Source organism: Mesorhizobium sp. RIZ17 (assembly GCF_051127865.1).
Classification (GTDB): Bacteria; Pseudomonadota; Alphaproteobacteria; order Rhizobiales; family Rhizobiaceae; genus Mesorhizobium; species Mesorhizobium humile.
Map to the genome: position 1 here is coordinate 2,816,276 of NZ_CP147861.1, position 115,343 is coordinate 2,931,618.

The 115,343-nt window shown below is 64.7% G+C and carries 97 protein-coding genes (2 of these 97 running past the window's edge); 29 read left to right on the top strand and 68 right to left on the bottom strand.

Features of this window, described 5'->3' with window-relative positions; all coding sequences use genetic code 11:
- Window positions 1-199, top strand: partial view of a histidine phosphatase family protein gene (locus WDX12_RS13690; RefSeq protein ID WP_320298854.1) — the 3' portion only. The gene continues 383 nt to the left of window position 1, outside the view; only the last 199 of its 582 coding nucleotides appear in the window; its start codon lies off the left edge, out of view; the stop codon is at window positions 197-199.
- Window positions 200-462: 263 nt separating this feature from the next.
- On the opposite strand, the gene WDX12_RS13695 is transcribed toward WDX12_RS13690, so the two are convergent.
- The 3 genes from WDX12_RS13695 to WDX12_RS13705 all read right to left on the bottom strand — a co-directional run bounded on the left by WDX12_RS13695 (window position 463) and on the right by WDX12_RS13705 (window position 3,579).
- Window positions 463-1,206 (bottom strand): pseudouridine synthase, encoded by a 744-nt coding sequence (locus tag WDX12_RS13695; RefSeq protein ID WP_434725219.1) that lies wholly within the window; start codon window positions 1,204-1,206, stop codon window positions 463-465.
- Window positions 1,207-1,303: 97 nt separating this feature from the next.
- Complete coding sequence (locus WDX12_RS13700; protein WP_320298672.1) at window positions 1,304-1,786, bottom strand: hypothetical protein; 483 nt, start codon at window positions 1,784-1,786, stop codon at window positions 1,304-1,306.
- An 89-nt stretch (window positions 1,787-1,875) separates the two neighbouring features.
- Window positions 1,876-3,579 (bottom strand): BTAD domain-containing putative transcriptional regulator, encoded by a 1,704-nt coding sequence (locus WDX12_RS13705; RefSeq protein ID WP_434725220.1) that lies wholly within the window; start codon window positions 3,577-3,579, stop codon window positions 1,876-1,878.
- Between the two features lie 132 nt (window positions 3,580-3,711).
- On the opposite strand from WDX12_RS13705, the gene WDX12_RS13710 reads away from it, so the two are divergent.
- Window positions 3,712-4,377 carry a peroxiredoxin gene (locus WDX12_RS13710; RefSeq protein WP_140543785.1) on the top strand — a complete coding sequence of 222 codons (666 nt, stop codon included), beginning with the start codon at window positions 3,712-3,714 and terminating at the stop codon, window positions 4,375-4,377.
- A gap of 140 nt (window positions 4,378-4,517) precedes the next feature.
- Window positions 4,518-5,660: an NAD(P)/FAD-dependent oxidoreductase gene (locus WDX12_RS13715; protein WP_434725221.1), complete on the top strand. Its 1,143-nt coding sequence runs from the start codon at window positions 4,518-4,520 to the stop codon at window positions 5,658-5,660.
- Window positions 5,661-5,749: 89 nt separating this feature from the next.
- On the opposite strand, the gene WDX12_RS13720 is transcribed toward WDX12_RS13715, so the two are convergent.
- Entirely contained in the window at window positions 5,750-6,190 is a 441-nt protein-coding gene (locus WDX12_RS13720; protein WP_434725222.1) for a hypothetical protein, read from the bottom strand.
- A 425-nt stretch (window positions 6,191-6,615) separates the two neighbouring features.
- Between WDX12_RS13720 and WDX12_RS13725 the strand changes: the two genes are divergently transcribed.
- Entirely contained in the window at window positions 6,616-7,635 is a 1,020-nt protein-coding gene (locus WDX12_RS13725; protein WP_320298677.1) for an NAD-dependent epimerase, read from the top strand.
- A gap of 18 nt (window positions 7,636-7,653) precedes the next feature.
- Here the strand turns inward: WDX12_RS13725 and WDX12_RS13730 are convergent, their stop codons facing one another.
- Window positions 7,654-8,970 carry an MFS transporter gene (locus WDX12_RS13730; protein WP_320298678.1) on the bottom strand — a complete coding sequence of 439 codons (1,317 nt, stop codon included), beginning with the start codon at window positions 8,968-8,970 and terminating at the stop codon, window positions 7,654-7,656.
- Between the two features lie 208 nt (window positions 8,971-9,178).
- Between WDX12_RS13730 and cyoA the strand changes: the two genes are divergently transcribed.
- Genes cyoA through WDX12_RS13765 form a run of 7 tightly spaced genes read left to right on the top strand, consistent with a single transcriptional unit; the run spans window position 9,179 to window position 16,051 of the window.
- Window positions 9,179-10,354 (top strand): ubiquinol oxidase subunit II, encoded by a 1,176-nt coding sequence (gene cyoA, locus WDX12_RS13735; RefSeq protein WP_434725223.1) that lies wholly within the window; start codon window positions 9,179-9,181, stop codon window positions 10,352-10,354.
- A gap of 10 nt (window positions 10,355-10,364) precedes the next feature.
- The gene (gene cyoB / locus WDX12_RS13740) at window positions 10,365-12,371 is read left to right on the top strand and encodes a cytochrome o ubiquinol oxidase subunit I (RefSeq protein ID WP_434725224.1); all 2,007 of its coding nucleotides are present in this window, start codon (window positions 10,365-10,367) and stop codon (window positions 12,369-12,371) included.
- A 2-nt stretch (window positions 12,372-12,373) separates the two neighbouring features.
- The gene (gene cyoC, locus WDX12_RS13745) at window positions 12,374-13,000 is read left to right on the top strand and encodes a cytochrome o ubiquinol oxidase subunit III (protein ID WP_434725626.1); all 627 of its coding nucleotides are present in this window, start codon (window positions 12,374-12,376) and stop codon (window positions 12,998-13,000) included.
- Window positions 12,997-13,371, top strand: coding sequence for a cytochrome o ubiquinol oxidase subunit IV (gene cyoD, locus WDX12_RS13750; RefSeq protein WP_434725225.1), 375 nt, complete (start codon window positions 12,997-12,999; stop codon window positions 13,369-13,371). Before cyoC ends, cyoD begins: the two co-directional genes overlap by 4 nt.
- A 43-nt stretch (window positions 13,372-13,414) precedes the next feature.
- Window positions 13,415-14,179 carry an SURF1 family protein gene (locus WDX12_RS13755; protein WP_434725226.1) on the top strand — a complete coding sequence of 255 codons (765 nt, stop codon included), beginning with the start codon at window positions 13,415-13,417 and terminating at the stop codon, window positions 14,177-14,179.
- On the top strand, window positions 14,176-15,528 hold the full coding sequence (locus WDX12_RS13760) for an ATP-binding protein (RefSeq protein ID WP_434725227.1): 1,353 nt from the start codon (window positions 14,176-14,178) through the stop codon (window positions 15,526-15,528). The genes WDX12_RS13755 and WDX12_RS13760 overlap by 4 nt, the downstream gene beginning before the upstream one ends.
- Window positions 15,518-16,051, top strand: a complete 534-nt coding sequence (locus tag WDX12_RS13765) for a response regulator transcription factor (RefSeq protein ID WP_434725228.1) — start codon at window positions 15,518-15,520, stop codon at window positions 16,049-16,051. Before WDX12_RS13760 ends, WDX12_RS13765 begins: the two co-directional genes overlap by 11 nt.
- Window positions 16,052-16,067: 16 nt before the next feature.
- Here the strand turns inward: WDX12_RS13765 and doeB are convergent, their stop codons facing one another.
- The 10 genes from doeB to WDX12_RS13815 all read right to left on the bottom strand — a co-directional run bounded on the left by doeB (window position 16,068) and on the right by WDX12_RS13815 (window position 26,101).
- On the bottom strand, window positions 16,068-17,072 hold the full coding sequence (gene doeB / locus WDX12_RS13770; protein WP_434725229.1) for a N(2)-acetyl-L-2,4-diaminobutanoate deacetylase DoeB: 1,005 nt from the start codon (window positions 17,070-17,072) through the stop codon (window positions 16,068-16,070).
- A gap of 4 nt (window positions 17,073-17,076) precedes the next feature.
- Complete coding sequence (gene doeA, locus WDX12_RS13775) at window positions 17,077-18,255, bottom strand: ectoine hydrolase DoeA (protein ID WP_434725230.1); 1,179 nt, start codon at window positions 18,253-18,255, stop codon at window positions 17,077-17,079.
- Window positions 18,256-18,292: 37 nt separating this feature from the next.
- The gene (locus tag WDX12_RS13780; RefSeq protein WP_434725231.1) at window positions 18,293-19,285 is read right to left on the bottom strand and encodes a cyclodeaminase; all 993 of its coding nucleotides are present in this window, start codon (window positions 19,283-19,285) and stop codon (window positions 18,293-18,295) included.
- Between the two features lie 232 nt (window positions 19,286-19,517).
- Window positions 19,518-20,504 (bottom strand): hydroxyectoine utilization dehydratase EutB, encoded by a 987-nt coding sequence (gene eutB / locus WDX12_RS13785; RefSeq protein ID WP_434725232.1) that lies wholly within the window; start codon window positions 20,502-20,504, stop codon window positions 19,518-19,520.
- 5 nt (window positions 20,505-20,509) lie between these two features.
- A complete protein-coding gene (eutA, locus tag WDX12_RS13790) occupies window positions 20,510-21,286 on the bottom strand; it encodes an ectoine utilization protein EutA (protein WP_434725627.1) in 777 nt (258 codons plus the stop codon).
- A 5-nt stretch (window positions 21,287-21,291) separates the two neighbouring features.
- On the bottom strand, window positions 21,292-21,951 hold the full coding sequence (gene ehuD, locus WDX12_RS13795) for an ectoine/hydroxyectoine ABC transporter permease subunit EhuD (protein ID WP_434725233.1): 660 nt from the start codon (window positions 21,949-21,951) through the stop codon (window positions 21,292-21,294).
- Window positions 21,952-21,967: 16 nt separating this feature from the next.
- Window positions 21,968-22,627 (bottom strand): ectoine/hydroxyectoine ABC transporter permease subunit EhuC, encoded by a 660-nt coding sequence (ehuC, locus tag WDX12_RS13800; RefSeq protein WP_434725234.1) that lies wholly within the window; start codon window positions 22,625-22,627, stop codon window positions 21,968-21,970.
- Between the two features lie 202 nt (window positions 22,628-22,829).
- Window positions 22,830-23,630, bottom strand: coding sequence for an ectoine/hydroxyectoine ABC transporter substrate-binding protein EhuB (gene ehuB, locus WDX12_RS13805; protein ID WP_434725628.1), 801 nt, complete (start codon window positions 23,628-23,630; stop codon window positions 22,830-22,832).
- A gap of 163 nt (window positions 23,631-23,793) precedes the next feature.
- Window positions 23,794-24,579, bottom strand: coding sequence for an ectoine/hydroxyectoine ABC transporter ATP-binding protein EhuA (ehuA, locus tag WDX12_RS13810; RefSeq protein ID WP_140844064.1), 786 nt, complete (start codon window positions 24,577-24,579; stop codon window positions 23,794-23,796).
- 136 nt (window positions 24,580-24,715) lie between these two features.
- A complete protein-coding gene (locus WDX12_RS13815) occupies window positions 24,716-26,101 on the bottom strand; it encodes a PLP-dependent aminotransferase family protein (protein WP_434725235.1) in 1,386 nt (461 codons plus the stop codon).
- Between the two features lie 83 nt (window positions 26,102-26,184).
- Between WDX12_RS13815 and WDX12_RS13820 the strand changes: the two genes are divergently transcribed.
- The 4 genes from WDX12_RS13820 (at window position 26,185) to WDX12_RS13835 (ending at window position 31,209) form a co-directional block, all read left to right on the top strand.
- Window positions 26,185-26,673: an Lrp/AsnC family transcriptional regulator gene (locus WDX12_RS13820; RefSeq protein WP_320298693.1), complete on the top strand. Its 489-nt coding sequence runs from the start codon at window positions 26,185-26,187 to the stop codon at window positions 26,671-26,673.
- 360 nt (window positions 26,674-27,033) lie between these two features.
- The gene (locus WDX12_RS13825; RefSeq protein ID WP_434725236.1) at window positions 27,034-28,527 is read left to right on the top strand and encodes an NAD-dependent succinate-semialdehyde dehydrogenase; all 1,494 of its coding nucleotides are present in this window, start codon (window positions 27,034-27,036) and stop codon (window positions 28,525-28,527) included.
- 179 nt (window positions 28,528-28,706) lie between these two features.
- Entirely contained in the window at window positions 28,707-30,086 is a 1,380-nt protein-coding gene (locus WDX12_RS13830; protein WP_434725237.1) for an aspartate aminotransferase family protein, read from the top strand.
- A 22-nt stretch (window positions 30,087-30,108) separates the two neighbouring features.
- Window positions 30,109-31,209: an alcohol dehydrogenase family protein gene (locus tag WDX12_RS13835; protein WP_434725238.1), complete on the top strand. Its 1,101-nt coding sequence runs from the start codon at window positions 30,109-30,111 to the stop codon at window positions 31,207-31,209.
- Between the two features lie 24 nt (window positions 31,210-31,233).
- On the opposite strand, the gene WDX12_RS13840 is transcribed toward WDX12_RS13835, so the two are convergent.
- From WDX12_RS13840 to WDX12_RS13875, 8 genes are all read right to left on the bottom strand, one after another.
- Entirely contained in the window at window positions 31,234-31,614 is a 381-nt protein-coding gene (locus WDX12_RS13840) for an acyl-CoA thioesterase (protein ID WP_434725239.1), read from the bottom strand.
- 340 nt (window positions 31,615-31,954) lie between these two features.
- Entirely contained in the window at window positions 31,955-32,929 is a 975-nt protein-coding gene (locus WDX12_RS13845; RefSeq protein ID WP_434725240.1) for a branched-chain amino acid ABC transporter permease, read from the bottom strand.
- A complete protein-coding gene (locus WDX12_RS13850; protein ID WP_320298699.1) occupies window positions 32,926-33,804 on the bottom strand; it encodes a branched-chain amino acid ABC transporter permease in 879 nt (292 codons plus the stop codon). The genes WDX12_RS13845 and WDX12_RS13850 overlap by 4 nt, the downstream gene beginning before the upstream one ends.
- 3 nt (window positions 33,805-33,807) lie before the next feature.
- Window positions 33,808-34,518 (bottom strand): ABC transporter ATP-binding protein, encoded by a 711-nt coding sequence (locus WDX12_RS13855; RefSeq protein ID WP_320298700.1) that lies wholly within the window; start codon window positions 34,516-34,518, stop codon window positions 33,808-33,810.
- Window positions 34,511-35,311, bottom strand: a complete 801-nt coding sequence (locus WDX12_RS13860; RefSeq protein WP_320298701.1) for an ABC transporter ATP-binding protein — start codon at window positions 35,309-35,311, stop codon at window positions 34,511-34,513. Before WDX12_RS13860 ends, WDX12_RS13855 begins: the two co-directional genes overlap by 8 nt.
- A gap of 4 nt (window positions 35,312-35,315) precedes the next feature.
- The gene (locus WDX12_RS13865; protein WP_320298702.1) at window positions 35,316-36,665 is read right to left on the bottom strand and encodes an ABC transporter substrate-binding protein; all 1,350 of its coding nucleotides are present in this window, start codon (window positions 36,663-36,665) and stop codon (window positions 35,316-35,318) included.
- A gap of 24 nt (window positions 36,666-36,689) precedes the next feature.
- A complete protein-coding gene (locus WDX12_RS13870) occupies window positions 36,690-37,790 on the bottom strand; it encodes a class II histone deacetylase (RefSeq protein WP_320298703.1) in 1,101 nt (366 codons plus the stop codon).
- 208 nt (window positions 37,791-37,998) lie between these two features.
- A complete protein-coding gene (locus WDX12_RS13875) occupies window positions 37,999-40,734 on the bottom strand; it encodes a LuxR C-terminal-related transcriptional regulator (protein WP_434725241.1) in 2,736 nt (911 codons plus the stop codon).
- Between the two features lie 329 nt (window positions 40,735-41,063).
- Between WDX12_RS13875 and WDX12_RS13880 the strand changes: the two genes are divergently transcribed.
- From WDX12_RS13880 to WDX12_RS13890, 3 genes are all read left to right on the top strand, one after another.
- Window positions 41,064-43,613, top strand: coding sequence for a caspase family protein (locus WDX12_RS13880; RefSeq protein WP_434725242.1), 2,550 nt, complete (start codon window positions 41,064-41,066; stop codon window positions 43,611-43,613).
- 431 nt (window positions 43,614-44,044) lie between these two features.
- Window positions 44,045-45,130, top strand: coding sequence for an OmpA family protein (locus WDX12_RS13885; protein ID WP_320298707.1), 1,086 nt, complete (start codon window positions 44,045-44,047; stop codon window positions 45,128-45,130).
- Window positions 45,131-45,137: 7 nt separating this feature from the next.
- The gene (locus WDX12_RS13890; protein ID WP_434725243.1) at window positions 45,138-46,376 is read left to right on the top strand and encodes a caspase family protein; all 1,239 of its coding nucleotides are present in this window, start codon (window positions 45,138-45,140) and stop codon (window positions 46,374-46,376) included.
- A gap of 41 nt (window positions 46,377-46,417) precedes the next feature.
- On the opposite strand, the gene WDX12_RS13895 is transcribed toward WDX12_RS13890, so the two are convergent.
- Window positions 46,418-46,909, bottom strand: coding sequence for a DUF6931 family protein (locus tag WDX12_RS13895; protein WP_434725244.1), 492 nt, complete (start codon window positions 46,907-46,909; stop codon window positions 46,418-46,420).
- A 251-nt stretch (window positions 46,910-47,160) separates the two neighbouring features.
- Between WDX12_RS13895 and WDX12_RS13900 the strand changes: the two genes are divergently transcribed.
- Window positions 47,161-47,691, top strand: a complete 531-nt coding sequence (locus tag WDX12_RS13900; protein ID WP_434725245.1) for an OmpA family protein — start codon at window positions 47,161-47,163, stop codon at window positions 47,689-47,691.
- A 78-nt stretch (window positions 47,692-47,769) separates the two neighbouring features.
- Here WDX12_RS13900 and WDX12_RS13905 read toward each other — a convergent pair whose 3' ends face one another.
- The 8 genes from WDX12_RS13905 to tagH (WDX12_RS13940) all read right to left on the bottom strand — a co-directional run bounded on the left by WDX12_RS13905 (window position 47,770) and on the right by tagH (WDX12_RS13940) (window position 62,742).
- Window positions 47,770-49,389 carry a caspase family protein gene (locus tag WDX12_RS13905; protein ID WP_434725246.1) on the bottom strand — a complete coding sequence of 540 codons (1,620 nt, stop codon included), beginning with the start codon at window positions 49,387-49,389 and terminating at the stop codon, window positions 47,770-47,772.
- Window positions 49,390-49,968: 579 nt separating this feature from the next.
- The gene (locus WDX12_RS13910; protein ID WP_434725247.1) at window positions 49,969-52,410 is read right to left on the bottom strand and encodes a M23 family metallopeptidase; all 2,442 of its coding nucleotides are present in this window, start codon (window positions 52,408-52,410) and stop codon (window positions 49,969-49,971) included.
- Window positions 52,407-52,901, bottom strand: a complete 495-nt coding sequence (locus WDX12_RS13915; RefSeq protein WP_434725248.1) for a DUF1036 domain-containing protein — start codon at window positions 52,899-52,901, stop codon at window positions 52,407-52,409. Before WDX12_RS13915 ends, WDX12_RS13910 begins: the two co-directional genes overlap by 4 nt.
- Before the next feature lie 11 nt (window positions 52,902-52,912).
- On the bottom strand, window positions 52,913-55,411 hold the full coding sequence (locus WDX12_RS13920; protein WP_434725249.1) for a protein kinase domain-containing protein: 2,499 nt from the start codon (window positions 55,409-55,411) through the stop codon (window positions 52,913-52,915).
- Window positions 55,408-56,187, bottom strand: coding sequence for a PP2C family protein-serine/threonine phosphatase (locus tag WDX12_RS13925; RefSeq protein WP_434725250.1), 780 nt, complete (start codon window positions 56,185-56,187; stop codon window positions 55,408-55,410). The genes WDX12_RS13920 and WDX12_RS13925 overlap by 4 nt, the downstream gene beginning before the upstream one ends.
- Before the next feature lie 117 nt (window positions 56,188-56,304).
- Complete coding sequence (gene tssM / locus WDX12_RS13930) at window positions 56,305-59,832, bottom strand: type VI secretion system membrane subunit TssM (protein WP_434725251.1); 3,528 nt, start codon at window positions 59,830-59,832, stop codon at window positions 56,305-56,307.
- The gene (gene tssL, locus WDX12_RS13935) at window positions 59,832-61,364 is read right to left on the bottom strand and encodes a type VI secretion system protein TssL, long form (protein ID WP_434725252.1); all 1,533 of its coding nucleotides are present in this window, start codon (window positions 61,362-61,364) and stop codon (window positions 59,832-59,834) included. The genes tssM (WDX12_RS13930) and tssL (WDX12_RS13935) overlap by 1 nt, the downstream gene beginning before the upstream one ends.
- Before the next feature lie 298 nt (window positions 61,365-61,662).
- Window positions 61,663-62,742: a type VI secretion system-associated FHA domain protein TagH gene (gene tagH, locus WDX12_RS13940; RefSeq protein ID WP_434725253.1), complete on the bottom strand. Its 1,080-nt coding sequence runs from the start codon at window positions 62,740-62,742 to the stop codon at window positions 61,663-61,665.
- 307 nt (window positions 62,743-63,049) lie between these two features.
- Between tagH (WDX12_RS13940) and tssI the strand changes: the two genes are divergently transcribed.
- The 3 genes from tssI to WDX12_RS13955 are packed head-to-tail and all read left to right on the top strand — an operon-like array spanning window position 63,050 to window position 66,980.
- Window positions 63,050-65,374: a type VI secretion system tip protein TssI/VgrG gene (gene tssI / locus WDX12_RS13945; protein ID WP_434725254.1), complete on the top strand. Its 2,325-nt coding sequence runs from the start codon at window positions 63,050-63,052 to the stop codon at window positions 65,372-65,374.
- Between the two features lie 10 nt (window positions 65,375-65,384).
- Window positions 65,385-65,807 (top strand): DUF6484 domain-containing protein, encoded by a 423-nt coding sequence (locus tag WDX12_RS13950; protein ID WP_434725255.1) that lies wholly within the window; start codon window positions 65,385-65,387, stop codon window positions 65,805-65,807.
- A 9-nt stretch (window positions 65,808-65,816) separates the two neighbouring features.
- A complete protein-coding gene (locus tag WDX12_RS13955; protein ID WP_434725256.1) occupies window positions 65,817-66,980 on the top strand; it encodes a hypothetical protein in 1,164 nt (387 codons plus the stop codon).
- A 1-nt stretch (window position 66,981) separates the two neighbouring features.
- On the opposite strand, the gene WDX12_RS13960 is transcribed toward WDX12_RS13955, so the two are convergent.
- From WDX12_RS13960 to tssA, 18 genes are read right to left on the bottom strand one after another with little or no spacing between them, the layout of a single operon-like run.
- Entirely contained in the window at window positions 66,982-68,034 is a 1,053-nt protein-coding gene (locus WDX12_RS13960) for a beta-ketoacyl synthase N-terminal-like domain-containing protein (RefSeq protein ID WP_434725257.1), read from the bottom strand.
- Window positions 68,022-69,110 (bottom strand): DUF2169 family type VI secretion system accessory protein, encoded by a 1,089-nt coding sequence (locus WDX12_RS13965; RefSeq protein ID WP_434725258.1) that lies wholly within the window; start codon window positions 69,108-69,110, stop codon window positions 68,022-68,024. Before WDX12_RS13965 ends, WDX12_RS13960 begins: the two co-directional genes overlap by 13 nt.
- Window positions 69,111-69,113: 3 nt before the next feature.
- The gene (locus tag WDX12_RS13970) at window positions 69,114-69,611 is read right to left on the bottom strand and encodes a hypothetical protein (protein WP_434725259.1); all 498 of its coding nucleotides are present in this window, start codon (window positions 69,609-69,611) and stop codon (window positions 69,114-69,116) included.
- On the bottom strand, window positions 69,604-70,101 hold the full coding sequence (locus tag WDX12_RS13975) for a hypothetical protein (RefSeq protein ID WP_434725260.1): 498 nt from the start codon (window positions 70,099-70,101) through the stop codon (window positions 69,604-69,606). The genes WDX12_RS13970 and WDX12_RS13975 overlap by 8 nt, the downstream gene beginning before the upstream one ends.
- 2 nt (window positions 70,102-70,103) lie before the next feature.
- Window positions 70,104-70,925 (bottom strand): DUF4150 domain-containing protein, encoded by an 822-nt coding sequence (locus WDX12_RS13980; RefSeq protein ID WP_434725261.1) that lies wholly within the window; start codon window positions 70,923-70,925, stop codon window positions 70,104-70,106.
- Window positions 70,922-71,467 carry a type VI secretion system-associated protein TagF gene (gene tagF, locus WDX12_RS13985; protein WP_434725262.1) on the bottom strand — a complete coding sequence of 182 codons (546 nt, stop codon included), beginning with the start codon at window positions 71,465-71,467 and terminating at the stop codon, window positions 70,922-70,924. The genes WDX12_RS13980 and tagF overlap by 4 nt, the downstream gene beginning before the upstream one ends.
- Entirely contained in the window at window positions 71,449-74,985 is a 3,537-nt protein-coding gene (tssM, locus tag WDX12_RS13990; protein WP_434725263.1) for a type VI secretion system membrane subunit TssM, read from the bottom strand. The genes tagF and tssM (WDX12_RS13990) overlap by 19 nt, the downstream gene beginning before the upstream one ends.
- A 1-nt stretch (window position 74,986) precedes the next feature.
- Complete coding sequence (gene tssL, locus WDX12_RS13995; RefSeq protein WP_434725264.1) at window positions 74,987-76,315, bottom strand: type VI secretion system protein TssL, long form; 1,329 nt, start codon at window positions 76,313-76,315, stop codon at window positions 74,987-74,989.
- 4 nt (window positions 76,316-76,319) lie between these two features.
- Window positions 76,320-77,654 (bottom strand): type VI secretion system baseplate subunit TssK, encoded by a 1,335-nt coding sequence (gene tssK, locus WDX12_RS14000; RefSeq protein ID WP_320298730.1) that lies wholly within the window; start codon window positions 77,652-77,654, stop codon window positions 76,320-76,322.
- 34 nt (window positions 77,655-77,688) lie between these two features.
- Window positions 77,689-78,141, bottom strand: coding sequence for a type VI secretion system lipoprotein TssJ (tssJ, locus tag WDX12_RS14005; protein WP_320298731.1), 453 nt, complete (start codon window positions 78,139-78,141; stop codon window positions 77,689-77,691).
- Window positions 78,142-78,145: 4 nt separating this feature from the next.
- The gene (gene tagH, locus WDX12_RS14010; RefSeq protein WP_434725265.1) at window positions 78,146-79,600 is read right to left on the bottom strand and encodes a type VI secretion system-associated FHA domain protein TagH; all 1,455 of its coding nucleotides are present in this window, start codon (window positions 79,598-79,600) and stop codon (window positions 78,146-78,148) included.
- Entirely contained in the window at window positions 79,597-80,664 is a 1,068-nt protein-coding gene (gene tssG / locus WDX12_RS14015) for a type VI secretion system baseplate subunit TssG (protein WP_434725266.1), read from the bottom strand. The genes tagH (WDX12_RS14010) and tssG overlap by 4 nt, the downstream gene beginning before the upstream one ends.
- A complete protein-coding gene (gene tssF / locus WDX12_RS14020) occupies window positions 80,628-82,502 on the bottom strand; it encodes a type VI secretion system baseplate subunit TssF (RefSeq protein ID WP_434725267.1) in 1,875 nt (624 codons plus the stop codon). The genes tssG and tssF overlap by 37 nt, the downstream gene beginning before the upstream one ends.
- A gap of 1 nt (window position 82,503) precedes the next feature.
- Window positions 82,504-83,256: a type VI secretion system baseplate subunit TssE gene (gene tssE, locus WDX12_RS14025; protein WP_320298735.1), complete on the bottom strand. Its 753-nt coding sequence runs from the start codon at window positions 83,254-83,256 to the stop codon at window positions 82,504-82,506.
- Entirely contained in the window at window positions 83,243-83,698 is a 456-nt protein-coding gene (locus WDX12_RS14030) for an Hcp family type VI secretion system effector (protein ID WP_320298736.1), read from the bottom strand. The genes tssE and WDX12_RS14030 overlap by 14 nt, the downstream gene beginning before the upstream one ends.
- A 49-nt stretch (window positions 83,699-83,747) precedes the next feature.
- Complete coding sequence (gene tssC / locus WDX12_RS14035; protein ID WP_010910844.1) at window positions 83,748-85,253, bottom strand: type VI secretion system contractile sheath large subunit; 1,506 nt, start codon at window positions 85,251-85,253, stop codon at window positions 83,748-83,750.
- Between the two features lie 3 nt (window positions 85,254-85,256).
- Complete coding sequence (gene tssB / locus WDX12_RS14040) at window positions 85,257-85,793, bottom strand: type VI secretion system contractile sheath small subunit (protein ID WP_320298737.1); 537 nt, start codon at window positions 85,791-85,793, stop codon at window positions 85,257-85,259.
- A 6-nt stretch (window positions 85,794-85,799) separates the two neighbouring features.
- The gene (tssA, locus tag WDX12_RS14045) at window positions 85,800-86,975 is read right to left on the bottom strand and encodes a type VI secretion system protein TssA (protein WP_434725268.1); all 1,176 of its coding nucleotides are present in this window, start codon (window positions 86,973-86,975) and stop codon (window positions 85,800-85,802) included.
- Between the two features lie 334 nt (window positions 86,976-87,309).
- Between tssA and tssH the strand changes: the two genes are divergently transcribed.
- Entirely contained in the window at window positions 87,310-90,126 is a 2,817-nt protein-coding gene (tssH, locus tag WDX12_RS14050) for a type VI secretion system ATPase TssH (RefSeq protein WP_434725269.1), read from the top strand.
- Window positions 90,127-90,211: 85 nt separating this feature from the next.
- Here the strand turns inward: tssH and WDX12_RS14055 are convergent, their stop codons facing one another.
- Complete coding sequence (locus WDX12_RS14055) at window positions 90,212-90,385, bottom strand: hypothetical protein (RefSeq protein WP_434725270.1); 174 nt, start codon at window positions 90,383-90,385, stop codon at window positions 90,212-90,214.
- Between the two features lie 224 nt (window positions 90,386-90,609).
- Here WDX12_RS14055 and WDX12_RS14060 point away from each other — a divergent pair, with 224 nt between their 5' ends.
- The 6 genes from WDX12_RS14060 (at window position 90,610) to WDX12_RS14085 (ending at window position 97,680) form a co-directional block, all read left to right on the top strand.
- Window positions 90,610-91,863, top strand: a complete 1,254-nt coding sequence (locus WDX12_RS14060) for a sarcosine oxidase subunit beta family protein (protein WP_434725271.1) — start codon at window positions 90,610-90,612, stop codon at window positions 91,861-91,863.
- Window positions 91,864-91,877: 14 nt separating this feature from the next.
- Window positions 91,878-92,147 carry a sarcosine oxidase subunit delta gene (locus tag WDX12_RS14065; protein ID WP_320298742.1) on the top strand — a complete coding sequence of 90 codons (270 nt, stop codon included), beginning with the start codon at window positions 91,878-91,880 and terminating at the stop codon, window positions 92,145-92,147.
- The gene (locus WDX12_RS14070; RefSeq protein ID WP_434725272.1) at window positions 92,144-95,023 is read left to right on the top strand and encodes a sarcosine oxidase subunit alpha family protein; all 2,880 of its coding nucleotides are present in this window, start codon (window positions 92,144-92,146) and stop codon (window positions 95,021-95,023) included. Before WDX12_RS14065 ends, WDX12_RS14070 begins: the two co-directional genes overlap by 4 nt.
- Window positions 95,016-95,540, top strand: a complete 525-nt coding sequence (locus tag WDX12_RS14075) for a hypothetical protein (RefSeq protein ID WP_434725273.1) — start codon at window positions 95,016-95,018, stop codon at window positions 95,538-95,540. The genes WDX12_RS14070 and WDX12_RS14075 overlap by 8 nt, the downstream gene beginning before the upstream one ends.
- 82 nt (window positions 95,541-95,622) lie before the next feature.
- Window positions 95,623-96,255 (top strand): TetR/AcrR family transcriptional regulator, encoded by a 633-nt coding sequence (locus WDX12_RS14080; RefSeq protein WP_434725274.1) that lies wholly within the window; start codon window positions 95,623-95,625, stop codon window positions 96,253-96,255.
- A 78-nt stretch (window positions 96,256-96,333) separates the two neighbouring features.
- Window positions 96,334-97,680 carry an RsmB/NOP family class I SAM-dependent RNA methyltransferase gene (locus WDX12_RS14085; RefSeq protein WP_434725275.1) on the top strand — a complete coding sequence of 449 codons (1,347 nt, stop codon included), beginning with the start codon at window positions 96,334-96,336 and terminating at the stop codon, window positions 97,678-97,680.
- A 132-nt stretch (window positions 97,681-97,812) separates the two neighbouring features.
- Here the strand turns inward: WDX12_RS14085 and WDX12_RS14090 are convergent, their stop codons facing one another.
- The 17 genes from WDX12_RS14090 to WDX12_RS14170 form a co-directional block, all read right to left on the bottom strand.
- Window positions 97,813-98,139: a MocE family 2Fe-2S type ferredoxin gene (locus tag WDX12_RS14090; RefSeq protein WP_320298747.1), complete on the bottom strand. Its 327-nt coding sequence runs from the start codon at window positions 98,137-98,139 to the stop codon at window positions 97,813-97,815.
- Window positions 98,140-98,229: 90 nt separating this feature from the next.
- Entirely contained in the window at window positions 98,230-99,240 is a 1,011-nt protein-coding gene (locus WDX12_RS14095) for a sterol desaturase family protein (RefSeq protein WP_434725276.1), read from the bottom strand.
- 8 nt (window positions 99,241-99,248) lie between these two features.
- Window positions 99,249-100,040 carry a 3-methyl-2-oxobutanoate hydroxymethyltransferase gene (locus tag WDX12_RS14100; RefSeq protein ID WP_434725277.1) on the bottom strand — a complete coding sequence of 264 codons (792 nt, stop codon included), beginning with the start codon at window positions 100,038-100,040 and terminating at the stop codon, window positions 99,249-99,251.
- A 72-nt stretch (window positions 100,041-100,112) separates the two neighbouring features.
- Window positions 100,113-101,117 carry a LacI family DNA-binding transcriptional regulator gene (locus WDX12_RS14105; protein ID WP_434725629.1) on the bottom strand — a complete coding sequence of 335 codons (1,005 nt, stop codon included), beginning with the start codon at window positions 101,115-101,117 and terminating at the stop codon, window positions 100,113-100,115.
- A 248-nt stretch (window positions 101,118-101,365) separates the two neighbouring features.
- Window positions 101,366-103,399 carry a YgiQ family radical SAM protein gene (locus WDX12_RS14110; protein ID WP_434725278.1) on the bottom strand — a complete coding sequence of 678 codons (2,034 nt, stop codon included), beginning with the start codon at window positions 103,397-103,399 and terminating at the stop codon, window positions 101,366-101,368.
- A gap of 212 nt (window positions 103,400-103,611) precedes the next feature.
- Complete coding sequence (locus tag WDX12_RS14115) at window positions 103,612-104,841, bottom strand: efflux RND transporter periplasmic adaptor subunit (RefSeq protein WP_320298751.1); 1,230 nt, start codon at window positions 104,839-104,841, stop codon at window positions 103,612-103,614.
- A 5-nt stretch (window positions 104,842-104,846) separates the two neighbouring features.
- Window positions 104,847-107,210: an ABC transporter permease gene (locus tag WDX12_RS14120; protein WP_434725279.1), complete on the bottom strand. Its 2,364-nt coding sequence runs from the start codon at window positions 107,208-107,210 to the stop codon at window positions 104,847-104,849.
- Window positions 107,211-107,214: 4 nt separating this feature from the next.
- Window positions 107,215-107,922, bottom strand: a complete 708-nt coding sequence (locus WDX12_RS14125) for an ABC transporter ATP-binding protein (RefSeq protein WP_434725280.1) — start codon at window positions 107,920-107,922, stop codon at window positions 107,215-107,217.
- 3 nt (window positions 107,923-107,925) lie between these two features.
- On the bottom strand, window positions 107,926-108,390 hold the full coding sequence (locus tag WDX12_RS14130; RefSeq protein WP_434725281.1) for a hypothetical protein: 465 nt from the start codon (window positions 108,388-108,390) through the stop codon (window positions 107,926-107,928).
- 4 nt (window positions 108,391-108,394) lie between these two features.
- A complete protein-coding gene (locus WDX12_RS14135; protein ID WP_434725282.1) occupies window positions 108,395-109,075 on the bottom strand; it encodes a methyltransferase family protein in 681 nt (226 codons plus the stop codon).
- A complete protein-coding gene (locus WDX12_RS14140; RefSeq protein ID WP_320298756.1) occupies window positions 109,072-109,329 on the bottom strand; it encodes a DUF2933 domain-containing protein in 258 nt (85 codons plus the stop codon). Before WDX12_RS14140 ends, WDX12_RS14135 begins: the two co-directional genes overlap by 4 nt.
- Before the next feature lie 9 nt (window positions 109,330-109,338).
- The gene (locus tag WDX12_RS14145; protein WP_320298757.1) at window positions 109,339-109,716 is read right to left on the bottom strand and encodes a cupredoxin domain-containing protein; all 378 of its coding nucleotides are present in this window, start codon (window positions 109,714-109,716) and stop codon (window positions 109,339-109,341) included.
- A complete protein-coding gene (locus tag WDX12_RS14150) occupies window positions 109,713-112,244 on the bottom strand; it encodes a heavy metal translocating P-type ATPase (protein WP_434725283.1) in 2,532 nt (843 codons plus the stop codon). The genes WDX12_RS14145 and WDX12_RS14150 overlap by 4 nt, the downstream gene beginning before the upstream one ends.
- Window positions 112,245-112,953: 709 nt before the next feature.
- Window positions 112,954-113,166, bottom strand: coding sequence for a hypothetical protein (locus WDX12_RS14155; protein WP_320298759.1), 213 nt, complete (start codon window positions 113,164-113,166; stop codon window positions 112,954-112,956).
- A 209-nt stretch (window positions 113,167-113,375) separates the two neighbouring features.
- Entirely contained in the window at window positions 113,376-113,813 is a 438-nt protein-coding gene (locus WDX12_RS14160) for a rhodanese-like domain-containing protein (RefSeq protein ID WP_434725284.1), read from the bottom strand.
- A 103-nt stretch (window positions 113,814-113,916) separates the two neighbouring features.
- On the bottom strand, window positions 113,917-114,570 hold the full coding sequence (locus WDX12_RS14165; protein ID WP_434725285.1) for a c-type cytochrome: 654 nt from the start codon (window positions 114,568-114,570) through the stop codon (window positions 113,917-113,919).
- A gap of 79 nt (window positions 114,571-114,649) precedes the next feature.
- On the bottom strand, window positions 114,650-115,343 hold the 3' portion of the coding sequence (locus tag WDX12_RS14170; RefSeq protein WP_434725286.1) for a glucoamylase family protein. 434 nt of this gene lie beyond the right edge of the window; 694 of the gene's 1,128 nt are visible here — the last part of the coding sequence; the start codon falls outside the window, past its right edge; it ends in the stop codon at window positions 114,650-114,652.

Genomic DNA, 115,343 nt, shown 5'->3' on the forward strand with positions numbered 1-115,343 from the left:
CATCGCCGGGCTGCGCGCGGTGGCCGGCAATGTGCTGATCTTCTCCAGCTCGCATTTCCTGCGTGTCTTCGCATCGCGCTGGGTCGGCCTGCCGCCGGAGGGTGGCGAGCATTTCGTGCTCGATACCGCCAGCCTCAGCATCCTCGGCTACGAGCACGATTTGACCGAGCCGGTGATCCGGCGGTGGAACCAGAAGTAGTCCTGCTGGATGGCAGCACAGTTGCCTCTGGAGATTGGGCGAAACCCCGCAGCCTCGTCACTCTAGGGCGGAGCAAGGAGCGAAGCGACGCGGCGCAGACCCTAGAATCCATGCCGTTACCTATACGCGTTGCGGCGGTCCAGAACGATCCCTGTCTTACGCCGTCTTTACTCCGTGCGCGAGGTCACGGCATGGATCCTCGGGTCTGCGCGTCCGCTTCGCTCCCGCTCCGCCGTGGATGGCGAAGTTCGGGGGCGCACCCATTAAGCAACAAGTATCGCCAGCTCCTCGGCGGTAAGGTGCCGCGCCTGACCCTTGGCAAGTTCGCCCAGCTGCAGACCGCCGATCGCCACCCTGATCAGCCGCAGCACCTCGATGTCGAAAGCGCCGAGCAGCCTGCGGATCTGGCGGTTGCGGCCCTCGTCGAGCACGATCTCCAGCCAAGCTGTCCGCCCGCCGCTGCGCAACAGCGCGATCGAGCTTGCGGCGAGCAACTCGCCGTCGACGACCGCTCCTTGGCGAAATCGCTCCAGCATCGCCTCGTCGGGCGCGACCGCGATCTGCACATGATAGGTCTTGGCGACATGCGAGGCAGGGTCGAGCAAACCGTTCGCCCAGCGCGTGTCGTTGCTCATCAAAAGCAGGCCTTCGCTCGCCTTGTCGAGGCGGCCGACGGGCGATACGAAGGGCAGGTCGAGCCCTTCCAGGCAGTCATAGACGGTGCCGCGGCCTTCCGGGTCATCGCGGGTCGTGACCAGCCCGCGCGGCTTGTTGAGCATCAGATAGACCTTGCGCTCGGCAACGATGCGCTCGCCGTCGACGGTGATGCGGTCACGGTCGGGATCGATGCGCAGCAAGGCATCGCGCACCGTCTTGCCGCCGACCTGTACCCGCCCCTCGGCGACGAGACGCTCGGCCTGCGTGCGCGAGCAGAAGCCAAGCTTGGAGAGCGCTCGGCTGAGGCTGACCTTTGGGGTTGCTGATCGTCGGTCGGGTTGGCGTGCCACGGTCTTTGTCTTCGAACTTTCTCAAAACGCCGCAACCGATGCCACGCTCGGCGAGATTAGTGCAAGCGGCTCCATTGCCCGGTTCGGGTCGCCAATTTCACTCCTGCGGCGCGCTCAGCCGTCGGTAGGGGATGCCGTCGAACGTTGCCGTCACGAAGCTCTTGACCGACATCTTGCGCTTGCGTCCGTCGCTGCAGGCGTAAAGCGGCCAGCCGGCCTCGCTGCACTCGCTGGCCACGCAGATGCGGCCCAGGCAGTTGCCTGTGGTCAGCCGGAAGCCGCCCTTGCCGGCAAAGCCCTGCAGCAGGCTGCCATCCGCCGAGCGCCATGTCCGCTGCTGGAATTCAGGCCGCAAAGCCAGAGGTTCGAGAGGCGCGGCGAGGTCGGCTGTGCCGGCAACTCCGGCGAGCAGCAGGCGATAGCGCGCCATTCCGGTCGTATAGGCGGTCACGAGGTCGGATTCGCCCGAGTAAGTCGTTGCCAGCTCGTCGCCGTCGAGCAGGTGAGACGCTCGCTCGCTCGCCTCTGTCGGTCCCATCAGGGCAACCAGGGCAACAAGGGCCAGGCAAGCGCGCGACATCTCGATTTCCAGCAGCCATGCATATCCGGGCGTGCCAGCGCCCCCGGCTGCCTGCCTTACCATCTCGCCGATTGGCCTCCGGCGCAAGATCAGCCGTGGCTTCCCATCCGCGCCAGGCATCGAGCCTGGTCGCGGGGCCGCCCAAGCTCTTCGTAGCGGCCGGCCGCCTCCTCGAAGGCGGCGAGCGCGCGCACTTCCTTGTCCTGTGCCCGCCGTTGCACGCCCCGCGCTTCCCAAAGGGCGGCCGCCCAGGGTCCGCCTTGCCACATGCCGGCGATGCGTTCGGCGTCGTTCAGGCGGCGTTCGACCTGTTCCAGGTCGCCTGACTCGGCAAGCGCGATCGCCGAGGCGGTGCGCAACGCCATCGAGCATGGCTGGCAGGCGCCCGGCGTCAACAGCCTGTCGCCGGCGAGGATCTCCTCGGCCACCATTTTCGGCGTCGATGCCGCCCGCACCGCCAGCGCCTGCATGCGCATGATGAGATGCGGCGAAAGCCAGGAACGCTCGGCATCGGTGAGGCCGCGCTGGATCAGGCGGCTGGCTCGCCATTTCTGACCGCGCTCCAGGGCGATCTCGGCCAACCGCTCGATCGCCAGCACGCGGCCGGCAACCGCGTCCGCCTCGAGGAGCAGTCGCTCGGCCTCGGTGAGGAATTGCTCGGCTTTGTCGAGCTCGCCCGAAAACAACGCCGCCTCTCCGAGGAGCAGGCAGGCGAGACCGCGTCCGGCGTTCGATTCCGCCTCCTCGGCGACAGCGAGCAGTTCCTCGGCCAGCCCCGCGACTTCGGCATGGCCTTTGGCGCTGCACAGACAGAACTCGGACAGGCACAGATGTCCATCGAAGACATGTTGCACGAAGGCCGGCTTGGCGCGGACCCACTCGATGAATTCGGACCGGAACAGCTGCGGCCATCGCGCCTGCATCATCGAGGCAAGTCCCAGCAGTGCGCTCGCCTCGCCGACCTCGCGCGGCAAATTGGCGCCCAGCGCGAGATCGCGTGTCTGCCGCGCGATCTGGCTCGCCTTGTCGAACTCGCCGCTCTGCAGGTGCACCAGGCCCCAGGCGAGCGAGGTGCGGATGCGCTCCGAGGGGCTGACTGTCTCCGTGCCTGAGAGCGCCAGCGCCTTCTCGTAGAGCGCGATGGTCGCGGCGCTCGGCCCGACGCCGAGTTCGGCATGCAAATTGTCGCGAAGCTGGTTGAACTGGCGGATTGCCTCGACGCGGTTGCCGGCATCGAGCGCGGCCTGCATCAGCGCGCATTGTGCCTGCTCGTCGGCCGGGTCGAGCGCGATGAGCCGCTGCCACAAGCCGCCGGCGCGCAACAGGTCGCTGTAGCGTTGCTGTATCTGCGCGCGGGGAGTGTCGAGCCATTCGACGAAAAGATCATCGGGCAAAAGCCTGCCGCCATAGAGGTCGGCCGCCTGTTCGAAAGTGCTTTTGTCGCCGCCTCGGAGCGCCGCTTTCGCGGCCGCCTCGAAGTTTTCGCTATCGATGTCGAGCTCCGCATCCGGTGCAAGCGCGATGATGTCGTTGCCGATCTCGATGAGTTCATGGGCGCCGAGCGCGCGGCGCGCGAAATGGACGGCTTTGCGCAGGCTCCCGCCGGCCGCTTCCGGGTCGGCGTCGGGCCAGAACGTCTCCATCACTTGCTCGCGGTGCATGCGATGCGCGGGCTTCAGCGCCAGCAGCTTGACCAGCGCGGCGGCGCGGTCGCGTCGCCAGTCGCCCCCCGGTATCGCCCGGCCGTCGACACTGACGGCGAAGCGGCCGAGCAGATGGATCGAAACGCGCATCAAAGCACCATCCGCAAGAAGGAGAGCCGGCGCCGAAGCCATCACCAGCCGGCGGTGGTCGGGGAACGCTGGCGGAACATAGATTTCCTAATATGCCTGCGCAATCAAATTCCAACCGGAAAGGAAATGACCATGTCACTCCGTATCGCAGACATCGCCCCCGACTTCACCGCCGACACCACGCAAGGCCCGATCTCCTTCCACGAGTGGCTGGGCAAGGACTGGGGCATCCTGTTCTCGCATCCCAAGGACTACACGCCGGTCTGCACCACCGAGCTCGGATACATGGCGCGCCTCAAGCCCGAGTTCGACAAGCGCGGCGTCAAGGTCATCGGCCTGTCCGTCGACCCGGTCGAGAAGCATGCCGGCTGGGCGAAGGACATCGCCGAGACGCAAGGCATGGCGCCGAACTTCCCGATGATCGGCGACCCGACGCTCGCCGTCTCGCAGCTCTACGACATGCTTCCGGCCTCGGCCGGCAACAGCGCCGACGGTCGCACCGCCGCGGACAATCAGACGGTGCGCAACGTCTACGTCATCGGCCCCGACAAGAAGATCAAGCTCGTCATATCCTACCCGATGACGACGGGCCGCAACTTCGACGAGGTGCTGCGCGTCGTGGACTCCCTCCAGCTGACGGCCAAGCATCGCCTGGCGACTCCCGTCAACTGGAAGCCCGGCGACGACGTCATCATCGCGGGTTCGGTGTCGAACGATGAAGCAAAGCAGCTCTATCCGCAGGGCTGGAAGGAACCGAAGCCCTATATCCGCATCGTGCCGCAGCCTGTGCTGACCTGACAGGTCGGGCATCGAGGTTTTAGGCGACGGGCATCGGCGGCGAGGGCGTGAGAGACACATCCTCGCCGCCACACAACGGAAAGACAGTGAGCAAAATCAATCCGGCGCATCGGCATGGCGCCAAGAGGTGGGGAACCGAGATGAGCACTGCTAACAAACCGCGCATCGTCGTCCTGGGTGCAGGCTTTGGCGGCCTCGAACTGACGACGCTGCTGTCCGAGGCGATGGGCGACGGCGTCGACGTCACGCTCATCGACAAGAGCGACGCCTTCGTGTTCGGCTTTTCGAAGCTCGACGTGATGTTCGGCCTGAAGGCGGCGGAGGCGGTCCGCTTGCCCTACAACCGCTACGCCAAGCCCGGAGTGAAACTGCTGAAGCGCACCATCACCGCGATCGATGCGGAGAGGCGCCGGGTCACCACCGACGACGGTGTCTACGATGCCGATTACCTGATTGTCGCGCTTGGCGCTGAATATGATTTCGACGCCACGCCTGGGCTGTCGGGCACCAACGAGTTCTACACGGTTGCCGGCGCGGAGCGGCTGCGCGACGTGCTGCCGAGCTTCAAGAAGGGCAGGGCGATGGTCGGCGTCTGCGGCGCGCCCTACAAATGCCCGCCGGCCCCAAGCGAATGCGTGCTGATGCTGCATGACTACCTGATGCGAAAGGGCGTGCGCGAGGCCTGCGAGATATCGCTGGTGCTGCCGCTCGGCAGCCCGGTGCCGCCGTCGCCCGATACCTCGAAGGCGCTGCTTGCGGCTTTCGCCGAGCGCGGCATCAAGTTCATCCCCAGCCGTCGCGTCGCCTCGGTCGACAATACCCGAAACATGGCAATGCTCGACGACGGCACCGAAATGCCGTTCGACCTTTTCCTAGGCGTGCCCAAACATCGCGTGCCGCCGGTCGTGCTGGAAAGCGGCATGTCGGAGAACGGCTGGATCCCGGTCAACCCGCGCACGCTCGAAACGAAGTACCGGAATGTCTACGCGGTCGGTGACGGCGCCAACACCGGGACGCCGAAGGCCGGCGTGTTCGCCGAAGGTGCCGCGCGCGCCGTCGCCTCAGCACTCATCGCCAAGCTGCGTGGCAGCGGAAACGGCACGCTCTATGACGGCTTCGGCACCTGCTACATCGAATTCGGCGGCGGCCGCATCGGCAAGGTCGAGGTCGATTTCTTTTCGGGCCCTGCGCCAACCGGCAACTACCATGAGCCCTCGGTGGCGCTACGCGCCGACAAGGAAAAGTTCGGCTCGAGTCGACGGTCGCGTTGGTTCGGCTCGTGAGCCGGTGAAAACTGAAATCGTGGGCGGCACGGGGCGCAGCCGCCAGGAAGGCGGCGCGCGACAAATCTGGAGGCGATCCGCGGATCGCCTCAGCTGTTGGCGGCTGGCGGCAGCTCGAACAGGGTGGCGCCGTTCTCCCGTCCGCGGTCGACATAGCCGATCACGCGGAACCATTTTGCGACGTCGGGCCTGTCCAGCCAGCTGCGCGAATGTATGGGAAGGTTGCCGGCAAGCGCCTGGACATGGCGGATGTGGCGCTTGCAGAAGCGGACCGTCGCAGCGTTGAAGAAATCCTCCCGCGCGGCAAAGAGCGTATCGGCGGCGTCCGCGTGCTCATGCCAGGCGATGATCGCCACCGTCCTGTCGTCCTGAGCGAGCGCATGCGCCCGGCCTTCCTTCAGGTTCATCATCAGATTGTCATAGGCGCTTTTGCTGTCCTTGCCGGCCGCCACATATTCGTCCGACATTCGCTTGGACAGGCCACGGAACACATCTTCCAGGTCGCCGACCGTCGCCGCGCGTGCTCTCATTTCTCCTCCTGACAGCCCGCTGGCAGTTTGCCCCACCGAAGGAGGATTACCAAGAAAACCAAATCCTCAATGGCGCCAATGCGCAAAATCTCATTCCACCTTGACCGGTCCGTTCCCTGACCGCGCTCGCATATAAGCATTGGCTTGAGATCGCATTTGCGCTGTCGGATACTGGTGGCCTTCTGGGCCCTCCGGCCCGCATCGTTCCCTAAGGCGGCCATGATCGACCTGATTGAAACATATACGAGGCGGCCTTCGTCCCGGAGCGATGGAGCGCGGTGCTCCAGCCTTTGGCCTCACTGCCGCCCTAGTGGCCGGGATTGCATTGGAGCGGTGGAAGAAAGCGTATCGTTGAATTCGTCGCCGGTCTGCCATAAAAGGCGCAAGTTCTCGACCGGCCTGAGGCTGCAGCGTTAGGGGTGTGCATGACGTCGAGCAGGCCGATCCTGATCACCGGCGCAGCCGGTTTCATAGGTTTTCACCTTTGCCACAGGCTGCTTGCCGAAGGCCGGCAGGTCGTCGGCCTCGATTCCATGAGCGAGTATTACGACGTCGCGCTGAAGCAGGCGCGGCTCGAGCGGCTGAAGGCGTTCCCGAATTTTCGCTTCGAGCACGCCGATCTCGCCGACCGCGATGGCATCTCGGGGGTCTTTGCGTCGGTCGCGCCGGAGATCGTCGTCAACCTCGCCGCCCAGGCGGGCGTCCGCTACTCGCTGGTCAATCCGCATGTCTATGTGCAAAGCAATCTCAACGGCTTCCTCAACATCCTGGAAGGATGCCGGCAGGCCTCGGTCGGCCATCTCGTCTATGCGTCGTCGAGCTCGATCTATGGCGGCAGCACGCGCATGCCGTTCTCGGTGCATGATTCCGCCGACCATCCCCTCAGCCTCTATGCCGCCAGCAAGAAAGCAAACGAGCTGATGGCCCACACCTACAGCCATCTTTTCGGGCTGCCGACGACGGGCCTGCGCTTCTTCACCGTCTACGGTCCGTGGGGACGGCCCGACATGGCCTTGTTCATCTTCACCAAGGCCATCCTCGCCGGCCAGCCGATCGACGTTTTCAACCACGGCAACATGCAGCGGGACTTCACCTACATCGACGACATCGTCGAGGGGGTGATCCGTGTCATGCAGCATCCCGCGACGCCCAACCCCGATTGGACAAGCGCAGCACCCGATCCCGCGACAAGCACCGCGCCATTCAGGATCCACAACATCGGCGACAGCTCGCCCGTCGAGCTCAACCGGCTGATCGAGGTGCTGGAAGACGCGCTTGGGCGCAAGGCGATCCGCAACCTGATGCCGCTGCAGCCGGGCGACGTGCTTGCGACCTATGCCGACGTCACCTCGCTTGAAGAGGTGATAGGCTTCAAGCCCAGGATCCCGATCGAGGTCGGCGTCCAGCGCTTCGTGGAATGGTACCGGGATTTCTACCAGGTCTGATCGAGCTCCTGCGACGAGCTACTGGCGGTCGGGTGTTGACGCTTGCCTGTCGATCCAGAGCGCGATCAGCGTGCAGGCGGCGCCCGAAAGCAGGTAGGCGCCGGCCGCGATGAGGCCGAAATTGCCGGCCAGGAGCAGCGCGGCGAGCGGCGCGAAGCCGGCGCCGAACATCCAGGCAAGGTCCGACGTCACGGCCGAGCCGGTATAACGGTGCCGGCGCGAGAAGCTCGACGCCACGACGCCCGAGGATTGTCCGAAGCTCAAGCCCAAAAGGATGAAGCCCAGCACCATGAACACCGTCTCGCCGACGGTGCCGCCATTGAGAAGCTGCGGGGCAAAGCCGCTGAATGCGGCGATGGCGACAGCGCCGCCGCCGAGCAAAGCGCGGCGTCCGACGCGATCGGCGAGTGGGCCGGATGCGACGATTGCCGCAATGCCGAACAGCGCACTCACCGCCTCGATCACCAGAAAGCGCTCCGGCCCCTCATTGGTGAACAGGAACACCCAGGACAACGGAAACACCGTCACCATGTGGAACAGCGCGAAGCTTGCCAACGGCGCGAAGGCGCCGATGACGACATTGCGGCCTTCGGTGCCGACCATGTCCCTGATGCGCGTCGGCTGCAGGTCGCCGCTTTCGTAGAGTTTCGAGAATTCGGGCGTCACGACGATGCGCAGCCGGGCGAACAGCGCCACAACATTGATGGCGAAGGCGACGAAGAAGGGATAGCGCCATCCCCAGGAGAAGAAGTCGTCGGCCGAAAGATTGGCGACGAAGAAGGCAAACAGCGAGCTTGCGACAATGAGGCCGATCGGTGCGCCGAGCTGCGGGATCATCGCATAGATGCCGCGCCGGTTTTGCGGCGCATTCAGCGCCAGGAGCGAGGGCAGTCCGTCCCATGTCCCGCCGAGCGCCAGGCCCTGCAGGAACCGCGTAAGCCCCAGCAGCCAGGCGGCGACCGCGCCGACATCTTCATAAGAGGGCAGGAACGCCATGGCGACGGTTGAGGTGCCGAGCAGGAACAGCGCGATCGTCAGCTTGGCGCCGCGGCCATAGGCGCGGTCGATCGCCATGAACAGCACCGTGCCGAACGGGCGCGCGATGAAGGCCAGCGCGAAGATGGCGAAGGAATAAAGCGTTCCGACCAGCGGGTCGAGGGTCGGGAACACCAGCTTGGGGAACACGATGACGGAAGCGATCGCATAGACGAAGAAATCAAAGAACTCCGACGTCCGGCCGATGATCACGCCGACCGCGATATCGCCCGCGCTGACCTGGCCGTGATGCGAGCCGATCAGCTTGCTATCAGTTTCGGCAGTCGAAGTCTGAGCCATCTTATCCGTCGCCACTGAGCTGCCAGGGGAGTGCGGGACGCAATTGCCGTTGTCCCATTGTGCGTTGCACACTTTCGCCAAAGCCGCGCCGACTGGGCATTGGACAAATTGTCCAATGTCGTTGCAACCCCGCCAGCGTTAGCCCTTGGTCGATACCGCATTGCAACATGAAAACCCTGCTGCACCGGGTCATCGAGGTCAACGTCTGATGAAACGATCCGGAGCCTTGCTTCTGTTTCCCCTGCTGCTCAGCGGCTGCGACCTCGTCGTGCTGTCGCCGGCGGGAGATGTCGCGGTGCAACAGCGCGACCTGCTGGTCGTCTCGACGCTGCTGATGCTGCTCATCATCGTGCCCGTGATGGCGCTGACGGTGCTGTTTGCCTGGCGCTACCGGCAATCCAGCACCACGGCGACCTACACGCCAGACTGGGACCATTCGACCAAGCTCGAGCTGGTGATCTGGGCCGCTCCCCTGCTCGTCATCATCTGCCTCGGCGCGCTCACCTGGCTCGGTACGCACCTGCTCGACCCTTATCGGCGCATCGACCGGATCGAGCCCGGACAGCCGGTCACGCAGGTACACAAGCCGCTCAGGGTCGACGTCGTCGCGCTCGACTGGAAATGGCTCTTCATCTATCCGGACTACGGCATCGCCTCCGTCAACGAACTGGCCGCGCCGGTCAATCAGCCGATCGATTTCCGCATCACTTCCTCCACGGTGATGAACTCCTTCTACATTCCCGCCCTTGCCGGGCAGATCTACGCCATGCCCGCCATGGAGACGAAACTGCATGCCGTCATCAACCGTCCGGGCAGCTACAAGGGCTTTTCGGCCAATTACAGCGGCGCCGGCTTCTCGGGCATGCACTTTGCTTTCAATGGCCTCTCCCAGGAAGCGTTCGACCAGTGGGTGGCGCAGACCAGGAGCGCGCCGGCGGCTCTGACCCGCGACACCTATCTCGAGCTCGAGCGCCCGAGCGAGAATGAGCCGGTCCGCCACTATGCCTCCGTCGATCCCGACCTCTTCGGCGCCATCCTCAACCTGTGCGTCGAGCGCGGCAAGATGTGCATGAACGAGATGATGTCGATCGACGCCAAGGGTGGTCTGGGGTTGGCCGGCGTGCGCAACACCTTGCCGCTGCAATATGACAAGCTTGCCCGGCGCGGCGCCGTGTTCGGCAGCGACCCGTCCTATGTCGCAAGCATCTGCACGGCCGAGGAAGCGGCCGCCGCCTCGCGCGCGGCCCGCGATGCCGACGCGAAATACTGGCCGTTGCGCGACCTTTCCCCGCTGCGAGGGGCAGGGCTGCTGAGCCCAGGGACAGGCAGCCGCCGCGCCGACGCCGGGACGCCGTCGCTCGGCTTGCTGCGCTTCGAATTGTGAGGAATCGCGGATGCCTGAGACGCTGACCAAATTCATCTTCGGCCGCCTCACTCTGGAGTCGTTGCCGCTGCACGAGCCGATCGTCGTCGCCACCTTTATCGCTGTGGCGCTCGGCGGCCTCGCCCTTCTCGGCGTCGTCACTTACTTCAAGCTTTGGGGCTATCTGTGGCGCGAGTGGTTCACCAGCGTCGACCACAAGAAGATCGGCATCATGTACATGGTGCTCGGCCTCGTCATGCTGCTGCGCGGCTTCTCCGACGCCATCATGATGCGCCTGCAGCAGGCGATCGCCTTCAATGGTTCCGAGGGCTATCTCAATGCCCATCACTACGACCAGATCTTCACCGCGCACGGCGTGATCATGATCTTCTTCGTGGCGATGCCTTTCGTCACCGGGCTGATGAACTTCGTCGTGCCGCTGCAGATCGGCGCGCGCGACGTCTCCTTCCCCTTCCTCAACAATTTCAGCTTCTGGATGACGGTCGGCGGCGCCATCCTGGTCATGGCCTCGCTGTTCGTCGGCGAGTTCGCCCGCACCGGCTGGCTCGCCTATCCGCCGCTCTCCGGCATCGGCTACAGTCCGGACGTCGGCGTCGATTATTACATATGGGCGCTGCAGGTGGCGGGCGTCGGCACGACGCTGTCCGGCATCAACCTGATCTGCACCATCATCAAGATGCGCGCGCCCGGCATGACGATGATGCGCATGCCCGTCTTCACCTGGACCTCACTCTGCACCAACGTGCTGATCGTGGCCTCCTTCCCGGTGCTGACGGCGGTGCTGACGCTGCTCGCGCTCGACCGCTATGTCGGCACCAACTTCTTCACCAACGACTTCGGCGGCAACCCGATGATGTATGTGAACCTCATCTGGATATGGGGTCACCCGGAGGTCTACATCCTCATCCTGCCGCTGTTCGGCGTCTTCTCCGAGGTCACCTCGACCTTCTCCGGCAAGCGCCTGTTCGGCTACACCTCCATGGTCTACGCCACGGTCGTCATCACCATCCTGTCCTATCTGGTCTGGCTGCACCACTTCTTCACCATGGGCTCCGGCGCCAGCGTTAATTCCTTCTTCGGCATCACCACGATGATCATCTCGATCCCGACCGGGGCGAAGATATTCAACTGGCTGTTCACCATGTATCGCGGCCGCATCCGCTTCGAACTGCCGATGATGTGGACGGTGGCCTTCATGCTCACCTTCGTCGTCGGCGGCATGACCGGCGTTCTGCTTGCCGTTCCGCCGGCCGACTTCGTGCTGCACAACAGCCTGTTCCTGATCGCGCATTTCCATAACGTCATCATCGGCGGCGTGCTGTTCGGCCTGTTCGCCGGCATCGCCTACTGGTGGCCCAAGGCCTTCGGCTTCAAGCTCGATCCATTCTGGGGCAAGGTCTCGTTCTGGTGCTGGGTGCTCGGCTTCTGGTTCGCCTTCATGCCGCTCTACATCCTCGGCCTTATGGGCGTGACGCGCCGCATGCGCGTCTTCGACGATCCCTCGCTGCAGATATGGTTCGTCATCGCTGCCTTCGGCGCGGTGCTGATCGCCTGCGGCATCGCCGCCTTCCTGGTCCAGATCTTCGTCTCGATCCGCAAGCGCGCGGAACTGGTCGACGTCACCGGCGATCCCTGGGACGGCCGCACGCTCGAATGGTCGACCTCCTCGCCGCCGCCGGCCTACAATTTCGCCTTCACCCCCATCATCCGCGACAACGATGCCTGGTGGGACATGAAGAAGGCGGGCTACCGGCGTCCGCTCTCCGGCTTCAAGCCGATCCATATGCCTAAAAACACCGGCACCGGCGTCATCCTCGCTGTCTTCAGCGTCGCGCTCGGTTTCGGCCTGATCTGGTACATGTGGTGGCTCGCGGCGCTGAGCTTCGTCTGCCTCATCGCCACCGCGATCGGCCACACCTTCAACTACCGCCGCGACTTCGACATCCCGGCTGCCGAGGTCGAGCAAACGGAAGAGGCGAGGACGACGCTCCTCGCCGCTGAGGGGGCCAGGGCTTGAGCATGACATCGACGGCGATCACGGCCGGCTCGGAGCCGGTCTTCCACCTGGAAGAGGAGCATGCGCACGCCGAAGGCGGCAGCACCATGCTCGGCTTCTGGCTCTATCTGATGAGCGACTGCCTGATCTTCGCCATGCTGTTCGCGGCCTTTGGCGTGCTCGGCGGCAATTACGCAGCCGGTCCGGCGCCGAAGGACCTGTTCGATCTCGGCCTGGTGGCGGTCAACACCACGATGCTGCTCCTGTCCTCGATCACCTATGGCTTTGCCATGCTGACCATGGACAAGGGGCGCGTCGGCGCGACGCAAACCTGGCTGGTCGTGACCATGCTGTTCGGCCTGGCGTTCCTCTCGATCGAGCTCTACGAATTCGCGCATATGATCCATGAAGGCGCGACCCCGCAGCGCAGCGCCTTCCTGTCGTCCTTCTTCACGCTGGTCGGCACGCACGGCCTGCACGTCACCTTCGGCATCGTCTGGATGGTGACGCTGATGGTGCAGGTCGCGAGGCACGGCCTCATCGAGGCGAACCGCCGCCGACTGATGTGCCTTTCGATGTTCTGGCACTTCCTTGACGTCGTCTGGATCGGCGTCTTCACCTTCGTCTATCTGATGGGGATGCTGCGATGAACGCTCATGATCATGCCGGTCACGACCACGCGCATGGCGGCGCCGCGCACGGGTCACTGAAGGGCTACCTGATCGGCTTCGTCCTGTCGGTGATCCTGACCGCCATCCCGTTCTGGATGGTCATGAGCGGCGCCATAGACAACAAGCAGGCCACGGCCATCATCATCATGGCCTTCGCGGTGGTGCAGATCGTGGTGCACATGATCTTCTTCCTGCACATGAACCCCGCCTCGGAAGGCGGATGGTCGATGCTGGCGCTGATCTTCACGGTGATCCTCGTCGTCATCGTGCTGAGTGGCTCGCTCTGGGTGATGTACCACCTCAACGCCAACATGATGCCCGGGCTCCACGAGATGCGGGAGATGCCATGAGCCCCATTTCGGGCATGGGAGGGCCAAAGTCGAGGCAAAGGACATGATCGGCCGGGCAGGGTCTGGCTCCCACGCCGCGCCGTTAAAGGGCACCGCGTCGCGATTCCTTCTTGCGCTGGCTGGGCTTCTCGGAGTCCTGGTGTTTCTCGGACTCGGCATCTGGCAGCTGGAAAGGCGGGTCTGGAAACTCGACCTCATTTCCCGTGTCGACCAGCGCATCCATGCTCCCGTCGTCGATGCGCCCGGCCCGCAGGACTGGAGCGGGTTGAGCGCGCCGGATTACGAATATCGTCATGTGCGCCTGACCGGGCGCTTTGAGGGCGGCGCCAACACGCTGGTGCAGGCGGTGACCGAGCTCGGTGGCGGCTATTGGGTGCTGACGCCGATGCGCGACGACGGCGGTTTCACGGTCCTCGTCAACCGCGGCTTCGTTCCGCAGGAGCGAAAGGCCGAGTTCGAGCGGGAGAGCGGCGGTTTCACCGAGGCGGCTACGGTCGATGGGCTGCTGCGCGTCAGCGAACCCGGCGGCGGTTTCCTGCGCAGCAACGATCCCGCGGCCAACCGCTGGTATTCGCGCGACGTCGTGGCAATCGCCAAGGCGCGCGGACTGGCGGAAGTCGCGCCCTATTTCATCGATGCCGAGGCGTCCGGCGCGGCGGACTGGCCGCGCGGCGGGCTTACCGTCGTCACCTTCCGCAACAGCCATCTCGTCTATGCTTTGACCTGGTTTGCCCTGGCAGCGATGCTGGCGCTGGCCCTCGCCAGGCCGATCCTTGCCGGACGTCGGAAGCGGGTCTCGGCAAGATGAACATCTCGATCCCGGTGCTTCATCACGGCAAGCCGTTCGCGGCGGCTCCTCTTGCCGGCCAGGCAGGCGCCGCCTCGAATTCCGACGCGACGAACAGGAAGAACCTGCTGCTTCTCATCCAGTTGCGCTGGCTGGCGGTGGCGGGGCAGGTGCTGACCATCCTGGCGACGCAATACTGGTTCGCCATCCCGCTGCCGCTCGCCGAGATGGCCGGCGTCGTGCTTTTCCTGGTCGGGCTCAACATCTTCAGCCTGCTGGTCCTGCGCGGCAACAGCCGCATCTCCAACGCGCAGCTCTTCGTCGCGCTGATCTTCGACATGGCGGCGCTGACGACGCAGCTCTACCTGAGCGGCGGCGCCTCGAACCCTTTCGTGTCGCTCTATCTCCTGCAGATCACGCTCGGCGCCGCGCTGCTGGCGCCATGGTCGACCTGGATCCTGGTGGTGGCCGCCTCGGCCTGCTTCGTCTTCCTCATCTTCGTTTTCCAGCCGATCGCGATCCCGCCTCATGGCGGCAGCGACCTCCTGGCGCTGCATCTGCGCGGCATGTTCATCTGCTTCGTGCTCGCGGCCGGCCTGATCGTGATCTTCATGACGCGCATCAACCGCAACCTGCGCGAACGCGATGCCTACCTCGCCGACCTGCGCCAGCGTTCCGCCGAGGAAGACCACATCGTGCGCATGGGCCTGCTGGCCTCGGGTGCGGCGCATGAACTGGGCACGCCGCTCTCGACCATATCGGTCATCCTGTCCGACTGGCGCCAGATGCAGGGCGTCAAGCGCAACCGCGAGCTTTCCGAGGATGTGGCCGAGATGCAGGTGCAGATCGAGCGCTGCAAAAGCATAGTCACGGGCATCCTCATGTCCTCCGGCCAGGCGCGGGGCGAGGGCACGATCCGCACCACGATCCGCGACTTCCTCGACGATCTCGTCCAGGAGTGGCGTGTCAGCCGCCAGCCCCTCAGGCTGGACTACAGCAACGGTTTCGAGCCGGACGAGCAGATCGTGTCCGACACGGCGCTGAAGCAGGTGATCTTCAATGTGCTCGACAATGCGCAGGAAGCATCGCACGATTGGGTCGACATAACTGCCGAGCGGCAGGATGAGAAGCTGGTGCTCTCCGTCGAGGATCGCGGACCGGGTTTCGACAAGGATATTTTGGCCACGCTCGGCCAGCCCTATATGTCGAGCAAGGGGCGGCCAGGCGGCGGCCTGGGCCTCTTCCTGGTGTTCAACGTGGTGCGCAAGCTCGGCGGCGACGTTTCGGCGCGCAACATGGCCGAGGGCGCTCGCGTTACCCTTTCGCTGCCGCTGGCGGCACTGACCGATGGAGACGATCGTGAAATCTGATCGATCCCTGTTTGTCGTCGAGGACGACGCGACTTTCGCGCGAACGCTCAAACGTTCGTTTGAAAAGCGCGACTACGACGTCGTGGTCTGCCACGACCGCGAGGCGCTGCTGGCCGCACTGGAAACGGCCGCTCCGGACTATGCGGTCGTCGATCTCAAGCTCGGAGCGGGATCGGGGCTCGAATGCGTCAAGCTGCTAAGCGCCCGCAACCCGTCGATGCGGATCGTCGTGCTGACGGGATTCGCCAGCATCGCCACGGCGGTCGAGGCGATCAAGCTCGGCGCCTGCCACTATCTGGCCAAGCCCGCCAACACCGATGACATCGAAGCCGCCTTCGGCCGCGCTGAGGGCGACGTTTCGGTGCCGCTCACCAGCCGCCCCACCTCGATCAAGAACCTCGAATGGGAGCGCATCCACGAAACGCTGGTCGAGACCGGCTTCAACATCTCCGAAACTGCGCGCCGGCTTGGCCTGCACCGGCGCACGCTTGCCCGCAAGCTCGAGAAGCGCGTGGTGCAGTAGGCGCGACGCGCCGGGGCTACTGCCCGACGGCCACGCCAAGCACCGAGACACAGTCGCCCGCCTTGACCAAGCCCGGGAAGTGGCGCGCTGCGAGCAATCCGGACATCCTGGCCTTGATCTCCTGCGCCGCCTGCCCGGTGCGGCCGACCGGATGGATGCGCGCGACCACCTGGCCTTCCTTGATCGCCTCGCCGAGATCGACCATGGTCTCGATCATGCCGTCATCCTCGGCGAAGGCGAAGCAATCGCCCGACGGCATGTCCAGCCATTTTGTTCGAGTCTTCTCGACCGCACCATCGACGATGCCCGCATGGCGAAGCACGTTGAGGATGCCGCGCCGGGCGATGCGCACGGTTTCGGCGCGCGAGGTGCCGCCGCCGCCGAGCTCGGTGGTGACGAAGACCTTGCCCATTTCCTCGGCGGCCGTGTCGTACATGCCGACCGCGTCGATCTCCGTCATGCGCATCGAGAACGGCGCCGAGAAAGCTTCGACCGCGGCGAAGGCCTTTTTCTCCTGCGCCTTGTCCGACAGCGTATGCGCGGCACAGAACGGCACGAAGTCCAGTGTCCTGCCGCCGGAATGGAAGTCGAAGACGATGTCCGCGCGCGGAAGCAGCTCGCGTTGGAAATAATCGGCGATCTTCTCCGTCACCGTGCCGTCCGGGCGGCCGGGGAAGGAGCGGTTCATGTTGCCCTTGTCGATTGGCGAGGTGCGCGTGCCGGCCCGGAACGCCGGATAGTTCATCGCCGGCACGATGATGACCGTGCCGGAGACATTTTTCGGGTCGAGCGTGCGGGCGAGCTCGTAAAGCGCCAGCGGCCCCTCATACTCGTCGCCGTGATTGCCGCCGGTGAGCAGCGCCGTCGAGCCCTTGCCGTTGCGAACGACGCAGACCGGGATCATCACCGATCCCCAGGCGGAATCGTCGCGGCTGTAGGGCAGGCGCAGGAAGCCGTGCTGGACGCCGTCGCGCTTGAAGTCGACGGTCGGCGCGATCGGCGACGGACGCAGAGCGGACATCGGCTCAGTCCTTCACGAACAGCTTGCGCGGCACATTAGCCAGGCACTCGACGCCGGTGTCGGTGATCAGGATCGACTCGGTGATCTCCAGCCCCATCGTCTCCAGCCACAGCCCTGTCATGAAATGGAAGGTCATGCCGGGCTTGAGCTCGGTGCGGTCGCCGGGGCGCAGGCTCATCGTGCGCTCGCCCCAGTCCGGCGGATAGGAGATACCGATCGGATAGCCGGTGCGGTTGTCCTTGACGATGCCGTATTTCTTCAGCACCGCGAAGAAGGCGTTGGCGATGTCCTCGCAGGTGTTTCCGGGCTTCGCCGCCGCGAGGCCCGCCTCCATGCCTTCCAGCGTTGCCTTTTCGGCATCGAGGAAGGCTTGCGTCGGCTTGCCGAGGAAGACGGTGCGCGACAGCGGGCAGTGGTAGCGGTTGTAGCAGCCGGCGATCTCGAAGAACGTGCCTTCGTTCACCTTCATCGGCTTGTCGTCCCAGGTCAGATGCGGCGCCGAGGCATCCGCGCCAGACGGCAGCAGCGGCACGATCGCCGGATAGTCGCCGCCGATGCCGTCGACGCCGCGCGTGCCGGCATCGTAGATCTCGGCGACCAGGTCGCATTTGCGCATGCCAACTTCTATTCTGTCGACGATGCGCTGGTGCATCGCTTCGACGATGCGGGCGGCGTTGCGCATGTAGTCGATCTCGGTCGGGCTTTTCACCGCCCGCTGCCAGTTGACCAGCGCGGTGGCGTCGACGAAGCGGGCGTTGGGCAGGTGCTTCTGCAGCGCCGCGAAGGCGGCGGCCGAGAACCAGTAATTGTCCATCTCGACGCCGATGGTGAGCTTATCCCAGCCGCGCTCGGCCAGCACGCTGGCGAGGTAGTCCATCGGGTGGCGCTCGGTCGACTGCACATAATGGTCGGCGTAGCCGATGATGTTGTCATGCGCGAGATAGGCGGTGCGCTTGGCGCCGTTGGCGTCCTGGCCGCGGCCATACCAGACCGGCTCGCCCGAAGGCGGCACGATAACAGCCTGATGCACATAGAAGGACCAGCCGTCATAACCCGTCAGCCAGGCCATGTTGGAAGGATCGCTGACGATCAGAAGGTCGACGCCTTTCACTTCCATGGCCTTGCGCGTCTTGGCGAGGCGATCGGCAAATTCGCTCCGCGAGAATTTCAGGTTTGGCTGCATTTTCTTGGTCCTCGTTTGTTGGGCCTTGCGGCCGGTACTAGCTCTCGAAAATCGTTCCGGCATTCGCCGCCCGCGCACGGTCGCGAGCCAGGGTGGCGATCGCGGTGTCCTGCACGCCGGTGCCGGTGAGGTCGGCAATGGTGATGTCGCTTGCCGTACGCCGGCCGTGCTTGCTGCCGGCAATGATCTCACCGAGTTCGGTGACCTCGGCATCAGCGGCGAAGACCGCCGCCTCGATGGCGTGGTGGAGTTCGCCCAGGCGCCGTGTCTGCTTGGCGCTGTCGGCGACATAGAGGTCGGCCATGCGCAGGATCGCCGGCGCGATCTCGTTCTTGTGCTCGGCATCCGAGCCCATCGCGGTGATGTGCTGGCCGGCGGAGATGAAGCCCGGCTTGATCAGCGGCTCGGTCGAAGGCGTCGTTGTGACGATGATGTCGGCGCCCGCTGCCGCGTTTGCCGCATCCGGCTCGGCGCGCACGAGGATGCCCAGCTTCTCGCGCAGGCGAGCAGCGGTTGCCTCGGCCTTGGCGGCGTCGCGCGCCCAGATGCGCGCTTCCTCGATCGGCCGCACGAGCCGCAGCGCTTCCAATTGCAGGCCGGCCTGCAAACCGGCGCCGAAGATCGCCGCGACCTTGGAGTCCTCGCGCGACAGATGCCTGGCCGCGACCGCGCCGGCGGCGGCGGTGCGGATGTCGGTGAGATAGCCATTGTCGAGCAGCAGCGCCTCGACCACGCCGGTCTTTGCCGAAAGCAGCACCATCATGCCGCCGCCGCTCGGCAGGCCCAGCGTCGGATTGTCGAAGAAGCCGGAACTTATCTTGACGGCGAAACCGTCTATGCCGGGCACATAGGCGGACTTCACGTCGACCTCGCCGCGATGCTCGTGAATGTCGAGCCGCAAAATCGGCGGCATTGCTACGGGCATTGTGGCCAACGCCCGGAAGGCATTCTCGACGCAGGCGACAGCGTCCAGGTCGAGCGTCACGATCTTGCGTAACTCGGCTTCTGTAAGGATGGTCATGCGGCTCATGCTGCGCGCTCCGCAAAGGTGCTAGCCGCGAAGGAAGGCGTTCCGTCACACCCCCCTCTGGCCTGCCGGCCATCTCCCCCGCAAGGGGGGAGATCAGCCCGCATCTCTTCTTTCGCCAATCTCAAGCGCCGCAAGGAAAGCGGCGGCATCGACACAGCCAATCTCCCCCCTTGCGGGGGAGATGTCCGGCAGGACAGAGAGGGGTGGGCGGGAACTCGGCATCGAAGAACTCTCATGCGGCGCGCTCCCTTACGGAGGGCTCACCGCAGACGATGCGGCGGTGCAGGCCCATGTCGATATTGCGGCCGGAGAGAATGAGCACGGTGGGGCCGCTCACTTCGACCTTCCCCGCCAGCAGCGCGCCGATGCCGACGGCGCCGGCGCCCTCGACGATCTCGCGCTCTTGTTCGTAGGCATGGCGGATGCCGGCGGCGATCTCGTCCTCCGAGAGCAGGACCACGTCGTCCAGCAGGTCCCGGCACATGGCGAAGGTCAGCCGGTTGTCGAGGCCGATGCCGCCGCCGAGTGAGTCCGCCAGCGTCGGCAGTTCCTCGACCTGGACGGGCCGACCGGCATCGAGGCTGGCTTTCATTGCGGCGCCACGCGCCATCGAGATGCCGATGACTTTGGTGCGCGGGCTGACGCCTTTGACCGCTGCCGCCATGCCAGACGCCAGCCCTCCGCCGGAGAGCGGCACCAGCACCGCCACGGCATCCGGAACCTGCTCCATGATTTCCAGCCCGAGCGTGCCTTGCCCGGCGACGATGTCGGGGTGGTCGAAGGGCGGCAGCATGACCAGCCCTTCCTCCTCCACCAGCCTGTCGACCTCCCGCTGGGCGTCGTCCTGGCTGTTGCCGATGATATGGACTTCGACGCCGAGGCGGCGGATGGCGTCGAGCTTGTTTTGCGGCACCAGCTTCGACATGCAGATCACCGCGCGCATGTCTTCGAGCTTCGCCGCATGGGCGAGCGCCCGTCCGTGATTGCCGGTCGAAGCGGCGACAACGCCACGCGATTTTTCTTCCGCGCTCAACGCGGCTATCGCGTTGGAAGCGCCGCGCAGCTTGAACGCCCCCGTGGTCTGGTGGTGCTCCAGCTTGAGATGAACAGGATGGCCGACGCGATCCGACAGGCTTTGCGACAGCACAGTGGGTGTCCGCTCGACCTTGCCGGCAATGCGTTCGCGCGCGATGCGAATATGCTGGAGCTCAACGGTCATTTCGATCACGCGGCCAGCAACTTCGTCCACAGCCGGCCGAACTCGGGACGCGGCGTGTCGTCGCCGCAAAGCCGCAGGCAGTTCCAGGCGCTGGCCTGGTTGCTGGTGACGACCGGACGGCCGATCGCCTCTTCCATGCCAGGGACCGCGAGCGCGGCGCGCAGCGCGGTGCAGGAGACAAACAGCGCATCGGCCTGGGGATGCATGACCTTGCGCGCCATCTCGACCAGTGACGACGGCGTGATCCGCGCCATCTCGCGGTCGTCCTCGAAGCCGAGGCAAGTAAAACTCCGGATGTCGAAGCCATGCGACGCGAAATAGGCTGCCATCGGCCGGCTGGTCTCGACGGTATAGGGGGTGAGGATGCTGATGCGCTTGACCCCAAAAGCGTTCAGGCCGCGCATGCCGGCCATCGGCGGCGTGACGACGGGAACACCGGGCTTGGCCGCCTGGATGGCAGCTTCGATCTCGGCGTCACCGATCACCACCGAAGCGGACGTGCAGGAATAACAGACGGCATCGAGCGGCTCGTCCGGCAGGATGAGCGCTGCGCCCGCCGAAAGCGACGGCTGCATCTTGCGCAAATTCTCCGGCGTCGTCGGATTGGCATAGGGAATGCGCGCGACATAGACGCCGATCCGCTCGCTCGCCACCATGCGGCGGAAGTCCACCTCGCTGGTGTGGTCGGTCGCCAGGGCGATCAGTCCGACGCGCTTTTGCAGCGGGCGCGCATCCAGCGCGGGGCGCGCCGTTTCGAGGCGGATCTCGGGCAATGCTTTCATGACCTTCATCTTTCGATCCTGCCGTAGCGACGCTCCAGCCAGCGTAAGAGCACGACGGAGCAGAGACTGATGACGAGGAAGAAGGCGCCGACTAGCGTCATCGGTTCGATGTAGCGGTAGTATGTATTGGCGACGCTCTTGGCCTGGTTCATCAGCTCAAGCACCGTGATCGCCGAAAGCAGCGGCGTCTCCTTGAACATGGCGATGAAATAGTTGGCCAGGGCCGGGATCATCGGCGGGATCGCCTGCGGCAGGATGATATGCGTCCAGGTATGGCGGCCATTGAGATTGCAGGCCTTGGCCGCTTCCCACTGCCCACGCGGCACATTGTCGATGCCGGCGCGGTAGACCTCGGCCGTGTATGTGCCGTAATGCAAGCCAAGGCCGATGACGCCCGCCACCAGCGGCGGCAGCAGGATGCCGATATCGGGCAGCACGTAGAAGATGAAATAAAGCTGCACCAAAAGCGGTGTGCCGCGGATGAATTCGGCGAACCAGCCGACGCTGCGCGACACCAGCCGGTTCTCCGAGCGCCGCGCCAGCGCTATCCCAAGCCCGACGATCGCCGCCAGGATCGAGCCGAGCACCGTCGCCAGGATGGTGATCTTCACGCCCTGGAGCAGCACCGGCATGATCTGCCTGACGAAATCCCAATCCCAGTCCATTATTTGGCCCAGTCCATCAGACACGCACTCCGTCGAGACCGCGCGCCATGCGGCGTTCCAGCGTCCGCACGCCCCAGGAGATGATCAGCGCGAGCGCGAAATAGATGATCAGCACGGACAGGAACGGCATCAGCGTGCTGCCGGTCTGCGAACGCACCACCTGCGCCTGGAAGGTCAGGTCGGCGAGCGAGATCAGCGACACGACCGAGGTCGCCTTGAGCAATTCGATTGCGTTGTTGCCGAAGGTCGGCAGCATGACCAGCAGCGCCTGCGGCAGGATGACGTGGCGCATGCCTTGCCAGCGGCCAAGATTGAGCGCCGTGCAGGCCTCGTATTGCTCGCGGCCGACCGACAGGATGGCGCCGCGCACCACCTCCGCCGCATAGGCGCCGACATTCAAGCCCAGCGCCAGCACGCCCGCCTGCAGCGGCGTCAGCGACAGGCCGGCGAAAGGCAGCACGAAATAGGCCCAGAACAGCTGGACGAAGATCGAGGTGCCGCGGAAGAATTCGATATAGACGGTTGCGATCGCGCGCACGATGAAGAAGCGCGACACGCGCCCCATGCCGGCAAGGAAGGCCATGATCAGCGCAAGCACCGACCCCATCAGCGTCAGCTCGATGGTGACAAGCGCTCCCTGCAATATCAGGCCGAGATAGCCGGACCACTGGGTCATAGGGTTCCAACGTTTGCGTTCTTGGGTCCTTCTCCCCGTTCAACGGGAGAAGATGCCGGTTTATCCTCCGTAGCTGCAGCGCAGCTGCTGCGAAGGACGGGCAGGCAGATGAAGGGCGGAGCCAGCCTTGCAGAACTTGGCAACGCCCCTCATCCGACCCTTCGGGCCACCTTCTCCCCGTGAACGGGGAGAAGGGAGGGAGCTACTTCGCCGCGCAGAGCTTCTCGCGCGTCGTCGACATGGCCGCCTTGGCGGAGAAGCCGTAGGGCTCGATGATCTTGGCGAACTCGCCCGACTTCTTCATCTTGGCGAGCTCGACGTCATAGGCATCGCGCAGCGCCTCGTCGCCCTTCTTGAAGGCGGCGCCGTCACAATAGACCGGAGCGCCGACAACCGGGGCGATGACGTCGAGGTTCGGATCGTTGGCCTTCTTGACCAGGTCGTTGATCGAGAGCACCGGCAGCGAATAGGCGTCGATGCGGCCGTCCTGCACCATCTTCAGGCCGCTTTGGCCATCCGGCACGACGATGACGCGATCGCGCGGCACGCCGGCATTCAGCGCCAGCTTCTCCTCGGTGCCGCCACCAGGCGCGCCGACGGTCGCCGACGCATCCTTGGCGATGTCCTCATAGCTCTTGAAGCCTTTCGGATTGCCCTTCTTCACCAGCAGCGCCTCGGCATCGCAAAGCACCGGCTCGGAATAGACGACCGCCGCGCAACGTTCCGGCTTCATGAACAGGCCGGCGGTGACGACGTCGAAGCGGCCCGCCTGCAGGCCCGGGATCATGGCGCCATATTCGGAGATCGAGGCGACGATGTCGTTGACGCCGAGGCGCTTGAAGATCTCGCGTGCCACGTCAGGCGCCGCGCCCGAAACCTTGCCGTCCGCTGCCACCGCCGTATAGGGCGGCTCATTGGCAATGGCGACGCGGGCAAAGCCCTGTTGCTTGAGCTGCTCCAGCTTGGCGTCGTCGGCCGAACGCGCACCGGGGGCGAGCAGCATTGCGCTCACTGCGAGGCCGGCGACGCCAGCCAGAATGCCAAGTTTCTTCATTGTTCCCAACTCCTTGTTTCTCTTCTTGGTTTGCTCGGCTCGGGACGGCCTTTGGCCGCCCGTGGACGACCTCGTCGCCCCGAGACGACTACGTCGCTCGTTTGCATTGCGGTCAGACGCGATGTCCGGCCGCGATGATCTTCTTCAGGAAGCTCTGCGTTCTTTCCTGTTTGGGATGGCGGAAAATCTCATCGGGCTTGCCTTCCTCGACGATCCGGCCGCGGTCGAAGAACAGCACGCGGTCGGCGAAATCGTGGGCGAAGCCCATCTCATGGGTGACCAGAAGCATGGTCATGTCGGTCTCGGCGGCGAGCTTGCGCATGACGTTGAGCACCTCCTCGACGAGCTCAGGGTCGAGCGCCGAGGTGACCTCGTCGAAAAGCATGATCTTGGGCGACAGCGCCAGCGCCCGGGCGATCGCGACGCGCTGCTTCTGGCCGCCGGAAAGCTGCGCCGGCATCGCTTTCGCCTTGTCGGCGAGGCCCACCATGTCGAGCAGCTCCATCGCCCGCTTTTCGGCGGCGGCGCGGGCGACGCCCTTGGTCAGCATTGGCGCGAGCGTCACATTGTCCATGACGCATTTGTGCGGGAAGAGATTGAAGAGCTGGAAGACCATGCCGATCTTCTGGCGCATCCTGGCCAGGTGCCGCTCGTCGGCCGGCAGCAGCTGGCCGTTGCGTTCCATGTGGTAGAGCTGCTCGCCGTCGACCTGGATGTGGCCGCCGTCGATCTTCTCCAGCGTCATCAGGATGCGCAGGATCGTCGTCTTGCCGGAGCCGGACGGGCCGATCAGCGCCAGCTTCTCGCCTGGCATGACCTGCATCGACAGGCCGTCCAGCACCTTGAAGGCGCCGAAGCTCTTCGAAATCGCATCAACCTTGATGATGGGCGCGGGCAATCCATTTCCCCGTTCTGGAGAAGCCTATGCCCTTAACGATGCGAAACGCGTCAAATCATGTCAATTGGTAAAATAATATCATGACAATATTTCCGGCGCAGCACAATTTCAGGGCAATCTGAGCTGCCTTTGTGCATCAGATGGCGAGCAGGAGATGCTCCGGATCGCCGAGCAGCAGCTTGGCGACAACGCTCAGGCCCGCGCGCAGTTCCCCCTCTGTGGTCGATCCGAGCGAGATGCGCACGGCCGGATGCCAGGGCGTCTCGGCGATGCGGAACGAGGTGCCCGGCGCGATCGCCACCCCGCGCAGCCGCGCCTGCGAAACAAAACTCTCCTCGGCGCGGTCGCCCGGCAGCTCGAGCCACAGATGCAGCCCGTCACGGTGGACGCGATAATCGACGCCGGCCAGCATTTCGGCGGCGATCTCCTGGCGCCGCTTCAACGCCTGGCGCTGCCAGTTGACCAGTTCCATCGCCGTGCCGTCGGTCACCCAGCGCGTGGCGATCTCCGCCACCATCGGCGTCGCCATCCAGTTCGAGACGAGGTGGCGGTTGGCGACGGCGGCGACGTAGCGGTCCGGCACCGCGAGATAGCCGATGCGCAGGCCAGGCACGGTGATCTTGGTGAAGGAAGTGACGTAGAGTGTGCGCTCCGGCGCAAAGGCGGCAACCGCGGCCGGCCGGCCTTCAACCAGCGGCCCGAGCACGTCGTTCTCGATGATCGCGATGTCATGCTTGCGGGCAACGGCGGCTATCTGCTCGCGGCGGGTGGCGTCCATCAACGTCGCCGTCGGGTTGATCACCGACGGCTGGACGAACACGGCGCGGATGTCCGACAGCCGGCAAGCCTCGTCGAGCGCTTCGGGGATCAGCCCGTTGCCGTCGATCGGCAGGCCCTCGAGGTTGAAGCCGAGATAGCGGGCAAGCGGCACCAGCGTGTGGTGGCCGATCGCCTCCGTGGCGACGGTCGAGCCGGGCGGCGCCACGCTCATCAGCGCCACCGTCATGCCGGCGGTGGCGCCGTTGGTCAGGGAGATATTCTGCGGCGACGCTTCGAGCCCGCAAAGCTTCAGCCACTCGACCGCGACGGCGCGATGGCGCGGAAACACCATGTTCGGTCGGAACGACAGCGCCGAGCTCGACGGCAGATTCTCGGCCAGCCACCCCAGCGCCTGCTTCAATTTTTCCAGATGCATCGGCTCGCAGACCGGCTTCAGGATCGAGAGGTCGATGACCTCGCCGAGGCGCTCCGGGATGTAAGGCGGCTCCGGTTCGCGGCGCTGCGTCTGCACGAAGCTGCCGCGCCCGACCTCCCCGGAAATCAGGCCGCGCCGGATCAGTTCCTCATAGGCGCGGCTGACCGTTTGCACCGAAAGCTTCAGGTCGTCCGCAAGGCGGCGATGCGTCGGCAGTTGCGCGCCATTGGCGAGCCGCCCGTCATGGATCGCGCGTGCGAACTGGTCGGCCAGCGAGAGATAGGCCGGGCGGCGGATGAGAGCAGGATCTGGCTGCCATAATGTCATGACATATTAGAGAGCGAAATCAGTGCAATTGACAATCGAAATAATGCATCGTCATGGTGTCTGCAACGAAAGGCGAATCCCGCATGGCGGCAGCGAAACTCGACCCGATCGACCTCAGGATTCTCGACGCCATCCAACGCGATGGGCGCATCACCAAGCTGGCGCTGGCCGAGAAGGTCGGCCTGTCGCCGACGCCGTGCTGGATGCGGCTGCGCAAGCTGGAAAAGGCCGGCATCGTGTCCGGCTATCACGCCACGATCGCCATGCGCGTCATCGCGCCGGTGGCGACGGTGCTGATGGAGGTGACTTTAGCCAACCACCGCCAGGCGGACTTCGACAGGTTCGAGCGGGTCGTGCGCGATGTTCCGGAGATCGTCGCCTGCTGGTCGGTGGGCGGCGGCGTCGACTATGTGTTGAAGGTGATGGCGCGCGACATCGATGCCTATCAGCGGTTGGTCGACAGCCTGCTCGAACGCGAGATCGGCATCGACCGCTACTTCACCTACATCGTCACCAAGACGGTCAAGGACGAGACCGTGCTGCCGGTGGCCGACCTGTTGCCGGAACAATGAAAACGCCATCGTCATCCACGGGCGGAGCGACGCGAAGCGGAGCGTAGACCCGAGGATCCATTCCGTGACTTTGATCGAAAGCGCAGCAGAGCAGAATTCTGCAGCGTAGCGGCGCCTCAACGTCACGGCATGGATCCTCGGGTCTACGCCGCGTCGCTTCGCTCCTTGCTTCGCCCGTGGATGACGAAGTTGAGAAGGCTCGGCCAATTTTCGAGGTTCGGCTGCGCCTACCGGCCGGCCAACTAGAGAGATCATCTGTGTCGGCGCGCCAATAGAGACAATCTCTCTACCAACAGCCGCTGAAACAGTCCCATTCTTTGCCTGACACGGCCGATGCTTCGGCATCGAATGGAGGCGCCGATGTCCGCGCATTTTGCCCGCACCAACCACCATGAAGCGCTGGACCGGCTCGCCGACCGCCGGCTGTTGCGCGCTCTCGCTTATGTCGACGGCCACTGGACGGCGAGCGATGCTGCGGCCAGTTTCGAGGTTACCGATCCGGCGACCGGCGCTACCGTCGCCTTTGTGGCCGCGCTCGATGCGGCGCAGACGACGAAGGCGATCAACGCCGCGTCGCGTGCATTTCACGGCTGGCGCTCGGCCCTGCCGCAGGAGCGCTCGAAGATCCTGCGAAAATGGTTCGATCTGATCGTCGCCGCCAAGGACGATCTGGCGCTGCTGATGACGCTTGAGCAGGGCAAGCCGCTGAAGGAATCGCTGGGCGAGATCGACTACGCCGCTTCCTTCGTCGAGTGGTATGCCGAGGAAGCGAAACGCCTCAATGCCGAAAGCGTCACCAGCCATCTGCCGAATGCTCAGATGTCGGTGCGCCGCGAGCCGCTCGGCGTGGCCGGGGTCGTCACGCCGTGGAATTTTCCGTCGGCCATGCTCACCCGCAAGGCGGCCGCGGCTTTGGCCGCCGGCTGCACGGTGGTGGCGCATCCGTCGTCCGAGACACCGCTCTCGGCTTTGGCGCTGGCCGAACTCGGCGAGCGCGCCGGCCTGCCTGCCGGCGTCTTCAACGTCGTCACCGGCGATGCGCGCACCATCGTCGGCGCGATGTGCGCCGACGCCAGGGTCCGCGCCATGAGCTTCACCGGATCGACCGAGGTCGGCCGGCTGATCGCGGCGCAGAGTGCTGCGACCATGAAGCGCCTGGTCATGGAACTCGGCGGCCATGCGCCGCTTATCGTGTTCGACGATGCCGACATCGACAAGGCCGTGACGATCGCGCTCGATGCCAAGTTCGCCACCTCCGGCCAGGATTGCCTCGCCGCCAATCGCATCTATGTGCAGCGGCCGATCTATGATCGCTTCTGCGCGGCATTCGCGCGCCGCATCGAGCAGCTCCGCACCGGCAACGGTCTATCCGCGGACGCCGATATCGGGCCGCTGATGCATGAGCGCGGGGTCAAGAAGGTCGAGGAGCAAGTCGCCGATGCGCTCACCCATGGCGCGCGCTGCCTGGCCGGCGGCAAGCGTGACGCGGCCGGCCCGCTGTTCTACCAGCCGACGCTGCTCGTCGATGTGCCGGACGAAGCGTTGATCATGCGTGAAGAGACGTTCGGCCCGGTCGCCGCCGTCACCTCGTTCGACGACGAGGCGGAAGTCGTCGCCCGCGCCAACGCCACCGAATACGGCCTCGTCGCCTATGTCGTTAGCGAGAATGGCGCGCGCCAGGCGCGCATGGGCCGCGCGCTGGACTACGGCATGGTCGCGATCAACCGCGTCAAGATCACCGGCGCGCCGATTCCGTTCGGCGGCGTCAAGCAGTCCGGCATCGGTCGCGAAGGCTCGCGCCACGGGCTCGAAGCTTTCACCGATCTGAAATACCTCTGCCTGGACGTGGCGTAAGGTGCGTCGATATCCAGGTGATGCCGGCCTGCAAATGCCGGCTTCCTACGCTTCCGGTGCTCACGTACTGAAGTACGCTCCGCTCCGGTTCTCGGAAGCCACCCATTTTCAGCTCGGCCTGACCTGGATCTCGACACACCTTTGGGTCGCGCCAAGGCAATTTTCTTAAGGAGTAAAACATGCTCGAACAATCTAACGAACTCTCCGCCTGGGATCGCGACCACTTCTTCCATCCCTCGACGCATATGGGCACGCACGCGCGGGGTGAATCGCCGGCGCGCATCATGGCCGGCGGCGAAGGCGTCACCGTCTGGGACAACACCGGCAAGAAGAGCATCGACGCCTTTGCCGGCCTCTATTGCGTCAATGTCGGTTACGGCCGCCAGAAGATCGCCGATGCCATCGCAAGCCAAGCGAAGAACCTCGCCTACTATCACGCCTATGTCGGCCACGGCACCGAGGCCTCGATCACCCTTGCCAAGATGATCATCGACCGCGCGCCGAAGGGCATGAGCCGCGTCTATTTCGGTCTCTCCGGTTCCGACGCCAACGAAACCAACATCAAGCTGATCTGGTACTACAACAATGTTCTCGGACGGCCGGAAAAGAAGAAGATCATCTCGCGCTGGCGCGGCTATCACGGTTCCGGCGTGATGACCGGGTCGCTGACCGGGCTCGAGCTGTTCCACAACGCCTTCGACCTGCCGCGAGCGCCGATCCTGCACACCGAAGCGCCTTATTATTTCCGCCGCGCCGACCGCTCGATGAGCGAGGAGCAGTTCTCGCAACATTGCGCCGACAAGCTGGAGGAAATGATCCTCGCCGAGGGGCCGGACACGGTGGCCGCCTTCATCGGCGAGCCGATCCTCGGCACCGGCGGCATCGTGCCGCCGCCGGCCGGCTATTGGGAGAAGATCCAGGCCGTGCTGAACAAGTATGACGTGCTGCTCGTCGCCGACGAAGTGGTGACCGGATTCGGCCGTCTCGGCACCATGTTCGGCTCCGACCATTACGGTATGAAGCCGGACTTGATCACCATCGCCAAGGGCCTGACCTCGGCCTATGCGCCGCTGTCCGGCGTCATCGTTTCCGACAAGGTCTGGCAGGTGCTGGTCAAGGGCTCCGACAAGCTGGGTTCGCTCGGCCATGGCTGGACCTATTCGGCGCATCCGATCTGCGTTGCCGCGGGTGTCGCCAATCTCGAGCTGATCGACGAGATGAACCTGGTGCGGAACGCCGGCGAGACCGGCGCATACTTCCGCGCCGAGCTCGCCAAGGCCGTCGGCGGTCACCGGAACGTCGGCGAAGTGCGCGGCGACGGCATGCTGGCGGCGGTCGAGTTCGTGAAGGACCGCGATGACCGTGTGTTCTTCGACCCCGCGCTGAAGGTCGGGCCGCAGATCGCCACGGCGCTGGCCGCTAGTGGCGTCATCGGCCGCGCGATGCCGCAAGGCGACATCCTCGGCTTCGCGCCGCCGCTTTGCCTGACGCGGGAGGAGGCCGACATCGTCGTCGCGAAGACCGCCGACGCGGTGAACAGCGTCCTCGCCAATATCTGAGAAGCGACATTTGAGAAGCGACATGAATGCCATGACCAGAACCGTTCCCGCAACCATGGCCGCCGTGCAGCTTACCGGCCATGGCGGCCTGGAGAAGCTCGTTTACCGCACCGCCGTGAAAGTGCCCGCGCCGGCCGCCGGCGAAGTGCTGGTCAAGGTCAGCGCCTGCGGCATGAACAACACCGATGTCTGGGTGCGCCAGGGCGCCTATGGCACGGAGGAAGACGCCGGGGCGGTTTCGACCTGGCGCCGCCAAGGCAACACGCTGACCTTCCCGCGCATCCAGGGCACCGACACTGTTGGGACGATCGTCGCTGTCGGCGACGGCGTGCCAGCGAACCGCATCGGCGAACGCGTGATGGTCGACTTCTCCATCTACAACCGCGACGACGATTCGCTGGCCGACATCGACTATATGGGCCATGGCCGCGATGGCGGTTATGCCGAATACCAGGCGCTGCCGGCCGAGAACGCGCATGTCGTCGACACTGAGCTCAGCGATGTCGAGCTCGCCACCTTCTGTTGCGCCTATCTCACCGGCGAGCAGATGCTGGAGCGCGCGGCGCTGAAGGCCGGCGAGCGGGTGCTGGTCACCGGCGCCTCTGGCGGCGTTGGCTCCGGCATCGTGCAACTGGCACGGGCGCGCGGCGCCATCCCCTATGCCGTCGTCGGCAAGGGCAAGGAGCAGGCCGTGCTCGACATTGGCGCCGAGAAGGTGATCACGCGCGGCGTGGCCGACCTGCTTACCGCCGTCAATGAAGCGACTGGCGGCCAACCCATTGACGTGGTGGCAGACCTCGTCGGCGGCGCCATCTTCAACGACCTCTTGCGCATCCTGCGGCCCGAGGGCCGCTACACCACAGCGGGCGCCATCGCCGGGCCGGTCGTGCAGCTCGATCTGCGCACCATGTATCTGAAGCAGCTGCAGCTCCACGGCTCGAGCCAGGGCACGCGGGAGGACTTCCGCCGCATCGTGCGCTACATCGAGGAAAAGAAGATCAGGCCGCTGGTCGGCGGCGTCTACAAGCTCTCCGATTTCCACCGCGCCCAGACCGATTTCATGGGCAAGGATTTCGTCGGCAAGCTGGTGGTGGTGCCGGACGCGATGTGGAGGGGCGCCTGACCTGGAAAGAGCGCCGAAGGGTCTTCAGGCTTCGCTGCCGTGACTGGGAGCGGCGGCCATCCAGGATTTCAGGCGCTCGAGCATCGGCTCCGTCAGCGGGGTGGATTTCCGTTCCGCAAGGTTGAAGAAGACCGTCTTGGCAGCCAGCTTGGCCGCGAGCTCGCCGCCATGTAGCCTGCGCATCTCGTAATCCGTCTGGATGGACGTGCGGCCGACAGTGCGGACCGTGCCGTAGATTTCCACGATGACCCCCGACGGCACTTCGCCGACGAAGTCGATCTCATGCCGGACGTCGGCCCATCCCCTGTCGGCCCATTCGGGCGTCGTCGGCGCCCAGCCGGTCGCCTGTCCCAGCAGGATGTTGATGGCGTCGTCGAAAAAGGCGACGTAGAACCGCGTTGTCATGTGGCCCATCATGTCGCAATTCCAGGGCTGAACCACAGCTCTCGTCAGTAGGATCATTTTTGCTCCCGACAATTCAATTGATCTCGATTATCGCACCGGCATATCTAACGGGAAATTGGTCATCGCTGTAGAGAGCCTAATGCATGTCGCCCAGAAGTGTGCGGCGATTCTGGGACAACGACATGCATCAAAACAAAGACTTAAAGCGCGTCGCCTGAATCCGTTTCAGCGCGACGCGCTTTAAAGGCAAGAGCCCGGCCTTGTTCGCCCGGTCAAGACCCGGCGTTCTCGCCGGACCGCCTGCGTTTGCCCTCGCCCACGGCGGCGATGAAAGCTGTAGTCAATTGCGGCTGGTTAGGCTTCGCTGCAGCCAGCCGTTCAGCCCGTTCGGCCATGCGATGACGAAGACCGCCAGCAGGAGCCCAAGGCCGATGTTGCGGTAGTCGGACAGTTCCCGCATGCCTTCGTCGGCCAACATCAGCACCGCGGCGCCGAGCAGGGGGCCCCATATCGAGCCGAGGCCACCGATGACGATCATCGCGATCAGGAACAAGAGCGTCGAGAAGGAAAAGACCGTCGGGCCGACGACGCGGAAATGCACGGCGTAGAAGCCGCCGGCGATGCCGGTGAAGAAGGCGGAGACCGCGAAGATCCAGAGCTGGTATTTGAAACGGCTGATGCCGCGCGACATGGCATAGCCCGGATTGTCGCGGAGTGCCCGGAAGGCAAGGCCCAGAGGTCCCCTGATGACGACGATCGAAATCGCGACCGCGACCGCCAGCAGCGCCAGCCCGACATAATAGTGGGCGATGTACCATTTCGACGGGAACAGCGCGCGCAGGCCGATATCGCCGAACTGGCCGATGCCGCGCACACCGCCGAACAGGGGCATGCAGCCGCCGACGGTGGTGAAGCAGTCGGTGTCGTTGACGATCAGCACATACATGACCTGCGCGATCGCCAGCGTCAGCAGCGCCACATAGGGGCCGCGCAGGCGCAGGCAGGCGAGGCCGATCAGCATGCCCATGGCGACGGTGACGATGCCGGCCATCGGGATGGCGGCGAGCATGGGCACCTTCCAGTAGAACCCCAGCATCGCGGTGGCATAGGCGCCGGTGGCGAACAGCGCCATCTGCGCCAGCGAGAAGATGCCGCCCATGCCGAGCACGAGGTTCCACTGCACCACCACGATCGCCCAGATGAAGAACAGCGTCGACTGGGTGATGACGTAGCGCCCGGGCATGGCGAGCGGCAGTGCGGCGGCGAGAGCCAGGCAGACGAGGCCGATCAGTATGTCGCGGCGGATGGATGTCATAGGCGCACCACCTGCTGTTTGCCGAACAGGCCGTAGGGTCGCCAGATCAGCACGAGGATGACGAGAAGCAGCAAGGTGGCGAAGCTCCAGCGCACGCCGAGCACATATTGGGTGGCGGCTTCGAGCAGGCCGAGCGCGATCGCCGCGATGACGGCGCCGTAGACATTGCCGAGCCCCGCGACCACGCAGACGATGAAGGCCTTCAGCATCGGGTCGCCGCCCATAACGGGCGTCAGCGTGGCGATCGAGCTGATCATGATGCCGGAAACGGCGGCAAGCGCGCCGGAGAGCGCCAGCACCTGCGCGTAGATCCGGCCGACCCTGACGCCCATGAGCTGCGCCGCCTCGCGGTTCATCGAGGTGGCGCGAATGGCGCGGCCGGCGCTGGTGCGCTGCATGAGGATGGCGACCGCCGCCATCAGCACGATGGCGACGCCGAGGATGAAGACGTTCTGCAACGGAATGTGCACATTGCCGATGACCACCTGGCCGCCCACCGCGAGCGGCTGCGGGATCGGATAAGGTCCAAACCCCTTCAGCATCAAATTCTCGATGACGCTGCCGATGCCTATGGTGGCGATGAAGATGTTGGTCTCGAAATTCTCGGCCCTCAGCAGCGGCAGCGCCGCGCTGAAATAGATCAGCAGCCCGACCAGCGCGCAGACGGCTGCTGCGGCGAGCAGGGCCAGCGCCGGATGCAGGCCGGCATGGACGATGGCCGCGTAGCAGATATAGCCGCCGAGCGTCAGGATGGCGCCATGCGCCATGTTGAGCATGTTGAGCGAGCCGTAGACCAGCGAGAGGCCGATGGTGGCGACCGCATACATGGCGCCGAGCGTCAGGCCGGAAGCAACGATCTGGATCAGGACGTCCATCGCTCACACTCCGAGATAGGTTTCGACGATTTCCGGACGCGCCATCAGTTCGGCGCCCAGGCCCGACCAGGCGATGCGGCCATTGTCGAGCAGGTGGATCATGTCGGCATGCTCGGCGATCCGCTCGGCATTCTCCTCGACGAGAAGGATGGTGCGGCCTTCCCGCCTGAGGTTGAAGATGACCTCGTAGATCTGCTCGATGACAATCGGCGCCAGTCCGAGCGAAGGCTCGTCGAGCATCAGCACCTCGCCGCCAGCCATCAGGCCGCGGCCGATGCCGCACATGCGCCGCTCCCCGCCTGAAAGCGTGCCGGCGGTCTGGTTGCGGCGCTCCTTCAGCTTGGGCAGCAGCGTGAAGACGAAGTCGAGCCGTTCGGCGGAGCCGCTGCTGTTGGCGTAGGCGCCCATCAGCAGGTTCTCGTGCACGGTCATCGCCGGAAAGAGCAGGTCGCCCTGCGGAACCTGGATGACGCCGCGTTCGACGATCTGGTCGGGACGCAGACGATCGATGCGTGAGCCGTCAAGGCGGATCTCGCCCGACGTCACCGGGACAAGTCCGGAAATCGCCTTGAGCAGGGTGCTCTTGCCATGGCCGTTGGGACCGACAATGGCGGTGAGTTCACCCTTCCTGGCCGACAGTTTGATGGCGTCGAGCACGATGCGGCCGGCATAGCCGGCGCTGGCGTCGACGATCTCGAGCGCCGCCTCAGCCATGCGTGTTTTCCATGAAGGAGCGCAGCCGCTCGGAAGCGCCCTGGCCGAGATAGACGTCGACGACGGTGCGGTCGTCGAGCAGCTTTGTCGGCAGGCCTTCGAAGATCTTTTCGCCGTGATGCATGATCATGATGCGGTCGGAGAGGCGAACCAGGAAGCGCATCACATGCTCGATGAGGATGATGGTGACGCCCGCCGCCTTGATGGCGCGCACGGCATCCATCACGCGATCCACCTCGCGGGCAGTAAGGCCGCCGACGGGCTCGTCCATCAGCAGCAGTTTCGGCTTCGTCGCCATGGCGCTCGCCATCATCAAGAGCTTGCGGTCGAGCACCGGCAGCTTGCCGGTGACCTCGTCGGCACGGTCGGCGATGCCGAGCATTTCAAGCGCGGTATCGGCCGCCTCATCCGCCGCGCGTCCGGCGCGCAGCGTCGGCACGGCCCGGTTGCTCCGGCCGAAATAGGCGCCGACCAGCACGTTATCGCGCGCCGTCATGCTGTCGAAGCCGGCGTTGAGCTGGAAGGTGCGGGCAACGCCGGCATGGCATATCTGCTCGGGCGCATGCCCGGTGATGTCCTGGCCGTCGAGAACGATCGCGCCCGTGGTGGCCGGGTTCAGGCCCGATATCACCTCGAACAGCGTCGTCTTGCCGGCGCCGTTCGGCCCGCCGATGCCGAGGATTTCTCCAGCCCCGACATCGAAGGACAGATCGCGGACCGCCGCGAGCGCGCCGAAGGACTTGCCGACATGCCTGCACGACAGCAATGGCGTCGCGGCGGCGTCTTGCGTCATCCGGCTAGGCCTTGATCCATGGCGGCGTCATGAACTTGGTCGTGCCGTATGGCGCCGGCGCGATCAGGCCGGGACCCTTGGTGTAGTCCTGGATCTGCAGGAACTGATGCGGCATGCCGAGCGATGAATCGTTGACCTGGGTGGGATAGGTGTAGGCGGCGTTCTCGAGCGGCATGAAGCGGGTCGTTCCGGTGACGCCGCGCCATATCATTGCGCTCATCCGCGCCGCAACCTTGCGGTTCTGGTCGTTGTTGCCGGGTTCGCCCGTACCGCCTGCAAGTGCCGCGGCGGTCGCCCAGACATAGGCGCCGTCATAGGGCTGCGCGCCGGAATTGTGGCCGGCGTTCGGGCCGAACTTTGCCTTGTAGCGCTTCTCGAAGGCGGTGCCGATCTCGTCCTGCAGCGCGCCGACGACGGTCGCGTAGATGATGCCGTTGGCCGCCTGCTTGGCGATGTCGCGGAAGGCCGGGATCGACGGACCGTATTGCATGTAGACCAGGCTCGGCGTCGGGTTGGAGGCGAACTGCAGCGCGAACTGCCCGAGATCGGCGGGCAGGAAGTGGGTGATGCAGATCACCGCGGGCGGATCCTGGCGGATCTTGGCCAGCGTCGGTCCCCATTCCGAAGCGGGCACGCTGACGGTCTCGAACAGGCTGATGTCCCAGCCATAGCTCTTGGCTTGCTCCTTGACGGCGTTGGCGATGTTGGAGGCGTAGACGCCGGCCGACAGGATCACCGCCATCTTGTTGTTCTTGCGCTTCCACTCGCCGTTCTCTTCCAGGCCTTGCAGGAACTTCAGGAAGCCAGGACCATACCAGTATTCGGCGGGATCGCCCTGGAACGAACCCCAGTAGCGGTCCGGGTTGGACTTCACCAGGTTGTTGTGGCCGATCGTGGTGTCGTAGTGGACATAGATGATGCCGTTGTCGGCGGCGACCTCCTGGATCGCGGCACCCGAGCCGATGTTGTAGCCGTTGAGGATCGCGTGCACGCCATGCCGGTCGACGAGGCGCTGCGCCGCCTGCACGTTGGTGGCGTCACCCATCTGCGCGGTGTCCTCGAAGGACGGTTCGAGCGGCCGACCGAGGATGCCGCCCAGCGCGTTGATCTCCTCGCAGGCGAGCGTTAGGCCGTTCTTGAACTCGATGCCGTCGGGCGCGGCGAAGTCGGTGGTCGGCCCGCACTGGCCGACCGGGATCGGATCGCCTTCGGCGCGCGCCTCGTTGTTCATCGAAAGCAGCATGGCGGGCATGCCGGTCAGCGTTGCGGCGGTCGCAAGCCCGCCCTTTATCAGGAAATTGCGGCGCGAGCCGGCAATCACGTTCGGCGTGGTGAGTTTCGAACTGCGCTTCATCTCGATTCCCCTGTTAAGTTTTTGTCAGTTTATGTTTTTGACCAGTTCGGCCGCCTGGTCGATGATCGCCGTCTGATGCGGCTGCGCCGACATTCCACCCCATTGTCCCATCAGCTGGTCCCACGGGTCCTCGACGCCCGTGCGGTGCCCGCAAAGCTCCTCGATCACGGCAAGGCCGCAGTAAGGCACGTACATTTCGGAGTAGCCGCCTTCATGCGTCATCACCAGGCGCCCGCCGCATAGCTCGCGCGCCGCGTCGAGCAGCATGCGCGCCAGCCTGCGGTAGCCGCTGGAATTCATCAGCATGCGTCCCATCGGATCGACGCCGGAAGCGTCGAAGCCCGAGGGCACCACGATCAGCTCCGGCTTGAAGCGCGCCAGCGCCGGGATCACCACGCGCTCGAACGCCGCGGCATAGGCGCCCGGACCGGACCCCGGGGGCAGCGGGACGTTGATGTTGAAGCCCTTGCCCATGCCCTCGCCGTTCTCGGCGATCGCGCCGGAATTGGCCGGGAACAGATTGTCCTGGTGCAGCGAGATCGAAAGCACGCTCGGATCGTCGTAGAAGATCGCCTGCGTGCCGTTGCCGTGATGCACGTCCCAGTCGACGGTCGCGATGCGGGTGAGGCCGTGCAACTGCTGAGCATGGCGGATGGCGATGGCGGCGTTCGAGAACAGGCAGAAGCCCATGCCGACATCGGCGGTGGCGTGATGGCCGGGCGGACGGATCAGCGCATAGGCGTTGTCCACCTGGCCCGTGATGACGGCTTCCATCGCCTTGATGGCGCCGCCAGCTGCCAGCAGCGCGATTTCATAGCTGCCGGCGCCGAGCGGCGTCAGTGAGCTGGCGTCGCCGTAACCACGGTCGCTGATCTCCCTGATCCTGGCGATATGCGCCGGCGTGTGGACCCGCGACAATTCCTCGACGGTGGCGCGCCGCGGCTTGATGGTGACCAGATGGTCGAGGATGCCGCTCACTTCCAGGAGGTTGCGCAGGCGACGCTTGGTCTCGGGATTTTCGGCATGGGTGCCGGGCTGAACCGTCAGGCTCGGCGGAAAAACCTGGTTCCAGTTCCAGGTGTTGTGCCAAAGATAAAGTTCGTGGAAAACGAAACCAGTCGCCATGCGGCTCCCACCCAGCATATGTCGGCTGGATGATGGCCCGCTACATTAGCGCTGTCCCGACACCTTCGGGTAATGGGTGGTTTTTTTGAGCCCACCCATTCGGGTGGTTAGAGCAATTCCAGGAAAAGTGTGAGCGGTTTTCCGTCCGGAATTGCGTGAAAACAAAGAGCTAGGGCGGTTCACCGTTTCCATGAAACGGTTAACCGCCCTAGCCAACCAATTGGCGCTCGGTGGCGGCGTCGAGCCCGATTTCCTTCAGCTTGAGCACGGCTTCCGTGCGGCTTGAGACGCCGAGCTTGCCGAAGATGTTCTTCAAATGCCATTTCACCGTGTCGGGCGCCATGGACAGCGTCTCGGCCAGCTGGCGGTTGGTGTAGGCGCGAAGCAGCAGGGCTGCGACATCGGTTTCCTTGCTGCTCAGCATTTGCTTCCTCACCGTGATCGCTATCGGGCGCGCGCGTTCGGGCGCGGTCTTGCCCAGTTCGCGCAGAAGCGTGTCGACAAAGGTGGCGGTGCTGGAATTGCGCGACCAGGCCGGAATGCGCGCCCGGGCGAATTCGAGCACCTCGCGCATCGGCAGGCCCTCGTCGATCAGCGAGCGCAATGCGTTCTGCGGCAGCGCCAGGGTGACGACGTCGACCGCCGCCGCCAGCGCCAGCAGCGTTTCGCCCGCGCTGTGCGCGGCGATCGCGACAAGGGCGCGCACCTGCATGAAGCCGCGCAGGCGGCCGTCGCGACGCATGCGTTCGGCGATGCGGTCGAGCACGGCGATGGCCTTCGCCGGATGGCCCTCGGCGATCAGCACGCGCGCGGCGCCGATATGGGCGTATTCGTCGAGCGGATGGATCGGGGTGGGGCGGCTTTCGGCCGAAGGCTCGATGCCGCGCGAACGCAGCGCCAGCCGGGCGGCGCGGACGTCGCCGCGCGACAAAAGCAGCCGCACCCGCTCGTTCAGCGCCGCGGCCGTCAGCCGGCGGTAGCGCTTTTCGATGCCCAGCCGTTCGGCGCGTTCGAGGAAGACGATCGCCTCGTCGTGCCGCCCATGCGCCGCGGAGAGCCGCGCCAGATGCAGCTTGCAGGCCATCTCGTGCACGACGAGCCCGCATTCCTCGATGATCTGCCGGTGCTGGTGCAGGATGCGCTCAGCGCCCTGCAGGTCGTTCCATTCATAGGCGAGCTCGACATGGAAGATCGCCGTCATCGCCTCCGTGTAGGAACCGGAGCCCAGGCGCTCGCGGGCCAATCGGCAAGCTCGGTCGAGCAATTGGTGCGCCTCGGCGAGGTTGCCGGCGGAAATCTCGACCAGTCCCAGCAACAGGTCGCAATAGACGATGCCGAAGACCGAATTGGCGGCGGCATGATGGTCGCGCGCCGCGAGGCTGCGCAGGCGCGCGGCGTCCAGCTCGCCGAGCGAATAGTGGCTGAAGGCGCAGATGTTGGCGAGCGTGCCGCGCGCGAAGGGCTCGTCCTCGGGAAAATCCGCCAGCCAGCGCGAGGCGACGCGGGTCGCGGTACGCGAACGGTCGGTGGCGCTGATGACGCCGGCCGTCAGCGTCTGCAACTCGGCCTTGAGCGATCGGGTGGTGGCGCGATCGATCTCGCCGCGTTCGGAAAGCTGGCCGACAAGGGTTTTGGCCTGTTTGAGGATGCGGACGGCCTGGCGCGGCCGGCTCATGTGGAACTGCGCCCAGACTCGCGCCAGCAGCAGGCGAGGGCGGGCGGCAATGAGGTCCGGAGGAAGCTGGTTCAGCCACTCGGTGAGCTTGGGTATGTGGCCCTGCATGGTGAGCGGCATGGCGCATTCCTCTACCAGGCGCGCCGCATGGTCGGCATCGCCGCTGGCGAGTGCGTGGTCGACCGCGTCGGAGATATGCCCCCGGGCCGCCAGCCAGGCGGCGGCCGCGCGATGCAGGTCCCTGCGTGCCTCCGGCGCCCAGGCATCCAGCCTGTTGCGCAGGAATTCCGAGAACAGGTGGTGATAGCGGAACCATTGTCCGGAGGAATCGAGAGCGATCAGGAAAAGGTTCGAATGCTCGATGGTCGCGAGCGCCGCGGCGCAGTCCCGTCCCGGGCAAACCGCTTCGACGAGGCCTAGGCAGAAGCGATCGAGGATCGAGGTCCTGAGCAGGAAATCCTGGATGTCGGGCGCCTGCCGGGCGAGCACGTCGTGGGTCAGGAACATCGCCACGTCGCGCTGGCTGCCGGAAAATTCGGCGATGAAGGCTTCTCTCGATCCCTCATGCGCCAACGCCAAGGCGGCCAGCTGCAGGCCGGCAGGCCAGCCTTCGGTCTTGTGGTGAAGCGCCACCACGGCCGACACAGCGAGGTCGAGGCCGCAGACATTGGCAAGGTAGTCTTCGGTCTCCTCGAGCGAAAAGCGCAGGTCGCTGTCGCCGAGGCTGACGACATGCCCCTTCATCTTCATATGGGCGAGCTCGAGCGGCAGCTCGCCGCGGGTTGCGAGCACGATGCGCAAGGCCGGCGGCGCATAGGCGACCAGCATGTTGATGCAGGCGGCGATCTCGCCGGAGACGATCAGATGGGCGTCGTCGAGAACGAGGTAGATCGGCGCGGCGCGGCGCGATAGCTGGTTGATGATGGCGGTGAGGATGGAATCGACCGGCGTCACCGGGCTGGAGTCGATCAGCGATTCCGCGTTGCCGGCAATGTCGGGGTCGACGCGGTGGAAGGCGGCGGCGAGATATTTGAGGAAGCGGGCGAGATCGTTGTCGAGCCGGTCGATCGACAGCCAGGCGACCTGGGCGATGCCACCGGAAATGCCGGCCGCCCATTGCGAGAGCAGGGTCGATTTGCCGAAACCGGCAGGCGACGTCACCACCGTCAGCTTGCCCGCTGTCGCGGCATCCAGGGTGCGCAGCAGCCGCGGCCTCCGGACCAGGGCATCGCGCAAATGAGGCGGCTGAAGCTTCGTTTCTATGAGCATCCGGTTCTCAACTGCTGCTGTGGCGCTTAGTAAACGCGGAGTGAGGTGCGGAGGCAATGGCCGGGTAAGGTCGGCCGGTGCTCGCCTGGGCGGGCGTGGTTCCTCTGATGACGGTCTTGCGCGACAGGCGGCGCCAAACTTGCCCAGGTCATTGCGGCATCCGCGCCTCTGAGCTATTTTAGCAGTTGGTTGGATACGCGATCCGCCTTGCCATAGCCGGCGCGGCTCCTTGCCTTGCCGTCTTGGCAGATTGTGAAGTCTTTAACAGACCACGATGCCGCAAGCTGCGTTCTTGTGGCCGACAGGTGATAGCGGTTAGGGATTTTGCCATGCTGCGACGCTGCGCGCTGATTGCAGCCTTGATCCTCGTGGCCTTCACGACGGTGCAGGCGCATGCCGATCGAAGGGTCGCTCTCGTCATAGGCAATTCCGAATATCGCGAAATCCCGGCTCTCAAGAATCCAGACAAGGATGCCGAGGACGTTTCGAACACATTCCGGCTGGCCGGCTTCGACGTGTTCGTCGCCAAGGACCTGACCAAGCTCCAGTTCGAGAAGGAGTTCCGCAATTATCTCGCGGCGGCGGACGGCGCCGATCTCGCGGTCGTCTACTATTCCGGCCACGGCTTTCAGATCGGCGGCGAGAATTTCCTGATCCCGGTCGACGCGTCGCTCAAGGATGCGGCCGACATCGAGGTCCAGGCGGTCAAGCTGGACGATGTCCTGCAGCAATTGCGCGCCAAATCGAAGATCCAGGTGATCATCCTCGATGCCTGCCGCAACAACCCGTTCCCGCGCAAGGATTACTGGCTGCGCGACCAGTTGATCGCGGCCGGCGGCACCGGCCTTGCGCAGGTGAAAAGTTCGCTGAACACGCTGATTGCCTTCGCCACCGAGCCGGGCGCGGTCGCCTATGACGGCTCCGGCGAGCTCAGCCCGTTTTCATCCGCCTTCTCCCGCCGCGCGCTGGCGCCGAACCAGGAGATACGCTCCGTGATGGCGGCGGTGCGCCGCGACGTGGTCGAGGCCACCAAGGGCGCGCAGGTTCCTTGGGAAAATTCCTCGCTGATCGACGAAGTGGTGCTGATGCGCCGCGCCAACCGGCCGGCTTTGCCGCCGGTGCTGGAAAAGACCGTGCCGTCGGGGGTCGGACCGGTCGCGCTCGACCTGCCGGTGCCGGTCGATGTCGACGGCGGCGCGGTCACCATCAGCATCGAAAGGTCGCCGGCGCTGGGTCGCCTGATCCTGGACGGCAAGCCGGTCGCAACGGGCGAGCCGATAGAAGGCAAGGACCTGCCGCGGCTCGCGATGGACGTGCCGAAGGGCGCCGACGCCGAGGACCAGGTCGATATGCTGGCCTACGCCACGCATGACGAATGGGGCGGCGGATCGCAGGGCATCCTGGTGTTCCGGGTCAAGAACGGCGAAGACGCCGCAGGCAAGCAGCTCGTGGCCTCGCTGGAGTCCGAGCAGAAGCAGGAAGTGGTGGAGCGCGGCATCCACATCGCCGGCGCCGCCGAGGCGATAGAGAACCGCGACGTCAAGATTCCCGTCGGTGTCGGCCCCGTGCCGCTGAAACTGGATTTCCCGACCAAGGATCCGGCCGTAAGCGTGAAGCTTGCGAGCTATCCGGCAACCGGGACACTGTCCCTGCCGGATCGGACCTTGTCGCCGCAATCGAGCCTGATGGCCGACGAAGTCGATAAACTGCGCTACGAACCGCAGATAGGCACGGTCCAGCCATTGATCGTCGGCGTCGAGATCAGGGCCGACAACACACCGTCAAAGCCGGCGACGATGAAGCTGTCGCCCAGCGTCGATCCGTGCGACGAGAAGGCAGGCGAACCTTTGGACCTGCAGGGCGTCGTCCCCGGCCTGCTGCCGAACGAGATCGGCGCCGGGGCGGTGGAGGCCTGCCAGGCGGCGGTAAAGGCCTATCCCGATGTCGCCCGCTTCCAATACGAACTCGGGCGCGCGCTGCTCGCCGCCGGCAAGGTCGACGAGGCCAAGAAGGCCATCCAAAAGGCTGCCGACCAGGGACATGTCCGCGCGGTGTTCGAGCTTGGCTACATCGCTTCGTCCGGCATAGGAACGGCGGTGGACCCCGCGAAGGCGAATGGCTTCTATGCCAAGGCATCCGACAAAGGCGACCCTTATGGGATGACCGCCTGGGGCCGCGCTCTGTTCAACGGTCTGGGGGTCCAGCGCGACACCGGCAAGGGCCTCGACCTGCTGCTCAAGGCGGCGGCCATGGGCCACACCTATGCCATGAACGATCTCGCCGCGATCTTCACCGAAGGGCGCAATGGCGTGCCGGCCGACCCGGCTCGTGCCGTCGCCTTCCTCAAGGCGGGCGTGGAGCGCCAGGACATGTATTCGATGAACATCCTCGGCCGCAATTATCTCAGCGGACGCGGCGTCGGGAAGGATCCGAAGCAGGCGCAGGAGTTGTTCCAGAAGGCGATGGATCTCGGCCAGCCTTATGCGCCCGGCAGCCTGGCGCGCATGTACCGGGATGGTGAGGGCGTGGACCGGAACCTTGCCGAGGCGCAGAGGCTCTTCGAACTGGCGACGGACCGTGGCGACTACTCGGCGGCATATGATCGCGCGGCTATCGAAATGCAGAAAGGCGACAAATCCGATCAGGCCCTCGCCGTCCGCTATCTGGCGTTCGCGGTAGGACTTGATCTGCGCAACGAGTTGCCGGTCGCTCGGTCGACCTTGGCGCAGTTCGGGGCAAAGCCGAAGGCGGCTGCCCTCAAGCAGCTGCGCTCCGAACTCAAATCGAAAATCCCGACGGGTGGCTCGGCCGACGACCAATTGGTCAAGACTGCCAGAGCCCTCTGGGAACAGGCCAATCCGCGTCGGGACCTGTTTTGATCAAACAAGGAGGCAATGGTGGGCAGGGTATTGAAGCAGGCGTTCATCGCAACATTCCTATCCCTCACGGTCGCTGGGTGCACGACCATGGCGCCCAGGGTCGAGCCGGCGCCGGTAACGAAACATCGTACCAAGCAGGTTAGCGTGACAACGACGCCGAAGGTCATCAAGCAGAAGAAGGGGACCGCCAAGAAACTGATCAAACCAGTCAAGACCGAGACCACGCCCGTCATTGCGCCCTTAGGTGGGAGCGGCGGCGGTGGCGGCGGTGGGTGGTAGTAACGTCGCCGACAACCGTTCTTTCCCGGCGCATGGCGATCGCATTGGTCGTTTTTCGAAGCCGCCGTAACCGCTCGCCAAGCGATGGCAAGTGCTCTATGCTCCACGCTCGTGCCGGTATCGAGATCGGGTTGTCCTGGCGGGGGCGTTCCATGTTCGAAGTCGTTGCATTGTGGCGGAAAGCGCGTGCCAAGGCCGCGGTTTTTGGCTTGATCGTTGCCGTGCTGCTGGTCTTCGGGCCGCAAACGGCAAGTGCCGCGCCGAACTGGACGCTCGATCCGTCCGCATCCGTGCTCACCTACCAGTCGGTCAAGAAGAACACGATCGTCGAGACCAACAAGATCAGGAACATCACCGGCACGCTGAGTTCCGCCGGCGACGCCAGGATCAGCTTCGACCTCAATTCCGTCGACACCGGCGTCGACCTGCGCAACGTGCGCATGCGCTTCCTGTTCTTCGAGACCTTCACCTACCCGACGGCCGAGGTGACGGCAAAGGTGGACCCGGCGGCGTTCGCCGACCTGCCGACCAAGCGCCGGGTGAAGACGACCTTGCCGTTCCGCCTCAGCATGCATGGCGTCGACAAGGATCTCGAGGCGAGCGTCGTCGTCACCATGATCAGCGACACCCAGGTTTCCGTCGCTTCTGAGGCGCCAGTCGCCGTCCATGTCGAGGATTTCGGCCTGCTGCCCAACATCGACAAATTGCAGCAGGCCGCCAATGTGACCAACATCGTGCCGACAGCTTCGGTGTCGTTCGATTTCGTCTTCACTGCCGACGGCGGCAAGCCGGCCGCCGTGCAGACCGTCGCCGCCGCCGAGGTCGGTCCCGTCGCCACCGATGCCGCGAAAGCCAACTTCAGCGACGAGGAGTGCCTCAACAGGTTTGCCGTGCTTTCGCGCACCGGCGCCATCTATTTCCGCCAGGCCAGCGCAAGGCTCGACGCGAAGAGCCGCCCGTTGCTGGCGGAGGTCGAAGGCGTCGTCGGCAAATGCCCGGCCCTCAAGGTCGAGGTGTCCGGCTACACCGATTCCGACGGATCGCCCGAGGCGAACAAGGCGCTCTCCGAACGGCGCGCCCAGGCGGTCGCCGACGCGCTGGTTGCCGACGGCGTTTCGCGCAGCCGGATCAGCTCCGCCGGCTATGGCGAGGACAAGCCGGTCGCCGCCAACGACACGCCCAAGAACAAGGCGCTCAACCGGCGGATCGAATTCTCCGCCAGCAAGCTTGCCAACTGAGGTGGCGGTGAGCTCCATTCCGATCGCCTTTTGCGGCGGCATGCTTCGCGCTGCGGGGCTGGCCGCGTTGCTTCTGCTCTTGACGTTGACGGCCGCGAGCGCCGAGCGGCGCATCGCGCTGGTGCTTGGCAACTCGCAGTATCAGCACGCAGCACCCCTCGCCAATCCGGCGCGCGATGCGCAGGCCATGGCCGACCGGCTCAAGGATCTCGGCTTCGAGGTGGTCTCGGGCTTCGACCTCACCAAGCAGCAGACGCAAGCCACGGTCGCCCAGTTCGCCAAGCAGGTTCGCGGCGCCGACATCGCGCTTTTCTTCTATGCCGGCCATGGCCTGCAGGTCTCCGGCAAGAACTATCTGCTGCCCGTCGACGCCGCGCTCGAGGACGAGACCTCGCTCGATTTCGAGGCCGTCTCGGTCGATTTCATCCTGCGCCAGATGTCGCGCGAGACCAGCATAAGGCTCGTCTTCCTGGACGCATGCCGGGACAATCCGCTTGCCGACGTGCTGGCGAAGAGCGCCGGCATAAAGGGCGCAAGCAGCGGCCTTGCCGAAATCCCGATCGAGAATGGCGGCGCCGGCACCCTGGTCGCTTTCGCCGCCAGCCCGAACCAGCTTGCCTATGACGGGTCCGGCGACCACTCGCCTTTCACCACGGCGCTGCTCCAGCATATCGGCGAATCCAACGTCTCCATCACCGAAGCCATGAACAGGGTGACCAGCGACGTCTTCAAGGTGACCGCCGGCAAGCAGCGCCCCTGGATCAATGTCTCGCTGACCACCGAGGTCGTGCTGCACAAGGTCGATCTCAATGCGCCGCTGATCGTCGGCGAGGCGACCGCGCCGCAGGCCGAAGCGGGTTCCGAGACGCGCAACACCGGCGCGTCGTCAAGCCAGAATGACGACCAGCTTGCGCTCAATGCGCTGCGCGAAAAGATCCCGAAGCTGGCGACCGACGGGCCGATCCTTTTCGATCGCCCGGTCGAGTTCGGCGACCCTGCGATCGACGGCAAGAGCATAGCCCAGTTGATCAAGGGAGAACCGCTTTTCAGTCCGGTCGAAGGCCTCGACAAATCGGTCTGGCAAGGCAAGCACTGCGACGGCTGTCACCAGTGGAACGAGACCCGCCTTTGCGAGCAGGCAAAGAATTTCGCCGCCAACGACGTCTCGGTCCTGCGCCTGCAGCATCCGCTCGGCACCCGCTTCAAGGTCGCGCTCGCCCGGTGGGCGCAAGGCGGCTGCAAATGACTCTGGATTAGGGCCTTGGCAGTCTTGCCTGGCGGGAGGCCCTAATACGCATCGACCGATTGCCGCTGCGCCTCCATCTCCACCATCTGGATGCCCATTTCGACGAAGGCCGAAAGCACGCCAAAGCGGTCCGCGGTCGAGACGCGGGCGAGCCCCGCCAGGATCCCGGCATTGACGGCGTGGGCGGCAGGGTATCCGGTTGCTATCATGTCGAAGGCCGGATCGCGCCACGCCGCCGACAGCGCGATCCATGCAGCCGGCGTCGTCGGCGACGGATCGACAGCACTGCCGAGCGCCGCCCGATGGCGGGGATTGCCGGGCTCGCGCACCCAGTCATTGACGAGCGCCAGCAGTTCGAGATCCCTGTCCGCAAGGAGTTCGGTGAGATGGCTCAGGCATTCATGCCCCCACCAGACCGCGGCGCGCTCGGGCAGGAGATAGGCGCAGAACGTGACGGCTTCCTCAGGCACGCGCCCGGCAAGCAGGGCACGGCAAAAATCGAGCGGCGGCTGGACGGCGGCCGGCGATTTCATGTCCCGGCCGATCGCGGGACAGGCAAGAAACAGATCCCTCGCCGTTCTGTATCCGAGTTCATTGGCCATGGCTGCCACACCCCGAGCATAGGCAGAAACAACACTCAAAACCCACGGCTGAGTGCGGTCAAGCCTTAACCTTTAACAGGCGGCGGCCATTGGCAACGTGCGCTTGTTCACAGACAATCGTTTCGAGATTTGATATAGTCCGCGCCAGCGAAAACCCGCTCAATCAAACAGGAGTGACGGTCATGCGGTGGGGCAGCTCAGCCTTGGCTTTGGCGACCGTGCTTTTTTCAACGCACGTTTACGCCGATCCGCTTCAGAAATCGGAAGACATCGTCAAGTTCTTCGCCGGCCAGAATCTTGGCGCCTCACGCGGCATCTGCGTCGGCACCGAGGAGGAGTGCAAGAGCAAGGCCGAGAAGAACGGGGCCCCCCAGAAGGCCGGCCTCGACATGATGATCAACTTCGCCCTGGATTCGGCCCAGCTCGACCAGACCGCGCGCACCGAACTGGACGAGTTCGCCAAGGCGCTGAAGGACAACCGACTGAGCACGTTCAGCTTCGTCGTCGAGGGCCACACCGATGCGACCGGCACGGATCGCTACAATCAGGACCTGTCGCAGCGAAGGGCGCAATCGGTAGCCGCCTTCCTCGAAGCGAACGGCGTTGGATCGGCGCGGCTCGAAGCGATCGGCCTCGGCAAGTCGCACCCGCGCGTTGCCAATCCCTACGACCCGGTCAACCGCCGGGTGGAAATGCGGATCCGGACGGAATAGGCCGCCGGCGCTGTCGCCGGGCAGCTCGTAGCGAAACGGCCGGAGGGAGCCGCCGACAGGCCAGGCGTTTGTCCTCGATCAGTTCTTGAGCGCGCCGCCCACCGCAATCCCGGTGCCGAAGATCAATGCCTTGGTGAGGAAGTCGTTGTTGTCCCTCGGCGGCGGCGCGTCCTCGCGAACCACGGTCTCGCTGTTGCGCCTGCGCTGAACGACCTGCGTCTGTTTCCGGCGCGGCTTCTGCTGCGCCACCGGCTTCAGCGTGCGGGTCTTCTGCACGAGCTGTTTCTTGGGTGGCGCGGCGCGCGCCTGGTCGGCGGCGCTCTTGGTGCGCACGGCATCCATCATCGGGTCGGTCTGGATCACCAGCAAGGCCAGTTGCTCGCGCGTCAGATAGGTGGTCGGCGGCAGGCCATTCTGGCCCTGCCAGACGCCGATCGCCTGGCGCGTCCTCGGGCCGATATTGCCGTCGACCTGGCCGAGCTCGTTGCCCAGCGCTTCGACGCGCAATTGTAAGTCAATGCGGCCGTTGCGGTCGAGCCCGATCGCGCTTTCCGTGAGCTCGGTGCCTTGCGTCTTTCTCATCTCGTCGCTGATGCCGACCGAGGTGCGAACGGCCGAGCCTGGATTGGTGTTCGCATCGTCCGCGCCGAGCGCCGCGACCTGCTTGGCTGCGGTCGGGTCCTTCAGCTGGTCGATGTTGAGCTTCGCCACCGTGGCGAAACGGCCGTTCGGGAACTGGTCGAGATAGGCTTCGTAGTAGGGAATGGCGTTCTTCTTCGAAGCCTCGTCCCAAAGCCGCTGCTCGACCTCCCAGGACGGCGCCTCGGCGGCCACGGGAACAGGCGCTGCCGTCGCCTTGGACGCGTCGGCTACCGGTGTCGCGGCGGGCGAGGATGTTTGTGCCACGGGCTTGCCGAGGAACACCTCGCGTCCCAGCGAAGCATTGTGCCATGGCCGCTGCCGGCCCTGCGTGGCCTCGGTCACCTCGCCGCGCACGCGCGTCAAGGCGCCCTGGATCTCGACGCCCGGCTCGGTCAGGTGCTTGGCCAATGCCAGCGAATAGGGGCTGTCGACGCCGTTGCCGTCGAACGCGATGGCGCCCGGGTCGGTCGCATAGGCGATCAGGACGCCGCCCGAGCCCATGCCGTCGGCCTTTGCGTCGATCGGCGCGAGGCCGGCGCCGAGCGAGCGGCTCTTCGGCAATGATGCGGCCAGCGTGCGCGCCAGCGGATTGTCGCGGCAGGCGTCGAGGATGATGATGCCGACCGCGGGATCGGCCGGCAGCGCCGCCATGAACTCGTCGATCTGCACCGTGCGGGTCTTGAGGTAGGCCGGCGATGTCAGCTCGGCATCGACAGGGATGAGGTAGTTCTTGCCGTCGACTTGCATGCCGTGCCCTGCGTAGAAGATCACGGCGAGGTCGGCATTGTAGGACTCCTCCGTGAATTTGCTGATCAAGCTGTGCATGCCGGCATTGTCCTGGTCGACGCCTTCGATCACCTCGAAGCCCGCGTTGCGCAGCGTGGACGCGATGAGGTGGGCATCGTTGGCCGGGTTGGGCAAGGCGACGGCATTGACATATTTGCTGTTGCCAATGACCAGCGCGACACGCTTGTTGTCGGGCGTGGCGGCCTGGGCGCCGAACGCTGCGTGGAAAAGCAGGATCAACCCGCCCAAAAGGATGGCGAACGCTTTCATGGATTAGCCCTCCGCCCCTTTGGGGCGCGTTATCGATGTCTGCGCATGCTGAATTTCGTAAGCGACAACGTCGCTTCTGCCAAAATCGTCTCTTAGGCGTCTGTGATCTCGGCCACAGATTTGGTTCACGAGGGGCCTGAAATTTCCTCCGTGAATATCTAAAACCAATCGGCCCATCCAAAACGCGAGGTCTGGTGAACCGGTTAGTTCCTCAACACAGTGATTTTGAAAGATTGCAGGCTTGTCGGGCAAGGCCATCAACGTCCGTTGGGGTAGTCAGCCCAACGCTGGCGATGAGCTGAAGGCTCCTGAACCTCGTCATTCCAGGGCGGAGCAAGGAGCGTAGCGACGCGCGCGGACCCTGGAATCCATTCCGTTACCTGGACCGAATTGTGCAACGGTGCAGAATTTCTGGACCGCCGCGGCGCTTCCAAGCCACGGCATGGATCCTCGGGGCTGCGCGCGTCGCTACGCTCCTTGCTCCGCCCGTGGATGACGATCGCGATAGGCGTCTCGGCCAATCGCCAAGGCATGCCAACGCACACATAGCCAATCGGTCAAAACTTCTGTGTTAAGGAACTAACCAGGCTCCAGCGTATCCTGGATAGAGCCTATCAGCGCGGTGATCGCCTGCTTGTACTTCTCAAATTCCGGGGAGGTCTGCCGGACTTCGGTCGTGGTTGCCGTCGGCTGGCCCTGGTCGGTAACCACGCGCGGCACTTTCTGTCCCATCTTCCGCTCGGCCCAGTCGACGACGTAGCTCGCGGTCTTGCCGGTCAGGAACGGATTGGCCTGGATGACGGCCGACCCAAGAACGGCGCTCAATTGCGACGAACCCGGCGCCGCCAGCACCTGGTGCGCCCCTTCCATGCCAAGGAAATGGCAAAGATAGAGGCGGCCGGCGGTGATCTGGTGGCCGCGGGCGCGCAGATAGGCTTCCCCCTCGCGCGCCAGGTTGCGCACCATCTCGCGCGACAGCGTCGCGTCGTAGCGAAGCGCCAAAAGGTCGGCGGTCGACAGCGAGCGGGCAAGGTCGGGCCGATACGTGTTCATCATCCGGATCCAGGTCTTGGAAATGAACTGGCCGGCGCCGGTTGCCGAGGAAAGCGGGTTCTTGGCGCGAGAGCTACCGCCGCTTTCGACATGCACGATCCGCTCGGTCAGCGTCTCGACCGCGGCATCGCCGGAGCCACCGGAACTGACTGACACGGCGGTGGCGACCGTGGTGACCGTCCCCAGCGGGTCGATCGCCTCGCCATTCTGGTAGAGCTCGAAATGCAAATGCGGGCCGGTCGAAAGCCCCGTGGTGCCGATATAGCCGATGACGTCGCCGGCCTTCACCTTGGTGCCGACGCCGCTGGCGATGGCAAATTTCTGCATATGCGCGTAGCGCGTCTCGCGGCCATTGGCATGCGTGATCTTCACCAGATTGCCGTAGCTGCCGCCATCGCCCTGGAACGAGATTTCGCCGTCGAAGGCGGCCATGATCGGCGTGCCGACCGGCGCCGCCCAGTCGACGCCCTTGTGGATTCGAACCGTGCCGAGGATCGGATGCTTGCGCGGGCCGAAAGTCGAGGTCATCACCCCGGCGACCGGCGTGACCATGCCGTTGGTGACGGTCAGCGAGCGGACCTGGTCGTCGCCGGTCACGCAGGCATATTGGCCGTCGCTCTGCTGGAAGACGAAGCAGTCGAGGCTCTTGTCCGCGCCCTGGACGCCGACATAGAGCACCCGTCCGGAGATTTCGCCCTGGCCGCGCGGCGTTTGCGAGTAGATCAGCACCAGACGCTGGTCCTCGCTGGCGAAGGCGTCGAGGTCCTGTCCTCGCGACAGATACATGATCGCCTCGCCGATGACGCTGGTCGGCACCTTGTTGCGCGCCGCCGTCGAATAGATCGCGTCGAGCAGCCGGTACTGACGCTTGGGCCCGCCCTGGTCCGAGGCGCCCGAATAGTTGAAGAGGTCCTCGCGGACCCAGGGGTCGACGCCCGACACGAAGGCGCCGGCCGCATTGCGCGTCAGCGTGCCGACATAGACGTTTCTCGCGTAGATGGAGACCTGCATCAGCGACATGGTCGTCGTCTCGCGGTTCGGCCGGAACCCACGCATGGCCACGACAAAGCCGGACTCCAGCCCGTCGCGGTTGAACAGCGCCTTCAGCGCTTCGCCCGCCAGCTTCGCGTCGTCGGCGGAGAAATGCGCGTCGAGTGCCACGCTGTCCAGGCTGCGGTCATTGAGGATCTTCACGAAAGTGTCCTCGGTCGCCTCGAAGCGCTGATATTCGCTGGCGACGGTCGCGACAGTCGTGTTGTTCTCGATCGCGGTTTTCTTGAAAGCCGGGAGTGCTGCTTCGCCCTGGTCGATGGTCTCGCCCCAGCCGGCCTCCGGGTCGTCGGCGTCGGCCTTGGGCGCCGAGCCGGCATCGCTCTCGTCCGGCGCCGCCTGCAGGTCGTTCTCAAGGTCGCCTTGCGGATCGCCTTGTTGATCGCCCGGCGCCGTGGCCGGCACGGGCGGGGCCGGTTGCGTATCATCGGGCGCCGTTGCCGAAGGTTTCGGAGCGGCCTGCCGCTGCGCCTGGAAGAAGGCGAAATCCTCTTGCGTGGAGGGAATCGTCGTCATGAACTTCTCGCTGGCGCTCAGCATCACGTCGGCGAGGATTTCGATCTGCGGCGAAGCCCCGGAACTGTCGAGCTCGGCCGGGCGCGCGACGGTCTTGCCCTTCGTTGCTGTGTCGGCATCGGGCGCCAGCGTGATCCACATCGGATCGCCGGCGAGATCGATGATCGCCGGCACATAGACCGAGGCGTCGGGCGGCACGTCTTCCATGCCCTCGACCGGCTGCAGCTCTTCATCCTCGTCGCCGAACGACCAGTAGTCCCTGGTCAGATAGAAGCCGGTGGCTAAAGCGACGACGGCGAGCGTGGCAAGGCCGGCAAGGGCCCGGCGCCAGAGCTTGCGCCGGCGCTCGGCCTGGCGCGCCCGCTTCTTTGCCTTGAAGCTCGTGTCGATCGAGTGCGTCAAGGGCTGTTCCCGGTCAGGAAATAGGTCCAGCGCACTTGCTCGAGCGTGTCGACCTCGACGAAGCGCGCCGCGATATGGCCGCGCTGCCAGCACTCCTCGATGCCGCGGATCGAGAAGCGCCTCCGGTCGATGCACATCTCGGTCGACCCGTTGAGGATCGCATGGCCGAAGACATCCGTAGCGTAGAGATAGATGTAGCGGTTGGTCAGCTCCTCGCGGATGACGTTGACGCACTGGTTGGCGCCGATCGTCCACCAGCCGTCCGTCTGGTCGGCATTGTCGACCTTCTGTCCCACCGCGAGATTGACGACGTCGAGCGTCTGGTTGCAGACGGTGAATTCGGCACGCGCTCTGCCGGGCGAAAGGATCGAGAGCAGCGCCGCGCCGAGCAGCGTGGCAAGCGTCACGCGGCCCGGCAACAGCAATCGGAGCCGGCTACGCTGCTTGCGTGGCGAGGGCTGGTACAGAGAACGCGAGCGACGAAGATCCATCGGCGTTCATGCTATCCGCCAAGCCGGAAATACGTGGCCGTGGCGGAGAACTGCGATCCATTGGCCTCGATCTCCTCGAGGATTTTTGGCAAAAGCTCCGAGGCCGGCGTCGGCCTGGAGAACATGGCGGCCTGGATGTCCTTGGGTCCGGTGATCACCAGCATGATCTGCGGCACCGCCTTGCCGGCCGCCTTGTCCGCGGCGGCGAGGCCGATCGGGATGTTGAAGGTCACCTTGTCGGTTTGCGGCACCATGCGGTCGTCGAGGTTGAAGGCGACGCCCTTGTGGTCGATCAGCATGACGTTCGAGACGAGCCCCCCGCCCGTATACAGCGCGCCGCTGACCGGCGAGCCGTCCGGGATGGATGTCCGGTCCAGCACAAGCTGCGGCTTCGCGGCCGAGCTCCGGTCGAGGAAGCGCAGGAACGTGGGCACTCCGCACTGGGACAGGGTGATGAGGCGCACGCTGATATCCGGCTCGATATGGAACCGCGTCTGGAAATCGTTGAGCAATTGTTCGAAGGGCTGGACCGCGGTTCCGTATCCCTCGATCGTCGGGGCGCCGCCGGGGCCCGATGTCACGTTCGCATAAAAACAATTGCCGCCGCTGAAATCGCGCACCCACGAGCGCTGGTCGTTCCACTTGGCCATATTGTCATCCGCTGACGGAAGCGCCGGCTTGGGCACATTGATGACGACGTCGGTGTTACCCGGCTGCTTGGTCGCCGGCGGTTGCTGCGCTGTCGGAGCCGTCTGCGTTTCCGGCGGGCTGGCCGTCGGGGTCTGTGCCTTCGGGTCGGGCGGCGGAGTGGTCGGCTGCGCTTGCGCCCGGTTTTCCGTAGCGGGGGGCGGGGAAGCGTTCGGCTTGGGCAGCTTGGAAAGCATGTCCACGAGGTCTTTCACGCTGGGCTTGGCCGCCGGCGGATTTGCCTCCTGCGCCGGCTTGTTCTCAGCCGCCTGGCTCGGTTCCGGCGTCTTGGCCGCCGGCTCGCTTGCAGGCTGTGTCGGCTTCTGGCTTTCCACCGCCTCCGGTGCGGGAGCCGGCGCAGGCGTCGGCGACTGTTGCGCCGGGGGTTGCTCTGGTTTGATCTCGACCGGTGGGAGATGCGCCTGGCTGTTGGCCTCGCTCTGTGGCTGGGTGGCTGGCGAGGCCGGCTGCTTGACGGGCGTCTTGGCCTCCGCGTCGGGTTGGGCTGGTGGCTTCGCCGTATCAGGCTTCGGCGGTTCCGGCTGAGGCGTGGCCGTTGGCTGGGGTTTCGGCGCCTCCGGCTGCTGCGCTTCCGCCACTGGTTTGGTGGCTTCCGCGACCGGCTTCGGCGTCAGCGGCTTCGATGTTTCCGTCACCGGCGACGGCGCCAGGACGCCGCTGAAATAGACGCCGCCTCCAGCCAGGACAGCGAGCGCCGCGACCCCGCCGGCGATGGCGGGCATCCGCGAAGCCTTTTTGGGTGCGGGCGCGCTGGGCGGAGCGGCAGCCGGCGCGGGCTTGGGCTCCGACAGATATGCGGGGCGCACATGCTCGACGAAGCGCGGCTCGCCGGGAGGCGCCGATGGCGGCGATTTGGAGTCCGGCGGCGCTGTCCAGCCGGCGCGCGGCAGGCCGGAGCGGTCGCGCGCGCCGAACGGCACCGGCGGCGGCAACGTCGCCTCGAGGTCCTCGCCGCGCGTCGCCCTGGCGATCTCGGCCATGCTGGCCGGCCGGTCGCGCGGATCCGGCTGCAGCATGGCCGAGATCAGTTCATGAAAGTCGGGATCGATATCCGACAGGTCCGGCACGGTCCGGCGTTTCTCGATGACCTCATATTGCGAGCCGCTCATGTCGAGCGGCTTTCCGCGCAGCGCCGCGGCCAGCACCAGCCCGAGGCTATAGATATCGGATTGCTCGCTGACCTCGCCGCCATAGAGGCCGAGTTGTTCCGGCGAGACGTAGTTGTATTTGCCGGCAAATTTCCCGCCGATCAGCGTTTCGCCGCCGACGGTGGCCGACCGGGCGATGCCGAAATCGATGATCTTGGCGCGCTCGACCCGGCCGCCGGGCAGGATGATGTTGTCCGGCGAGAGGTCGCGGTGCACCGCGCCGGCCTGGTGCACCGCACTGAGCCCCGAGGCGAGGCGATGGCAAAGCCGGCGCACGTCCTCTCCCTGCATCGGCCCGCGCCGCATGACGTCGAACAGCGATTGGCCGTCCACGAACTCCATCGCAAGATAGGGACGGCCGATTCCCGTATCGATGGTGAAGACGTGGTAGCGCACCACCGCATCATGCGACAGATGGTTGAGGATCGACGCTTCCTTGCGGAACAGCGACAGGATCGTCTGGTCGCGGGCGAATTCGGGCAGCACGATCTTGATCGCCACATGGTCGCCGGTCTGGATGTTGTGGCCGCGATAGACTTCGCCCATGCCGCCGGAGGCGATCCTCTCATCGAGTTCGTAGATGCCGCTGAGCTGCGTGCCGACCCCGGTATAGGTGACACCAGTCGATATGCGCGTCTTGTCGTCGTCGCTCATCTGGCCAGGGCCTCCGCTCCGGAGCGATCCGAATGCTGCGCGCCGCTATGCCCGCCGCCGATCTTCACGAGTACGATGGTTACATTGTCGGTTCCGCCGCGCTCAAGCACGGTATCCAGGAGGGTCTGGCATGCCGTCCGCGGCGTAGCGGACCTGACCGTGGCCTCGATCTCGGCGTCGCTGACATGCGCGGTCAGTCCGTCGGTGCCGAGGACGAAAACATCGCCCGCCATCAGCTCGCCTTGCTGAAAGTCGATCTCGAGCTCATCGTTGACGCCGACCGCATGCGTGATCACGTTGCGGCGCGGCCAGGTGCGCGCTTCCTCCGCGCTGATCATGCCGCGGTCGAGCAATTCCTGCACCTCGGTATGATCCTTCGAAACCTGGAAGATCGAGCCGTTGCGGACGAGATAGATGCGGCTGTCGCCGGCCCACAGGCAGGCGAACCGTCCATCCATGGCAAGCAGCGCCGCGAAAGTGGAGCCGATGGTGATGCCGCGCGAGCGCGATATGTCGCGGATCTCCGCATTGGCGCGGCTGAGCCGGTCCTCGAAGCGGGCGCGAAGATCCGGCGCCGAACTCGCAATGCCGATCGTCGCCAGGTGATCGACGATGCTGGCCGAGGCGACTTCGCCGGCCTCGTGCCCGCCCATCCCGTCGGCCACCACCCAGAGCCCGGTCTGCGGTTCGATGAGGTAGTTGTCCTCGTTGTGATCGCGCACGCAGCCCTGGTGGCTCACGCCGAAGCTTTCGATGGGGAGGGCGACAGTGCTCAATTTGCCACCAAGCGCTTCACGAGCGTCCTCTGTGACCAGCCACGGGCCGCGTGCCCAGGCCACTCTGCCATAAGCGTGTACATTAGAGTACCGAAATGAAGGCTCGATCCGGTCATCTCAGAACGCCTTCGGACAGCTGAAGCCGGACAAGGCCGGCAGCAGCAACGGATTGGCGCCCGAGCCGGTCTGGATCGTATAGGCGACATCGCGTCCGCCGATCACGAAGCGGGCTTCCGTGTTGGCGCCGTCGCCCGTGATGGTCGCCTTGTCGAACAGCCGCTTCAACGCCCACGGCCCTTCGAATTTGAGCGCGGACTCGCGTCCAGGCATTTCCGGCACGAGGCTGAGGCTCGCCGATCCGGAAGCGGCGCCGCTCGGCCATGTCACGATGCTCGGCGCGTTGCCGGCCTGCGCGCTCTGGACCGTCTGACCGTCGACGTCGAGCACGGCGCTGTCGACCTCGCTGTTCAGCGACGCCGGCGTGATAGTGATCGAGACCGAGGGCACCGAGCCGCCGGAGGGGAAAAAGGCGCTGCGGATCTCCGCCGCCGACTGGAACGCCTTCAAGGTTGATTTTGCAAGGTCCTTGCTGGAACGCGCATCCTGCTTCCAGGCCCATTCCTGGCCGGTCATGTCGATCAGCGGCGCAAGGTTCTGCGCGAAGAAGCGGTCCATCAGGCCGCCCGGCGCGAACAGCTTGGTGAAATCCGCCATCGAGATCTCGTCGGTGCCGTCGCGGGTGAAGGGATAGCGGCCATTGACGGCCTCCTCGCAGGCGCGCGTCACCGTCTGGTCGAGGGTCTGGTTGAGGTTGGCGACGGAGGTTTCCGCGACATTGCCTTCGAGCTCGTCCGCCGCCGCGTTGACCATGCGCGCCAGCGGCTTGGGCAGGCGCGAGACATTGGCGCGCAATGTCGAGATCTGCAGTTGCAGGTTGGCGTTGACGCGCTCGGTCTGCGTGGGGACATCGGCCGCGAGCTTCAGGCTCTGGAAGATGTCGTGGAAGTTCTGCGTCAGCGCATCGAGCGGCCGGCGTCCGGCGGCCCCGCCGACCAGTGCCTGGAACGAGCGGAACTGCGCCTCGACGCTCGCGCCGGCATTCTGCGCGACGGCCGAGCTTGCGCCGGCGCGGCTTTGCGACTTGCCGCCGGCGATCTGCAGGCCGATGCGGGCGAGGCCCTTGGCCATGGCGGCGGGATCCTGCTGCGCCGTGCCGGTCTCGCCCCCGTCGGCGCTGTCCTTCGTCAGTGCGGTTTCATCGGCGATCGCGGTGAAGAGCTGGTCGAGTGGCGAGTCCGGCGCGGCGATGGCCGAGAGCGCCAGATATTGCGGCTTGTCCTTCAGCATCGCCTTGAGCTTCAGCTGGTCGAGCACGCCGTTCCAGCCGGCGGCGAATTCCTTGCCGTACCGGTCGATGAGCTCGGGACCGAGCTTGGGCAGGTCCTGGTCGATGCCGCCCTGCTCGCCGCCGCCGCCGAGCACCCATTGGTCGTCGACGAGCATCTGCGCGATGCGCGAGAGCTGCGGCAGGAAGAAGCGATTGAACCCGGCGCGCGTGTAAAGGCCTGGGACCTGAAGATCGGCAAGTTCGCTGCCGTCCGCGCGCTCGAACAACAGCTGCGCTTCCGGACCGGCTTTCGCGGCGACGGAGAAATCCTGCAGCCTTGCCGCGTAGACCGCCGATTTAATCTGCGCCCAGGCGCGGTCGGCGAGGCTCATGCGTCCGAGCGAGCGCTGCGCGGCCTCCACCAGCGGCTGGTTGAGCTCGAAGGTTGGATCATAGGCGTCGTCGAGGGCAAGCATGGCGCGCAGATGCCTTTCGAGCTGTGCGCGGCCCTCGCGGTTGTTCTCGCCGGGGTAGCGGTTCTCTTCCCAGTCCTGTTTCATCCAGGAGACGACCAGTTCGTCATCGACTTTCGGCGCCTTGCCGCCCAGCATCAGGTAGATCTTGAGCGGTTCGTAGAGCGCCACCGGGTCGGCCATCCTTGCCTGGATCGTCCGCTCCGCCTGCACCAGCAGCCGCGAGCGGAAGGTTCGCTCCAGCGCTTGCCGGTAGGCGGTCTTGGAGGCGGACAGCAGCCTCTCGCGCTGGCTGAGCCCGAAGGTCTCCTCGATCGGCCTTGCCTGGTCGCCGTTTTCGAACCCGGCCGGCAGGTTGCGCAACTGGTCGAGCGGACCGATGACGTTTTCGAGGTCGACGTCGGTCACCGTCGTGCCCTTGAGCAGCGTATCGGCGCTGTCGCGATAATGCGCCATGGCTTGCCTTGTGGAGGCGATCAGCTGCTTGTTGGCGAAGAAGCTGAGGCCCAATACGCCGAGCGCCGCCAACGCCGCCAGCGCGATCGCGGCCAGGCTACCGAACCTGGCGAGCCTGGCGCGCCGCTCGGCCGCCCGGTCGAACGACACCCAGCCCGATTCCGGGAAGATCACTTTGGCCAGCAGATCATGCAGGAAGAAGCTCTTGCCGGCGCCGGAAAGATGCGCTTGCGAGGCACTGCCGAAACTGCGGCCGATCGCGCCGAGCACCTGGTCGAAGGGCGTGCCTTCCTGGGTGCCCGATGAGAAATAGAGCCCGCGCAGGCTGACATTGACCTGGCTCCGCGAGGCATCGAACAGGCTGCCGACGAACTGCGCTATCCGGTTCTTCAGCGCACTGAACTGCGCCGGGAAGCCGAACAGCGCGATGCGCACTACGGGGTCGGTCTCTTCCTGCAGGCGGTCGGCGACCTCTTCGGCGAGCCGCTTCGCCAGCCCGTCGAATTCCGCCGGCGCCTCGCCGGCCATGTTTTTGGTGCGGTCGGCGGTCTGGAACGTCGCGCCCCATACCTTGCGCCGGCGCGCTTCATCGAAATCGCCGAAAAAGTCCATGAAACCGGAGACGAGGTCGGCCTTGGTGAAGAGCAGATAGACCGGGAACTGGATCTTCAGTGTCTCGTGCAATTCGCGCAGGCGGCTTCTGATCTCGGTGACATGCGCGTCGAGCTGCCGGTCGTCGAAACCGACCAGATCTGCAAGGCTGACGGCCAGGATCACGCCATTGATCGGTTGCCTGGTGCGCTGTTTCTTGAGCAATCGCAGGAAGGCGAGCCAGCTTGCCTTGTCGCGCTCGCGATCCGATTCCTGCGTCGTGTAGCGGCCGGCCGTATCGATCAGCACCGCCTCGTCGGTGAACCACCAGTCGCAGGACCGCGTGCCGCCGACGCCGGCCACCGGCTGCGCGCTGCCGGAGCCTGCAAGCGGAAACTTCAGCCCGGAATTGACCAGCGCCGTCGTCTTGCCGGCGCCGGGCGGGCCGATGATGATGTACCAGGGAATGTCATAGAGGAAATTGCGCTTGCCGCTCGTCCGCTTCAGCGTCGCGATCGCTTCACCCATGCGCGCTTCGAGCACTTGTGAATCGTCGTTGCGCTCGTCGCTGCGCACGATGGCCGTTTCGAGCGCCTTTTGCGCCTTGCGCCGCTGCCAGAAGCGGACCCCGTAGAACAGCGCGAGCACCGCAACCGTGACGCCGATGATCGTGGCCCTGAGCCACACGGGCCCGAGCGGGTGCGTATCGGCGAAGCGGATCAGCGGCCCGGCATACCAGACCGCCGCCGAGAAACCGGCAAGCGCAGCCAAGCTGAAGATCCGCAGCATCCAGCGCATCAGTCGCCGTTCTCCGCCGCGCTGGTCTGCAAGGTCTCCTGTTTGGGGATCATCACGTCGACGCGGCGGTTCTTGGCGCGGCCGTCCGCCGTCCCATTGTCGGCGATCGGCTCGTCCTCGCCCTTGCCGTCGGCACTCAGCCGTGATGGGTCTTTCAATTGCTCGGCCACCATCGCCTGGAGGGCTTTGGCGCGGGCGACGGAAAGGTCGAAATTCGATTTGAACTGGCTCGACTTCTTCGGCTTCACATTGTCGGTGTGGCCGACGATCCGGATCGACCCGGGTTCGGCATCGAGCGCCGTGGCGATATCGGCCGCGATTGGCTGGAACTGCGGCTTCAGTTCCGCCTGGCCGGACGCGAACAAGAGCTGGTTGTTGATCTCGACGACGATGAATTCGCCCTTCTCGCCGACGCTCAGTCCGCCGCCGGCGATTTCCTTGGCAAGTGCCGCGCGGATGCGATCGACCTGGGTCGTGTCTGGAACCGTGGGTGGTGGCGGGCTGGGTTGCGCCGGTTCGGCGGGCGCCGCCACGCTGGCGCGCTCTATGGTGACGGGCGTCGACGGGTTGAGCGCCAGCAATTCGCCGGCGGTCGCGTCACCTTCGTCGGTGATCAGCACCCGCAGTCCGAAGAAGGCCGCTGTCACCAGCGTCGCCGCGGCGGCCGCGACCGCCCAGAGCGGCAGCCGCGCCCTTGGCTTCGGCATTGCCGCCGCCATGCCTTGCCAGCGCGGCGAGATGTCATCATTGGCGCGTGGCTTGAAGTAGCGCAGCGTGTCGTAGACGTCGCGCCGGACGCGCTCGAGCGTGTTTCGTTCGCCCGTCAGCCCCCGATACTGGCCCTCGAAGCCCAGCGACAGGCAGGCATGCATCAGTTCGAGCAGGTCGTAATGCGCTTCCGGCTTGGCGAGGATCGTGTTCAGCGCTCCGTAGAAGCCGGCGCCTGTTGGTTGGCTGTGGAAGAACCGGGCCACCAGGCTGTGCTGAAGCCAGCTGTCCTTGCTTGGCCAGGGCAGGTTGCCGACGAGGTCGTCGGCGGTTTCGCAAAGGGCGAATTTGGCGATCCGCGCGTCTTCCTCGCCAATGCCGGCTTTTGCGATTGCGCGGTCGAAGGTCTCCATCGCGTCGGCGATATGCTCCGCCAAGGGTGCGGCTTGCCGTTCAACCGGTATCAGCCGCAATTGGCCGAAGAGCATCAGCAGCGGTGCCGCAGCGGCGAGGATCGGATTTGCCGCAGGGTAGTTGACGCCGCCGGCGGCGTTGAGAAGGGCATCCTGCTGCAACCCCGGCGCCGCATTTGCGGCCGCTCCCGGAGTTGGCGCCTGAAAGAGCACGGTTCCAGACGACCAGCCGGTGGGGATCTGCCGGCCATCGCCGGGGTCGAAAACTGTCGCTTCGCGGGCAGGCGATGGGGCAGGCCGCGCGGCTTCCGGACTTGATCTCTCGGGAGCCGCAAGCGGCTTCTGCTTCGGCCGCGGTGCACGGATGACGGTTTTGTCCGCCGGCTTGGAGGGATCGTCCTTCGAGCTCATCGGCGACGACCCACCGTCGCAACGCGACAGGCATGCCTTCGACCGCGGGAACGCATCTCAGCCAGGGCTTTGGCGGCGGGCCGCATGGAAAGGCACATCTCGCCGAAACATGACATTGCTGCAAACGCCCCAAGCCACGCCGCTTTGCCCGCCAGGCAAGCTTCCTTGCGCATTCTAGTCGCCCGGATACCCAATTGAAACGGGGCCGCCGATTGAAATCGGAGAGCAAGATGCTCGAAGAAGCGGCTTCTTCTATGAGACCCGTCACATACAGCCGGCGCGGACCGTGCCCGTGCGGCTATTTCTGCTTGCCGGCCTTGGCGTAGGCTTCGGCGAAATAGGCGAGGAAGACATCCAGCATGCCGTTTTCGTGCTTGTCCTCCATCGCCCGCCAGGTCGCGACAAGCGCATCCCAGGCCTGGCTTTTCCTGGACGAGAAGGACGCGGGCGGGATTTTCTTGGCGATCGCCTCCGGCGACAGGTCGTCGAGCAGCCGGGAGAGCGCGGCCTGCATGGCGGCGTAGGTTGCGATTTCGTGTGCCTTCAGGTCGCGGAACGCATCCTCGACACTGTGCTTTGCATCGAGATAGCCCGCCCTGCGCTTGGCGAACATGATCTCCAGAATGTCGTCGGTACCCGGCACGAATTTCAACGGGTTGTTGTCCTCGGCGCCGATCATCGTGCGGTTCGCGGTTTTGGCGAGCACCTTCGCCGCCGCGCGCGCCTTGAGCAGCAGCGACAGTTGCTCGACCGTGGTCCTCAGCACCGCGCCGATCTCTGCTGCGATGTCGTGCGGGTCGCGCGATTGCAGCAATTCAGGCGCGATGCCCGCCGCCCTGGCGATCTCCCGCAACATCGCGTCCGCTTCGGCCGGCCGATTGGCCGGGGCCGCCGGACCGGGCTGCAACGCCGAGGATGTCGAGACGGGCGCTGCCCCAATCGGGCGCTGCTCCGCCGGATTGAAGAATGGCTCGTGGCCGGGATCCATCGGGCGGCCGGTCGAGGGCGGCAGCTCGCGTTGTGTCGACCCGGTCCTGGTCTGCGGATGGCCTGTCGCGGCCCGTTCGTCTTCGATCGAAACGCCGACGACATAGCGGCCGATCAGCAGCCGGTCGCCCTGGGCCAGCCGATGCGGCCCGGCCATGCGCTGGTTCGAACCGTTGACGAAAGTGCCGTTGCGCGAGAGGTCGTAGAGCCAGAACGAACCCGCCTGGTAGCGGACCTCGCAGTGTCGGCCCGAGATGAACTTGTCCGGGTCGGACAGCGTCCAGTCGCAATTCTCGCGGCCGATCTCGAAACTGCGGTCGCGGGCGGCATAGCTGGCGGCGGTGCCGGCCGGCAACTTGTCGACATTGCTGATCTGCAGAGAGATGAACATCCGGAAGCGTCGCCGAACTTGGTCAACAAATGCTTATCTTACGTGCGATTCCGGGTGGAAAGCCGCCAGGCGCCTTCTCGGAATTGCTTCGGTATTCTAGCAGCTTGCAAGCGGAGCGGGAGAGGAACGTTTCACACCGGTGCCCGGGTGCGGTTTAGCCGCCGCTGTTATTTGGCCTCCTCCAAACATGTGCTAGGCTGACCCCTTACGGTGCGGTGAATTCGAACGCTCCCGAACGTGATGCAGTTAATAGAACGGGGGTTTCAAACCATCACACTGGCGGCCGCGTCGAGGAGGGGCACGACCCATGCCGAACGAACGTGCTACGGTTGTACAGACGCCGGCTGGCGCCGACCTGACCTTCACCCATCTCATCGGCCGCGATGAGATCAGCCGCTGTTTCGCCTATACCGTCGGCTTCGTCTCGAAGAACCGCGACGTCGATCCGCTGAAGATGCTGGGCGGCGTCGTTTCGGTCGAGGGCGAATCCGATCCGAAGCGCTGGTTCAGCGGCCTCGTGTCGGATTTCAAGCTGACCCGCATCGAGGACCGGCTGGCCTTCTACGAGGCGACCGTCAGGCCGTGGCTCTGGTTCCTCGGCAACACAACCGACTGCCGTATCTTCCAGAACATGACGGCGGTGGAGATCGTCGAAAAGATATTCTCGAAATATGGCATCGCCAAATTCGAGAAGCGGCTGCAGGGGTCCTATCCCTCGCGCGAATATTGCGTTCAGTATGACGAGAGCGATCTCGATTTCGTGCAGCGGCTGCTCGAGCACGAGGGCATCTTCTATTTCTTCGAGCATGACGAGGGCAAGCACACGCTCATCCTCTGCGATGCGATGAGCAAGCTGAAGCCGGCGCCCGGCTACGAGAAGGTGCTCTACAATTTCGAGGGCCAAGCCTCGCGGCGCGACGTCGAATACATCACCGAATGGATCCCGGGCAGCGCGGTGCGGCCGGGCGCCTATGCCCATACGGACTATGATTTCGAGAAGCCCGGCGCCGATCTGATGGCGAAATCCGCCCAGCCTTTCGCCCACAAGGAAGCCTCGGGCGAAAACTATCGCCAGCCCGGCGCGCATCTCGATGTCGGGCGGGGCGACAAGATAGCCGGGATCCGCCGCGAGGAACTCCAGGCCGTGCACCAGCACAGCACGGCGGTGGGCACGGTGCGCGGCCTTTTTTCCGGCTGCAAGTTCACGCTGGAGAGTTTTCCGCGCGACGACCAGAACCAGGATTATCTGGTGATCAGCGCCGAATACCGGCTGTTCGATCCGGGCTACCGGACCCAGAACGAGGCCCACAGCGAGAATTTCAAGGTGGTGCTCGGCGTGGCGCCGACCAAACTGCCCTACCGGCCGCCGCGCATCACGCCGCGGCCGATCATGCGCGGCCCGCAGACGGCTACCGTCGTCGGCCCTTCGGGGGAGGAAATCTTCACCGACAAATATGCGCGGGTGAAGGTGCAGTTCCACTGGGACCGGCTCGGCAAGAAGGACCAGAACTCGTCCTGCTTCGTGCGGGTCTCGCAAACCTGGGCCGGCAGCAACTGGGGCTTCATCCAGATCCCGCGCATCGGCCAGGAGGTCATCGTCGACTTCATCGAGGGCGATCCGGATCTGCCGATCATCACCGGCCGCGTCTACAACGCCTCGCAGATGCCGCCCTACGGCCTGCCGGGCAATGCCACGCAATCCGGCTGGAAGTCGAATTCCTCGAAAGGCGGCGGCGGTTACAACGAACTGATGTTCGAGGACAAGGCCGGCTCCGAACTGGTCAACTTCCAGGCCCAGAAGGACCACCACCTGCTGATCAAGCACGATCGCAACAAGACGGTCCAGCACGACCAGTCCGACCGCATCGACCACGACGCCAAGCACTCCGTCGGCCACAACCTCGACGAGGACGTCGGCAACAACAAGACGGTCAAGGTCGGCGTCGACCAGACGACGAATATTGGGTCGAACGATACCGAAACGGTGGGGGCGAACCGCTCGCTGACGGTCGGCGCAAATGAGACGATTCACGTCGTCGGCAATTCCACGGAGAATATCGACGCCAACCATTCGCAGACGGTGGCGATCGTGCAGACGATTACGGTGGGTGCGGCGCGTATTGATACCGTCGGAGCGTCCGAGACGAGAAGCGTCGGTGCGGTGCAGACGAATACGATTGGCGCGACGCGATCGGTTACGGTGGGCGCCGGGCAGGACCACAGCATCGGTGCTTCGGATAGCTGGACGGTAGGTGCCAGCCAGAACGTACAGGTAGCCGCCGATCAGAGCTTCAGTGTCGGCGGCGCCCACTCTTCGCAGATCGGCAAGGCGAGGACGGCCAAGGTAGGTGCGGATGACAGCACCGAAATTACCGGCGAGCATGCACTTAAAATTGCCAAGGGCAGCAGCATCGATATCGCCAATGACAGTTCGATCAAGGTTGGCAAGAAACTGGTGATCGAGGCGGGTGAGTCAATAACGCTTAAATGTGGATCTGCCTCGATCACTATGAAAAAGGACGGCACTATCGTTGCCGACGGCAAGGACATTACGATCAAGGGTAGCGGCAAGATCACGGTAAAGGCGGACGGCGACGTGATCGTTAAGGGAAGTACCATCAACAACAATTGAGAGCGTCATCATGGAAGTGCTGGATCGCATCGACGGCGTCGTGATTGGCCTGCTGATCGGGTTCGAAAATGGGGCACCGCTGGTGGTTTTCGTAGGCAATCCTCGCGAGACAGCAGTTGCGGCCCGCAGCCTGACGGAACTGGACCTTTCGGCAATCGGTTCGGAACTGGCCTTGCTTTTTGAAGGCGGCGACCCGATGCGCCCGCTGGTTGTCGGTCGCATCATCGATCCTGCTCCCAAGAGCAAGGAGTTGGAGGTGATCCGTGACGGCAAACGTGTGGTCATTACGGCAGAAGAGCGCATTGAGCTACGCTGCGGTCTGGCATCAATCATTCTGGAGAAGAACGGACGGGTGACCATCCGCGGCAGCCAATTGACCAGCCAGGCGAGTGGCACCAATCGTATTCGCGGCGGGGCCGTGCATCTCAACTGAGGCGTTGCCGTGCATCGCGTCGCAACCATAGCTGCCATCGTGAACCAGCATGCCGAAGATGCGGCGTTCCTTTGGCTTCGCCGTCGCCGAGAGATTGATGGCCCCCTCCTTGATGAGACCGACATTGGTCGCATTGATCAGCGCCTCGAAGCAAATATCGAGGGACTGACGGCTGCCGGCGAGGCCGGCTGGGAAGCCGCCCAGGCGCGGTTCGCCGACTATGCTGAACCGGGCGAGTTGTTTGTGTTGGGCGCTCTGGCGCTACGTTGGGGCGATACCAAGCTGGTAGCCTCGGCAATTGAGTTGAGCGCAAGCCTTGGTGAAACAGGCATAACAAGTCTTTCCGCTGCGATCGCGTGCGCGTCGCAAGACAATTTGCGGCCGTTCGTGGCAAAATGGTTGGACACGCGCGACGCGAGGCTACGAGCTCTTGGGCTATCGGCGCTCTGGCACCATCGCGTCGACCCGGGGCCACGCCTGAATGACTTAGTGATCGATACCGACTCGGGTGTGCGTCGGCGCGCCATTAGGCTCGCCGGCGCACTCAAGCGACGAGACCTGCTTTCTGCTGCGCTGGCCGGCCTTGACGGCAAGACGGCCGCGGAGCGCCTAACGGCAGCCTTGGCCGCTTGCCTGCTTGGCGAGGCGCGATCCGCTCATCCCGTGCTCGACAAGATTGTCGTGACGGAACCCGAATTTGCCAAGGCGGCGATCGAGATACGCCTACTGACGACGGCGACGAAGACCGGCAAGATCTGGCTGCAGAAACATCTGGAGCAGCCTTCGCTACGTGGTGCAGCCACGGCTTCGGTTGGTCTGCTCGGCGATCGCGCGGTAATGCCTTGGCTGATCGAGAAAATGCGCGAACCGGAACTTGCCGGTCCGGCCGGCGCATCGCTTCGCGATCTGTTCGAGGTCGATTTCGGCGACACTGACCTTTTCGTCTCCGATCCGGCTCTCCTTGGCGAGGATTTCGTGTATTTGGATGACCCGTCGCTGCCGGTGGCTGATCGCGTCGAGGTATGGTGGGACGAGGGGCGGGGTGGGCACATTCAACGCCCGTTCAGATCGATGCGCCGAGCGCGGCTCAATGCGTTGCGCGCTGGGCTTACCACGCCCGACGCGCCGCTTACCAATTGGCGTCGCACGCGCCGTTTTCCCGCATGGATGTGAGTCACCGCCGGGTCATGCGGGTCATCACCGCCGCGGCACGCAGGCCGTTCTCGGAGGCGAGTTCGCAGACAGCGGTTGGACCAGGTGCGTAATCGTTGAGAAGGCTGTCGGCCGCAAGCATCAATGCCAGCGCTCCGCCAGCCGCACCAATGTCGCCGATGGTCATTGCCGGATAGGCCGTAGGGAGGATCTCCCGGCGCGTGCGGTAGAAGCGTGGCCGTACGATCAGTTCCTCCCAACCGCTGTAACGTTCGCCATTGCTGTTGCTGATGACGAAATCGATATCGGGTTCGGAAGGCCCCGATCCATTCACCGCGTTGCGGAGCGCCTCAAGCAAAGCATCGCCCTGGCTGTAACGTTCGGAGAGAACATTATCTTGTTCCTGAGCCAGCCCTACGCCATGAATGGCCACAAGGATGGGTGATTTTCCTTCCGGTAGGCGCGTGAGCCGGACAAAGGCGGCGGCCTCGCCCGGAACCAGGCCTTGCGCGTTGTTTTCTGCCTTGAGACGGCCTGCCTGACCGAGGCGGGCAAGATCCGCGTCGTTGACAAGACTGTCGACGCCGCCCAGCAGGACCTGTTCGACACCTTGCTGTTCCATCACCTCCAGTGCGCGTTCCAGCAACCCGATGCTCGCAGCAGCCCCACCGTCGATCGCTCGCGACGCGGCGTGGAAGCGCAGGCCAGTCGCCTTGATTACCGTAGCGAGGAAGTCTTGCGGCGCAATGTCGTCATAGGCCGGGTGTTTGCGAAGACTTTCGGGTGGAGTGAGCAGGATTGCCGTTCCCTCAGAAGCACCGGAACCAGTCCACAGCGCCTCTCTGATGGCGCGAGATGCCATGTTGACCAACCATCGGCCTTCGGTGCGGCGGAGCTTTGCCCGAGTCGGAATCGGGGCCGCTATCTGAGTTTGGCCGAGCGGCTCAGCCAGCATTATTTCTTCGAAAGCCGACAGGCCTGCTCGGATCGCCGCCATCGTTTGCGGGGCATTCAGGCCGGCAGGTGTGACCGCACCTGCGCCTGAGACATACAAGGGCCGCTTCATGGCAGCCATGCCGTTCGATGAGGCAACGTGCCGTCGCCCCCGAGCGGGGAGAAATACGCTTTACGCTTACGCCGCGCCAAAAGGAGTGCCGGCGTAACATGGCCAAAAACGATTCCACGCAACCCGGGCGAATTGCGGCGCGTCACAAACGAAAGCCGTGCTTTCAGTGTCACCCGCCACAGCTCCGGCTCGATGATGACCGTGTCAGGCGTGAAGACGTGCTCTTGGGTTCTGTCGTCATAGATCAACCTCACAGGCGCCGTGATCCGAGGCAGACGAAAGGACCAGCGCCCTGTTGGTGTGAGGCCGACCAGTGAGACGTCCTCGCCGCCAGTGAGCCGCGACAGGTGCTGATCGGTCGGTGTGCAAAGGTGGTATCGCGGATCGAAATCCCTCGGGGGCAGCGGCCACTGCGTGTCGATCCATGCTTGGTCGTAGGTGCCTGCATAGGCAATCCGCGGCTTCCAACCCCTCCCGATCGAGCTGAAGCCAGCCGGCTTTGGCCGATCAGCCGGGTTGAGGTAAGGTTCGCCTGGATAGGTAACATTCGGGGCTTGCGTCCTTACCGCGGGGTCGGCCGACGCTGCGTGATGAAATCCGACGCCGACGGGATTACGGGGCTCGCCTTGTCCATCGGGCAGGGTGCCCCCGTAAGCGCGCTCGTAAACGATCGGCATGGTCCTGAACGGATGCGGCGCGCTATAACTGCCCGCATCATAGATACGGTCGCCGACCACGTTCAGCACTTTACGCACGTTGCCGATGCTCAGGCCTACTTGCATCTCGCGAATTGGTTTGCCGTTGGGCGCATGCGCTGTTGCGTTGACGATTACCTCAGCGGCCGGCTTGACCGGTGCTATATCCGCCTCATACCGGTTAGAGGATAGGGCCGGGTCGCCGAATGGCACGTCGCCAAAATTTATTGGCAGTTGTTCGTCCGCCAGCCGCAACTCGTCATTGTGTTCGGGCGCCTCGAAGCTGGCCGAGAACATCACGACGAGAACTTCCTGGCCCTCTGCATTGACCTGCACATGCGTTGCCGCGGCGAAAGGCGTATGGTTCTCAAGCCAGACAGCGAAAGCCATCCTTCAGCACCAGTTGCCTGTTTGGTCGAGGCCGATGGGCCAGTAGGGCATTGCTGTAAGCACGAGAATGGCGCGCTTTTGTTTGGTCCGGTCGAGCGTCGCTAGCAGGAAGTCTTCTGGAAACATCCCTTCTCCTTGCGTCAGCTTCGTGCTTTGTTCGACGCAAGCGAGCCAATAGGTGCGCACCACCGACACGACGGTTTCGTGCGCTGCCGGTCCCGCCGGCCAGCCGGCATAGGCTTTGCGAGCCGCATCCTGGGGGCGTTCGCCATCTTCCATGTGATTGTCGACGATCTCTTGCCACCATTCGATGGCCTGATCGGTCATGCCCGTGAGCTCATCAAGATAAAGTTTGTGCAACGGAAAAAGTCCGGTTTGGCAAGGAAGATACGCAGGTGTGTCAGCATAGTCCGGCATGGTACCACGCACATCCTTTGGAGCATGGTGTAGCCGCCGCCAGCCACGCTCAACATCGTGCAAGATGAAATCAGCCTCATCCATTTTCGACCTCCCGCTCGACGAGCATGTAGTCTTCCAACCCCACCGGGATAAACATGAACTGGCGAAAATGCACGTAGAGATCAGGTCGCTCCGACCTTAGTCGTTCGATCAGGACTTGGTACGGCTCAGATGGCCGTTCGTCATACTCGTCATCATTGTCATCCTCATCCTCATCCTCGTCATCTTCGAAATCGTCGTCGCTCGTCCCCCAATCCTCTTCGACGGGCTCCTCGTCGTCCTCGAGTTCTTCCTCGCGGTCCAGGCGTTCGATAAGGATTGCAAGCTTGAGAAAATGCTTTCGAAAGGTTCCGATCATTACTGGATGCGATCCAGTAAGGCCTGGCCATATGTCATCGATGCTGAAGCCTTGTGCCGTGTATTTTCGGCTTGCCTTCAATTGCTCAAACCATTCCGTCACAGCAGGCAGTGCCGCTTCCAAATCGGAGACATATTCCTTAAAGATTCGATCGAACTCGTCAGTTGATGCCATATCTATATTCCGAGTTTCGTGAGTAGTTCCGTGGTATCAGCCGTGCTGACGCTACCGCCCTGGGTGTTTGAGCACGCTGTGCATTGCGGCTGGACAGACTTGTTATCCTTTTTCCATTTCTCGAAGATCGCGGGGTTGCGGCAGCCACCAAGTTCCTTCCATACCACGGACTGCGGCGGCTGGTGGTCGGCGACCCAACGTTTGCCACGGTTGTAGCGCCGGCCGCTGCTCTTGAAAAAACCTGTATTTATCGATTTCTGACAAGACCAGCAGGCCGCACGGCCCCGCACATGGGCGCGTTGTTTCTTAGTGGTCTTCGTCTCAGGCGGATCCTCCTTGCCCGGAGGGCATCCCTTGCCGGCATCGGCTAGCATCTTGGCGAATTCCGGCCGCTGCAGGTTCTCGATGACTTTTACATAGGTACAGATGATGTTGGGTGGCGTCGACATGCAGTTCTGAATGGCAAGATCGCCATGGCGGCCAACGCCCTTGCCTTCGACTTTCACCGTGAACGACCAAAGCGTTAACGAAGCCTTGCCTTTCGTCTTGTGGGTAACGACACCGCCTCCTTGGGTGCCCGCCTCATTGCCCGAACTGGTCGAGACTTCCGAAACATTCTCCAGCGCGGTGGGGTTGCCGTCGATCTTGACGCTCTTGCTACCCTTGGTCAAATCGCCGGCCGACATGTTGTTGACATAGGGAACCGGCAAAGGCCCGGCCGGCGGCGGCGGCGGGCTAAGGCATACGTCGACCGGGGCAGTACCCGTCCCGCCACTGCCCTTGTGAAAAAATCCCATGCCCTCGGCAAAGACCGTGCAACTCATTGCTCGGATTCCTCTGTCACAGCTCTTGCTGCACGCATCGCCGGCAACGCGTTCGCCGCGAGATCATGGATGTCGGCAAAGCGGAATTCGTTCACCTCCGAATCGTCGCACCAAAAGGTGATAGGATGCGCTTCGTAGTGTGATGACGGCGGCGCGAGCACCGAAAGCTTTTCGCTTATTTTCGCCGTTGTGGAATAGCCTTCGACGGCACTCCTGATTGAATTGGCTACTGCATCGAACCACTCATCGCTGGGATCGGGCGGTGGCCCGAGCCGGACGATGGCGAAGGGGTATCGCCGCCCGACACGATCCTCACTCATGCGCCACACGCCGGCGCAGGGCTGGTCGCTGAAAATCCCCGCGGGAACCACGAACCGCCACGCTCGCGGGTCAAGCTCGCCCTCATCTGGCCGCGCACGCAGCTCCATCGACATCCACCGGTCCCAACGGTCGATGAAAGTCCTCGGGAGATTCCAGGCGACAAAATCTCCCGTCGCCGGAATCTTGCCGAAAAAGCCGGTGTTCAGATCTGCGGCGGACATGTGAACTTCTTGAACATTTCGAGCGTGTAGGGGTTCTCGACGCTGGCCGCCTTGAGCTCGAAATCGGCCCACATCCCCTTGGTGCCGAGCCGCAGGCTGTAGACGTCGGTGAGCTTGGTCGCGTTGAAGCGGCCGCCGCGCAGCATTCTCAGCCACGCCCAGCTGCCGGTCTCGTTGAGCATCACTTCGGGCGAGCCGTCGACCGGCTGGAAGGCCAGCGAGATCACGCCGGTGCCGTCCTTGCCCGGCCATGTCATCGGCTGCGGCCTGGTCGCGTTGTTGTAGTATTCCATGGTCTGGCCATCGAGGTTGAGCGTCACGCGAGCCACGTTGGGCGACAGGTCCTTTGGCTCCAGGGTGAAATTCATCACCGGGCCGGTGCCGCCGGGGAAGAGATCGTCGCGGATATGGCGCGCCTGCTCGAAGGCCGCGAGCGCTGCAGGATCGAGGCCGAAATCGGCGCGCCATTTCCATGGCTCGCTGGCGGTGTCGACATAGTTGATCAAATGGTCGTTGGTGAAGGCGTCGATCAGGCCGGTCGGCCCGAACAGGCGCTGGAAATCGCGCACGTTGACGTCGACCGCGCTGTCCGGGCTGAACGGATAGCGGTTGTTGAGCGCAGCCTGGCAGAAGGGCAGGATGTCGGCGCGCCAGATGGCGTTGAGCTCATTGGTGACGGCCTTCTGCGACAGGCCGCTCGTGTCGCCGGCAATGCCGCCCAGCCAGTCGTTGATCGGCGAAGGCAGGATCTGCGCTTGTCTCGCGACCGCGCCAGTCAGTTCGGCAAGCCCGCCCTGCTTCTTGATGGCGTCCTGCGGATTGGGGTTGGCGGTGACCGTCTGCAGCACGTTGGACAGCGCCGTCAGCGCCACGACGGCGGCGTCGAGCGCCGGCGGCTGGCCGTCGACCTGGGCGATCGTGCCTTTGAGCGGCTTGAAATGCTCGGCCACCAGGCTGCCGGTCATGTCGACCTGATCGGCCGAGCCCGCGCGTGGCAGGAGCTTTGCGCCGGTCTTTACCACCTTGCCGAGTTTACCGAGCTTGCTGAGCAGCTTCGAGCCGGTGTTGGCGGCGTTCTTGTCGTTCGCCGCCGCATCGTCGGAGCGGGTCAGATCGGTCTCCTGTACGACCGCGGTCAGCAGGCGCTTCAACGCGGAGTCGGCGCTGGAGAGATCCTTGAGGTTCTCGCTGGCGACATTGAGATCGGTCAGCGGCGCCAGCCGCATGTCGCGCAGGAAGCTATCCCACTGCGAGATGTAATCGTCGTAATAGAGCTTCAGTATGTCTTCCGACAGCGCGGAGACAGACGTCTCCGAATTCTCCGAGCAGCCGCCGGCAAACACGGCGCGATCGAGCGCCGCCTGTCCGGCGACATCCTCGACCCGGTCGAGGATCGCATCGTGGAAGCCGGCATAGGTGTAGGGGCCCGGAACGCCGACGCGCAGCGTCTTGTCGGAACGGCGCGCGAACACCTTCGCGCCGTTCGGTCCGGCGAAATTGGCCGGCACCCATTCCTTGACCGCCGCCACTTCCGGGTCGGCCAGAAGCTGCTTGTAGGCGCGCTCCGGCAGCGAGATGGTGCACACCGTCTTCAGCGCCTCGGCGACCAGTTCCTTGTCAGGCGCGATGTAGCTGTCGTCGACCGCCATGCGGCGGATCGCGGCAAGCTGGTGCTCTTCGGCATCCGGGGTCGGAAAGGGCGCGGCCGGCGCGAATTGCGGCAGGCTGTTCACCCACCAGTTCTGGACGAAATCGGTGTCCATCTGCGACAGGCCGGTCATCATCCGGTAGGTTTTCAGCGCGCCGAGCATGAAATCCGGATCGCGGATCTGCCGCCACATCGTGGCCTCCAGCAGCGCGACCATATGCGGCTCCAGCACGTTGCGCAGCGCGTGGTCGTAGGTGTCTGTCTGCGCGCGCACCAGCTCTGCCGAGGCGGTCGGGCCGAGCAGATTATGGATCGCGTCCGGCGGCGCGGTGCGGGCCGTCGCCACCGCGTCCATCGCCGCCAGCGCCCCGTCCATGGTCGGCTGCTCGACCGCGGCCGGCATCGCCGCGACATCCGTTAGCGGTTGCTGCAGCGCCTCGAACTGGCCAGCCTGTTCGGTGATCGCATTGCGGTTGTCGAGATAGGACCAGGTGAACAGTCCGCCGGCGAGCAGGGCGGCGAGCGCGCAGGTGGCGGCGGCCCCGCGCCAGATCCATGCGCGGCGCCTTTGCGCCAGCGGATCGAATGTGCCGAGGCCGGCTTCCTTGAAGATCACTTCGGTGAGCAGGTTCCTGAGGAAGAAGCTGCGCTTCTCGACGCGCGCCGCCGGCATGGCGCGGCGCGGCGGCAATCCGAAGGACGAGGAAAGGGCGGCGGTCAGCCGGTCGATCGGCGCGCCTTCCTGCGTCGCCGAGGTCAGATAGAGGCCGCGCAGCCAGGCGGCCTCCTCGTAGCGGCTTTCGCCGAACATCGCCTCGACCAGCACCTGGATCGGCTCGGAGAGGCTCGCCAGCTGTGCCGGGAAACGGAAGATATCGGCGCGCTGGCCGAGTTTGTCCTCGTCTTCGAGCCGCGGCACCAGCCGCCGCTCAAGCTCGGCGGCGAGCCTGGCAAGCTCGGTCTGGATCGTGCCGGCGTTGACGCGGGCATCGAGCGGGAACGTGGTTCCCCACACCTGCTCGCGCGCCGCCGTCGACAAGCCGCCGAAGAAGGCCTCGAAGCCTTTGATCAGGTCGGCCTTGGTCAGCATCAGGTAGACGGGCAGGCGGATCTCGAGCCGATCGTTCAACTCCGCCAGCCGGCGGCGGATTTTTCTGCCATGCGCCTTGATCGCCTCGTCGCCCTCCGAGAGCGTGTCGATCGACAGCGCGACGATGACGCCGTTGAGCGCGCGTCGGCCCCGGTGCTTCTTCAAAAGATCGAGGAAGCCCAACCACTCCGCCGCGTCGACATCCGGCTGGCTTTCCTGCTGAACGTAGCGGCCGGCGGTGTCGATCAGCACCGCGTTCTCGGAAAAGAACCAATCGCAATTGCGCGTGCCGCCGACGCCCTGCAGATCGTCGGTGAGGTCGATCGGGAAATTGAGCCCTGACTGGCGCAGCGCCGTGGTCTTGCCGGTCGCCGGCGGCCCGACGATCACATACCAGGGCATTTCGCGCAGGAATTTGCGGCCGCCGAGCTTGCGGCGCTTGAGCTCGGCCATCACCTCGCCGAACTTCGCTCCGACCGCCGCGACGCTCTCCTCGCCGGGCGTGAGCTGCTTCTCGGCGACGGGCGCCGCAATCTCGGCGACGAACATGCGGTTGGCGCGGATCGCGCGGCGCTGCGCGACGATCAGCCAGATCAGCCAAAGGATGATCAGCCCGGCGATGATGGCGATGCGCACATTGTCGGATTCGAACGGCGCGTAGGGACCGACCTGCACGATCGGGCCGAACACCCAGATCAGCAGCGAAAGCAGCGCAATGCCGATCAGCGTCCACAGGAAACGCGAGGTGATGACGGCCCAGAGGAAGCGCAGGATGAACATCTCAGAGCCTCTTCTCGACCAGGACCTCGACGCGCCGGTTGAGCGCGCGGCCCTCGCGCGTCGAGTTGTCGGCCACCGGATCGGTTTCGGCGCGGCCCTCGGACGAGATGCTCTCCTGCGGCACGCCCGCCTGCACCAGAAGCTTGGCTATGGTTTCGGCGCGGGCTTCCGACAGCCGCTGGTTGCTGGCAAAGGGGTTGGACTTTTGCAGGCGCACATTGTCGGTATGGCCGACGACGGTGATTTTTCCGATCAGCTCCTTGTTGTCCAGGATCACCTTGGCGATCGACGCTATCAGCGGCTCGTACCCTTCAGTCAGCGTCGGCCGCGCAGACTGGAACAGCTCGGGGTTGGAGGACTGGATGATCAGCTTGGCCAGCGAGACGCTTTCGGTGCCGCTGAGCGCAGCTTTCAGCTCGTCCGGCGCCGCGGCCTTGAATTCCGGCAGCAGCGCGAAATCGACCGGCTGCGGCGCCTCGGGCTCGGGCGCATCCTGCTTGGGCGCGGCGCGGGTAACATCGCCGCGCGAGGCAGGCGGCAGCGTGCGCACCAGCGCGGAGAGCTCGACCGCCTGGCTGCTCAGGCCCATCGACAGGCCGATATAGGCAGCCGCGGCGACGACAATTGCGGCCAGCGCCATCACCCAGATCGGAACGATGAAACGCTGCGGCTCGTCGGAGGCGATCACGCCTTTCCAGTTCGGCGACAGCGGGGCGTCCTCGGCGTCCGCATTGCGCAGGAAGCGCGCCGCCGCCACGCGCACGGCATTGAGCGAACGGTCGCCGGCGCGGCCGGGCACGCGGTACTTGCCGCGGAAGCCGAGCGCCAGGCAGTAATACTGCAGCTCCAGCATTTCGCGGTCGCGGTTGGGATGCCGATCCAGCTCGTCAAGGCGGGTGAAGAACTGGGTGCCGGCATCGACGTCGCCGCGCAGCATCACCACCAGCGGCTGGCGCGGCCAGGCGCTGGCGCCGCCCCATGGCGTGTTGAGCGCGAGATCGTCGAGCAGCGCCGCTACCGCCCATGCGGCCTGGTCGGCGCGTTCCAGCGAGGAGCCCGCCGCGATGGAGGCGTCGCGCGCCCGCACCAGCTCGTCGAGCAGGCGCGTGCGCATCACCTCCGGGTTCTCCGGCGCCAGCGCGCTTTCGAGCTCCGGCGCGAATTCGAGCAGCGGCGCGAAGATGTTGATGAGCGTGTTGGGATGGGCGCGCGCCCGCTTCACCGGCGCGCCCGGCGCCAGCGGCGCCATCGGCCGGGGCGCGGCACCGGTCAACCGGATGCGGGTGCGCTCGCGATCCTCCGACAGTCCGAAAGGATCATCCCGGCTCATGGCCTCACCTGTTCACCGAATAGCAGTCGACCTGCGGCTCGCTCGGCAGCACGCCGGAAACGCCGATGACGAAGCCGGGGGCGTCGAGCAGCGAGGCCCAATGCTCGCTCTTCTGGTCGAGCTCCAGGCACAGCCGGTCGCCGTCATAAGGAATCTCGCGCGGCTGCGAATGAAGCGGTTTCAGCGGTATGCCCGGCAGGCGCGACTTCCACAGGCCTTCGAACTGGTCGGCCGAGCCGACCGTAGCCTGGTTGACGAAGATCTTGCGCAGCGCATCCTCCGAAAGCTCGGAGCCGACGCGGATGACGATGCGGCTGGCGACCAGGAGCTTCGGGTTGTCGATGCGCACCTTCCAGACATTGGTCGCGTGCCGCATGACCGGCAGCGCGCGCGACTTCGGCTCGATATAGCGCAGGCTGAGGATGAGCGAACGCAAGGCGTCCGCCAGCGCCATATAGGCGGGGCCGGGCGCCATGTGGTCGTAGGCCGGCAATTCGCCGAGCCGCCTGGAGCTCGAGCCGTACGTCGCCATCTCGCCGGCGAGGCCGGCAAGTTCGAGATAGAGCTCGGCCGGATGGAAGACGTCCTGCGCGAGCATATGGGCAAGGCGTGGCCGCGCGGCGTTGGCGAGGTGCAGCATCAAGAGGTCCTCGACGCTGCGGCCAGCCCCGCCCATCACCATCTTGCCATGCGCCTCGGCGATCTGGTCGAGGCCGGTGACGACCTCCTGCAGCAATTGCCGGTACCAGTGGACGGCGCCGGTGATCAGCGTCGGCGGCAGGAAGGTCGGGTCGAGCGAGACGCCGCCATCGGCGCGCACGCCTTTGATGTCGGCGACCGGCAGCGCAGTGTAGCCGCCGACCGATTTGCCGGGCGCCAGCAGCACCGCTTGCGGCCGGGCGAGCTCGATGTCCTCCGGATCGGCGCCGCCCTGCACGGCATCGCGCACCGGGACGATCTTGCCGTGGTAGCGCGCGCCCGTCGATGCGGCATGCGCCGGATCGAACCCGACGCCGCCGGGCGGCTCGAGCGGCAGCGCCACCAGCACCGACCCGGCGCCGGTGTCGGCGGTGACCGGCAACGGCTTGGGCGCATCCATCAGCTCCGGGATGGAGAAGGGCGTGCCGTCCGGGAAGATGCCCCGGGCGGACACGATCGACACCTGGCCGGCATCGAGCAGCGACTGGTCGAGCGTCAGCTGCTGGAAGCCGAACGTGTGGAGCTGGCCGGCCTGCAAGGCGCCGCGTACCATGCCTTCGAAGAACCGGTCCTGCTGCTGGAAATGCTGGGTCCTGAGAAACAGGCCCTCCGACCACAGCACCCTGTTTGCGTCGCTCATGCTGCCACTCTCTGCACTGCCGTGGTTGTCTCGCTCAGGCGGAAATGCCGCCCTTGCCGAGGCCGACATTGATGGTGAACTTCGACCCCGGCGAAACCGACTTGGTCGTGCGCCAGTTGCGTCCGCCGGGTTCGCGGATCAACGCGACGAAGCCGAGCGCCGTCGCATTCGGTTCGACCGTGATGGTCTTGGCCGCGGTCTTGCCCGGCGCCACCGAGATCGTGTCCATGCCGATCAGATCGGCCCCGAGCGCCGCGCTGGCGCCCCCCTGCAACGCGAAATAATCGGCAGAATTGAACTTGCCGGTGCTGGCAAGCCGCATCACCAACACCGTCACCGGCCGGTCGCCGCCGCCCGGTCCCGGGTTCATGCCGGCGCCGCCGGTCACGTTGACCGAGATGACCGACGGTTTCGGCGGGCCGCTCTGGCAAGCCGCAAGCAGCCCCGTGGCGCCGATGGCAATGATGAATTCGCGTCTGTCGATCATGTCCCTACTCCTCTTCATATGCATCCCTGAAGTCTGCGCCGATCTCGCCCAGGAAGCTCGATTCCGCGCTCTGGGCGATGTCGCGATGGCGTTTCTGGTAAAGCTCCCACAGCTTGGCATTGCGCCCGCCGGACAGCAGATTGCCGATCGCCGAATTGGACTTGAGTTCTTCCTCGATCGCGGCCGGATCGAAACGGTCGATCATGCGCCGCAGCGCCGCCTGGACGCCGCGCCACGCGCGCACGTGATGCTGCGCGAGATCCTTGACCGCGTCGCCGATCGCCGCCTCGCCGGAGAGAAAGCCCGGACTGCGTTCCGCGATGATGGTGACGATGACATCCTCGACCGTCGGCAGGAATTTGAGCGGATTGACCTCGGAGGCGCCGACCATGGTCTGGGCGACGCGCGCGCTGCCCTTCTCCTCGGCGCGCTTGCGCAAAAGCTGCATCAGGCCATCGAGCATCAGCCTGTATTCCCGCCCGAACTTCTCCATTTCGGCGATCGCGTCGCGTCCGGGGAAATCGGCCTCCTCGACGCCCATGCCGCGCAGGAACGCGGCGCGCAGCGCCATGTCGTTCGGCGCCGGTTGCGTCGAACGAGATGGCCTTGGCGCGGCGACAGGGCGAGACGGTGGGGCAGGGGGGGCGGCCACCTGCGCCGGTACCTCCCATGGGCGGGCGGCCTTCGACTTCTCGGCGGGCCGCTCGTCGCGGCCGGCTGCGTTGGCGCTGTTGCCGGCAGCGGGTGTCGCGGCTGGCCCGAAGCTGAAATCGTCGAAGCCGGACGGTTTCGGCGCAAGCTCGGGCGCATCGTTGCGCGATGGCATCTCGCCGAAGCCGAACGGATCCGACCGGCCGGCGGCGGGCTCGTCGCCCGAGACCGGCGTCGCCACCGGATCGAGGCTGAACGGGTCGTCGAAGGCGGGCGAGCTGCGCTGGCTCGAGGCGCGGTCGTAAGCTCCGGGCACAGGCTGTTCGAACGGATCGGGCAGGCCGGCCGGGCGCGGTCGCTGCGGCTCTTCCTCGACCTTCGCCGAGAAGAAATCGTCGCCGCCGATGCTGGGAGGCGTGCGCGATTGCGGCGGCGACCATGCCGGTGCGGCGTTGGCGATCGGCGCCTGGCCGATCGACGTATGGCCGGCGTTGGGTTGGACCTCGACATGCAACACATAGTCGCCCAGGCGCAGCCGCATGCCGCTTTGCAGTCGTGCCGACCTGCCGGTGCCGAGAGGGTTCTCGGAATCGTCGATGAACAATCCGCTGCTCGACGTGTCGGTGACGTAATAGCCGTCGCGGCCGCCGCTGATCTTGCAGTGCGCCCGCGAGACGAACATGTCCGGATCGTCGATCTGCCAGCCGGCATCGGCGCTGCGGCCGATCACCAGCTCGCCCTCGTCCAGCCGGGCCTGCCTGACCACCTGCGAGCGCGGGCCTTGTTCCAGGGTCAGAAGCAGGCTCATGCGGCTGCCTCCGCCATTTCCGGCCGCCAGCCGACGATGGTGCGCAGCCTGAGATCGTCGGCGTCGCCCTTTTCGGCGGGGCGTGAAAGCCAGGAGGTTCGGCCGAGCTGGATGGTCCCCATCTTCGGCGCAGGCACCGCGTCGCGCGCGAGCACGATCCTGAGATCGACGTCGAGCGCTTCGCCGATCATGTCGCGCACCGCCTTCTTGAACAGGGCTAAGCGCCGTTCGCCCGGCAGGAAGGACTTGAAGTCGTCGAGGCCGAGCGGTCCGACGCGCAGCTCGATCCGGCTCTGGCGGCTGAAGACGCGCGGCCCGATCGTCGCGCCGCCGTCGAGCGACGCATAGGCCTTGCCGATGCGGCTCTGCAGCGCCGTGGGGATCGTGATCCAGGCGGCGACGAATTCCTTGATCTGCACCGGCACCTTGAAGGCGGTGGCGAGAAACAGCGTCAGCCGCTCGGCGCCGTCGACCTGGTTGGCCAGCGATGCGGCCTGGCGCAGCCGCACCGTGTCGAGCTCCGGATCCTGCGTGCCGGGAAGGCCGATCCCGGCCATGGCTTCCAGCATGGCGCGTACGCGTCCGCCGACCGAACGTTCGACCTGCACCGCCGGATGCGCATCCGCCCATGCGCGGTAATAGAGCGCGATCATGCGATGCTGCAGGATGTTGACGAAGTCGACGAAGGTCGTATCGCTGGTCTGCTCGGCGTCGGCGCCGGTGAACCAGCGCTGCGAGAGCCGGTCGAGCACCCAGCGCGTCAGATGCAGCGGCATCGGCCCTTCCGGCCCGAGCAGGCCGAGATTGGCGACGGTCACCCGCGCCGGAGCCTTGTCCCTGGCGTCTTGGAATTTGACCACGTCCCTGGCCGAAAAGCTCAGGCGCACATGCTGGCCGATCCTTGCCGGCTCACGGTCAGCGGTTCCGGAATGGCCGAACAGCCCGCGCCGCTGCTCCAGGCGGCGCAGCAACTCGAAGAAGTCGTACCCTTCCGAAAGCGCCTCGGCTTCGTTTGGGGCCGGCTGCGCTAGATCAGGTAGCGATTGCCGGGCGTCATCGGCCATGGCACATCCTCCTGCTTCTGCAGCAGCCGCGTACGCGTCCGCACGAAACCGTTTATCCCGGCATGGCGGGCGAACAGCCGCGCAAGCAGGGCCGAAAGCAGCAGCGTGCTTTGCCCCGCCAGCACCGACTGGTCGACATGCAGCGTCACCTCTGTGCCGCGTCCGAAACACATCGGCCCGTCGATCTTGAGCCGCTCGATCACCGGGCGCGAGTCGATGCGGGTGATCGAGTGCACGTTGCGGGCAACGCTTGGATCGCCGCGATCGGCGTAGAGGTCGAGCAAGGCATGCAGCGGATCGACACCGCGGCCTTCCTTGGCGAGGCTCAGGAAATTGAGCGAGAGCTGCGCCACCAGCCGCCAGGCGAGGTTGTCGGCGCGGGATTCGCCTTCGGCGCCGGCCGGCAGCGCTGCCGGGATCGCCGGCTGCGGCGGCCGCAGCGCGCCGAGCAGCCGCACCGCTTCCACCGGATCGGCGGTCTCCAGCGTCAGCGCCGGCGTGTCGTCCAGGATCGGCAGGTCGCGGTTGGTGCAGAGCGCCATGATGTCGAGCCGCTTGAGCGGCCGGTTGGGCTGGCTGCCGGCCGGCCGCGAGACGGCGAGAAAGACGTCGTCGCCCGTATAGGAGGTGCGGGTCAGGCCGTCGCGCCGTTCGTCCTCCGTCGCCCGGCGCGGGCGCCGCTCCGTCGAATAGACCCAGCCGCTGCCGCGGTTCTGCCCCAGGCTGAACAGTTCGGGGATGATCGCTTCGCTGCCTTCCGCCTCGGCGTCTTCAACCCGGGTGACGCGAAAAATCTCGAAGTCGCGCGCCCGCGTGCGGTCGGCATGCAGCACCTGCCGCGTCCGGCGCGGATCGATCTCGATGACGTTGCACTCGCGTTCGAAGAGATTGATGATCGGCGTCGCGAACAGCTCGAAATCGGCGACCGCCACGTCGGCAAGTTCCGGCACCGGACGCCGGAACAGGAAGATGATCTCCATTCCGCCATCGCATTTGCGCACCACCGGCTGCAGGCCGGCGACCCGCACATAATGGAAGCGTTCGGGGATCATGAAATATTCTCGCAGCAACCGGTATCCCTCGAAGGTCGGGCGGGTGCGCGGCATCAGCGCTTCGTCGTCGTGGATGCCGATCATTTCGGGCTCGGGCAGCGCCGTCAGCGCATTGGTCTTGCCTTCCGCCCGCGCCCCGACGGCCGAGCAGGCGCCGAAGATCGCGTCGAAGATGAGCGGCGCCTTGGTGCGTCCGGCGAAATAGAGGTCGAGACGGTCGAGCGACAATTCGCTGAGCTTGCCTTTTCCGGTTCGGGCGAACGCGATGCGGAATGCCGCTTCGCCGCGCACGCCGCCGACCGGCGCGATGCCGGCGGCGGCCAGCGCGCTGCGGTCCTGGAAATAGCTGACCGATGTGATCGCGATCGGCCATAGCGTGACCTCTTGCGCGGTGGTGAAGGTCGAGCGCGTCGACAACCCCGGATGCAGGCCCGAGACCAGTCGCGTGCCGCGCGCGACGGCGTGGCCGGCGATCATCGACTGCACCTGCTGTCCAGGTTTCAGCACGGCCATCGCGGTCGCCGGCGCCGGCGTCACCAGGTCCGGATAGAGCACGTCGAGCACGGCGCGCGAGAAGCGCGAGCGCTCCGCGTCGACCTTGAGCCGCGTGCGAGCTGCAAGAAACGCCACGCCGTCGAGCAGCCGTTCGACATAGGGATCGGGGCAGGGGACGGTGTCGAGGGAAAGGTTGCGGGCGACCGCCGGATGCATGTCGGCGAATTCCGCGGCCAGCGCCCGGATATGGGTCAGTTCTTCTTCGTAGTACTCCACGAAGACCCTATCCATCTCAGGTCTCCCGGAATTCGGTTCGCGCCAGCCCGTTGTCGAGATTGATCGTGGTGCGCAGCCGCATGCGTTCGGGCGTCGGCGTCATGATCAACACGGCGTCGATCTCGATCTTGAGGCCGACAGTCTTGTCGCCGAGCGTGACGTTGACCGTCGTGGCGCTTTCCTTGAGCCGCGGCTCGAAGGTGGCGAGCACTGCGCGGATCTCGCGTGCCAGCGCGTCGCGGTCGAAATCCCGCGATGAGCGGCCGGAGAACGACGGCACGCCATAATTGACGACACTGCGGCGCACTTCCGGAAAGTCGGCGAGCGGCGGCAATTCGTCCAGAGGCTGTTCGTGCTCGGCGTCGGAAAGCATTGGAACGGATTCAAAACGCTCGGTGTTGAACAATGCCTCGATGTCGCGCCGGACGGCTTCGCGAAGCACGCGTGCCGAAACCACCACGCCCCGGCTTTCGATCTCGGTGCGATGCTCGATCTGGAAGACCAGCCGATGCAGGCGTCGCTTCTGCTCGGCCGTCAATTCCGCGTCGGCATCGATGGCGCGCGCGCTGGCGGCGAGAAGAACCTCGACGCGTTCGGCGCCGAGTTCGTCCTCCAGCAGGCGGCGCAGCCCGTCGATCTCCGACGTCAGCCCGGGCAAGTCGTTGACGAGGCGGTCCCAGAGGGAGGGCTGGACCGCCTCGCGCTTTGCCCGGGAACTGCCGGCAAGCTGCGCCTTCGCGCCAGGCCGCTTGGCCTCACTTGCCGACATAGACGTCCATTTCGATCTCGTCGTCCTTGTTGTAGACGAACTTGATCTTCTTGTAGGCGAAGCTGACTTCTTCCTCGATCAGGTCCGCCTCGTCGGGGGCCTGCCGCATGTCGTATTCCATGACCGAAGCGTCGGTGAGCGTCACCACCAGATAGTCGCTGGTCTCGCCGTCAATGGTGCGGCGCGCCGAAAACTTCACCTCGTCGAGCGCCTTGTTCTCAAACAGGGCCTTCTTCAGATAGGGCGACGACTTGTCGTAGTGCTTGGTGAACTTGATCATCCCCATCGACACGCGCCCCCGGCGCGACAGCGAATTGGGATCGTAAGGCGCGATCATCTTGTAGTCGACGCCGTATACCTCGATCTCGTCCTCGTGGCCGTCGCGCTTGCTGGGCCCCTTGATATCCGGAACTTTCAAAAAACCATCGATCTTCACTGCCATTGTCTTTCTCCACCGCTTTCAAATGAAACAAGATGACGTTTCTGCAATTTCAGCCCTTCACCGACGGCAGTTCCGACACCAGCCGGAGCGAGGCGTTGATGCCTTCCAGCTGGTAGTGCGGACGCAGATAGAAACGGGCATTGTAGTAACCTGGCCGCCCTTCGACGCTGTCGACCTGGACCTCGGCCGCGGCAAGCGGGCGCTTGGCGCGCGCCTTGTCATCGGCAAAGGCTGGATTGGCCAGCACGTACCGGTTGATCCATTCGGTCAACCAGATCTCCATGTCGGTGCGTTCCTTGAACGAGCCGATCTTGTCGCGCGCGATCGCCTTGAGGTAGTGCGCGAAGCGCGAGACGGGGAAGAGGTAGGGCAGGTTGGCGGACAGCCGCTCGTTCGACTGCGCGTCCGGATCGACCAGGCGCCCGGCGCGCGTCTCGTCGTCCTGCAGCGAGTGAGCGCCGATGAAGGCCGCAAGGTCGGTGTTCTTGCGGTGCAGGATCGGCATCAGGCCGAGCTTGGCCAGTTCCGCCTCGCGCCGGTCGTCGATGGCGACCTCGGTCGGGCATTTCATCGCGATCGAGCCGTCGTCGGTCGGGAAGGCGTGCACCGGCAGGTTGAGCACCGTGCCGCCATTCTCGACGCCGCGGATCTGCGTGCCCCAGCCATACAGCTTGTGGCTGCGGTTGATGTTCACGCCCATCGGGAAGGCGGCATTCATCCAGACATATTTGTTGTGGTCGCCGCCCACCTCTTCCTCGAAGGTGAAGCCCTTCACCGGAACGGTCTCGGAGCCGTAGGGCAGGCGCGCCAGCACCCGCGGCATGGTGAGGCCGATATAGCGGGCGTCCTCGCTTTCGCGCAGCGACTGCCACGACGCATAGGCCGGGTTGTTCACGATCATCTGCAGGTCCTGCGGATTGGGCAGTTCCTGCCAGCTGTCCATGCGGAACAGCCGCGGCGAGGCGGCGGCGATGAACGGCGTGTGCGCCGAGGCGCAGACGCCGGAAATGTTGCGCAGTAGGCCGACGTCGCGTGGGTGGTTCGAGAACTCGTAGGCGCCGATGATGCAGCCGATCGGCTCGCCGCCCAGCATCGAATACTCGTCTGTGTAGACCTTCTTGAAGATCGGGCTCTGGTCCCACATCTGGCCTTCATAGTCTTCCAGCGTGTCGGCCAGCTGCTCCTTGGAGATGTTCATCACCCGGATCTTCAGCTTGGTGTCCGTCTCGGTGTTGTTGATCAGGTACCAGAGGCCGCGCCACGTGCCTTCCATCTCACGCACTTCCGGCGCATGCAGGATCTCGTTAACCTGCGTCGTCAGCATCTTGTCGATGCCGGCGATCAGCGACTTGATCGACTTGATCGCGTTGGACGAGATGGTCGTGGTCTCGGAGCGCGACTGCGCGGCCAAGGCCAGGTTGCGCACCAGTTGCTGCAGCTTCTCGCTGTCGTCCTTCTTGACCTTGAAATCCTTTTCAAGGAGGCCGCTGAATTCGCCGAGATCGATGGCTTCCGCCTCGGCGGTGGCGGCTGCGGTCTTTTGCTGTTCGGCCATGACTTACTCCTCGCCCTTGCCGTCATCCATCGCCTGGCTGGCGATCTTGCTCAGCAGCGGCTCGTTGTTCAGAAGCTGCGCGATGCGCTTTTCGGCGTCGACGCGGCCGTCCATGAAGCCCAGCAACTCCTCGAGCTGACGGCGCATCTTCAGGATCTCGGCCAGTTGCGGCACCTGCTCGGCGACCTTGTCCGGCGCGAAGTCGCCCATCTTGGAGAAGGTGAGGTCGACGGCGAGCTCTTCGTCCCGTTCCTGGCCCTCGGCCTGCGGCAGGGTGTTCTTCACCCTGGCCTTCACGCGCGGCCCCATCGCCTCCATGAACTTCGGGAAGCGGTTGGCGTCGGTTTCGACGAAGTTGCGGTCGAGCACCGACTTCGACGCTTCCTTGGTTTGCGAGGCGCCCGAAAGATCGGCCATCACGGCCATCACGAACGGCAGTTCGATCGTCGTCGGGCTGCCGTAGGTTTCGACGTCGTAGGCGATCTGCACGCGCGGCGCGCGGTTTCTTTCGATGACCTTCGCTTTGCTCTCTGCTGGCATGCTTTTCTACCTTTCATCCTTCTGGGCCGGCTTCTTGGGATCGGGGACACCGGCAAGCTGCCGGAACTCCTTCAGCCCCGACGGGGCGAGATCTTCCATCAGTTCCACGAAATCCATGTGCACCATCCGGCGCACGCGCCGGGCGAGATGCGGGATGGGGCTGGAGGGTTCGGTGCGGTCGTAGAAGGCGACGACGAGGTCGAGGCATTTGACGACTTCGTCGCGCGAGCTGATCCGGTCCGGCAGGCCTGCGCTCGCTTCCACGGGACTTGCCACACTTGCCATCGTCTCGGCTCCATGACCGTTGCGGGCGGGCATTGCTGGTTCCGCCGCTGCCTGCGGAGCGGGCTTCGCGGCACCGTTCGCCGCGGCGCCGGCACCGGAATTCCGCTCCAGCGTCGTCAGCAAACGCTGCAGGAACTTCTTCAATTCCGGGACGGTGGCGCCATGGCCTTCGATACGGGCGTTGAGCGCGGCGTCCACCGCGTCGAGGGCGGCGATCGCGGCACGCGCATCGGCCAAAAGCGACGTCATCGCCTCGCCGGCTTGATCGATCTGGGCCGCGCATCCGGCGCGCACCCGGTTCAGCAGCTGGTTGTGCGCGCTTGCCAATGCCGCCTTCTCGGCGGCGTTGAGCCCCGATGCCGCTTCCTGCAGCATGACGCGCTCGTCGAGCGCGCCCTGTTCCAGATCGCGTCCGCTGATCGGCCCGACCTGGCGCGGCGAAAAGAAAATGGTTCCGCGCAGGCTGGTCAGCAGGCCGTTCTGGGCGTTCTGGAGATCGAGCAGCGCATTGATGCGGCGCAGGGCGGCCTCGCGCGGCGACGCGTTCGCCCGCAAGGCCGGATGCATCGTGTCCCAATGCTGGTCGAAGGTTCCGGCGATGAGCGTCAGGCCCTGGGCGAGGCCGGCCAGCCCGTCCTCGCTGGCCAAGGCCCGCGTGACGATGACCAGCAGGCGCAGGTCCCGGCCACGGGAGCGCAGCTCTTCGGCCTCTTCGAGCACCGCCGCCCAGTCGACCGGACTGGATTGCGATGTGGGCTTGCCATTGCCGTCGTGGACAACTTTTAGCTGAGGTTCGGTCAGGCGCTCCAGCTCATGAAAAGCCGGGTCGTTGCGCAAGTCCTCTCCCGACGGATTCTCACCGTTCAGAGGATTCAGCCAGAGTGCGAGATCAATCACACCAACCCCCAGCCAGCGGCCCTGAGACCCTATGTGACGTTACGTTATCACCGGCCTCACGCAACGACAATTGAGCACCTGCGCAAAAACTAACGGAAGCTAAACGCGACCGTTCTCTTCGGGCCAAACCCATTGCGCGATTACCGGACCCGGTATGTGAAATGGCTCGCATAGCCGGGACGGCAATCCGGTGTTTGTTGCAGCGAGTTTGCAAGGCTTGTGTAACCGGGCGGTGCCGCCTGGATGGATTCAAAACACTCTATCCTCGCTCGGCTTTGTCAAGCAGCCGCTTATATGGCAGGGTACGGGTCGGCAGGTTGCGGGAGCAGGTTCAATGGAACAGCGCCGGTCATCGCAGAGCTTCAAGCGTAAGGAACTGGTCGCCAAGCTCAACGCCACGGGGGTGCGCGCCTTCAAGGCCGCGGCCGACACGGCCAAGCTGCGCGGCAATCCCTATGTCGAGCTTGTCCATTTCATCCAGCAACTGGTGCTGTCCGAGCGCTCGGATGTGCAGATGATCGTCGCCGATGCCGGGCTGGATGTCAGCCGGCTGACGGCGGACATGACCCGTGCCATCGACAAGCTGCCCTACGGCGCCACCTCGGTGGAGGAATTCTCCGACCACATCTTCCACGCCATTCAGGAAGGCTGGAACCTGGCGACGCTGGAGTTCGGCGTCGAAGAGGTGCGCAGTGCCCATATCCTGCTTGCCTGCCTCAAGACGCCGGTGCTGGAAGGGCTGGTCTCGAAGATCAGTGCCGAGTTCGACAAGATCGACGCGGACGGCGTCATTTCCCGCTTCGCCGATGTCGCCGAAGGCTCGCTCGAAGCCGGCTCACCTCCTGCCACGGCAGCCGCCGAGACGCCGATGAAGCGCGGTCCGGGCGGGGATTCGGCGCTTGCGAAATACGCCACCGACCTCACCCAGCGCGCCCGCGACGGCAAGATCGATCCCGTGGTCGGCCGCGATCCGGAGATCAGGCAGATCGTCGATATCCTGATGCGACGCCGGCAAAACAACCCGATCCTCACCGGCGAGGCGGGTGTCGGCAAGACGGCGGCGGTCGAGGGATTTGCGCTACGCATCGCCCAGGGTGACGTGCCGCCGACATTGCAGAACGTCAGCGTGCGCATGCTCGATGTCGGGTTGATGCAGGCGGGCGCCAGCGTCAAGGGCGAGTTCGAGAAGCGGCTGAAGGCCGTCATCGACGAGGTCCAGGCCTCCGAGGTGCCGATCATCCTGTTCATCGACGAAGCGCATACGTTGATCGGCGCCGGCGGCGCGGCCGGAACCGGCGATGCCGCCAATCTGCTCAAACCGGCGCTGGCGCGCGGCGAGTTGCGCACCATCGCCGCCACCACCTGGGCCGAATACAAGCAGCACATCGAGAAGGACCCGGCGCTCACCCGTCGCTTCCAGGTGGTCAAGATCGACGAGCCCTCGGAAGCGGTGGCCGTGCTGATGCTGCGCGGCGTCGCCGGCGTGCTGGAGCAGCACCACAAGGTGCAGATCCTGGACGAGGCGATCGAAGCAGCGGTTTCGCTCTCGCACCGCTACATCCCGGCCAGGCAGCTGCCGGACAAGGCGGTCAGCCTGCTCGACACCGCCTGCGCCCGCGTCGCAGTCTCGCAGCACGCGACGCCGGCCGAGGTCGAGGATATCCTGCGCCGCCGCCAGGCGCTCGAGGTCGAGAGCGGCATCATCGGCCGCGAGGCGGCGATCGGCATCGACGTCGCCGATCGGCAGGCCCGCGTCGATGCCGGGCTGGCGGAAACCGAGACCAGTCTGGCCGCCGCCCAGGCGCGGTGGGACCGGGAAAAGGCTTTGGTCACCGAGATACTCGACCTGCGTGCAAAATTGCGCGGCGAGGGCGTGCCGCTCGATGAGGCGCCTGCTGAAGAGGCCGCCGCCGAGAGTGACAGCACGGAGGGCGCGGCAAAGGCGCCCGAGAACAAGACTGGCGACGGCAAGGCTGCCGAGGCCAAGAAGACCAAGGCCTCGAAAGCCAAGGCGGCCAAGGCCGCGAAGGCCGAAACGGCTCCCGCCGAGCCGGCGGATGAAGCCGCCGCCGACCTCGCACGGCTGCGCGAGCTGATGGCCGAGCTGGCCGCCGCGCAAGGCGAGACACCGCTCATCCTGCCGTCGGTCGACCGCAATGCGGTCGCCGCCGTGGTGCAGGATTGGACCGGCATCCCGACGGGCCGGATGCTCTCCAGTCAGACCGAAAAAGCGCTCAGGCTTGCAGCGACCCTGTCCGAGCGCGTGGTCGGCCAGGACCACGCGATGGAGATGATCGCCAGGCGCGTGCAGACCAGCCGCGCCGGCCTCGGCGCGCCGGAAAAGCCGGTCGGCGTGTTCCTGCTGTGCGGCCCATCCGGCGTCGGCAAGACCGAAACCGCTTTGGCGCTCGCCGAGACGCTTTACGGCGGCGAGCAGAATCTCATCTCGATCAACATGTCGGAGTTCCAGGAAGCACACACCGTCTCGACGCTCAAGGGCGCGCCGCCCGGTTATGTCGGCTACGGCAAGGGCGGCATCCTGACCGAGGCGGTGCGCAGGAAACCCTATTCGGTGATCCTGCTCGACGAGGTCGAAAAGGCGCATCCGGACGTGCACGAGATCTTCTTCCAGGTCTTCGACAAGGGCATGATGGACGACAGCGAGGGCCGCCGGATCGACTTCAAGAACACGCTGATCCTGCTCACCTCGAATGTCGGTTCCGACGTCATCATGGACCGCACGAAGAACGGCACGGTCCGCACCGGCATCGACGATCTCGACACTGCGCTGCGCGCCCCGCTGCTGAAAGTCTTCCCGGCCGCCTTCCTCGGCCGCGTCGTGACCATTCCCTACTATCCGCTGTCGGACGCGATGATCGAGGCGATCGCCCGCCACCAGTTCGGCAAGATCGCCAAGCGGCTCAAGGCCACCAACGACGCCGAGCTGGTGATCGGCGACGGCGTGATGGACCTGGTCAAGGCGCGCTGCACCGAGATCGAATCCGGCGGCCGCATGATCGACGCCATCCTCACCAACACGCTGCTGCCGGAATTGAGCCGCGGCGTGCTCAACCGCTCGCTCGAAGGCAAGAAGATGGCGAAAGTCACAGTGGGCGCGTCGCCGGAAGGATTCACCTACTCGTTCGAATAGACCTCCACGGTAGGGAGGTGGATGCCGGCGCGCAGCGAGTTGGAGAGCGCGAAGCGGTTGATCGGCTCCTTCGCGGCGATGGAGGTCACGAACAGCACACGCGGCTCCATTTCTTCTCGCGCATTGAAGGCAGCACCGCCCTCACGATATCCATCGCGCTCATGAACGGGCCGTCGAAGGCGGCGCGCCATTGCTCGATCATGATCTCGTCGAAGGGTGTGGCTCCAATGAGTGTGCCGGCGCTTGTCGGACCAAACACCCCAAAATCTGTGAAACGCGCCGGAGCGCGTCATACGCTTTGAATGGACACAGGTGTACATTCGCGTTAAATGTGCACTTGGCGCTGCTTGGGAGTGTTCGGCGACCAACGGCAAGGCAGTTATTTCAAGGGGCGTTTCGGTTGTACGAGCACGAGCTGAAGACATGGCGGCCAAGCCCTTGCGGCGGGGCAAAGCTTCCGACCTGCGACGAAGGTCCGGCCGTATGACGAGGCATTATTCGGCGCTTTCGCTCTTCAAGGAAGGCCTCGCCGGCCAGACCGGTTGGGACAAGGCCTGGCGCTCGCCGGAGCCGAAGCCGCGCTACGACGCCATCATCATCGGCGGCGGCGGCCATGGTCTCGCCACCGCCTATTACCTTGCGAAGAATCATGGCGTCACCAACGTCGCGCTCCTGGAGAAGGGCTGGATCGGCGGTGGCAACACCGGCCGCAACACCACCGTGGTGCGCTCCAATTACTTCTATCCTGAAAGCGCGGCGATCTACGGGCTGGCCCACAGCCTCTACAAGACGCTTTCGACGGACCTGAACTACAATGTGATGTTTTCCGCGCGCGGCATCCTCACCCTCGCGCACAGCGAAGCGGCAATGGAAACCGCCGCACGGTCGGTCAACGCCATCCAGGTCAACGGCATCGATTGCGAGCTGTTCTCGATCGAGGACGTGCGTCGCGTCGTGCCGATCTACAATTTCAGCCCGGACACACGCTTCCCCGTCTATGGCGGCACCTGGCAGCCGAGCGGCGGCACCGCTCGTCACGACGCCGTCGCCTGGGGTTATGCGCGCGCCGCGAGTCGTCTCGGCGTCGACATCATCCAGAATTGCGAGATCACCGACTTCATCATCGAAGACGGGCGCTGCCGCGGCGTCGTCACCTCGCGCGGCGCGATCCGGGCCGAGCGCACGGGCATAGCGGTCGCCGGCCATTCGTCGGTGCTGGCGGCGAAGGCGGGATTCCGGCTGCCGGTCAATTCCTACGCGCTGCAGGCCTGCGTGTCCGAACCGGTCAAGCCGATCATCGATACGGTGGTGATCTCGCCGGACACGGGCGTCTATGTCAGCCAGTCGGACAAGGGCGAACTGGTGATCGGCGGCGCGCTCGACCGCATCCCGTCATACGGCCAGCGCGGCAATCTGCCGGTGCTGGAAAGCGTGATCGCCGGCATGCTCGACATGTTCCCGGTCTTCGGCCAGTTGAAGATGATGCGGCAATGGGCCGGCATCGTCGACGTGGTCCCGGATTCCTCGCCCATCATCGGCGAGTCGCCGCTGCCCGGGCTTTTCCTCAACTGCGGCTGGGGCACGGGTGGGTTCAAGGCGATACCCGCCGGCGGCACCCTGCTTGCCCATCTGCTTGCCACCGGCAGGCATCACGACATCAGCCGGCCCTTCGATCTCGACCGCTTCGCCCGCGGCCGCCTGGTCGACGAGGCCGCCGGCTCCGGCATTGCCCATTGAAGGTCTAGAAGAAGATGCAGCTCTTTCCCTGCCCGTTCTGCGGGCCGCGCGAAGAAAGCGAGTTTCACTATGGCGGCGAGGCCGGCAATCTGAGGCCCGACGGCCGCGATGTGACCGCCGAGCGCTGGGCCGGCTATCTCCACATGCGCGACAATCCGAAGGGGCCGACCCGCGAGATCTGGGTGCATCTGACCTGCGGCGAGTTCTTCGCGATGAGCCGCGACAGCGTCAACCACAAGGTGTCGGGCTCTTCCGTGCTCGGCGAAGCGGAGCACGGCGCATGAGTGCTTCGCGTCTCACCACCGGCGGCAGCGACATCGACCGCGCTCGTCCGCTGAGCTTCACCTTCGACGGCAGGCGCGTCGAGGGTTTTGCAGGCGACACGATCGCGTCGGCCTTTCTGGCGAGCGGCCAGGCCGTGGTCGGCCGCAGCTTCAAATACCATCGGCCGCGCGGCATCTGGGGCTCCGGCGTCGAGGAGCCCAACGCGCTGGTCGATGTCGAGAGCGTGGTCGGCCGCGTGCCGAATGCGCGCGCGACGACCGTGCAAGCCGTCGACGGCATCAAGGTCAGGAGCGTCAACGCTTCGCCGACGGCCGAGACCGACCGCAACGCCGTTCTGGATCGCTTCGCCCGCTTCCTACCCGCCGCCTTCTACTACAAGACCTTCATGTGGCCGGACTGGCACCTGTTCGAGCCGCGCATCCGCGCCATGGCCGGGCTCGGCATCGTCGATAGCGAATGGAAGCCGCGCCAGGTCTCCGATCAGGTCAACCATCATTGCGACGTGCTGGTGGTTGGCGCCGGGCCCGCCGGCCTTGCCGCGGCAGCCAGCGCGGCGGCGGCCGGACACTCGGTCGTCCTGGTCGACGACAGGACGCATCCAGGCGGATCGCTGCGCCACCGCGCCGGCGAAGTCGATGGCATCGAGGGCAAGGCGTGGGTCGAGACGGTGGTTGCCAGGCTGAAGAGCGGTGGCCAGCTGGTGCTGAGTGATACGACCGCGTTCGGCCTTTACGACCACAATCTGGTCGCGCTCAACCAGCGGCACTCCGACGGTCGGCCGGACACGCTGTGGCGCGTGCGGCCTCGTCGCATCGTGCTGGCGACAGGCGCGATCGAACGGCCTGTTCCGTTTGCCAACAACGACCTGCCGGGAATCCTATCCGCCGATGCGGCGCTCAGCTATTTGCGCCGGCATGGCGTGCTTGTCGGTCGCGAAATCGTGGTCGCGACCAACAACGACAGCGCCTATGAGCCTGCCTCGGCGTTGGCCGCGGCCGGCGCTTCCGTGACGGTGGTCGATTGCCGGCGCGAGGGCGGCGCGCAAGCGGGAACCGGCGTTCGCGTTCTGGCGGGGCGCATGGTGGCGGTGGCGCGCGGGCGCAACGCCGTCCAGGGTGTCCTGCTGGACGACGGTACGACGCTTGCTGCCGATTGCGTTCTCGTCTCGGGCGGCTGGACACCCACCGTGCATCTGTTCTCGCAGGCGAAGGGCAAGCTCGCCTGGAACGACCAACTGGCGGCTTTCATCCCCGGCGAAGCCATCGAAGGGATTGGCGTCGCTGGCGCCGTGGCCGGCGCGGTCTCGCTTTCCGAAGCCTTGGCCAGCGGCGCGGGAGCCCTTGGTGACTTCGGTTCGTCGTTGCCGGCGCCTCGCGGCACGGGAGCGGAAGCCACGCTGGGCGTCGTCGGCCTGTGGCCGAAACCCAAGGCCAAGGGCCGCGTCTGGATCGACTACCAGAGCGACGTTACCGCCAAGGATGTCGAGCTTGCGGCGCGGGAGAACTTCGTCTCGGTCGAGCACCTGAAGCGCTACACCACGCTCGGCATGGCGACCGACCAGGGCAAGACTTCGAACCTGAACGGCCTGGCGCTGCTGGCGGATATCACCGGGCGCGGCATCGCGGAGGTCGGCACCACGACCTACCGGCCGCCATTCACGCCTGTCCCGTTTGCCAGCCTGGTCGGTTCGCGCCGGGGCAGCATGCACAATCCGGTCCGCCGCCTGCCGCTGGAAGCAAACCACCGCGCCGCCGGCGGGGTGTTCCAGGAATATGGCGGTTGGCTGAGGCCCGCCTATTATGGCGGCGGCGAAGCCGGCGCCTCGATCCAGGAGGAGGCGCGGCGGGCCCGGCAGTCGGTCGCGCTCTTCGACGGCTCGACGCTGGGCAAGATCGAGGTGGTTGGCCCGCGCGCGGCCGAATTTGTCGACTTCATCTATTACAACACCATGTCGACCCTGAAGCCGGGCCATTGCCGCTACGGCTTCATGCTGTCGGAAAACGGCGTCGTCTTCGATGACGGCGTGCTGGTCCGCCTGGACGAGCACCGCTTCATCGTCTCCTGCTCGTCATCGCATGTTGCCGCGGTCCATGCGCGCCTCGAAGAATGGCGGCAGGACCGCTTCGGCCGCGATGCGGTCTATATCCACAACGCCACCGCGCAATACGCCACCTTGACCGTTTCGGGTCCGAATGCGCGCCAGGTCGTGGAAGCGCTCGATCTGGGTGCAACACTTGACGATGCCAGCCTGCCGCATATGGGGGTCGCCGCTGGCCGCTTTGCCGGCAACGAGGTGCGCATCGCCAGGGTCTCCTTCACCGGCGACCGCAGCTATGAAATCTCCATCCGCGCCGATCGGGCCGAGGCGTTGTGGGCAAGGATGCAGCAGGAGGGCCGCGCCTTCGATGCCGTGCTGCTCGGGCTTGAATCGCTGATGATCCTGCGCGCCGAGAAGGGATACATCGTCATCGGCAAGGACACCGACGGAACCACCATGCCGCACGATCTGGGCGTCGCCGGACCGCGGACCAAACGCGCCAGCGAGTTCGTCGGCCGCCGCTCGCTTTTCACCGAAGCGGGCAACAGCACGGACCGCAATCAACTCGTCGGCCTGGCTGTCCGCGAAGGCGAGGCGCCGCTGGCGACCGGCGCGCATGGCGTGGAGAAGCGCGATGGCCGGCTCAGAAGCATCGGCTTCGTCACCTCCAGCTATCGGAGCCCGACCCTGGGACGGCCTGTCGCCCTGGCGCTCATCGAACGCGGCGCGGCGCGGCATGGCGAAACGATCGACGTTCAACATCTGGGCGTCGTGCGGCAGGCAACGATCGTCGCGCCTTGCGCCTTCGATTCGGAAGGGAGCCGCCTGCATGCGTAACCTTGCCGAGAAGTGGCCGGCGGCGCCCGACTGGGCCACCGCGACGCTCAGCAAAGGCAGTGTCGGCGTGCGAACGCTCGGCGGCCTGAACCAGCTTCTGGTCAGCGGCGACCTCGCGGCCTGGTCGGAGGCTTCGGGGCTTGCCGGCGAGGGCGTCGGCGCTGGCGCAATTGCCGGCGGCGACACATACATGGCGCGGGTCGCGCGCGACCGCCTTCTTGCGGTCGGCGAACAGCCGTTCCCCATCGCGGCCGGCTGGCACGAGGCCGGTTTCGCGGTGACGGTCATGGATGCCGGACTGCATGTGTTCGAGATCGAGGGGCCGGACCTGGACCGCCTGATCGCCAGGGGCACGGCGCTCGATCCAGGAGCGGCAAGCCGCTCGGCGTCGATCCTTTTTGCCGGCGTCGGCGTTCTCTTCTACCGGTTCGGCAACCCCGATCGGGCGCGTCTCCATGTCGACCGGGGCCTGGCTCCGTATCTCTGGGAATGGCTCGAACAAGCGCAAGTATTGTAGCGGGAATGGTTTCGGGTCTATCTAGCCGGCGTTCAATCTTGGCCGGTCCGCTATGCTCTCCGATTCCAGTGCTGATGAAGTCGTGCGGCGGTCCGGTCTGATCGGCAACACCAAGGTGACGCGCGAGGACTGGATGAACCTCGCGCTGGAGACGCTGATCTCCGAGGGCGTCGAGGCGGTGCGCGTGCTTGCGCTCGGGCAGAAGCTGAACGTCTCGCGATCCAGTTTCTACTGGTACTTCAAGAGCCGCCAGGATCTGCTCGACCAACTGCTGGACTATTGGCGCAACAACAACACCCGTTTCATCGTCGAGCAGGCCGGCCGGCCGGCCGCGTCGATCACGCAGGCCGTGCTCAATATCTTTGAGTGCTGGCTCGACGAATCGCTCTTCAATCCGCGGCTGGACTTCGCCGTGCGCGCCTGGTCGCGCCAGTCCGCCGACGTGCACCGGGTCGTGACCGAGGAGGACGACGCGCGCGTCGAAGCCATCCGGGCGATGTTTTCACGCCATGGCTATGAGGCCACGGAAGCATTCGTGCGGGCGCGCGTGCTCTACTTCACGCAGATCGGCTATTACTCGCTAGAGATCGTCGAGCCGGTAAGCAACCGTCTCTTCCTGACGCCGGCCTATTTGCTCACGCACACCGGCGAAGCGCCTCGCGAAGGAGAGGTGGAGGCCTTCGCCAAAAAGATGCTGCCGAGGCGTCCTGGCTGAGCACTCCCGCCATCCGCGATCAATGGTCAGGAGCAGCCCTGTCGACTATATAGGCGTTTTCAGCCTGATCGTCGTTCCGTGACCCCTGCCATCCGTCTGCAAGCCACAATCGAACTTGTGCATGAAGTCGATAGTGTTCCGCGCCCCGCGGATGCTGTCGTCTCGGCCTGGTTTCGCGCCCGACGCTATATCGGCGACAAGGACCGTGGTCAGATTCTGGATCTGCTCTATGCGCTTCTGCGGCATCATGCGCGGCTTGGCTGGTGGCTGGTCAGGCACGGGCGCGAGGATGTGCCCCGCAACCGGCTGCTCGCATGGTTGACGCTGAAGGAAGGCAAGACGCCCGATCAGATCGAACGCTTGTTCAATGGCGCGAAATTCGCGCCCGCCATGCTGACGGATCACGAGCACGCGCTGCTGGTCAAATTGCAGGGATCCACGATCGACCATCCCGGCATGCCGGAAGAGGTGCGCCTCGAATGTCCGTCCTGGGCGGTCGATCCGTTGCGGCGCCGTTTCAAGGAAGCGTTCGGCAACGAGATGGCAGCACTTCTGACGCCGGCGCCGCTCGACCTGCGCGTCAATCCGATCAAGTCGACGCGCGAGGCCATGCTTCGCGCGTTGAAGGATCTCGGCTTGCGGGCGCAGCCGTCAGCCATGGCTCCTTACGGCATTCGCGTGGATGAACGCCCCTCGCTGGCCGGCCTGCCGATGCTGAAAAGCGGCGAGGTCGAGATTCAGGATGAGGGCTCGCAGATCGTCGCCATGCTGGTCGACGCCCGGCCGGGCGACCGCGTGGTCGATTTCTGCGCCGGAGCCGGCGGCAAGACGCTGGCCATCGCCGCGCAGATGAACAACAAGGGCCATATTGTCGCCTGCGATGTGATGGACGGCCGCTTGAAGCGAGGCGCCGAGCGCTTTCGCCGGGCAGGACTGCACAATATCGAGACCCGGCTCCTGGCCAGCGAGACCGACCGCTGGGTCAAGCGCCACAAGGGTGGTTTCGATCGCGTGCTGGTCGATGCGCCATGCAGCGGCACCGGCACGTGGCGACGCAATCCCGACGCACGCTGGCGCGCGCCGGAGGAGCAGGGCCTGGACAATCTCGTGTCGCTGCAAGCCCGGATCCTGGCCAGCGCGGCGCGTCTGGTGAAGCCTGGCGGACGGCTGGTCTACGCGACATGCTCGATGTTGTCGGAGGAGAATGAGGAGCAGGTGGCCGCTTTCCTGGCGGCGCATCCCGCTTTTCGCGCCGTGCCGCTCAACGAGGCCGCGCCGCAACTGACGAATTCAGCCCATTCCGACTACCTGTCGCTGACGCCCGCGCGCAACGGCACCGACGGCTTCTTCGCCGCCGTCATGCAGCGAGAAGGTCCACGCCCAGGCGGGCCGCCCACAGCCATTCGCGATCCATTTCCTGAATGACCCACCCGAATGGGGCCAATAGCGGGCCGGCAGCTTGAGGTTTAAATAGCCAGAGACGATGAGGCACGCCGCTTGCTTACCAGCGAACAGACCCAAGGCAGTCAGGCGCAAGTCGATCGGTCCGCGAAGTCTTCAGACAGCTGCCACCGGCATCGCAACCAGGACAGAGCCGCCTTCCACCTTTGCAGGATAGGTTCGCAGATTTATGCATGGCGGTAGGCGCGTGGCCGCGCCGGTGCGGTAGTCGAAGGCGCCAGCATGTTTCGGGCATTCGACCTCGTAGTCCATGACCAGCCCATCGGCGATATGGACGGCCTCATGCGTGCACAGGCCGTCAGTGCAGAACACCTCGTCGTTGGGCGAGCGGAAGACGGCGTAGGTCCGGCCTTTATGGTCGAAACGTCGGGCTCCCTCCTGTTCGATGTCATTGAGGCCGCAAGCCCTGATCCAATCGGTCATTTTTCCCATCCGTAAAATTCGATCGCGGCGCACCTCCGCGTAGCCTTCATAGCCGCCCGGAGGCCCCGCACGCGGCTGTGCGTGCAAATGTCATTTGATGGCCGCCGCATTGGCGCGTGCCTTCTTCTTCTCGTAGCGGGCGTCCATGCGCGCGGCGGCTTCCTTGCTGCCGTCATGGAAGGTGCCGAACCAGCGGTCGAACGGGATGAGGCCGTCGCCGTAATTCACCTCGAAATGCTTGTGGTGGAGGTAGTGGATATAGGCGTGGCTATCGACCGACGTGTCTTCCGCAAGCTCGATCTTGTCGAAGCCGACATGGCCGGGAATGGCGCCGAAGCCGGCATAATGGAGCTGGTAAAGCGCCAGGAGGGGGTTCGATGGGATGACCAGGTGCCAGAAGGCGACGCCGAGATAGCCGAGCTGCTCCACCGGATGCATCGACAGCGACGACCAGGGCGACGGGTTGACTGAATTGTGGTGCACCGAATGCACCCAACTGTAAAGCGGTCCCCAATGGATAGCGCGGTGCAGCAGGAAGAAATGCGTCTCGTGGATGATCGGCACCACCAGCGCCAGGCAGAACAGGTAGACCGGATGCCCTGCGAAGGTCAGCCACGGCACATAGCCATTGGCGTAGGCGTAGAGGATCGCCACCTCGATCGCGGTCCAGATCGGCATGCCGGTGCCGAAGGTGCGCAGCATGTTGTCGATGTTCTGGTTCTCGAAGAAGAAGGCCTTGTTCTTCTGCTCCGAGGGCCATTTGCCGTTGTATTTGAAGCGGTTGCCCTGGGCTTTCAAAATGTAGAGTCGAAGCTCGAAGGCGCCGAAGAAGACGAGCAGCGCCACGCAGTTGACGATGAACAGGCGCAGGATCCAGCCGGCGGAGAGCGTCTTCATCACCTCGACGTCGGGCAGCACGAAGCGCCACCATGCCACCACCGAAAGGGCGAAAAGCAGATTATAGGGCAGGAAATAGCTCGGCAGCCATTTCAGCACCGCCAGCGGACGGAGCGGGAAGACGAACAGCGGCGCGGTGCCGGCCGGTTCGTTCGGAGCCCAGTCGCCCCTTTTGTTGCGCGTGCCGAATTGCAGGTCATCCATGATGAGCCTCACAAGGACTGAGAGAGGGTGAGGAAGCGGTCATAGGCGGCATCGTCCATGTCCACCTGGTGCTTCGCTTCGGGATAGCTGCCTTCGGCGACGTCGCGGCCAAAGGCGCGGAAGGCGCTGATGCGCTTTTCCTGCAGCTCGTCCTCCAGCGTGACGAAGTCGGCATAGCGCTTTGCGTGGCGCGGATAGTGGCCGGTGTGGGTACCCAGCACATCGCAGGAGAACAGGTATTGCGTGTCGCAGGCGCTGCCGCAACCCATGCCCATGGTGATCAGCGGGGTCGAGCGCGTGATGTGATCCGCGAGTCGCACCGGTACGACCTCGACCTCGATGCAGGCGGCGCCCGCATTCTCGAGGTCCTTCGCCGCGCGCAGTACGTTGAGCGCTTCCTCGGCGGTGCGGCCGATGGCGCGGAAATTCGTCCAGGTGGCGCGGTTAGGCACCAGGCCGACGTGGCCGGTGACGGGAATGCCTTCCGCCGCCATTGCCTCGATAAAGCGCGGCGAGTGTGATGAATAGACCGCATCGGCGCCGCGCTTCATCATAGCGAAGCCCAACCGCACGGCCTCCTCAGGCGAGGCGACCGCGCCATGCGGCATGCCGACGGAGAGGAACGCGTAAGGTGCCGCCTGGCGGATGGCTTCCAGATTGTGATCGGGCTCGCAGGAGAGGATGACGATATCGCATGCCGCTGCGGCAGCGGCCTCGGCCGGCGTGTCGACATGGAGCTGCAGCCATTTACGGCTGCCTTTGGCGCTCTGCAGGTCGTATGTCGTCAGCCACCTTGCCACTGTCATCCTCCCGTTTCGCAAGGGATAGCACCGCGTGCTCGCTGGCGCCGCTTGTTCCTTGATCAAATCAGATCAAACGTTTTCGGCCGTAAAGGTGATGAAGCGGATCGGCGGGTTTCCGACGGGCAAGTCATGCAGGTTGAGCGCGGCGAGCACCAGGTCAATGGCGCGGCGCGCCTGCGCGTCTGGCGCCTGGTCGAGCACGACATCCATCGTCCCCTCGCGCAAGGCCTTGGTGCTGCGCTCGGTGAGTTCATGGCCGACGAAGAAGATATCGCGGCCTCTGCCGTGCTTGCGCAACACCTTGTTCAGAGCGGTGTTGGCGCCGCCGGCATTGTAGAGGCCGGCAAGGTCGGGCCAGCGTTTCAACGCCTCGTGCAACTGCTCGGCATTACGGTTGCCGTCGTCGAAGCCGAAAAGGGCCGCGACCGGCTCGAATTCCCTGCCTTCCTCGATCAGGTAATCGAAGAAGCCGCGCACGCGGTCGCGGTGCACGCGGTAGATCTGACTATGGCAGATCGCGATCACCTTGCCCGGCCGCCGCTGCATCTTGGCCATGAGTAGCCCCGCCATGCGGCCAGCGGCGTAATTGTCAATGCCGACATAGGTGCTCTTGGTACGGGAGATCTGGGTGACGATCTGCACCGTCGGAATGTTCTCCGCCTCGAGTTTCCGCAAGGCGTCGCTGACCAGCGGATGGTCGGGCACGGCGAGAATGAGCGCCGCTCGGCGCAGATCGGGTTCCAGGATGCGTTTGGCGATCGCCGCCGGCTTCGCCTCGTCGAGAAAGGTACGGTGCACGGCGATCGAGCGGTCGAGCGTCGCGGCGATGCGCTCGAAGGCATCGGAAAGACGGGCGAAGAAGGTCGCGTCCGGCCTGACCAGTATCACCTCGATGCGAATGACGCCGCGATGCGCCTCCGGCAGTCGGCGCGGGTAATCGAGCGAACGCGCCGCCGCGACCACCTTCTCGACGGTCTGCGGCCGCACTCCGCCCCTGTCGTTCAGGACACGCTCGACCGTGGCCGTGCCAACACCGGCCCGCCGCGCAATCTCAAGGAAGGTGGGCTTAGGAATCTTGATCCTCCGCTGTCCGTACGCCGGAGCCTAGCCGGCTGCACATGCTTTTTCCAAGACATGTGCCTCCCTTCGGCATCGAATGCGCGTGTGCGACCCCCGGCATAGTCGGCCAAAACGTCGGCTTTCGGGGGCGGTAACGGCCGCCTAGCTGCCTGCGAAATCGGATCTGCTTGTGGCTCGGATCGCCACCAGCAGGAGAGCTATGCTGACGGAGCGTTGCAGGGAGATCACCGGCCCCTAGCGGCTCACTTCTTTGGAAACGGCACGCCCTTGGTGGTGAACCGCTGCCCTCTGCCGATCGGGCGCACGGGGCGCTTGGTGGCGGCGGCCTTGCCGGTTCCGGGCGGCTGGTGGGCGGGCACGAGCTGGTCGGGGCGGGGACCGATCAGGTCAGCGCGGCCCATCTCCTTCAGGGCATCGCGCAGCAGCGGCCAATTGTCGGGGTCGTGGTAGCGCAGGAATGCCTTGTGCAGCCGGCGCTGCCGCCCGCCGCGTACGGTCTCGACCTTGTCGGTCGCGCCGCGCCGCACGCCCTTCAGCGTGTTGACGCCGGTATGGTACATCGCCGTCGCCGTGGCCATGGGCGAAGGCAGGAAGGTCTGCACCTGGTCGGCGCGGTAGCGGTTCTTCTTCAGCCAGAGCGCCAGCTGCAGCATGTCCTGGTCGGTCGTGCCGGGATGGGCGGCGATGAAATACGGAATGAGATAGTATTTCTTGCCGGCTTCCTTGGCGGCTGCGTCGAACATCTCCTTGAAGCGGTCGTAGGTGCCGATGCCGGGCTTCATCATCTTGTCGAGCGGCCCGCGCTCGGTGTGCTCGGGCGCGATCTTGAGGTAGCCGCCGACGTGGTGGGTCACCAGTTCCTTGACATATTCGGGGCTCTTGACCGCCAGGTCGTAACGCACGCCGGAGGCGACCATCACCTTCTTGACGCCCTTGACCTCGCGGACCTTGCGGTAGAGCCGGATCAGGTCGTCATGCGAGGTGTTGAGGTTGGGGCAGATGTCGGGAAACACGCAGGACGGCAGGCGGCAGGCCGCCTCGATCTTGGGGTCCTTGCAGGCCATCCGGTACATGTTGGCGGTCGGTCCGCCGATATCGGAGATCACGCCGGTGAAGCCCGGCGTCTTGTCGCGGATCTTCTCGATCTCGCGCAGGATCGAGCCCTCGGAGCGGTTCTGGATGATGCGGCCTTCGTGCTCGGTGATCGAGCAGAAGGTGCAGCCGCCGAAGCAGCCGCGCATCACCGTCACCGAGAACTTGATCATGTCCCAGGCAGGGATCTTGGCATCGCCATAGGACGGATGCGGCGCGCGCGCGTAGGGCAGGTCGTAGACGGTGTCCATCTCGTCGGAGGTCAGCGGGATGGGCGGCGGATTGAGCCACAGGTCGCGGTCGCCGTGGCGCTGGACCAGCGGGCGGGCATTGCCGGGGTTGGCCTCGCGGTGCAGCACGCGCGAAGCGCGGGCATAGGCGTCGCGATCGTCCTCGACCTGTTCGAAGGATGGCAGCCGGATCACGGTGTCGCCGGGCTTGCGGCTCGCGCCCTCGTCGGCGGAATCGAGATCGTCGGCATGGAGCTCCGTGAAGTGCTCGGGCACGCGGCGGAACAGGGCGACGCCCCTGATCGAATCGAGTTGGCGTGGCGTATCGCCGGCCGCAAGCCGGTTCGCCACCTCGACGACGGCGCGCTCGGCATTGCCGTAGATCAAGAGGTCGGCCTTGGCATCGGCCAGGATCGAGCGGCGAACCTTGTCGGACCAGTAGTCGTAGTGGGCGATGCGGCGCAGCGAGGCTTCGATGCCGCCCAGCACGATCGGCACGTCCTTGTAGGCCTCGCGGCAGCGCTGCGTATAGACGATCGTGCAGCGGTCCGGCCGCTTGCCGCCTTCACCGCCCGCCGTATAGGCGTCGTCATGGCGCAGCTTGCGGTCCGACGTATAGCGGTTGACCATGGAATCGAGATTGCCCCCGGTGATGCCGAAGAACAGTCTGGGCCTGCCCAGCGCCTTGAACGGCTCCGCCGACTGCCAGTCGGGCTGCGAGATGATGCCGACGCGAAAACCCTGGGATTCGAGCAGACGGCCGATGATCGCCATGCCGAAGCTCGGATGATCCACATAGGCGTCGCCCGTGACGAGCACGATGTCGCATTCGTCCCAGCCGAGCGCCGTCATCTCGGCGCGGCTCATCGGCAGGAACGGCGCTGCCCGTCCGGCACGAGGCTTGCTGCCGGACAGCGGAATGATTTGTTTTTGGGCGCTGGCTATGGTTTCCATGGCCTCGACGTATAGGCCGCCGCCAAAGCGAATTCAATTAAGCTCGATTTGGGCCGCGGAAAGAGTTGGGCAGCTTGAAAGTATGGTACCGGAGGCGGAATCCAAATTGTGCAAATAGCGCCTGCAGATCACGGGGGGCTTCGCAGGGCGTTGGAACCGCCATGGGCGGCGCGATCGATCGCAGGCTAGACTAGGGGCGAAAGAGCCGTGGTCTATTCCGCGTTCCGCTCACGTAAGGCTACGCCGTCGCCCACACGGTCGCTCGGGTGCAGGACAACCCGGTCGCCTTCCGACAGGCCCGACTCGACCTCGGCCACCCTGTTGTTCCGGTGACCGATCTTGACCACGGTCGTGCGCGCTCGTCCGTTCTCGAGGAGATACACGGCCCAGTCATCACCCTTTCGAAACAGGGCCGCCACCGGAACGGTGACGACATTGTCGTCCCGCCAGCTCGTCACATGCACGATCACACGATAGTCGTGCCCGAGCTGCGCCCATTTTTCGGGAGGGTCGACGATATTGATCTCAGTATGGACACGCTGCTCCTCGATCCCGAGGGCGGAGACCTTGAGGAAGCCGGCAGGGTCAACACGCGTCACCGAGCCTTGAAGTGCAGGCCCACCCCAGCCGTCGATCAGGACAGGGGCACCGGGTTTGATCTGGACCGCATCGGTCGAGAGCAGGTCCGCAACCACTTGCAGATCGAGCGGGTCGCCGATCTCTACAAGCGGCGCGCCCGGCTGCACCATGCCCTCACTCTCCTGAACGATCCTCAGGATGCGGCCGCTCACTGGCGCACGAAGCTGGATGCAGCAGGCCGGATCCGATTGCGTAACGTCGTCGACAGGCTGGCCGAGCCGCGCCTGGACCATCGCCCGTTCGTTGCGTCGGACTTCGACCTGCGCCTTCGCGCTCGCCAGGGCTGCCTCGTCGGTGTCGAGTTCGAACTTCGCCTTGTCGAGATCCCCTTGCGATATCGCTCCGGTCTTGGCGAGCTTTTCCGCCCGATCGAGTTCTGTACGCGAATACGCGAGTGCCGCCTCTAGCCGCCTCACGTCCGCTTCCGCGAAGATCACCGCCGCTTCGGCCGCGCTGAGCGCCGCCAGCAGTTCCTCGTGCGTGCGCACATCATGAAAGCTGGGGATGGTCGGCTGCATCACCGCCATCACGGTTTCGTCCTTGGTGACCTGATCGCCGACGTGACGCGGCGGTGAAATTCTGAGAACCTTACCGGCAACCGGCGCCGACACTGTATAGAGGTGCCGCACCTGGGTCTTGGCCTCATCGTCGACCGCGACCTCCATTGGGCCCTTGGCCACCGTCGCCAGATCGACTGGGATCGGCTGCGGCCATGCAAACCAGACCGCCGCTGCGGCGATCAGGCCAAAGGCCGCGATGCCGCCTAATCTTTTCAGCCAATTGGTCATCGATTTGCTACGCATGGTCTTCAATCCCGCGTCTTGAGAACGGCAACGAGGTCGAGTTGATTGACTCGCCTGCGAACGATCAGCGCCGAGAGCAGAGCCGCCGTAACGACGATGGCGCTGGCGAAAACGTAGGTTGCGGGCTCGACCACCAGGCGCACCCGCATGAGTTCCCCAGCCAGGTTCGTCTTCATGATCCAGGCCAGACCGTAACCGATCGCCCAGCCAGGCGGCTGCGCGACCAGGGTCAACAGCGCGAGTTCGAGCAGCAGGATGCGCAGCACCTCGCCAGAGGTGAAGCCGAGGACTCGCAGGCTTGCCAGCTCCCTGGCTCGCTCAGACAGGGAAACGCGGGCGTTGTTATAAACCACGCCGAACGCAATGACGGCCGCGAGCCCCGTGTAGATGCTGGACATGGTCGTGACCAGAATTGCCACAGCGTCACGGAAAGTGGCGAGGGACGCCATCTGCAGAGCCAGGCTGCTCACGACTGGCAAGGCCTTGACGGCTGTGTAGAACTCATCCCGCCGGTTTCTGTCCAGGCTGACGCTGACGCCATTCGCCATCGGCGCTTCGCGCAGAAGCTTGCTGATCGCTTCCTGATCCATCATGCCGCGAATGCCGAGATAGTCCTCGACCAGCGCGGCAATCGGAAGCGAGACCGTCCGGCGCTCGCCGTCGAGCAGATCGACTTCGACGGTGTCGCCAACCCGCACCTTCAGGATGCTGGCCAGCTTGTCCGAGATCGCGAGGCCCGATTCCGGCAGGACGACACGGTTCAGGTCGGCATCGATGATGCGGTTAAGCTCCGCATTCTGCGGCCTAGCGCGGATCATGATGCGGCGCTCGACATGGCCGTTGCGAATGCGGACTGGGATTTCCCGATAGGGTTCTGCGCTCAAGATCCCAGGAAGTCTCGCGATCTGGAAGGCTACTTCCTGAGGACGCTTCTGAAAAAAGCTCACGGTCGCGTCCTGACGATCCGCAAGAAAGTACGTGACGTCGATGAGTTGCTCCATCGTGCCCCTCGTGAAGAGCGACACGATCAGGATTGCAGTCGCCAGCGACATGCCGAGCGCGGTGAAAGAGGAGCGAATTGGATGGCGCGCGATGTTGCGCAGCATCATTCTCGTTGGCTGCGAGACAAGGCCAACTAGGCTGAGGCTCGACGGCAGCGTTCGATGGAAAACCGGCGGAGCCGGCGGCTGCATGGCGACGGCAGGAGCCAGATTGACGACTTCGCGCAAGGCTCGCAGCGCGCCGACTGCCGCCGCAAGCAAGCTCGATCCCGCTGCTGCGACGTAGAGATCGGGACTCTTGGTGAACAGGAGAAAAGGAAAGCGGAAAAAGTCTGCGAATATCCCGGTCACATAGCTGCCGAGCCACGTGCCGACCACGCCGCCGATGACAATGCCGACCGCGGTGATGATGCCCACGAACTTCAGGTAGTGCAGGACGATGCTGGCGTTGCGGTAGCCGAGCGCCTTCAGGAGACCGATCTGTTCGCGCTCGAGCGAAACGAGGCGGCTCAGCGTGAGGTTCACGAGGAACGCCGAGACCAGCAGGAAGATCGGCGGCAGCGTGCGGCTCATGTTGTTGAGCATATCGAGCTCATGATCGAGCCAGGCGTGCGATGTCTGGTCCTTGCGCCCGTAGGCAGCTCGCCCGCCATAGCGAGCCAGCAGGTCGTCAAGACGCGTCATCGCCTCGCCCTCCGACGTTCCTGGCAGCAGCTTCAGCGACACGGAAGAGAAGGCGTCTTGCAGATCGTAGGCGCTGGCTAGGGCCCGTTCGGACATCCAGATGACGCCGTAGCGGCGGCCGTCGGGCATGATGTCGCCAGGGCCGACGGCGTAAATATATTCGGGAGACAGGGCGATGCCGACGATTGTCAGGTCGCGCTTGCGGCCATTGAGAAGAGCCGCGAAGCTTGAGCCCAGCGCGAACCGGTGCGCTTCGGCGAAGTTCTCGTTGACGACGACCTCGTCTTCCCGGTTCGGGTCGGGCGTGCGGCCGGCGCGCATGTAGAGCCGGTTGAGCACCGGCTCGCCGATCTCGGGCAGCGAAACGACCATTCCAGTAGCCGGTGCGGTCTGGTCCGGTATGTCGAGAAGCGCCAACTGCGCGATGCGTGCATCGACGGCAGCCACGCCGGGAATTTCGGCGATCCGGTCGACCAGCGTCTTTGGCGCCCGCCGCACCGTGGCGAAGACATCGGCAAAGCGATAGCGTTCGTAATAGGCGGTCCTCGTCTCGTCGAGAGAACGGTAGGAGCCGACGGCGAGCAGAAGCGTGGCCACCCCGCCGCCCACCACGAGCGCGATAGCGAGTGCCTGTGCCCAAAGGCGGACGAGGTCACGCAAGAGCTTTATGTCGAGCGCGCGCATGCTTTCACCACTGCAGCTCGGCGACAGCGCGCCGGGCCTCGTTGGTGACGGCCTTCGATATCTGCCCGTCGCTGAAGAACAGGACCCGGTGCGCGACTTCCTGGATGATGGCGTTATGGGTGATGATAACGGTGGTCGTGCCGAGTTCGGCGTTGACCTTCATCAGCGCATCGATCACCCGAACGCCCGTCCTGGAGTCGAGCGCGCCCGTTGGCTCGTCGCAGAGTAGCACCTCCGGGCGCTTGGCGATCGCGCGGGCGATGGCGACGCGCTGCTGCTCGCCGCCGGACAACTGCGCCGGAAAATGATGCATGCGCGGCTCCAGCCCGACGAGAGCGAGAGCTTCCTCAGGACGCATTGGATCGTCGGCGATCTCGGTGACCAGGGCGACGTTTTCGTAGGCCGTCAGGCTGGGGATCAGATTGTAGAATTGGAACACGAAACCGACATGGCGGCGGCGATAGGATGTCAGTCCCCGGTCGTCGAGATCGGTCAGCCGCAAGTCCTTGAAGGACAGCTCCCCGCTGGTCGCGTAATCGAGCCCGCCCATGATGTTGAGCAGTGTTGATTTCCCGCTGCCGGATGGGCCGAGCAAGACGACGACTTCCCCTGCCGAAATTTCCAGGTTAACGCCGCGCAGGGCGTGCACCTGCGTTTCGCCCGAGACGTAGGTCTTGGTGAGGTCCTTCGCGGTGAAGACAATGCCGGACATGGCCTACCCTGTCTCGCCTGCGCGCACGGTCGCGTGCCTGCGCTCGACCATGAACATGCATACGCTCGCCACCCAGAGCACAGCGACAGCCAGCAGAACCCACCGGAAATCGGATCCTATGACGAAGTTGACGACAACCATCCATCCGATGGAGGCGATTCCGGCAGCCAGCACGCCCAGAAGGGCAATCCTCTCGTGTCGCCGGAACGACGTTGCGGCGACCGTGATCGTCAGAACGCCCGATGCCGTGGCATACCCGCCGAGTACCCGAAACACGCGCTCAAGCCACGATGCCATGCGCGGCTGCCCCACCTGAAGCTGTTCCAGCGACAGGCCGATGAAGCGCATGTCCTCCGGCAGAAGCGGGGGCCGAAGGAACATGAAGAAGGCGCCGATGCAGACGAGCGCCACTCCGAAGGCGGCGAGCAGGATTGCCGAGAACGGCCAGGATCGGTGGTGCTGCTTCATGGCGCTAGGTCTCGTCCGGCTTGGCGGGACCGCCCACCGAACCGCCGGACAGTCGGTTCCAGCTCGGAATGAACCCCGGAACCTGTGCCATGTATTTGCGGTAGGCGTCGCCGAACTCGGTGATCGCTTCGCGCTCCTCGGCCCGCGCCAGCCTCACATACATAACGACGAGCACCGGGAACATCGCCAGCGTCAGCAGCGTCGGCCATTGAACGAGGAAGCCGAGCATCACCAGGATGAAGCCGACATATTGCGGGTGACGGACATAGCTATAGGGTCCGCTGGTCGCGAGAGCTCGATGCTGCTGCGCGTCGTATAAAACCCTCCAGGCGCCCGCGATCAGCCAGAACCCACCGCCGATGAGGACGAAGCTCAGCAGGTGGAACGGACCGAAATGCGGATTGACCCGCCAGCCGAACATCATTTCGAGCAGGTGCCCGGCATCGTGCGAGAACCAGTCGATCCCTGGATAGCGGGCCTGCAGCCAGCCCGACAGAAAATAGATGGTCAGCGGAAAGCCGTACATCTCCGCGAACAGCGCGACGAGGAATGCGCTGAATGCGCCGAACGAACGCCAGTCCCGGCCGGTCCGCGGCTTGAAGAAACTGTAGGCGAACAGGATGAAGACGGCGGAGTTGACGATGACCAGGCTCCAAAGGCCGTAGGCTTGCGTCTCGGGGCTCATGGCAGGTTCCTTTCGTCGGGCTGGTTGCGGTGACCGCCGTGTCCGCCGTGGCCGTGTCCTCCATGCATGAAAAAGTGCATGAGGAGGCAGCCGAACGGCAGCAGATAGAACAGCGCTCCGAGGACATGCGCGCGGTGCTCCGTGAAGAGCAGGAAGCCGCCGATCGCCAGGAATCCCAGCAGGACGAGGCCTGCCCGGGATGTCAGAAAGGAGCCCTGCGGGCGGTCGTGGTCTGAGTGGTCGTGCATCGACATGTTGGTCTCCTATTCGACGACGAGGCGGCCGCGGAACATGCCCATGGGGCATGAGAATCCGAACTCGCCTGGTTCCTTGGGCATCAGCTCGACCGCGACGGTTTCACCCGTCGGCAGATCGGCGCTCTTCTGGAAGTCGGGGAAGATCACCTTGTCCGAACAGGAGGCGGTCTCCTCGCGGCGGAAATTCAGCCGGACCGGGCGGCCGCTGCGGACGACGATCGTGTCGGGCGTGTAGCCGCCTTTCACGAGGATCATCGCCTCCTGGTAGCCGCCGCTCGTTTCGGTGGCTCGTGCGCCGGTCGACCGCTTGAGCCAGAAGAACCAGATAATGAACGCGACCAGGCCGATTCCGGCGATGGTGACAATCCAACGGTCAGGTGTCATGAGCCTGTCCTCCTCGGCTGAAAGAAGCGCAAACGGTTGGCATTGGTGACGACGGTCACCGAACTGAAGGCCATGGCGGCGGCTGCGATGAGGGGAGAGAGCAGAAGCCCTATGAACGGGTAGAGCACGCCCGCCGCAACCGGGATGCCGAGCGCGTTGTAGCCGAAAGCGCCGACGAGATTCTGCCGCACGTTTCGCATCGTCGCCCGGCTGATCTCGATCGCCGTGACGACGCCCATCAGACTGCCCCTGATAAGGGTCACGTCGCTCGCCTCGATGGCGACGTCGGTTCCCGTTCCGATGGCGAAGCCGACGTCGGCCTGGGCGAGCGCCGGCGCGTCGTTGACGCCATCGCCGACCATGCCGACCGACTTGCCCTCGAGCTGCAGCTTCTGCACCTCGTGCGCCTTGTCGTCCGGAAGCACCTCCGCCAGCACGCGGTCGATCCCGACCTCGCGAGCGATCGCGCGGCCTGTGCGCTCGTTGTCGCCGGTCAGCATCACGACCTCGATGCCGAGTCCTTTCAGGATTTCGATCGCCGCCCGGGAGTCCGGTTTCACCGTGTCGGCAACGGCAATCAGCCCGGCCGCCCGGCCGTCGACCGCCACGTACATCGGCGTCTTGCCTTCGTTGGCGAGGCGCTCCCATTGCGGCAGCAGCGCGTCTGCGGGGACACCTCGGTCGCGCAGAAGCTTGGCGTTGCCGAACAGCACGTCATGGCCGTCGATTCGACCGCTGACGCCGTGGCCTGGGATGGCGGCAAACCCTTCGGCGTCGGCCAGCTCGATCTTGCGCGCCCCGGCGCCTTTGACAATGGCCGACGCGAGCGGATGCTCGGACCCGCGCTCCAGGGAGGCGGTGAGCCGCAGGACGGCGTTCTCCTCATGACCCGGCGTGACGACGACGTCGGTGAGCGCCGGCTCGCCTTCGGTAATCGTGCCCGTCTTGTCGAGGATGATCGCGTCTAGCTTCTCGGCCGCCTGCAGCGCGTCGCCGGAGCGGATCAGGATGCCGTTCTCCGCTCCCTTGCCGATGCCTACGGTGAGCGAGGTCGGCGTGGCCAGGCCAAGCGCGCAGGGACACGCGATGATCAGCGTCGTGACCAAGATGACTGTAGCGTAGATAAGGCGCGGTTCCGGCCCGAAATCGTACCAGACTAGCGCCGCGAGGATCGCGACGATCATGACCGCGGGCACGAAGTAGCCCGACACGGTATCGACGACGCGCTGGATCGGTGCTTTTGACCCCTGAGCGTCCTTCACCATGCGGATGATGCTGGCGAGCGCGGTGTCCTTGCCAACCTTGGTCGCCGTGAAGCGGAAGCTGCCAGTCTTGTTGAGCGTGCCGCCGATGACCTCGTCGCCGGTCTGCTTCTCGACCGGCATGGATTCGCCCGTAATCATCGACTCGTCGACCGCGCTCGACCCAACACTCACCTTGCCATCGACCGGGATCTTTTCGCCTGGACGGACGATGACCGTGTCGTTCACCAGCACTTCCTCGACGGGCAAGTCGATTTCCTTGCCGTCGCGCACGACCCTTGCCGTCTTGGCCTGCAGTCCGATCAGCTTCTTGATCGCCTGCGAGGTCCGGCCCTTGGCCTTGATTTCCAGCGCAAGCCCGAGGACCACGAGCGCGACGACGACGTCGGTCACGTCCCAAAAGACTTCGGCCAGCGCCATGTCGGGAAATATCCCTGGCCATGCGACGGCCACGACCGAGTAGAGGAACGCTGCCGTGATCCCGATCGCGATCAGCGTATGCATGTTGGCCGCGCGATGCTTCAGCGCGTCCCACATGCCGACGAAGAACTGCGATCCCGACCACAGCAGGACGGGCAGGCTGAGCACGCCGAGCAGCGCCCACACGATCCGGCGCGTGTCGCTGCCCATGGGCATCCAATCGCGCAGTCCCGGAATGAGATCAGGATAGCTGAACGCCATCACCGGCAGGGAAATGACGGCGGCAATCCAGAACTTCCGCATCAGGCTGCGGTATTCCTGCTCATTTGCCGCCTCGGCGGGGTCGAGCGTCTCGTCCGTAGGCTTCACCTTCGGCTCGGCGAGCCTGTAGCCGGAGGACTCGATCGACCGCCTCAGTTCCTGGAAATCGGTCCGCTCCGGCTGGTACTCTATGTCGACCGCGTTGGGCGCGAGGCTGGCGCGGGCAACGATGACGCCGGGGGTCATCTTTAGCGCCAGCTCGACGCGCGTGGCGCACGATGTGCAATGCATGTTCTTGATGGGTATGCGCATCGTTGCCGTGCCGACGGCGTAACCGACGGAGCGGATGGCCCGCAGGATTTCCGAGACCTTCGCCTGCGCTGGGTCATAGCCGACCTTCGCAGTCTGCGTGGCGAGGTTTACCGAGACCGTCTTGACCCCGGTGACTTCCCGAACAGCCTTCTCGATCGCTGGCGGGCAGTGGGCGCAGGTCATTCCGCCGATTCGGAGGGTGATCGACTCGCGCCCGGTGGGCAGGCCACCAGACTGGCTGTCAGGGATTGCGGCGTCAGTCCGCATGTTCATCAGTTTTCTCCTCGAAATACGTCCGTAACCGGAGCCAGCGTTGGCCCAGCGCAAAGAACGGCCCCGGTCGGCAAGCGTCAGGCACGCCCGCCGGCAGGTCGTCAGAGGACGGAACGAGGAGGTCGAAAGGCTTCGTCAGGCTTGGTCAGCGCGAAGGCTGATTGGTCGGGGAACGCTGGGGCGCAGCGCTCCGGTACAAGGCCAATGTCCGATGTCGCTGCAAGAACTGCAGCCGAACAAGCGAAACAATGTCCACCCGCGCACAGACTGCAATTGGCGTGGGCTGCGCCGTCATGACAGCCTGAATCGTCCCGAACAGATGCGGACATAACGATCGCCGTCGCCCCATCGGCTTGGCAGCCGGCAATAGATGGAACGATCTTGGCTGACGAAATACCTTGTAAGGCACCGAACTCGTGCGCCTGCGCCTGACCCGAAGGGGTTAGCAGCAGGAAAAGAGCAAGCCAGAAGGCGAGCATAACCGCACCGAAGGCACCGCTTGCGGTCCGATGGTCTGGCTGCCAGATCTGACAAGATCGTCCACGCACAGCAGGGCTTCCAAGCTCTCACATTCCGCATGTTCGCTTGCCCAGCCCAAATGCGCTTTGACGTACGTCAATTCGATCGACCCAGTTGAAGGAGCCGTAAGCAAGCCCGCGCAAGGGAAGCGCTCCTTGGCAGTGTTCAGGTTGAATTTGCGTGGGGGCGCTCAGGCCCTGCGCCGTTTGGACATGACACGCAACAGGTCGGCTTCCTCTGTGACCCCGTCGTCGAAAACGTGGATGACTTGCGCCGCCAGTTGGTCCCGCTGTTCCCTGTCCTTTTTGGCCAGTCGGCGTTCATCGCACAACCGATCAAATACCCGCTGGAGCAAGTCCAGTTCGGCGGGTCCGTAGATACCACCGTAGCGCGACAATGGCATTGCCGCCGCCCTCAAACGCCGCTTTGGGATTATCTCACGTTGCGGGCCATAGGCGAAGGAAAAACCCAGTGGCGCTGGGGAACAGTTAGGCCGTCGAGCGCTTATCCGGACGAGTGGTCGATTCCTCAGGGATTCAGCCGCTCGAGTGGCAACCATTAAGCCCGTCGCCAGCGCTCTCAATAGGCGGCGGGCTTTTCAGCGTCATGAAGCTAATGTTCTGTGAGCGCGCGTCCCGAAGCCTGCCAGGCGATCATCCCGCCCGATAGATGACTCACATGCAGATAGCCGAGTTTCGACAACTGCTCTGCGGCGATCTCGCTCATGCGGCCGCTGCGGCAGTACAGCACGATCTTCGCTCTCTTGTCCGCCGGGAGCTTGTCAAGATTCTGGGCAATCTTGTCGTAGGGGATAAAGGCGTCAGTTCCGTCGATCTGCCCCTCATAGGGAATATGGACGTTTACAAAGAAGAAATCCTTGCGCGGCAGCATCTGACTTAACTGCTCGCTCGTGATGGTTTGAAAGCCGGAGCTATTTTGCTCTGCCGCGAGTGCTGCTGGGTAGCTGAAGCCGATTGCCCCATCCAAGATCGAAGGCCCAAGCATGATCTGTGTTGCTATCGCGGTCGGTGCCAGCAAGAAACCGGTCAATCGCCTGCTCCGCATAGCTGCCTCCAGTGGTTTTGTGGTTGCAAATAGGGTCAGCCCGGCCGCTCGCAAGCTGCCATCCTCCTATGTTCGCATGAGCGGCTTTTTATTGCGGCGACTGGCCGTCGTTCATCTTCATACCGTCGCCTTGCTTCATCTGGTTCATTTCATGACCGCCTTCCGCGTCTGATTGCATCAGCTTTTCGATCTTTGGTGGAATGTCGGCCTCCGAGAACTTCTTTTGCTCCTCAGGGTCATGGACAAAGGCAATTATGTCGGCCAGTTCCTGCCCCGTAAATTCAATCTGCTCGCCGAGTTCCTGCTTTTGCATCTCGATCATCGCTGGAGCGCCGGCCCACATCTGTGCCGTGAACTCGAACGGATTCATCATTGGCGGCATTGTCGATGCGTCCAATGCCGGCGCGTCGCCGCCGCCGATGCCGTTAACGGAATGACAGACGACGCACCCTTTTTCGGCAAACAGCTTGCGGCCATTGGATGGATTCATAGTGGGCACTATCAGCCCAGGGCTCATCATCCGGTGCGGCATCTGTCCGCTTTGCATCATGGACGAGCCTTGAGACGCGTCCTGTGCGGCGACCGGCGAAACCATGCTAAGGGCGCCGCATATCATCCCGGCTTGCAACCCTCTGAGCCTCGGTGTCATATCGGCCTCCCGGCGAACAGACTTCCAGCAACGTCCTTGATTTCGCGCATGATCCTTTCCGACAATGACGCCATGCGCATTGATTTCGGTCAAGAATAGTCTTCCCGCAGACCCTGCCAGCCGCGCCCCGCGGACCACGATGAAGTGGCCGGCGCGCCCGCTTCAGCAGCGCTCAAGCGGGCGGACTCTGCCCCAGCCAGCCGCCCTCGAATCCAGCGCGGCGCAGTCCGGTGATGATGTAAGGGCAGCCGCGCATCAAGCGCCAGACCAAGTCGGTCAGATAGTTCTCGATCATCAGCACGATGGGACCCTGGTTGATGCCGAAATGCCATGGCGACACCCACCACCCGTATGGATTGCCGGGCTCTCCTGGATGAGTGGGATTGAAGGCGGCCTTGAAGCCGTATCTATTGAACTCTTTCAGCTTGGCCTGATGGATGCAAAAGTCGAGCGCCTCCAGGACGATCTCCGGAGCGAACGGCAAGGAGGCGGCGACCGCCCAGGGCGCGAGCGTGCCGTCATCCGGACCATAGGGCACCCCGCGGCCGACATAGTCATAGAACTCGCGCACGATGCCGTTCAGCTTGAGAGTGGCCGGACCGGGCCCCTCGCTTGCCGTGATGCCCCAGCAGCACTCCCCGTAACCCTCGAACTTGCGCGGGTTCATGGTCGCATAGCATTGCTGGAGGTAGGTTGCGCGGCGGCTGTTCTCGAAATAATCGATGCCTTTCTCCCGCATGAAGGCGTCCTGGATTCCGCGAAAATCGATCCAGGCATGCGAGAGTTGATGGGTAAACAGCGGGCCGGCATAGAGGTAGTCGTAGCCGTAACAGCTCTCCCAGCGATAGGTCGAGGTCCAGGCCGCG

Coding starts and splice junctions, on each gene's coding strand:
- WDX12_RS13820 (WP_320298693.1), top strand. CDS start 26,185: ATGGCGGCAGCGAAACTCGACCCGATCGACCTCAGGATTCTCGACGCC.
- WDX12_RS13705 (WP_434725220.1), bottom strand. CDS start 3,579: ATGCGCGTTTCGATCCATCTGCTCGGCCGCTTCGCCGTCAGTGTCGAC.
- WDX12_RS13715 (WP_434725221.1), top strand. CDS start 4,518: ATGAGCACTGCTAACAAACCGCGCATCGTCGTCCTGGGTGCAGGCTTT.
- WDX12_RS14140 (WP_320298756.1), bottom strand. CDS start 109,329: ATGTCGATGCACGACCACTCAGACCACGACCGCCCGCAGGGCTCCTTT.
- WDX12_RS13860 (WP_320298701.1), bottom strand. CDS start 35,311: ATGACGCAAGACGCCGCCGCGACGCCATTGCTGTCGTGCAGGCATGTC.
- WDX12_RS13730 (WP_320298678.1), bottom strand. CDS start 8,970: ATGGCTCAGACTTCGACTGCCGAAACTGATAGCAAGCTGATCGGCTCG.
- WDX12_RS13885 (WP_320298707.1), top strand. CDS start 44,045: ATGTTCGAAGTCGTTGCATTGTGGCGGAAAGCGCGTGCCAAGGCCGCG.
- WDX12_RS14155 (WP_320298759.1), bottom strand. CDS start 113,166: ATGCCATTGTCGCGCTACGGTGGTATCTACGGACCCGCCGAACTGGAC.
- WDX12_RS13835 (WP_434725238.1), top strand. CDS start 30,109: ATGAATGCCATGACCAGAACCGTTCCCGCAACCATGGCCGCCGTGCAG.
- eutB (WP_434725232.1), bottom strand. CDS start 20,504: ATGACCGTTGAGCTCCAGCATATTCGCATCGCGCGCGAACGCATTGCC.
- tssM (WP_434725251.1), bottom strand. CDS start 59,832: ATGCGCTGGATGCTGCGGATCTTCAGCTTGGCTGCGCTTGCCGGTTTC.
- WDX12_RS14115 (WP_320298751.1), bottom strand. CDS start 104,841: ATGCGTAGCAAATCGATGACCAATTGGCTGAAAAGATTAGGCGGCATC.
- tssG (WP_434725266.1), bottom strand. CDS start 80,664: ATGGCCGATGACGCCCGGCAATCGCTACCTGATCTAGCGCAGCCGGCC.
- WDX12_RS14125 (WP_434725280.1), bottom strand. CDS start 107,922: ATGTCCGGCATTGTCTTCACCGCGAAGGACCTCACCAAGACCTACGTC.
- WDX12_RS14065 (WP_320298742.1), top strand. CDS start 91,878: ATGCAGCTCTTTCCCTGCCCGTTCTGCGGGCCGCGCGAAGAAAGCGAG.
- tssL (WP_434725264.1), bottom strand. CDS start 76,315: ATGAGCCGGGATGATCCTTTCGGACTGTCGGAGGATCGCGAGCGCACC.
- WDX12_RS14090 (WP_320298747.1), bottom strand. CDS start 98,139: ATGACCGATTGGATCAGGGCTTGCGGCCTCAATGACATCGAACAGGAG.
- cyoD (WP_434725225.1), top strand. CDS start 12,997: ATGAACGCTCATGATCATGCCGGTCACGACCACGCGCATGGCGGCGCC.
- WDX12_RS13905 (WP_434725246.1), bottom strand. CDS start 49,389: ATGAAAGCGTTCGCCATCCTTTTGGGCGGGTTGATCCTGCTTTTCCAC.
- cyoC (WP_434725626.1), top strand. CDS start 12,374: ATGACATCGACGGCGATCACGGCCGGCTCGGAGCCGGTCTTCCACCTG.
- tagH (WP_434725253.1), bottom strand. CDS start 62,742: ATGTTCATCTCTCTGCAGATCAGCAATGTCGACAAGTTGCCGGCCGGC.
- WDX12_RS13755 (WP_434725226.1), top strand. CDS start 13,415: ATGATCGGCCGGGCAGGGTCTGGCTCCCACGCCGCGCCGTTAAAGGGC.
- WDX12_RS14060 (WP_434725271.1), top strand. CDS start 90,610: ATGACGAGGCATTATTCGGCGCTTTCGCTCTTCAAGGAAGGCCTCGCC.
- tssM (WP_434725263.1), bottom strand. CDS start 74,985: ATGTTCATCCTGCGCTTCCTCTGGGCCGTCATCACCTCGCGTTTCCTG.
- tssF (WP_434725267.1), bottom strand. CDS start 82,502: ATGGATAGGGTCTTCGTGGAGTACTACGAAGAAGAACTGACCCATATC.
- WDX12_RS14145 (WP_320298757.1), bottom strand. CDS start 109,716: ATGACACCTGACCGTTGGATTGTCACCATCGCCGGAATCGGCCTGGTC.
- WDX12_RS13710 (WP_140543785.1), top strand. CDS start 3,712: ATGTCACTCCGTATCGCAGACATCGCCCCCGACTTCACCGCCGACACC.
- WDX12_RS13950 (WP_434725255.1), top strand. CDS start 65,385: ATGGAAGTGCTGGATCGCATCGACGGCGTCGTGATTGGCCTGCTGATC.
- tssH (WP_434725269.1), top strand. CDS start 87,310: ATGGAACAGCGCCGGTCATCGCAGAGCTTCAAGCGTAAGGAACTGGTC.
- WDX12_RS13895 (WP_434725244.1), bottom strand. CDS start 46,909: ATGAAATCGCCGGCCGCCGTCCAGCCGCCGCTCGATTTTTGCCGTGCC.
- WDX12_RS13865 (WP_320298702.1), bottom strand. CDS start 36,665: ATGAAGCGCAGTTCGAAACTCACCACGCCGAACGTGATTGCCGGCTCG.
- WDX12_RS13850 (WP_320298699.1), bottom strand. CDS start 33,804: ATGGACGTCCTGATCCAGATCGTTGCTTCCGGCCTGACGCTCGGCGCC.
- WDX12_RS13855 (WP_320298700.1), bottom strand. CDS start 34,518: ATGGCTGAGGCGGCGCTCGAGATCGTCGACGCCAGCGCCGGCTATGCC.
- tssC (WP_010910844.1), bottom strand. CDS start 85,253: ATGGCCGAACAGCAAAAGACCGCAGCCGCCACCGCCGAGGCGGAAGCC.
- WDX12_RS13780 (WP_434725231.1), bottom strand. CDS start 19,285: ATGAGCCGCATGACCATCCTTACAGAAGCCGAGTTACGCAAGATCGTG.
- WDX12_RS14150 (WP_434725283.1), bottom strand. CDS start 112,244: ATGAACATGCGGACTGACGCCGCAATCCCTGACAGCCAGTCTGGTGGC.
- WDX12_RS13840 (WP_434725239.1), bottom strand. CDS start 31,614: ATGACAACGCGGTTCTACGTCGCCTTTTTCGACGACGCCATCAACATC.
- ehuD (WP_434725233.1), bottom strand. CDS start 21,951: ATGGACTGGGATTGGGATTTCGTCAGGCAGATCATGCCGGTGCTGCTC.
- eutA (WP_434725627.1), bottom strand. CDS start 21,286: ATGAAAGCATTGCCCGAGATCCGCCTCGAAACGGCGCGCCCCGCGCTG.
- WDX12_RS13830 (WP_434725237.1), top strand. CDS start 28,707: ATGCTCGAACAATCTAACGAACTCTCCGCCTGGGATCGCGACCACTTC.
- ehuB (WP_434725628.1), bottom strand. CDS start 23,630: ATGCTGCTCGCCCCCGGTGCGCGTTCGGCCGACGACGCCAAGCTGGAG.
- WDX12_RS13965 (WP_434725258.1), bottom strand. CDS start 69,110: ATGGCTTTCGCTGTCTGGCTTGAGAACCATACGCCTTTCGCCGCGGCA.
- doeA (WP_434725230.1), bottom strand. CDS start 18,255: ATGCAGCCAAACCTGAAATTCTCGCGGAGCGAATTTGCCGATCGCCTC.
- WDX12_RS13875 (WP_434725241.1), bottom strand. CDS start 40,734: ATGCTCATAGAAACGAAGCTTCAGCCGCCTCATTTGCGCGATGCCCTG.
- WDX12_RS13720 (WP_434725222.1), bottom strand. CDS start 6,190: ATGAGAGCACGCGCGGCGACGGTCGGCGACCTGGAAGATGTGTTCCGT.
- WDX12_RS14095 (WP_434725276.1), bottom strand. CDS start 99,240: ATGGATGACCTGCAATTCGGCACGCGCAACAAAAGGGGCGACTGGGCT.
- tssJ (WP_320298731.1), bottom strand. CDS start 78,141: ATGATCGACAGACGCGAATTCATCATTGCCATCGGCGCCACGGGGCTG.
- WDX12_RS13700 (WP_320298672.1), bottom strand. CDS start 1,786: ATGTCGCGCGCTTGCCTGGCCCTTGTTGCCCTGGTTGCCCTGATGGGA.
- WDX12_RS14130 (WP_434725281.1), bottom strand. CDS start 108,390: ATGAAGCAGCACCACCGATCCTGGCCGTTCTCGGCAATCCTGCTCGCC.
- doeB (WP_434725229.1), bottom strand. CDS start 17,072: ATGTCCGCTCTGCGTCCGTCGCCGATCGCGCCGACCGTCGACTTCAAG.
- WDX12_RS13975 (WP_434725260.1), bottom strand. CDS start 70,101: ATGGCATCAACTGACGAGTTCGATCGAATCTTTAAGGAATATGTCTCC.
- tssB (WP_320298737.1), bottom strand. CDS start 85,793: ATGCCAGCAGAGAGCAAAGCGAAGGTCATCGAAAGAAACCGCGCGCCG.
- tssL (WP_434725252.1), bottom strand. CDS start 61,364: ATGAGCTCGAAGGACGATCCCTCCAAGCCGGCGGACAAAACCGTCATC.
- WDX12_RS14135 (WP_434725282.1), bottom strand. CDS start 109,075: ATGAGCCCCGAGACGCAAGCCTACGGCCTTTGGAGCCTGGTCATCGTC.
- WDX12_RS13920 (WP_434725249.1), bottom strand. CDS start 55,411: ATGAGCGACGACGACAAGACGCGCATATCGACTGGTGTCACCTATACC.
- tssI (WP_434725254.1), top strand. CDS start 63,050: ATGCCGAACGAACGTGCTACGGTTGTACAGACGCCGGCTGGCGCCGAC.
- WDX12_RS14070 (WP_434725272.1), top strand. CDS start 92,144: ATGAGTGCTTCGCGTCTCACCACCGGCGGCAGCGACATCGACCGCGCT.
- WDX12_RS13915 (WP_434725248.1), bottom strand. CDS start 52,901: ATGGATCTTCGTCGCTCGCGTTCTCTGTACCAGCCCTCGCCACGCAAG.
- WDX12_RS13970 (WP_434725259.1), bottom strand. CDS start 69,611: ATGGATGAGGCTGATTTCATCTTGCACGATGTTGAGCGTGGCTGGCGG.
- cyoA (WP_434725223.1), top strand. CDS start 9,179: ATGAAACGATCCGGAGCCTTGCTTCTGTTTCCCCTGCTGCTCAGCGGC.
- WDX12_RS13880 (WP_434725242.1), top strand. CDS start 41,064: ATGCTGCGACGCTGCGCGCTGATTGCAGCCTTGATCCTCGTGGCCTTC.
- cyoB (WP_434725224.1), top strand. CDS start 10,365: ATGCCTGAGACGCTGACCAAATTCATCTTCGGCCGCCTCACTCTGGAG.
- WDX12_RS13725 (WP_320298677.1), top strand. CDS start 6,616: ATGACGTCGAGCAGGCCGATCCTGATCACCGGCGCAGCCGGTTTCATA.
- WDX12_RS13870 (WP_320298703.1), bottom strand. CDS start 37,790: ATGGCGACTGGTTTCGTTTTCCACGAACTTTATCTTTGGCACAACACC.
- WDX12_RS13960 (WP_434725257.1), bottom strand. CDS start 68,034: ATGGCTGCCATGAAGCGGCCCTTGTATGTCTCAGGCGCAGGTGCGGTC.
- WDX12_RS13900 (WP_434725245.1), top strand. CDS start 47,161: ATGCGGTGGGGCAGCTCAGCCTTGGCTTTGGCGACCGTGCTTTTTTCA.
- WDX12_RS13815 (WP_434725235.1), bottom strand. CDS start 26,101: ATGACATTATGGCAGCCAGATCCTGCTCTCATCCGCCGCCCGGCCTAT.
- WDX12_RS14075 (WP_434725273.1), top strand. CDS start 95,016: ATGCGTAACCTTGCCGAGAAGTGGCCGGCGGCGCCCGACTGGGCCACC.
- tssE (WP_320298735.1), bottom strand. CDS start 83,256: ATGTCGGCAAGTGAGGCCAAGCGGCCTGGCGCGAAGGCGCAGCTTGCC.
- WDX12_RS13825 (WP_434725236.1), top strand. CDS start 27,034: ATGTCCGCGCATTTTGCCCGCACCAACCACCATGAAGCGCTGGACCGG.
- WDX12_RS14110 (WP_434725278.1), bottom strand. CDS start 103,399: ATGGAAACCATAGCCAGCGCCCAAAAACAAATCATTCCGCTGTCCGGC.
- ehuC (WP_434725234.1), bottom strand. CDS start 22,627: ATGACCCAGTGGTCCGGCTATCTCGGCCTGATATTGCAGGGAGCGCTT.
- tagH (WP_434725265.1), bottom strand. CDS start 79,600: ATGAGCCTGCTTCTGACCCTGGAACAAGGCCCGCGCTCGCAGGTGGTC.
- WDX12_RS13760 (WP_434725227.1), top strand. CDS start 14,176: ATGAACATCTCGATCCCGGTGCTTCATCACGGCAAGCCGTTCGCGGCG.
- tagF (WP_434725262.1), bottom strand. CDS start 71,467: ATGTCCGCCGCAGATCTGAACACCGGCTTTTTCGGCAAGATTCCGGCG.
- WDX12_RS13980 (WP_434725261.1), bottom strand. CDS start 70,925: ATGAGTTGCACGGTCTTTGCCGAGGGCATGGGATTTTTTCACAAGGGC.
- WDX12_RS14030 (WP_320298736.1), bottom strand. CDS start 83,698: ATGGCAGTGAAGATCGATGGTTTTTTGAAAGTTCCGGATATCAAGGGG.
- WDX12_RS13845 (WP_434725240.1), bottom strand. CDS start 32,929: ATGACATCCATCCGCCGCGACATACTGATCGGCCTCGTCTGCCTGGCT.
- WDX12_RS14120 (WP_434725279.1), bottom strand. CDS start 107,210: ATGCGCGCGCTCGACATAAAGCTCTTGCGTGACCTCGTCCGCCTTTGG.
- tssK (WP_320298730.1), bottom strand. CDS start 77,654: ATGAGCGACGCAAACAGGGTGCTGTGGTCGGAGGGCCTGTTTCTCAGG.